113 protein-coding genes, 2 tRNA genes and 2 pseudogenes (2 of these 117 running past the window's edge) are annotated in these 111,933 nt (G+C 54.1%); 54 read left to right on the top strand and 63 right to left on the bottom strand.

All coding sequences use genetic code 11. From position 1 onward, the window contains the following. Together solA and ACESQ2_RS05790 are read left to right on the top strand one after the other, a co-directional pair. Positions 1-920, top strand: partial view of an N-methyl-L-tryptophan oxidase gene (solA, locus tag ACESQ2_RS05795; RefSeq protein ID WP_014228828.1) — the 3' portion only. Its footprint begins 199 nt before the window's first position; 920 of the gene's 1,119 nt are visible here — the last part of the coding sequence; its start codon lies beyond the left edge, outside the window; its stop codon occupies positions 918-920. A 73-nt stretch (positions 921-993) separates the two neighbouring features. Further along, a complete protein-coding gene (locus ACESQ2_RS05790; protein WP_004101037.1) occupies positions 994-1,107 on the top strand; it encodes a YceO family protein in 114 nt (37 codons plus the stop codon). On the opposite strand, the gene ACESQ2_RS05785 is transcribed toward ACESQ2_RS05790, so the two are convergent. Next, positions 1,093-2,157, bottom strand: coding sequence for a rhodanese-related sulfurtransferase (locus ACESQ2_RS05785; protein WP_032692823.1), 1,065 nt, complete (start codon positions 2,155-2,157; stop codon positions 1,093-1,095). The genes ACESQ2_RS05790 and ACESQ2_RS05785 overlap by 15 nt on opposite strands. Positions 2,158-2,366: 209 nt before the next feature. On the opposite strand from ACESQ2_RS05785, the gene ACESQ2_RS05780 reads away from it, so the two are divergent. From ACESQ2_RS05780 to ACESQ2_RS05770, 3 genes are all read left to right on the top strand, one after another. After that, complete coding sequence (locus ACESQ2_RS05780; protein ID WP_373170227.1) at positions 2,367-3,287, top strand: Kdo(2)-lipid IV(A) acyltransferase; 921 nt, start codon at positions 2,367-2,369, stop codon at positions 3,285-3,287. A 186-nt stretch (positions 3,288-3,473) separates the two neighbouring features. After that, the gene (mdtG, locus tag ACESQ2_RS05775) at positions 3,474-4,724 is read left to right on the top strand and encodes a multidrug efflux MFS transporter MdtG (RefSeq protein ID WP_014228827.1); all 1,251 of its coding nucleotides are present in this window, start codon (positions 3,474-3,476) and stop codon (positions 4,722-4,724) included. Between the two features lie 91 nt (positions 4,725-4,815). Next, complete coding sequence (locus ACESQ2_RS05770; RefSeq protein ID WP_004137236.1) at positions 4,816-5,202, top strand: MysB family protein; 387 nt, start codon at positions 4,816-4,818, stop codon at positions 5,200-5,202. Here ACESQ2_RS05770 and ACESQ2_RS05765 read toward each other — a convergent pair whose 3' ends face one another. From ACESQ2_RS05765 to mdoG, 3 genes are all read right to left on the bottom strand, one after another. Further along, entirely contained in the window at positions 5,203-5,430 is a 228-nt protein-coding gene (locus tag ACESQ2_RS05765; protein ID WP_004849859.1) for a YceK/YidQ family lipoprotein, read from the bottom strand. It abuts the gene before it with no gap. A 66-nt stretch (positions 5,431-5,496) separates the two neighbouring features. After that, a complete protein-coding gene (gene mdoH, locus ACESQ2_RS05760) occupies positions 5,497-8,025 on the bottom strand; it encodes a glucans biosynthesis glucosyltransferase MdoH (RefSeq protein WP_004849856.1) in 2,529 nt (842 codons plus the stop codon). Further along, on the bottom strand, positions 8,018-9,571 hold the full coding sequence (gene mdoG / locus ACESQ2_RS05755) for a glucans biosynthesis protein MdoG (RefSeq protein ID WP_004101027.1): 1,554 nt from the start codon (positions 9,569-9,571) through the stop codon (positions 8,018-8,020). The genes mdoH and mdoG overlap by 8 nt, the downstream gene beginning before the upstream one ends. 251 nt (positions 9,572-9,822) lie before the next feature. Here mdoG and mdoC point away from each other — a divergent pair, with 251 nt between their 5' ends. Further along, complete coding sequence (gene mdoC / locus ACESQ2_RS05750) at positions 9,823-10,983, top strand: glucans biosynthesis protein MdoC (protein WP_004849851.1); 1,161 nt, start codon at positions 9,823-9,825, stop codon at positions 10,981-10,983. Between the two features lie 36 nt (positions 10,984-11,019). Here the strand turns inward: mdoC and ACESQ2_RS05745 are convergent, their stop codons facing one another. From ACESQ2_RS05745 to ghrA, 7 genes are all read right to left on the bottom strand, one after another. After that, the gene (locus ACESQ2_RS05745; protein ID WP_224260574.1) at positions 11,020-11,610 is read right to left on the bottom strand and encodes a TetR/AcrR family transcriptional regulator; all 591 of its coding nucleotides are present in this window, start codon (positions 11,608-11,610) and stop codon (positions 11,020-11,022) included. Positions 11,611-11,656: 46 nt separating this feature from the next. Then, positions 11,657-12,211, bottom strand: coding sequence for an O-acetyl-ADP-ribose deacetylase (ymdB, locus tag ACESQ2_RS05740; RefSeq protein WP_224260573.1), 555 nt, complete (start codon positions 12,209-12,211; stop codon positions 11,657-11,659). A gap of 89 nt (positions 12,212-12,300) precedes the next feature. After that, the gene (locus ACESQ2_RS05735; RefSeq protein ID WP_014228821.1) at positions 12,301-12,606 is read right to left on the bottom strand and encodes a type 1 fimbrial protein; all 306 of its coding nucleotides are present in this window, start codon (positions 12,604-12,606) and stop codon (positions 12,301-12,303) included. A gap of 289 nt (positions 12,607-12,895) precedes the next feature. Then, positions 12,896-13,387, bottom strand: a complete 492-nt coding sequence (locus ACESQ2_RS05730) for a DUF1097 domain-containing protein (protein ID WP_224260572.1) — start codon at positions 13,385-13,387, stop codon at positions 12,896-12,898. A gap of 103 nt (positions 13,388-13,490) precedes the next feature. After that, complete coding sequence (locus tag ACESQ2_RS05725; RefSeq protein WP_224260571.1) at positions 13,491-14,045, bottom strand: molecular chaperone; 555 nt, start codon at positions 14,043-14,045, stop codon at positions 13,491-13,493. Between the two features lie 22 nt (positions 14,046-14,067). Continuing rightward, positions 14,068-14,805 carry a phosphatase gene (locus ACESQ2_RS05720; RefSeq protein ID WP_025106900.1) on the bottom strand — a complete coding sequence of 246 codons (738 nt, stop codon included), beginning with the start codon at positions 14,803-14,805 and terminating at the stop codon, positions 14,068-14,070. An 85-nt stretch (positions 14,806-14,890) separates the two neighbouring features. Then, positions 14,891-15,829, bottom strand: coding sequence for a glyoxylate/hydroxypyruvate reductase GhrA (gene ghrA / locus ACESQ2_RS05715; RefSeq protein WP_014838073.1), 939 nt, complete (start codon positions 15,827-15,829; stop codon positions 14,891-14,893). Positions 15,830-16,097: 268 nt separating this feature from the next. Here ghrA and ACESQ2_RS05710 point away from each other — a divergent pair. Then, positions 16,098-16,185 (top strand) — tRNA-Ser (locus ACESQ2_RS05710). Between the two features lie 347 nt (positions 16,186-16,532). On the opposite strand, the gene ACESQ2_RS05705 is transcribed toward ACESQ2_RS05710, so the two are convergent. Further along, positions 16,533-17,438, bottom strand: a complete 906-nt coding sequence (locus ACESQ2_RS05705; protein WP_049069044.1) for a LysR family transcriptional regulator — start codon at positions 17,436-17,438, stop codon at positions 16,533-16,535. A gap of 114 nt (positions 17,439-17,552) precedes the next feature. Between ACESQ2_RS05705 and ACESQ2_RS05700 the strand changes: the two genes are divergently transcribed. The 3 genes from ACESQ2_RS05700 to ACESQ2_RS05690 all read left to right on the top strand — a co-directional run bounded on the left by ACESQ2_RS05700 (position 17,553) and on the right by ACESQ2_RS05690 (position 19,344). Next, positions 17,553-18,413, top strand: coding sequence for a pirin family protein (locus tag ACESQ2_RS05700; protein WP_046876517.1), 861 nt, complete (start codon positions 17,553-17,555; stop codon positions 18,411-18,413). 20 nt (positions 18,414-18,433) lie between these two features. After that, on the top strand, positions 18,434-19,111 hold the full coding sequence (locus tag ACESQ2_RS05695; protein ID WP_046876518.1) for an isochorismatase family protein: 678 nt from the start codon (positions 18,434-18,436) through the stop codon (positions 19,109-19,111). A gap of 145 nt (positions 19,112-19,256) precedes the next feature. Continuing rightward, positions 19,257-19,344 (top strand) — tRNA-Ser (locus ACESQ2_RS05690). Between the two features lie 22 nt (positions 19,345-19,366). Here the strand turns inward: ACESQ2_RS05690 and ACESQ2_RS05685 are convergent. Next, complete coding sequence (locus tag ACESQ2_RS05685) at positions 19,367-19,669, bottom strand: hypothetical protein (RefSeq protein WP_373170226.1); 303 nt, start codon at positions 19,667-19,669, stop codon at positions 19,367-19,369. Between ACESQ2_RS05685 and ACESQ2_RS05680 the strand changes: the two are divergent. Continuing rightward, positions 19,593-19,949 (top strand): annotated as a pseudogene (locus ACESQ2_RS05680) (tyrosine-type recombinase/integrase); the annotation flags it as partial. The gene ACESQ2_RS05685 and the pseudogene ACESQ2_RS05680 sit on opposite strands and share 77 nt — an antisense overlap. 149 nt (positions 19,950-20,098) lie before the next feature. After that, positions 20,099-20,974 carry a toll/interleukin-1 receptor domain-containing protein gene (locus tag ACESQ2_RS05675; RefSeq protein ID WP_373170225.1) on the top strand — a complete coding sequence of 292 codons (876 nt, stop codon included), beginning with the start codon at positions 20,099-20,101 and terminating at the stop codon, positions 20,972-20,974. Positions 20,975-21,069: 95 nt separating this feature from the next. On the opposite strand, the gene ACESQ2_RS05670 is transcribed toward ACESQ2_RS05675, so the two are convergent. The 4 genes from ACESQ2_RS05670 to ACESQ2_RS05655 form a co-directional block, all read right to left on the bottom strand. Further along, the gene (locus ACESQ2_RS05670) at positions 21,070-21,420 is read right to left on the bottom strand and encodes a hypothetical protein (protein ID WP_373170224.1); all 351 of its coding nucleotides are present in this window, start codon (positions 21,418-21,420) and stop codon (positions 21,070-21,072) included. Positions 21,421-21,477: 57 nt separating this feature from the next. Next, entirely contained in the window at positions 21,478-22,035 is a 558-nt protein-coding gene (locus tag ACESQ2_RS05665) for a type 4 pilus major pilin (protein WP_185654351.1), read from the bottom strand. A gap of 392 nt (positions 22,036-22,427) precedes the next feature. Then, a complete protein-coding gene (locus ACESQ2_RS05660) occupies positions 22,428-22,733 on the bottom strand; it encodes a conjugal transfer protein TraD (RefSeq protein WP_196548176.1) in 306 nt (101 codons plus the stop codon). A gap of 16 nt (positions 22,734-22,749) precedes the next feature. Next, complete coding sequence (locus tag ACESQ2_RS05655) at positions 22,750-23,091, bottom strand: hypothetical protein (protein WP_305109694.1); 342 nt, start codon at positions 23,089-23,091, stop codon at positions 22,750-22,752. Between the two features lie 680 nt (positions 23,092-23,771). Here ACESQ2_RS05655 and mobQ point away from each other — a divergent pair. Further along, complete coding sequence (gene mobQ, locus ACESQ2_RS05650) at positions 23,772-25,277, top strand: MobQ family relaxase (protein ID WP_373170223.1); 1,506 nt, start codon at positions 23,772-23,774, stop codon at positions 25,275-25,277. Positions 25,278-25,348: 71 nt separating this feature from the next. Here the strand turns inward: mobQ and ACESQ2_RS05645 are convergent, their stop codons facing one another. The 5 genes from ACESQ2_RS05645 to ACESQ2_RS05625 form a co-directional block, all read right to left on the bottom strand. Beyond that, positions 25,349-26,449, bottom strand: a complete 1,101-nt coding sequence (locus ACESQ2_RS05645; protein WP_373170221.1) for a reverse transcriptase family protein — start codon at positions 26,447-26,449, stop codon at positions 25,349-25,351. Continuing rightward, entirely contained in the window at positions 26,442-26,723 is a 282-nt protein-coding gene (locus tag ACESQ2_RS05640; RefSeq protein WP_021573572.1) for a helix-turn-helix domain-containing protein, read from the bottom strand. The genes ACESQ2_RS05645 and ACESQ2_RS05640 overlap by 8 nt, the downstream gene beginning before the upstream one ends. 90 nt (positions 26,724-26,813) lie before the next feature. After that, a complete protein-coding gene (locus ACESQ2_RS05635) occupies positions 26,814-27,029 on the bottom strand; it encodes a hypothetical protein (protein ID WP_196548167.1) in 216 nt (71 codons plus the stop codon). Between the two features lie 460 nt (positions 27,030-27,489). After that, the gene (locus ACESQ2_RS05630) at positions 27,490-27,765 is read right to left on the bottom strand and encodes a hypothetical protein (RefSeq protein ID WP_047057328.1); all 276 of its coding nucleotides are present in this window, start codon (positions 27,763-27,765) and stop codon (positions 27,490-27,492) included. 10 nt (positions 27,766-27,775) lie between these two features. Beyond that, positions 27,776-28,306, bottom strand: a complete 531-nt coding sequence (locus ACESQ2_RS05625) for a membrane lipoprotein lipid attachment site-containing protein (RefSeq protein ID WP_305109691.1) — start codon at positions 28,304-28,306, stop codon at positions 27,776-27,778. A 221-nt stretch (positions 28,307-28,527) separates the two neighbouring features. Here ACESQ2_RS05625 and ACESQ2_RS05620 point away from each other — a divergent pair, with 221 nt between their 5' ends. Then, positions 28,528-28,851: a helix-turn-helix domain-containing protein gene (locus tag ACESQ2_RS05620; protein WP_001617706.1), complete on the top strand. Its 324-nt coding sequence runs from the start codon at positions 28,528-28,530 to the stop codon at positions 28,849-28,851. Positions 28,852-29,199: 348 nt separating this feature from the next. Here ACESQ2_RS05620 and ACESQ2_RS05615 read toward each other — a convergent pair whose 3' ends face one another. The 3 genes from ACESQ2_RS05615 to ACESQ2_RS05605 all read right to left on the bottom strand — a co-directional run bounded on the left by ACESQ2_RS05615 (position 29,200) and on the right by ACESQ2_RS05605 (position 31,649). Then, positions 29,200-30,165: a restriction endonuclease gene (locus tag ACESQ2_RS05615; RefSeq protein WP_305109690.1), complete on the bottom strand. Its 966-nt coding sequence runs from the start codon at positions 30,163-30,165 to the stop codon at positions 29,200-29,202. A 55-nt stretch (positions 30,166-30,220) separates the two neighbouring features. Beyond that, positions 30,221-31,210 carry a hypothetical protein gene (locus ACESQ2_RS05610; protein ID WP_196548161.1) on the bottom strand — a complete coding sequence of 330 codons (990 nt, stop codon included), beginning with the start codon at positions 31,208-31,210 and terminating at the stop codon, positions 30,221-30,223. A 169-nt stretch (positions 31,211-31,379) separates the two neighbouring features. Next, positions 31,380-31,649 (bottom strand): hypothetical protein, encoded by a 270-nt coding sequence (locus ACESQ2_RS05605; RefSeq protein WP_305109702.1) that lies wholly within the window; start codon positions 31,647-31,649, stop codon positions 31,380-31,382. A 917-nt stretch (positions 31,650-32,566) separates the two neighbouring features. Here ACESQ2_RS05605 and ACESQ2_RS05600 point away from each other — a divergent pair. Next, complete coding sequence (locus tag ACESQ2_RS05600; protein WP_196548159.1) at positions 32,567-33,157, top strand: replication/maintenance protein RepL; 591 nt, start codon at positions 32,567-32,569, stop codon at positions 33,155-33,157. An 87-nt stretch (positions 33,158-33,244) separates the two neighbouring features. Here ACESQ2_RS05600 and ACESQ2_RS05595 read toward each other — a convergent pair whose 3' ends face one another. After that, a complete protein-coding gene (locus tag ACESQ2_RS05595) occupies positions 33,245-33,925 on the bottom strand; it encodes a hypothetical protein (RefSeq protein WP_305109687.1) in 681 nt (226 codons plus the stop codon). Between the two features lie 203 nt (positions 33,926-34,128). On the opposite strand from ACESQ2_RS05595, the gene ACESQ2_RS05590 reads away from it, so the two are divergent. Both ACESQ2_RS05590 and ACESQ2_RS05585 read left to right on the top strand, forming a co-directional pair. Next, entirely contained in the window at positions 34,129-34,644 is a 516-nt protein-coding gene (locus tag ACESQ2_RS05590) for a DUF4756 family protein (RefSeq protein ID WP_373170220.1), read from the top strand. Positions 34,645-34,800: 156 nt separating this feature from the next. Beyond that, the gene (locus tag ACESQ2_RS05585; RefSeq protein WP_196548153.1) at positions 34,801-35,205 is read left to right on the top strand and encodes an H-NS family nucleoid-associated regulatory protein; all 405 of its coding nucleotides are present in this window, start codon (positions 34,801-34,803) and stop codon (positions 35,203-35,205) included. Between the two features lie 176 nt (positions 35,206-35,381). Here the strand turns inward: ACESQ2_RS05585 and ACESQ2_RS05580 are convergent, their stop codons facing one another. The 11 genes from ACESQ2_RS05580 to ACESQ2_RS05530 form a co-directional block, all read right to left on the bottom strand. Continuing rightward, the gene (locus tag ACESQ2_RS05580) at positions 35,382-35,930 is read right to left on the bottom strand and encodes an SLATT domain-containing protein (RefSeq protein WP_049025424.1); all 549 of its coding nucleotides are present in this window, start codon (positions 35,928-35,930) and stop codon (positions 35,382-35,384) included. 64 nt (positions 35,931-35,994) lie between these two features. Next, positions 35,995-37,266: a nucleotidyltransferase gene (locus ACESQ2_RS05575; protein ID WP_196548151.1), complete on the bottom strand. Its 1,272-nt coding sequence runs from the start codon at positions 37,264-37,266 to the stop codon at positions 35,995-35,997. 245 nt (positions 37,267-37,511) lie between these two features. Further along, the gene (locus ACESQ2_RS05570) at positions 37,512-37,808 is read right to left on the bottom strand and encodes a hypothetical protein (protein ID WP_196548149.1); all 297 of its coding nucleotides are present in this window, start codon (positions 37,806-37,808) and stop codon (positions 37,512-37,514) included. Between the two features lie 49 nt (positions 37,809-37,857). Next, positions 37,858-38,148 (bottom strand): hypothetical protein, encoded by a 291-nt coding sequence (locus ACESQ2_RS05565; protein WP_196548147.1) that lies wholly within the window; start codon positions 38,146-38,148, stop codon positions 37,858-37,860. Between the two features lie 80 nt (positions 38,149-38,228). Beyond that, positions 38,229-38,438 (bottom strand): AlpA family transcriptional regulator, encoded by a 210-nt coding sequence (locus tag ACESQ2_RS05560; protein WP_196548145.1) that lies wholly within the window; start codon positions 38,436-38,438, stop codon positions 38,229-38,231. Positions 38,439-38,633: 195 nt separating this feature from the next. Continuing rightward, entirely contained in the window at positions 38,634-39,494 is an 861-nt protein-coding gene (locus ACESQ2_RS05555) for a DUF6387 family protein (protein ID WP_305109684.1), read from the bottom strand. Positions 39,495-39,509: 15 nt separating this feature from the next. Continuing rightward, the gene (locus tag ACESQ2_RS05550; protein ID WP_373170219.1) at positions 39,510-40,751 is read right to left on the bottom strand and encodes a tyrosine-type recombinase/integrase; all 1,242 of its coding nucleotides are present in this window, start codon (positions 40,749-40,751) and stop codon (positions 39,510-39,512) included. Between the two features lie 257 nt (positions 40,752-41,008). Beyond that, positions 41,009-44,083 (bottom strand): efflux RND transporter permease subunit, encoded by a 3,075-nt coding sequence (locus ACESQ2_RS05545; protein WP_373170218.1) that lies wholly within the window; start codon positions 44,081-44,083, stop codon positions 41,009-41,011. Next, positions 44,080-45,228, bottom strand: coding sequence for an efflux RND transporter periplasmic adaptor subunit (locus ACESQ2_RS05540; protein ID WP_224260569.1), 1,149 nt, complete (start codon positions 45,226-45,228; stop codon positions 44,080-44,082). Before ACESQ2_RS05540 ends, ACESQ2_RS05545 begins: the two co-directional genes overlap by 4 nt. 78 nt (positions 45,229-45,306) lie before the next feature. Beyond that, entirely contained in the window at positions 45,307-46,503 is a 1,197-nt protein-coding gene (locus tag ACESQ2_RS05535; protein ID WP_048263721.1) for a cell wall metabolism sensor histidine kinase WalK, read from the bottom strand. After that, positions 46,500-47,195 carry a response regulator gene (locus tag ACESQ2_RS05530; RefSeq protein ID WP_049071411.1) on the bottom strand — a complete coding sequence of 232 codons (696 nt, stop codon included), beginning with the start codon at positions 47,193-47,195 and terminating at the stop codon, positions 46,500-46,502. The genes ACESQ2_RS05535 and ACESQ2_RS05530 overlap by 4 nt, the downstream gene beginning before the upstream one ends. Positions 47,196-47,317: 122 nt before the next feature. On the opposite strand from ACESQ2_RS05530, the gene ACESQ2_RS05525 reads away from it, so the two are divergent. Both ACESQ2_RS05525 and ACESQ2_RS05520 read left to right on the top strand, forming a co-directional pair. Then, the gene (locus ACESQ2_RS05525; protein WP_373170217.1) at positions 47,318-48,106 is read left to right on the top strand and encodes a MipA/OmpV family protein; all 789 of its coding nucleotides are present in this window, start codon (positions 47,318-47,320) and stop codon (positions 48,104-48,106) included. 115 nt (positions 48,107-48,221) lie between these two features. Continuing rightward, complete coding sequence (locus ACESQ2_RS05520; RefSeq protein WP_014838068.1) at positions 48,222-48,515, top strand: YciI family protein; 294 nt, start codon at positions 48,222-48,224, stop codon at positions 48,513-48,515. A 50-nt stretch (positions 48,516-48,565) separates the two neighbouring features. Here ACESQ2_RS05520 and phoH read toward each other — a convergent pair whose 3' ends face one another. From phoH to efeU, 4 genes are all read right to left on the bottom strand, one after another. Next, positions 48,566-49,354, bottom strand: coding sequence for a phosphate starvation-inducible protein PhoH (gene phoH, locus ACESQ2_RS05515; protein ID WP_014228807.1), 789 nt, complete (start codon positions 49,352-49,354; stop codon positions 48,566-48,568). A gap of 509 nt (positions 49,355-49,863) precedes the next feature. Next, on the bottom strand, positions 49,864-51,144 hold the full coding sequence (gene efeB / locus ACESQ2_RS05510; RefSeq protein ID WP_046876524.1) for an iron uptake transporter deferrochelatase/peroxidase subunit: 1,281 nt from the start codon (positions 51,142-51,144) through the stop codon (positions 49,864-49,866). Positions 51,145-51,148: 4 nt separating this feature from the next. Next, positions 51,149-52,276 carry an iron uptake system protein EfeO gene (gene efeO / locus ACESQ2_RS05505; RefSeq protein ID WP_265810339.1) on the bottom strand — a complete coding sequence of 376 codons (1,128 nt, stop codon included), beginning with the start codon at positions 52,274-52,276 and terminating at the stop codon, positions 51,149-51,151. A 52-nt stretch (positions 52,277-52,328) separates the two neighbouring features. Further along, positions 52,329-53,159, bottom strand: a complete 831-nt coding sequence (gene efeU, locus ACESQ2_RS05500; RefSeq protein WP_004849820.1) for an iron uptake transporter permease EfeU — start codon at positions 53,157-53,159, stop codon at positions 52,329-52,331. Positions 53,160-53,432: 273 nt separating this feature from the next. On the opposite strand from efeU, the gene ACESQ2_RS05495 reads away from it, so the two are divergent. Continuing rightward, on the top strand, positions 53,433-54,617 hold the full coding sequence (locus tag ACESQ2_RS05495) for a NupC/NupG family nucleoside CNT transporter (protein WP_064405426.1): 1,185 nt from the start codon (positions 53,433-53,435) through the stop codon (positions 54,615-54,617). Between the two features lie 101 nt (positions 54,618-54,718). Here ACESQ2_RS05495 and ACESQ2_RS05490 read toward each other — a convergent pair whose 3' ends face one another. Together ACESQ2_RS05490 and putP are read right to left on the bottom strand one after the other, a co-directional pair. Continuing rightward, positions 54,719-55,153, bottom strand: a complete 435-nt coding sequence (locus ACESQ2_RS05490; RefSeq protein WP_025106253.1) for a DUF3574 domain-containing protein — start codon at positions 55,151-55,153, stop codon at positions 54,719-54,721. Between the two features lie 112 nt (positions 55,154-55,265). Further along, complete coding sequence (gene putP, locus ACESQ2_RS05485; protein WP_032719707.1) at positions 55,266-56,774, bottom strand: sodium/proline symporter PutP; 1,509 nt, start codon at positions 56,772-56,774, stop codon at positions 55,266-55,268. A gap of 427 nt (positions 56,775-57,201) precedes the next feature. Between putP and putA the strand changes: the two genes are divergently transcribed. Beyond that, entirely contained in the window at positions 57,202-61,164 is a 3,963-nt protein-coding gene (putA, locus tag ACESQ2_RS05480) for a trifunctional transcriptional regulator/proline dehydrogenase/L-glutamate gamma-semialdehyde dehydrogenase (protein WP_345911653.1), read from the top strand. Between the two features lie 192 nt (positions 61,165-61,356). After that, the gene (locus ACESQ2_RS05475) at positions 61,357-61,752 is read left to right on the top strand and encodes a lysozyme inhibitor LprI family protein (protein ID WP_014228800.1); all 396 of its coding nucleotides are present in this window, start codon (positions 61,357-61,359) and stop codon (positions 61,750-61,752) included. On the opposite strand, the gene rutR is transcribed toward ACESQ2_RS05475, so the two are convergent. After that, positions 61,749-62,387, bottom strand: a complete 639-nt coding sequence (gene rutR / locus ACESQ2_RS05470; protein WP_004849813.1) for an HTH-type transcriptional regulator RutR — start codon at positions 62,385-62,387, stop codon at positions 61,749-61,751. The genes ACESQ2_RS05475 and rutR overlap by 4 nt on opposite strands. A gap of 284 nt (positions 62,388-62,671) precedes the next feature. Here rutR and rutA point away from each other — a divergent pair, with 284 nt between their 5' ends. The 7 genes from rutA to rutG are packed head-to-tail and all read left to right on the top strand — an operon-like array spanning position 62,672 to position 68,093. Next, positions 62,672-63,763, top strand: a complete 1,092-nt coding sequence (rutA, locus tag ACESQ2_RS05465) for a pyrimidine utilization protein A (RefSeq protein ID WP_032749627.1) — start codon at positions 62,672-62,674, stop codon at positions 63,761-63,763. Continuing rightward, positions 63,763-64,473: a pyrimidine utilization protein B gene (gene rutB, locus ACESQ2_RS05460; protein ID WP_004849808.1), complete on the top strand. Its 711-nt coding sequence runs from the start codon at positions 63,763-63,765 to the stop codon at positions 64,471-64,473. The genes rutA and rutB overlap by 1 nt, the downstream gene beginning before the upstream one ends. After that, positions 64,466-64,858 (top strand): pyrimidine utilization protein C, encoded by a 393-nt coding sequence (gene rutC / locus ACESQ2_RS05455; protein ID WP_004131297.1) that lies wholly within the window; start codon positions 64,466-64,468, stop codon positions 64,856-64,858. Before rutB ends, rutC begins: the two co-directional genes overlap by 8 nt. Beyond that, complete coding sequence (gene rutD / locus ACESQ2_RS05450) at positions 64,855-65,658, top strand: pyrimidine utilization protein D (RefSeq protein WP_032749628.1); 804 nt, start codon at positions 64,855-64,857, stop codon at positions 65,656-65,658. Before rutC ends, rutD begins: the two co-directional genes overlap by 4 nt. Beyond that, positions 65,655-66,245 (top strand): malonic semialdehyde reductase, encoded by a 591-nt coding sequence (locus ACESQ2_RS05445; protein WP_014228796.1) that lies wholly within the window; start codon positions 65,655-65,657, stop codon positions 66,243-66,245. Before rutD ends, ACESQ2_RS05445 begins: the two co-directional genes overlap by 4 nt. A 9-nt stretch (positions 66,246-66,254) precedes the next feature. Next, on the top strand, positions 66,255-66,749 hold the full coding sequence (rutF, locus tag ACESQ2_RS05440) for an NADH-dependent FMN reductase RutF (protein ID WP_024359582.1): 495 nt from the start codon (positions 66,255-66,257) through the stop codon (positions 66,747-66,749). 21 nt (positions 66,750-66,770) lie between these two features. Next, positions 66,771-68,093, top strand: a complete 1,323-nt coding sequence (gene rutG, locus ACESQ2_RS05435; RefSeq protein WP_046876530.1) for a pyrimidine utilization transport protein G — start codon at positions 66,771-66,773, stop codon at positions 68,091-68,093. A 235-nt stretch (positions 68,094-68,328) separates the two neighbouring features. Here rutG and ACESQ2_RS05430 read toward each other — a convergent pair whose 3' ends face one another. Beyond that, positions 68,329-68,502 (bottom strand): general stress protein, encoded by a 174-nt coding sequence (locus ACESQ2_RS05430; protein ID WP_004131287.1) that lies wholly within the window; start codon positions 68,500-68,502, stop codon positions 68,329-68,331. Positions 68,503-68,876: 374 nt separating this feature from the next. On the opposite strand from ACESQ2_RS05430, the gene wrbA reads away from it, so the two are divergent. Together wrbA and ACESQ2_RS05420 are read left to right on the top strand one after the other, a co-directional pair. Then, positions 68,877-69,473, top strand: coding sequence for an NAD(P)H:quinone oxidoreductase (gene wrbA / locus ACESQ2_RS05425; protein WP_004100968.1), 597 nt, complete (start codon positions 68,877-68,879; stop codon positions 69,471-69,473). A 20-nt stretch (positions 69,474-69,493) separates the two neighbouring features. Then, the gene (locus ACESQ2_RS05420) at positions 69,494-69,721 is read left to right on the top strand and encodes a YccJ family protein (protein ID WP_004849783.1); all 228 of its coding nucleotides are present in this window, start codon (positions 69,494-69,496) and stop codon (positions 69,719-69,721) included. A gap of 129 nt (positions 69,722-69,850) precedes the next feature. On the opposite strand, the gene agp is transcribed toward ACESQ2_RS05420, so the two are convergent. Continuing rightward, positions 69,851-71,098, bottom strand: a complete 1,248-nt coding sequence (gene agp, locus ACESQ2_RS05415) for a bifunctional glucose-1-phosphatase/inositol phosphatase (protein ID WP_373170215.1) — start codon at positions 71,096-71,098, stop codon at positions 69,851-69,853. 139 nt (positions 71,099-71,237) lie between these two features. Beyond that, positions 71,238-71,462, bottom strand: coding sequence for a hypothetical protein (locus tag ACESQ2_RS05410; RefSeq protein ID WP_009653459.1), 225 nt, complete (start codon positions 71,460-71,462; stop codon positions 71,238-71,240). A gap of 271 nt (positions 71,463-71,733) precedes the next feature. Here ACESQ2_RS05410 and ACESQ2_RS05405 point away from each other — a divergent pair, with 271 nt between their 5' ends. Further along, a complete protein-coding gene (locus ACESQ2_RS05405) occupies positions 71,734-71,856 on the top strand; it encodes a small membrane protein (protein WP_004849777.1) in 123 nt (40 codons plus the stop codon). Between the two features lie 122 nt (positions 71,857-71,978). On the opposite strand, the gene ACESQ2_RS05400 is transcribed toward ACESQ2_RS05405, so the two are convergent. Both ACESQ2_RS05400 and puuA read right to left on the bottom strand, forming a co-directional pair. Then, a complete protein-coding gene (locus ACESQ2_RS05400) occupies positions 71,979-73,370 on the bottom strand; it encodes an APC family permease (RefSeq protein WP_014228791.1) in 1,392 nt (463 codons plus the stop codon). Between the two features lie 352 nt (positions 73,371-73,722). Next, positions 73,723-75,141, bottom strand: coding sequence for a glutamate-putrescine ligase (gene puuA, locus ACESQ2_RS05395; protein WP_004849770.1), 1,419 nt, complete (start codon positions 75,139-75,141; stop codon positions 73,723-73,725). Between the two features lie 224 nt (positions 75,142-75,365). On the opposite strand from puuA, the gene puuD reads away from it, so the two are divergent. The 4 genes from puuD (at position 75,366) to ACESQ2_RS05375 (ending at position 79,715) form a co-directional block, all read left to right on the top strand. Then, entirely contained in the window at positions 75,366-76,118 is a 753-nt protein-coding gene (gene puuD, locus ACESQ2_RS05390) for a gamma-glutamyl-gamma-aminobutyrate hydrolase (RefSeq protein WP_014838055.1), read from the top strand. A 25-nt stretch (positions 76,119-76,143) separates the two neighbouring features. Next, the gene (gene puuR, locus ACESQ2_RS05385) at positions 76,144-76,701 is read left to right on the top strand and encodes an HTH-type transcriptional regulator PuuR (protein ID WP_004849766.1); all 558 of its coding nucleotides are present in this window, start codon (positions 76,144-76,146) and stop codon (positions 76,699-76,701) included. Between the two features lie 243 nt (positions 76,702-76,944). Beyond that, positions 76,945-78,432 (top strand): aldehyde dehydrogenase PuuC, encoded by a 1,488-nt coding sequence (gene puuC, locus ACESQ2_RS05380; protein ID WP_014228789.1) that lies wholly within the window; start codon positions 76,945-76,947, stop codon positions 78,430-78,432. A 2-nt stretch (positions 78,433-78,434) separates the two neighbouring features. Then, on the top strand, positions 78,435-79,715 hold the full coding sequence (locus ACESQ2_RS05375) for an FAD-binding oxidoreductase (RefSeq protein WP_049082249.1): 1,281 nt from the start codon (positions 78,435-78,437) through the stop codon (positions 79,713-79,715). Between the two features lie 29 nt (positions 79,716-79,744). Here ACESQ2_RS05375 and ACESQ2_RS05370 read toward each other — a convergent pair whose 3' ends face one another. Then, positions 79,745-80,692 carry a LysR substrate-binding domain-containing protein gene (locus ACESQ2_RS05370; RefSeq protein WP_373170213.1) on the bottom strand — a complete coding sequence of 316 codons (948 nt, stop codon included), beginning with the start codon at positions 80,690-80,692 and terminating at the stop codon, positions 79,745-79,747. Between the two features lie 82 nt (positions 80,693-80,774). On the opposite strand from ACESQ2_RS05370, the gene ACESQ2_RS05365 reads away from it, so the two are divergent. Continuing rightward, positions 80,775-81,866 carry a tartrate dehydrogenase gene (locus tag ACESQ2_RS05365; RefSeq protein WP_014838053.1) on the top strand — a complete coding sequence of 364 codons (1,092 nt, stop codon included), beginning with the start codon at positions 80,775-80,777 and terminating at the stop codon, positions 81,864-81,866. A 544-nt stretch (positions 81,867-82,410) separates the two neighbouring features. Here ACESQ2_RS05365 and ptsP read toward each other — a convergent pair. After that, positions 82,411-84,912 carry a phosphoenolpyruvate--protein phosphotransferase gene (gene ptsP, locus ACESQ2_RS05360; protein WP_373170212.1) on the bottom strand — a complete coding sequence of 834 codons (2,502 nt, stop codon included), beginning with the start codon at positions 84,910-84,912 and terminating at the stop codon, positions 82,411-82,413. 309 nt (positions 84,913-85,221) lie between these two features. On the opposite strand from ptsP, the gene ACESQ2_RS05355 reads away from it, so the two are divergent. Genes ACESQ2_RS05355 through ACESQ2_RS05335 form a run of 5 tightly spaced genes read left to right on the top strand, consistent with a single transcriptional unit; the run spans position 85,222 to position 90,186 of the window. Next, a complete protein-coding gene (locus ACESQ2_RS05355) occupies positions 85,222-86,298 on the top strand; it encodes a PTS fructose transporter subunit EIIC (protein ID WP_004131253.1) in 1,077 nt (358 codons plus the stop codon). A 20-nt stretch (positions 86,299-86,318) separates the two neighbouring features. Then, on the top strand, positions 86,319-86,639 hold the full coding sequence (locus ACESQ2_RS05350; protein WP_032693406.1) for a PTS fructose-like transporter subunit IIB: 321 nt from the start codon (positions 86,319-86,321) through the stop codon (positions 86,637-86,639). Positions 86,640-86,690: 51 nt separating this feature from the next. Beyond that, positions 86,691-88,988: a formate C-acetyltransferase gene (locus ACESQ2_RS05345; protein WP_373170211.1), complete on the top strand. Its 2,298-nt coding sequence runs from the start codon at positions 86,691-86,693 to the stop codon at positions 88,986-88,988. Next, entirely contained in the window at positions 88,954-89,829 is an 876-nt protein-coding gene (locus ACESQ2_RS05340) for a [formate-C-acetyltransferase]-activating enzyme (protein WP_373170210.1), read from the top strand. The genes ACESQ2_RS05345 and ACESQ2_RS05340 overlap by 35 nt, the downstream gene beginning before the upstream one ends. 15 nt (positions 89,830-89,844) lie before the next feature. Continuing rightward, positions 89,845-90,186, top strand: a complete 342-nt coding sequence (locus ACESQ2_RS05335; RefSeq protein ID WP_224254878.1) for a PTS fructose-like transporter subunit IIB — start codon at positions 89,845-89,847, stop codon at positions 90,184-90,186. A 241-nt stretch (positions 90,187-90,427) separates the two neighbouring features. Here the strand turns inward: ACESQ2_RS05335 and ACESQ2_RS05330 are convergent, their stop codons facing one another. After that, positions 90,428-91,195: a phytanoyl-CoA dioxygenase family protein gene (locus ACESQ2_RS05330; RefSeq protein WP_373170209.1), complete on the bottom strand. Its 768-nt coding sequence runs from the start codon at positions 91,193-91,195 to the stop codon at positions 90,428-90,430. 252 nt (positions 91,196-91,447) lie between these two features. Here ACESQ2_RS05330 and ACESQ2_RS05325 point away from each other — a divergent pair, with 252 nt between their 5' ends. Next, the gene (locus ACESQ2_RS05325) at positions 91,448-92,281 is read left to right on the top strand and encodes a helix-turn-helix transcriptional regulator (protein ID WP_014228781.1); all 834 of its coding nucleotides are present in this window, start codon (positions 91,448-91,450) and stop codon (positions 92,279-92,281) included. 1 nt (position 92,282) lies between these two features. Here the strand turns inward: ACESQ2_RS05325 and ACESQ2_RS05320 are convergent, their stop codons facing one another. After that, positions 92,283-93,185 (bottom strand): GGDEF domain-containing protein, encoded by a 903-nt coding sequence (locus ACESQ2_RS05320; protein WP_046877418.1) that lies wholly within the window; start codon positions 93,183-93,185, stop codon positions 92,283-92,285. 1,209 nt (positions 93,186-94,394) lie between these two features. On the opposite strand from ACESQ2_RS05320, the pseudogene ACESQ2_RS05315 reads away from it, so the two are divergent. From ACESQ2_RS05315 to ACESQ2_RS05300, 4 genes and pseudogenes are all read left to right on the top strand, one after another. After that, positions 94,395-94,599: pseudogene (locus ACESQ2_RS05315) on the top strand (hypothetical protein). Beyond that, positions 94,557-94,673, top strand: a complete 117-nt coding sequence (locus ACESQ2_RS05310; protein ID WP_260456420.1) for a hypothetical protein — start codon at positions 94,557-94,559, stop codon at positions 94,671-94,673. Before ACESQ2_RS05315 ends, ACESQ2_RS05310 begins: the two are co-directional and overlap by 43 nt. A 329-nt stretch (positions 94,674-95,002) precedes the next feature. After that, positions 95,003-95,581: a hypothetical protein gene (locus ACESQ2_RS05305; protein ID WP_373170208.1), complete on the top strand. Its 579-nt coding sequence runs from the start codon at positions 95,003-95,005 to the stop codon at positions 95,579-95,581. A 48-nt stretch (positions 95,582-95,629) separates the two neighbouring features. Continuing rightward, complete coding sequence (locus tag ACESQ2_RS05300) at positions 95,630-96,694, top strand: hypothetical protein (protein WP_373170207.1); 1,065 nt, start codon at positions 95,630-95,632, stop codon at positions 96,692-96,694. A 154-nt stretch (positions 96,695-96,848) separates the two neighbouring features. On the opposite strand, the gene ACESQ2_RS05295 is transcribed toward ACESQ2_RS05300, so the two are convergent. After that, the gene (locus ACESQ2_RS05295; RefSeq protein WP_049071303.1) at positions 96,849-97,247 is read right to left on the bottom strand and encodes a MerR family transcriptional regulator; all 399 of its coding nucleotides are present in this window, start codon (positions 97,245-97,247) and stop codon (positions 96,849-96,851) included. A gap of 83 nt (positions 97,248-97,330) precedes the next feature. Between ACESQ2_RS05295 and ACESQ2_RS05290 the strand changes: the two genes are divergently transcribed. Then, positions 97,331-97,810, top strand: a complete 480-nt coding sequence (locus ACESQ2_RS05290; RefSeq protein WP_077259594.1) for a DUF2938 family protein — start codon at positions 97,331-97,333, stop codon at positions 97,808-97,810. Here ACESQ2_RS05290 and ACESQ2_RS05285 read toward each other — a convergent pair. Next, positions 97,807-98,355: a helix-turn-helix transcriptional regulator gene (locus ACESQ2_RS05285; RefSeq protein WP_046877422.1), complete on the bottom strand. Its 549-nt coding sequence runs from the start codon at positions 98,353-98,355 to the stop codon at positions 97,807-97,809. The genes ACESQ2_RS05290 and ACESQ2_RS05285 overlap by 4 nt on opposite strands. Positions 98,356-99,047: 692 nt before the next feature. Here ACESQ2_RS05285 and ACESQ2_RS05280 point away from each other — a divergent pair. Together ACESQ2_RS05280 and ACESQ2_RS05275 are read left to right on the top strand one after the other, a co-directional pair. Then, on the top strand, positions 99,048-99,749 hold the full coding sequence (locus ACESQ2_RS05280) for an oligogalacturonate-specific porin KdgM family protein (protein WP_025106232.1): 702 nt from the start codon (positions 99,048-99,050) through the stop codon (positions 99,747-99,749). A gap of 68 nt (positions 99,750-99,817) precedes the next feature. Continuing rightward, positions 99,818-101,527 (top strand): pectate lyase, encoded by a 1,710-nt coding sequence (locus ACESQ2_RS05275; RefSeq protein WP_373170205.1) that lies wholly within the window; start codon positions 99,818-99,820, stop codon positions 101,525-101,527. Positions 101,528-101,591: 64 nt separating this feature from the next. Here ACESQ2_RS05275 and hpxK read toward each other — a convergent pair whose 3' ends face one another. The 7 genes from hpxK to hpxU all read right to left on the bottom strand — a co-directional run bounded on the left by hpxK (position 101,592) and on the right by hpxU (position 107,994). After that, positions 101,592-102,854 (bottom strand): allantoate amidohydrolase, encoded by a 1,263-nt coding sequence (gene hpxK / locus ACESQ2_RS05270; RefSeq protein WP_373170204.1) that lies wholly within the window; start codon positions 102,852-102,854, stop codon positions 101,592-101,594. After that, entirely contained in the window at positions 102,851-104,092 is a 1,242-nt protein-coding gene (locus ACESQ2_RS05265) for an alanine--glyoxylate aminotransferase family protein (protein WP_014228773.1), read from the bottom strand. The genes hpxK and ACESQ2_RS05265 overlap by 4 nt, the downstream gene beginning before the upstream one ends. Before the next feature lie 10 nt (positions 104,093-104,102). Continuing rightward, the gene (locus ACESQ2_RS05260; RefSeq protein WP_014228772.1) at positions 104,103-104,843 is read right to left on the bottom strand and encodes an amino acid ABC transporter ATP-binding protein; all 741 of its coding nucleotides are present in this window, start codon (positions 104,841-104,843) and stop codon (positions 104,103-104,105) included. Next, the gene (locus ACESQ2_RS05255) at positions 104,824-105,480 is read right to left on the bottom strand and encodes an amino acid ABC transporter permease (RefSeq protein ID WP_014228771.1); all 657 of its coding nucleotides are present in this window, start codon (positions 105,478-105,480) and stop codon (positions 104,824-104,826) included. The genes ACESQ2_RS05260 and ACESQ2_RS05255 overlap by 20 nt, the downstream gene beginning before the upstream one ends. Then, positions 105,480-106,145: an amino acid ABC transporter permease gene (locus tag ACESQ2_RS05250; protein WP_014228770.1), complete on the bottom strand. Its 666-nt coding sequence runs from the start codon at positions 106,143-106,145 to the stop codon at positions 105,480-105,482. Before ACESQ2_RS05250 ends, ACESQ2_RS05255 begins: the two co-directional genes overlap by 1 nt. Before the next feature lie 9 nt (positions 106,146-106,154). Further along, positions 106,155-106,940 (bottom strand): transporter substrate-binding domain-containing protein, encoded by a 786-nt coding sequence (locus ACESQ2_RS05245; RefSeq protein WP_046877427.1) that lies wholly within the window; start codon positions 106,938-106,940, stop codon positions 106,155-106,157. Positions 106,941-107,154: 214 nt separating this feature from the next. Continuing rightward, on the bottom strand, positions 107,155-107,994 hold the full coding sequence (gene hpxU / locus ACESQ2_RS05240) for a MurR/RpiR family transcriptional regulator HpxU (protein WP_049071236.1): 840 nt from the start codon (positions 107,992-107,994) through the stop codon (positions 107,155-107,157). Positions 107,995-108,162: 168 nt separating this feature from the next. Between hpxU and hpxW the strand changes: the two genes are divergently transcribed. From hpxW to hpxZ, 4 genes are read left to right on the top strand one after another with little or no spacing between them, the layout of a single operon-like run. After that, the gene (gene hpxW, locus ACESQ2_RS05235) at positions 108,163-109,746 is read left to right on the top strand and encodes an oxamate amidohydrolase (protein ID WP_373170203.1); all 1,584 of its coding nucleotides are present in this window, start codon (positions 108,163-108,165) and stop codon (positions 109,744-109,746) included. 9 nt (positions 109,747-109,755) lie between these two features. Beyond that, a complete protein-coding gene (gene hpxX, locus ACESQ2_RS05230; protein WP_004131209.1) occupies positions 109,756-109,944 on the top strand; it encodes an oxalurate catabolism protein HpxX in 189 nt (62 codons plus the stop codon). Further along, on the top strand, positions 109,941-111,338 hold the full coding sequence (locus tag ACESQ2_RS05225) for an AtzE family amidohydrolase (protein WP_014228766.1): 1,398 nt from the start codon (positions 109,941-109,943) through the stop codon (positions 111,336-111,338). Before hpxX ends, ACESQ2_RS05225 begins: the two co-directional genes overlap by 4 nt. Beyond that, the gene (hpxZ, locus tag ACESQ2_RS05220; protein WP_009653539.1) at positions 111,335-111,721 is read left to right on the top strand and encodes an oxalurate catabolism protein HpxZ; all 387 of its coding nucleotides are present in this window, start codon (positions 111,335-111,337) and stop codon (positions 111,719-111,721) included. Before ACESQ2_RS05225 ends, hpxZ begins: the two co-directional genes overlap by 4 nt. A gap of 120 nt (positions 111,722-111,841) precedes the next feature. Here the strand turns inward: hpxZ and puuE are convergent, their stop codons facing one another. Continuing rightward, positions 111,842-111,933, bottom strand: partial view of an allantoinase PuuE gene (gene puuE, locus ACESQ2_RS05215; protein ID WP_046877430.1) — the 3' portion only. The gene runs 841 nt beyond the window's last position; the window shows 92 of its 933 coding nt (coding positions 842-933); its start codon lies off the right edge, out of view; it ends in the stop codon at positions 111,842-111,844.

Raw genomic sequence — 111,933 nt, 5'->3', positions numbered from 1 at the left:
CGCAACAGCTATGGGATGAGTTTGCCGCCGCCAGCGGTGAAGCCGTCTTTGAACGTACAGGAGTGATTAACCTCGGGCCTGCCGGTTCCGACTTTCTGCGCAATGTTGCCAGCAGCGCGCGCGAGTTCCAGCTCAATATCGAAGAAATGGATGCGCAGACGGTGATGACTCGCTGGCCGGAAATTCGTATTCCTGATGATTATCGGGCAATATTTGAACCCGCATCCGGCATACTGCGCAGCGAACTGGCCGTTGAAAGCTGGATCCGTCTGGCACGCGAAGCGGGCGCCGCACAGCTCTTCAACTGCCCGGTATCGGCCATTCACCACGCGCCGAACGGCGTAACCGTCGAGACGATTGATGGTGAGTACAGCGGCAAAAAACTGCTGGTTAGCGCCGGTACCTGGGTTACCCGGCTGATGCCAGAACTCCCTGTCCAGCCGGTACGTAAAATTTTCGCCTGGTTTCAGGCGGATGGCCGCTACAGCAGCAAAAATAATTTCCCGGCGTTTACCGGTGAGTTAGCGAATGGCGATCAGTTTTACGGTTTCCCGGCAGAAGATAACGAATTGAAAATCGGCAAGCATAACGGCGGGCAGCCTATTTCCACGCCGGAAGAGCGTAAGCCGTTTGGTGCCGTTGCAACGGACGGCTCTGAAGCTTTTAGCTTCTTGCGTAATGTGTTGCCCGGTATCGGCGGCTGCCTGCATGGCGCATCCTGTACCTATGACAACACCGCCGACGAGGACTTTATCATTGATACGCTGCCCGGCCAGCCGGATACGCTATTGATTACCGGCCTGAGCGGGCACGGCTTTAAGTTCGCGCCGGTACTCGGTGAACTGGCCACACGGTTCGCGCTTGAAGAACCCTTTGGGTTTGATCTATCCCCGTTTTCACTGGCGCGGTTTAAGAAATAAGCGCCCGCCGTACAACCTGACAACCACGCTAAAGAAACGGCCTCGCTTGAGGCCGTGAATGATGAGAGAGATGATGCGTCGCCTGTTCGAATTACTGGTTAACAACGTCCGCGAACATTTTATGATTTATCTGGCGCTGTGGCTTCTGCTGGCGTTTATCGATCTTATCTGGCTATGGTTTTTCTGAAGGCTCAGGATCCGGGATCCCCAGCTTCGTATTCAACCGACCGCGAGATTTATTAAAGATCTTATTGCCATTCTCGCGGCCGGCGCGCAGTTTTCGCTGCTCCTCTTCCGGCAGCTTATGCTCTTCCATGCAGGCTTCGCTACAGCAGCCGGCGAATTTCTCCGCGCAGGCAGGACACTGAATAAACAGCAGGTGGCAACCATCGTTCAGGCAGTTGGTATGGCTGTCGCAGGGAGCGCCGCACTGATGGCAATGGGCGATAACATCATCTGAGATACGCTCTCCCATCCGTTCATCGAAGACAAAGTTCTTACCGATAAAGCGAACCGGCAGCCCCTGTTCGCGCGCGCGCCGCGCGTACTCGATAATCCCGCCCTCAATATGCGAGACTTTAGTGAACCCATTGTGCTTCATCCACGCGCTGGCTTTTTCGCAGCGGATACCGCCGGTGCAGTACATCACGATATTTTTATCTTTATGTTCCTGCATCATCTCAACGGCCTTCGGCAGCTGGTCGCGAAACGTATCCGCCGGGATCTCCAGCGCGTTCTCGAAATGGCCGACCTCATATTCGTAATGGTTACGCATATCAATAAAGACCGCATCCGGGTCGTCCAGCATCGCGTTGACTTCCGCGGCCTTTAAATAATCGCCCACGTCCGATGCATCAAACGTCGGATCGTCAATCCCATCCGCGACGATCCGATCGCGTACCTTGAGACGCAGAACCCAGAAGGATTTACCGTCATCATCGAGGGCGATATTCAGGCGCAGACCATTCAGGGCGGGATCAAAAGCGTATAAGAATTCGCGCAGCGCATCGACCCGGCTTTGCGGAACGCTAATTTGCGCGTTAATACCTTCGTGAGCCAGATAAATTCGGCCAAAGACGTTCAGCTTAGTCAACGCAATCCACAGCGCATCGCGCGTGGCTTTTGGGTCGATAATAGTGAAATATTTATAAAACGAGATCGTCGTGCGCGGCTCGGTCTCAGCCAACATTTGCGCCTTTAACGTCTCATTTGAAATGCGGTTATGTAACACTGGCATGGTGTACCTGCTCGGCATAGTCAATGAGTAAAATAAACGGCGGGCATCATATAGCAAACACGCTTAATTTACATCCCCACATTTTGCGCTACATTTTTCTCACCCATATTTGCTTGCGTTAACATTAAATGCCATCTGCGGCCGGTATTTTGGCTGAGGCATAAAAAAATGCGATAATAGAACACGTTGCTTAATTAAACAGGTATGAGATGACCCATTTACCTAAATTTTCCGCAGCGTTGCTGCACCCGCGTTACTGGTTGCTTTGGCTCGGGATCGGCCTGCTCTGGTTGGTTGTTCAGCTGCCTTATCCGCTGATTTATCGCCTCGGAACCGGTCTTGGCCGCCTCGCCATGCGGCTAATGAGACGCCGGGCCAAAATAGCCAACCGGAATCTGGAGCTCTGTTTTCCCGATAAGAGCGAGCAAGAGCGTCACCGCATGGTCGTGGCAAACTTTGAATCCGTCGGCATGGGGTTAATGGAAACCGGCATGGCCTGGTTCTGGCCGACGAAGCGTATTGCGCGCTGGACTGACTCCATCGGCGTCGAGCATATCCGTGATGTTCAGGCGCAAAAGCGCGGCATTTTGCTGATTGGCATTCATTTCCTCACGCTGGAGATGGGTGCGCGCATGTTCGGTATCAACGAGCCGGGCATTGGCGTTTATCGTCCAAACGATAACCCGGTTATCGACTGGCTGCAGACATGGGGACGCCTGCGCTCCAACAAAGACATGATCGATCGTAAGGATCTGAAAGGCATGATCCGCGCGCTGAAAAAGGGTGAAGTGATCTGGTATGCGCCGGATCACGACTATGGCCCGGCCGCCAGCGTATTTGTGCCGTTTTTCGCCGTTGACCAGGCCGCGACCACCTCGGGCACCTGGATGCTGGCAAAGATGTCTAAAGCCTGCGTTGTGCCGTTCGTGCCGCGCCGTAAACCGGACGGTAAAGGCTATGAGCTGATTATCCTGCCGCCGGAGTGCGATCCGCCGCTGGAAGATGCGGAGACTACCGCCGTCTGGATGAACAAAGTGGTAGAGAAGTGCATATTGATGGCGCCGGAACAGTATATGTGGATGCATCGCCGCTTTAAAACGCGTCCTGAAGGCGTTCCTTCTCGTTACTAGCGCCTCCCGGCGCGCGCTTGCGCAATGACTCCGCATCTGAATCCGGATGCGGAGTAAGCCCCACCGTTCAGCACCCTCCTTTAGCTTTAAAAGCTCTCCTCCATTGCGGCAACCATTTCTCAGGCGCATAATTAGCAGGCTCATATTTTCAATTATTTGACCTGCGCGGCAGGCCAGTGGAATCCTATGCCCTCTGCTGATACCCCCATTAACTGGAAACGTAATCTCACCGTCACCTGGCTCGGCTGCTTTTTAACCGGCGCCGCCTTTAGCCTGGTGATGCCGTTCCTCCCGCTCTACGTCGAACAACTCGGCGTAACCGGCCATAGCGCCCTCAATATGTGGTCAGGGCTGGTTTTCAGCATTACCTTTTTATTTTCCGCCGTGGCCTCCCCCTTCTGGGGCGGTCTCGCGGACCGCAAAGGGCGCAAAATTATGCTGCTGCGCTCGGCCCTCGGTATGGCAATCGTTATGCTGCTGATGGGCCTGGCGCAGAATATCTGGCAGTTTCTGATCCTGCGCGCGCTGTTAGGTCTGCTCGGCGGATTTATTCCTAACGCCAATGCGCTGATAGCGACGCAAATTCCCCGTCATAAGAGCGGCTGGGCGCTGGGGACCCTCTCTACCGGGGCGGTCAGCGGCGCGCTGCTGGGGCCGCTGGCCGGCGGTTTCCTGGCCGATCACTGGGGATTGCGTACCGTCTTCTTTATGACGGCAGGCGTACTGTTTATTTGTTTCTTATTTACCCTTTTTCTCATCCGCGAAAATTTTGTCGCCGTCAGTAAAAAAGAGATGCTCAGCGCGAAAGACGTTTTCACATCGCTTAAAAATCCGAAGCTGGTGCTGAGTCTGTTTGTGACATCGCTGATTATCCAGGTGGCTACCGGTTCCATCGCGCCGATTTTGACGCTTTACGTGCGCGATCTCGCCGGCAACGTCAGTAATATTGCGTTTATCAGCGGCATGATAGCTTCAGTCCCCGGTATTGCCGCCCTGCTTAGCGCCCCTCGCCTCGGTAAACTCGGCGACCGTATCGGTCCGGAAAAGATCCTGATCGTTGCGCTGGTGATTTCTGTCCTGCTCCTGATTCCCATGTCGTTTGTCCAGACGCCGCTGCAGCTGGGTATCCTGCGCTTCCTGTTAGGCGCCGCCGACGGCGCGCTGCTGCCGGCAGTGCAAACGCTGCTGGTGTACAACTCCACCAGCCAAATCTCGGGCAGAATATTCAGCTATAACCAGTCGTTCCGCGATATCGGTAACGTCACGGGCCCGCTCATCGGCGCATCGGTTTCCGCCAACTACGGCTTCCGGGCAGTCTTTTTAGTCACCGCCGGTGTGGTGCTGTTCAATGCGGTCTACTCGACCCTGACCCTCGGTCGCTCCCGCCGCCCCCGGGCAACGGACAATCCGGGTTCCGGCACGCATTCGGTAAATTAATGTCCGTGTGGCGTTCACCTCCTTGACGCATTGCCAACCGCCTTCTATAGATTGAATCGTGTTCATTTCTATTCATCTTAGGAGGTTAGCCATGCCAAAGGATTCGATGTTCTATGCCACGCTTGAAGAAGCAATCGATGCAGCCCGCGAGGAGTTTCTGGCTAATAATCCCGATAGCGACGAAGAGAGCGCCAGCATTGAGCAGCTAAATATCCAGAAGTACGTACTCCAGGACGGTGATATTGCCTGGCAGGCCGAATTTTTCGCCGACGAGGATGAACAGGGCGAATGTCTGCCTGTCCTCAGCGGTCAGGCTGCACAGAGCGTCTTTGACGGCGATTATGATGAGATTGAGCTTCGCCAGGAGTGGCTGGAAGAAAACACGCTGCATGAATGGGATGAAGGCGAGTTTCAGCTTGAACCCTCTCTCGATACCGAGGAGGGCCAGGCTGCCGCCGATGAATGGGATGAACGCTAATTAGTTATAGGGGCCATGGCTGGCGTCAAGCGGCAGCAGTAGCGTATCAAACACCAGCGAAAAGGGCAGATCGAGAATAGTGATATAGCGCCATGCTGAATCACGAACATCCCACTGAACGCCGGGATAGTACTGGTTTCCATGGCCCTGGCCTGGCACTGTGCGGCTGATAATACTCCCGCAGCCGCTGAGAAACAGCGTCATTGCGATAACCAGTAAAACTCTCATCAACAACCTCGATTTTCAGGTAAAAAAATACCGGCACCATTGCCGGTATTTTCCTTAACGTACGGCTTACTTCGTTTTTAACGCCAGCGGATTCAACGTCAGCTGCTGATAGGCGCCGACCCACGAAGAGTATTTCTCCGGCGCGGCCCACACGCGATAGTGCAAGCGTGACATCGTGACCGGGTCGCTCAGCAATACCAGACGACGATCGCGGTTTAGTTTATCCGGCGTCTCATTCAACGCCTGCTCAACGTGACGTTCGCGGGCGATATCCAGAATATGCCCGTGACGGTGGCGCGCGGTGGCCATCGCCGTTGCCAGCGCGTTAAACGACGGGTTAAATACCGCATGCATAAAGCCGTCGTCCAGCGAACGCTGACGGTTGAGCGTCAGATAAGCGTCAGTATCTTTAAGCACCTGCGGCGGGGAGTACTCTTCCGGGATCAGGAACAGCTTCCAGCGTTTAGTGCGCAGGCCGATGGTGGCGCGGCTGGAAATGGCCGACACGAACGGCGACAGAATCAGCGACACCACAATCGGCGCCAGCCAGAACAGGAAGCGCAGATCCAGCCATGCCATGCCCACCGCCCAGACCAGACCCAACAGCATCTGCGAGCCGTGACGCATAAACGCTTCGCCCCACGGGGTAGAGTCGTCATCACGCTGCGGCGAGTTCCACACCACTTCCCAGCCGAGGAACGCGCTGACCACAAATACGGTATGGAACAGCATACGCACCGGCGCCAGCAGCACCGAAAAGAGCACCTCCAGCAGCAGAGAAAGGGTCACGCGGATAAATCCGCCGTACTCTTTTGGCCCTTTACACCACACCAGGATAATACTCAGCAGCTTCGGCAGAAACAGCAGTACCATGGTGGAAGCAAACAGGGCAATGGCCAGCTCCGGACGCCACTGCGGCCAGACCGGGAACAGCTGCCGCGGCTGCAGAAAGTACTGCGGTTCGGTCAACGCATGCACCACCTGCAGGGCAGTTGAGAGCGCAAGGAACATAAACCACAGCGGCGCCGACAAGTATGACATCACGCCGGTCAGGAACACCGCGCGGTGAACCGGGTGCATCCCTTTAACCAGGAACAGGCGGAAGTTCATCAGGTTCCCCTGACACCAGCGGCGATCGCGCTTCAGCTCGTCCAGCAGGTTCGGCGGCAGCTCTTCATAAGATCCGGGGAGATCGTAAGCAATCCAGACCCCCCATCCGGCGCGACGCATCAATGCGGCTTCGACGAAGTCGTGCGACAGAATGGAACCCGCGAAGTTACCCTCACCCGGCAGCGGCGCGAGGGCACAGTGCTCAATAAACGGTTTCACCCGGATAATGGCGTTGTGTCCCCAGTAGTGCGACTCACCCAGCTGCCAGAAGTGCAGCCCTGCGGTAAAAAGCGGGCCGTAGACGCGGGTGGCAAATTGCTGACAGCGAGCATACAGCGTATCCATGCCCGACGCGCGAGGCGATGACTGGATGATACCGGCATTCGGGTTCGCTTCCATCAGGCGCACCAGGCCGCTCAGGCACTCACCGCTCATGACGGAGTCGGCATCCAGCACCACCATGTAGCTATACTGGCTACCCCAACGGCGGCAGAAGTCATCAATGTTACCGCTTTTGCGCTTCACGCGGCGGCGGCGGCGGCGATAGAAGATCTGCCCTTCGCCCTGCACTTCGGCAATGAGCTCCATCCACGCCTTTTGCTCTGCCACGCAGATATCCGGGTTGTAGCTATCGCTCAGAATATAGACATCAAAGTGCTCAGCGTTGCCGCTGGCCTTTACCGACTCCCAGGTCGCACGCAGGCCGGCGAATACGCGGTCAACGTCTTCGTTGCAGATCGGCATGATCAGCGCCGTGCGATGCTCCGGGTTCAACGGCTCATTGCCGACGGTCGAGGCTGAGATACTGTACTTATCACGCCCGATAAGCAGTTGCAGGAAGCCCATCAGCGCGGTCCAGAACCCCGCTGAGACCCAGCAAAAAAGCACGGCGAACAGGATCAGGATCCCCGACTGCAGCACATAGGGCAGCAGCTGCATAAAGGAGATCCACAGGTTCTGCCCCACCATATCCGCCGGGTTAATCAGCGCCCAGCCCTGGTAGGGCAAAATGGTTTTCATGTACCACGTCGCCACCACGGTCTGCGCCAGCGTCAGCAGCAGAAGAATGTAGCGGCGGATAGAGCCGACGGTACGCCATTTCTGCTCGCTCTCCTGCTCTTCCTGGCTCAGGCGAGAAAGATAGCGCGGCGTCACGTCGCGTCCGCGCAGCCGATCCCAGAAGCGCCCGACCGGGTTAGTCCGCCAGGGGTCCGGAAACATGGAGGAGCGTTTTGCTTTCGGCATGGCGTTGAGCTGAGTGCGCCCTTCGTCATCCTTTACCAGCTGGTTACCGGCCAGTGAATCTGGCCAGCTGTGCTCCAGCCGCGATTTTACCGACCCCAGCGGGGAGTCGTCTTCGCGGTGGTAAACGTGATGTTCAGCGTCCAGTGCTTCATGTACGGCCTGCAGACTTGCGTCAGGTAACGCGCGTTTTTCTGCATCCGACAGCGGCAATGCGTCGATGTACTTCGTTATCTTATTCATTGGCAGGCAGCTGATAGCTCCAGGTTTCGCTCAGCGTCTGGTCGGTATTGACCAGGGCTGCTCGCATATCCGTGGTTTTCTTAGGATCTTTCACTTTGACGCGCAGAATCATACGCCAGCCTTTCGTTACTGGGTTGTAGCGCACGGTATTTTCGACGATTTCAGCGTTATCGCCGATGCTGGCCTGGGCAGTTACGGGCGTATCTGCGGGCAGCTTTTTCATCTCGGCGCCGGTGAAATCGACAATAAAGGCAATGGTGCCATCAGGCTGGCGGATCAGGTTCGATTGCTTGACGTCGCCGGTAGAACGGCGGGTCTGCATAACGTAAGCGTTATCCGGCGCATGCAGTTTGTCTTCGTCACGGCTGAAAGTGATGGTGTATTTGAAGTTCATCTCTTTGCCGGGTTCCGGCAGCTGATCCGGCGTCCAGTAGGTGACGATGTTATCGTTGGTTTCATCGTTGGTCGGGATCTCGACCAGTTCGATTTTCCCTTTGCCCCAATCACCTTTCGGCGTAATCCACGCGCTTGGGCGCAGATCGTAGCGGTCGTCGAGGTCTTCAAAACGCGAGAACTGACGGCCGCGCTGCAGCAGGCCAAACCCCTGCGGGTTTTCCATTGCGTAGCTGCTGACGGCCAGGTGTTTCGGGTTATTGAGCGGACGCCAGATCCACTCACCGTTACCGGCAAGAATGGACAGCCCGTTGGAGTCGTGCAGCGCCGGGCGGTAGTTGGTGGTCGGAGACGGCTGATGCGGCCCGAACAGGAACATGCTGGTTAACGGCGCCACGCCCAGTTTACCGACTTTGTCACGCAGATAGACCTTAGACTGCACGTCCACCACGGTATCGCGACCGGGCATGATCACAAAGCGATAGGCGCCGGTTGCGCGCGGGGAATCAAGCAGCGCATAAATCGTCAGGCGTTTATCGGTGGCTTTAGGACGCTCAATCCAGAACTCACGGAAGCGCGGGAACTCTTCTCCGGACGGCAGCGCGGTATCGATAGCCAGTCCGCGGGCAGAAAGCCCATATACCTGGCCCTGACCGAGCACGCGGAAATAGCTGGCTCCGAGCATGCTGACGATCTCATCGTTCTTGTCTTTGCTGTTGATCGGATACAGAACCTTAAAGCCCGCAAAACCTAGGTCTTTAACCGTGTCTTTATCGTGCTGAACGTTGCCAAAATTAAAATAGTCCGGGCTATATTTAATTTTACGTACGCTGGTTGCCGTCACTTCATTAATGGTGACCGGCGTATCGAAATACATTCCCTGGTGATAAAACTCGAGCTTGAACGGGCTTTTCAGATTATTCCAATAGGCTTTGTCGTGATTAAACTGAATTTGCTGATAGTCCGCATACTTCATGTCGCGGAAGGCAGAGGGCAGGTTACTTTTAGGCGCTTCAAAGCCTTTGCCGGCTAACGTTTGTGCCTCTTTTGCGACGTCATCAATGCTGAATGCCCATGCAGATGAAGTACACAGGGACAACATTACGGCTGCGCTTAACCAACGCATTTTCATCATCTGTGGTTTATGTTTCATATAAGTAAGCACTTCCCCCTTTGTGTGCTTAAATCGATCCGATCTATTTTAATGGAAACTCAGGCATTCCGACAACATAATCCCTGCATTGTTCGGCATCGCGGCACAGGGAATACACAGTTACTGCCCCGTTTGCACTTTGCGTGCTTATCCTGGAGACAGTTAACCAGAGTTCATGTAGGGTTGCAGAGAATTTAAACGTTATCACGTTGAGTGATAAGACGAATTGTCTGAGAATGTAGTGATATTGTATGAATAATACTCCGGTACAGCGTGAATATTTTTTCGATAGCATCCGCGCCTGGCTGATGCTATTGGGCATCCCTTTTCACATTTCGCTCATTTACTCCAGCCACAGCTGGCATGTTAACAGCGCCGAGCCCTCGTGGTGGCTGACGTTATTTAACGACTTCATCCATGCCTTTCGCATGCAGGTCTTCTTTGTGATTTCCGGCTATTTTTCCTACATGCTTTTTCTGCGCTATCCGCTGAAAAAATGGTGGAAAGTACGCGTTGAGCGCGTCGGCATTCCCATGTTAACGGCGATCCCGCTCCTGACCCTGCCGCAGTTTATTATGCTGCAGTACGTCAACGGTAAAGCGGATAACTGGCATACGCTGTCAGGCTATGACAAGTTCAACACCCTCGCCTGGGAGCTGATCTCTCATCTGTGGTTTTTGTTGGTGCTGGTGGTCCTGACGTCGCTGGGCGTGGTGATGTTCAAATGGCTGACGCGACCGCGTTCTGCCGCTGCGCCCACCTTTGGTGACACTGTCACATTAGGCCAGCTGTCGATGATTTTTCTCGCTCTGGGCGTGCTGTACGCGGTCATCCGCCGCACTATTTTTATTCTCTATCCGCCCATTCTCAGCAACGGTCTGTTCAACTTTATCGTGATGCAGACGCTGTTCTATCTGCCTTTCTTTATCCTGGGCGCCCAGACGTTTATTAACGCGCGGCTGAAGACGATGTTCACGACTCCCTCGCCGTGGTGCTTTGTGGCGGCTTTACTGGGATTTATCGCCTACCGACTGAATCAGCAGTACGGCTCGGGCGATGGCTGGATGTACGAAACGGAGTACGTGATTACGATGGTGCTGGGGCTATGGATGGTCAACGTGGTCTTTTCGCTTGGCCACCGTTTGTTGAATTTCCAGTCCGCGCGGGTGACCTACTTCGTCAACGCATCGCTATTTATCTACCTGGTGCACCACCCTCTGACCCTGCTCTACGGGGCATGGATAACCCCGGTCATTCAATCAAATACCCTTGGATTTATCACCGGGCTGGTTTTTGTTGTCGGGATTGCGCTGGTGCTGTATGAAATTCATCTGCGGATACCGCTGTTGCGCTTTCTTTTTTCCGGAAAATTCCAGCAAAAGACGGCTAAGCCGCAAATTTCCGCCAGTTAAAACAGGGCGCTGCTGTGTGGAACGCACATAGCAGCGCTATTTTTGCGCAAACAACAGCTGAAAGACATCGCGGTACAGGCTCTCCATCGCCGCTTTATCTACCATCGGAGCCGTCGCCAGGTCGCAACGGTATGCCGCCCCTTCCGTTAATATCGCGATAAATTCGCAGGCGACGCTAATTTGCTCCGCGGTCATCTCAGGATGGTAGTGGCGGGTAAGCCGTCCGCCCTCCTCTTTCAGGCGACGATCGGCCTGGATCATAATTTCACGCAGGCGCGGGTTTCGGGACGCCTCGGCGTTAATTTCCATCAGCAGATAATTATCGTTTTTCGTAGACTCGGTCGCGGGGAGCACGCCGGCTAAAACTGAAGCCATGCGGGCTAAATCATGATTCCCGGCAACCATTTCGCCCACTCTGGCATTCACGATCTCGCTGACGATAACTTCGATGATCTCTTCTTTGCTGGCGAAAACGCGATATAGCTGGCCTACGCTAAGGCCAGCCTGACGCGCAATATCCGCTACGGAGGCGCCATGCAGGCCCTTTTCCGCGAAACATTTTTGTGCCGCGGCAACAATTTCCATCCGGCGAAGCCGTTGTTTTTGTAGAACCTTCCCTTCAGTCACCGATGACTCTCCCGTTATGATAGTTTCCCGCCTTCGCAGGAAACTATCATATCTTATTCTGATGGCCGAGTTGCGCGCGACTCGCCTCGAGTAATTGGCTATAGATGCCGGCGGTTTCGCTATCAAAACAAACGAAATAAACGCGCTCCAGCGGATTGTAGCGAGTGAGAAAGGCAGTTACCGTCCGCACGGCTATCTCCGCGGCGGCCTGTTTAGGGTAACCATATACGCCGGTGCTGATAGCAGGAAATGCGATGGATCGGTAATTATTTGCCGAGGCCAGCAGCAGGCTATTTTTGTAAACGTCAGCCAGTAATTCCGCCTCCTGCCTGTCACCGCCGTGCCAGACCGGCCCTACGGCGTGAATCACCGCGCTGGCGGGCAGATTTCCTGCCGCCGTAATCACCGCATGACCCGGCGGACACTCTCCCTGCTGTTGCCGCACAACTTTACAGGCAGCCAGCAGTTCCGGCCCTGCCGCGCGGTGAATCGCCCCATCCACCCCGCCGCCGCCAAGCAGCGACGGATTAGCCGCGTTGACGATAACATCGACCTCAAGCCTGGTAATATCGCCGAGAACCACTTCAGGTTGAACAGCCATTTCTCCTCCTGTCGGCATACGTCTTGAAAGGAATACAGGAGGATAATATGGCACGATAGCCCCCGGGGCGAAAGCCCGGGGGCAGAGGGTTACCGATAATCAACATCCAGAATGGCGAGGGTCCGTTGCGGATTAATATAGCGTAATTGCGCAGAACGGATATTTTCGTTGCGGATATTCCCTTTCTCAAGCTGCTGAGCGGAAATTTTAATCGTCTCCGCCCGCGGGCAATCCATAATTACCTGATTATTGATTGCATCGAGCTGGCAGGGTGCTTCCACCACCCGTCCGTAAAAATGGACGACGCCAGCCACGGTCTGTTCGGCGATCGCAGGGCTAATAAACGAGGGTAATATAAACAGGGCTGCAAGCGAAGCATATCTAATTGTTTTCATTATAAAACTCCTCTGCATATCGGTATAGCTACTGAAGAGCACCAGCCATCCATGAGTGCGACGAGTTAATTTTTTTTACTTCAATTTAATTATATTAACAATTTAAAAACAAAAAATATCATTTGTTTAAATGTGCTAACAAAATCGATTCACTAACTCCCGGTACAGTTAAAGTTGCGGATATATAAGGAAAAACAAAATGGCGGGAAGATTTATGATGAGGTAATACCTGGCAGCAAAAACAACCAAAGAGCCCGACGGGCTCTTTGGTGATGAAAAGTGGGATAGGTTAAAAAGATTCGCGACTTTGATTAGCCAGAGGTTTATTTTTCTCCGCCCGGGTCGCCAGCCACAGGCCGCTATTTTTCATGGCATAGCCAAATACCAGGCCCAGCGCGAGTGAAGGCACAACTAAACGCCAGTCGCCGCCGGCGGCAAACGTCGCACACGCGCCGATAAAAGTACCCGGCACAAAAGAGAGAATCAGCTGACGCGCCTGGATACACATCAAAAACGCCACGACGCCGGTCATGATATAGCTAACCACTTCCAGCTGCGGCGCCAGCGCGCTACCGTGAATAATCACCAGCGCCCACACCACGCCGCTCATGACCGTACAGGTCGAAATAAGCAGCCCTTTTAACCCACCTTGCGGACAGGCAAAGTAAGCCGTACAGCCGAGGAAACCTGCCCAGCTCAGCAGACCCAATGCGACCGCCACCCATCCCCAGATACCGGAGAGAATGCCCGTCGTTAATGCGATTGCGAAGAGTATGTTCATGGCGCGTATCATAGCAGAAACGCGCCCGTCAAATGCGACACGGAACACACTAAATGAAATTAAGAATGCTTTGTTGCAAATAAATTGCGATCTTAATCACAATTTATTGCTTATTTTCTTCCTGCAGCTCATCCCACATAGCGGAGAGGGCTTCACGAGTCAGCGGGGCCATGGCGCGCCAGAACGGCGTGGTTGCATGGGCTTCAACTTTGCCCAGGAACTCGCCGCACCACGGCAGAATATACTCAGCGAACAGGGTTTCCAGAACGTCGCTTTCATCTTCCGGCGCGTGATCTTCCAGCCACGAAGCGGCCAGCAGCAAGGAGCCTAAATGATCCGCTGCGCCCTCCCCCGTGGGGACACCATGCGCGCTGAGGAAAGCGCGAACGTCAGCTTCCGTAGCGCCTTCTACCCATGCGCTACGGTAAGGCGCCACGCGGCACTCTTCACCGACAAACAGCGCGTTGTATTCGGCGGCCAGAGACGGCATATCGCAGCTTTTTTGCAGACGCTCCAGCAGTTCATCCTGCTCCAGCGGCCAGCTCGCTGCCAGCTTCCCTTCGCGAATAAGGGTAAACAGCGGCACCAGCAGCGGGTCCTGCGGCTGACGATAATAGAGAGAGCCCAGCACGCGGCAGAGGATTGAAAACTCGTTCATTCATTTATTCCAGTTATTCAAATTAAAGTTCAGCAAACTCAGGAATCGCAGGCATCCCACGCGATTCAAGAAAATTAAGCAGACGCCGCGGCGTCACGTTAAGAATTCGCTCTTCCGGAAAATCAACAGCATCGAGGATTTTGCGACATTCGCTAAATTCACCAAGCGTGAATGCCGTATGGGAATCCGAACCCAGCGCAACCCAGCCGCCGGCATCGCGTACGGCCGCGGCAACGGCACGGCAGTTATCTTCGCTGCCAATGCGCGACGAAACAAAGGATGAGTTATTGATTTCCAGCGCCACGTGGTGCTTCGCCGCTGCCGCGGCAATGGCCGGGATATCAACGGGAAACTTAGGATTACCCGGATGGCTAATGATATGCACCGCGCCGCTCGCTATCGTGGCGATCATCGCTTCGGTATGCGTTGCTTTATCCTTTGGAGGGAACACCGGCTCGTGAAAACCGGCAATGATCAGGTCCAGCGAGTTGAGCATCGGGCCGGTACAGTCAATTTCGCCCTGGGTATTTTTGATATTGGCTTCGATACCGCGCAGGATACCAACGCCCTCCACCAGCCGCGGCCAGATACGCATATTAATAAAATGCCAGTAGTGAGGCGCATCGGCCATATCGGGCCCGTGGTCGGTAATGGCAAAAAGTTTGATCCCCTTGCGCTTTGCTTCTGCAATATAATCGTGCAGGGTACTGTAGGCGTGGGTGCTGGCGACGGTATGCATGTGCAGGTCAACAGGATACATCACAATCTCCTTCTCTGTTTGTGGCAAGAATAGCAGGAATCTGCGCCTGTGATCAGCAAAAACCCCGCTCATGCGGGGCTGTCGCTTAGTATCCCAGCTGGCGATCGACCTGCCCGCTGACCGTTTCACCTCGTTCTAACTGACCGATGGTTTTGGCGATATAAGCCATGGCTTCCAGAGGCCGGGTGACGGCGGCAACATGCGGCGTCATCGCCACTCGCGGATGCCGCCAAAGCGGGCTCGCTTCAGGCAGCGGTTCGCGGCTGTACACATCCAGCATCGCGCCTTTCAACTTGCCGCTATTCAGCGCGTCCAGCAGATCGTCTTCCACCACATGAACACCGCGAGCCAGATTCAGCACGTAGCTGTTATCCGGCAGCTGCGCCAGGCGCGCGCTATTAATAATTCCAACGGTTTCCGCCGTGTTGGGCAGCAGGTTTATCAGCACTCGTGTTCCGTTGAGGAACGCATTCAGCTCCTCTTCTCCGGCAAAGCTGGTGACCTGCGGCCAGGATTTGCGGCTGCGGCTCCAGATGCGTAACGGAAAACCCCAGCTTTGCAGGGCTTCGGCCACTTTCGCGCCAAGCACGCCCGCGCCCATAATGCCGATGGTGAAATCTTCACGCTGATACTCCTCCAGCGGCTGCCACCGCGCCTCTTGTTTTAATGCCTGATAGTCATCAAAACGACGGAACCAGTGCAACACCTGGCTCACCGCGTATTCTTGCATCTGCAGCCCCATGCCGGTGTCTTCCAGACGGAACAGCGGAGTTGACAGCGGCAGCATTTCCGGGTGTTCCCGCAGTTTGCTGAGGATTGAATCGACGCCGGCGCCAAGGGCAAAGACGGCTTTAAGCTGGCGGCCCTGGAGCATTTCTACCGGCGGATGCCAGACCAGCGCATAGTCAGCGGGTTGATTATCTCCGGGTTTCCACTCGCGGACGCGCGAGCCGGGCAGCTGTTTTTCCAGTTCCGTAATCCAGAAAGGGGTGTCGAACGTGGGGTGGTAAAAGATGATATCCATAAAGGCTCCTGATAGCCGACGCTGCTGGCAGGTTAGGTTAGCGTCGCGTTTTACTCGTTGTTTTCTATTAGATTGCCAGCATAGCAAATTTCATTCGCCGAGCGTGCGAAAAAGGGAATGGCGATAAAAAAATCGATTTTCGCCCATTTAGGGAGCAAGTTGCTTGAAGTTTGGCTAAACGCGCGATTTTTTAAAAAAGTTGATTGACGGGAGATACGTATTTCCCTAAATTAGCGCCCGTTCCCGCCAACAACGGGAAAGACAATATGGTGAGGTGTCCGAGTGGCTGAAGGAGCACGCCTGGAAAGTGTGTATACGGCAACGTATCGGGGGTTCGAATCCCCCCCTCACCGCCATATTTTAAGAAGAGCTCGTACGCAAGTACGGGCTTTTTTTCGTATATAGCACCCCGTCCGGTAGCCCGGACAGATGCGCAGCATCGCCTCCGGGAAATTCTGCTACTCCATGCTCTTCTCCCGGGGGCTGCGCGATGCGCGTGCCCGGGCTACAGTACCGCAGATTGCCGATAGCCCGTAGCCCGGGTAAGGCGTTTACGCCGCAACCCGGGGAATATGCCGTGACGCGGTATTGCTGTGGCTTCTTCCCGGCTTGCGCTGCGCTTAGCCGGGCTACCGGGCCGCAGATTGCCGGTAATCCGAGCCCGGACAGGCGCATCGCGCCGCCGCCGGGATTATGGCAAATGCTAATCCTCTTCCATCCGCTGATACTCTTCACTGAGGAAATCCACCAGCGCCCTGACCGAGGGGAGTAATCCGCGACGAGAGGCAAACACCGCATGGATCACCTCCCTGCGCGGTTGCCACTCATCGAGGACAACCACCAGCTCTCCGGCGGCCAACTGATCGCGCACCATTAATAAAGGAAGCTGTACCACCCCAACGCCGGCAACGGCCGCTTCACGGAGCGCCAGCATATCCGTGGTGACCAGCCGGGGAGTAAAGTAGATTTCCGCCCTTGCCCCCTCCGGGCCGGTCAACTGCCACTTATGCTGATGTTTGCCCGCCCCCAGACTTAACCCCGGCCAATCGCTTAGCGCTGAAGGAACCTGAGGCTGCCCCTGCCGCTCCACCAACCGTGGGCTGGCGACCAGACGGTGCCCGCGATCGGCCAGAACACGCATCACCAGATCGCTATCTTCTATCGGCCTTGGACGTACGCGAATCGCGACGTCGACGCCCTCTCCAACAACGTCAACGCGCCGGTTAGTCGCTTCCAGCTGCAGATTCACGCCCGGATAGCGCACCATAAACCGTGCCAGCATCGGCCCGATATGCGCATGCAATAGCGTTACCGGGCAGGTCAGCTTTACGCTCCCGCGCGGCTCGGAACGCAGGGTTTCCACCGCCTGTTCTGCCGCTTCCGCCTCAATCAGCATCGCTTTGCAGTGCTGATAAAAGGTCAGGCCAACTTCCGTTACCGCAAACTGCCGGGTTGTACGTTGAATCAAACGGACGCCGAGGCGTTCTTCTAGCTGGGCGATACGACGGCTCAACTTGGATTTAGGTTGATCGAGCGCCCTGCCCGCCGCGGCAAAACCACCGTGATCGATCACCTGTACGAACCAGGCTAAGTCATTGAGATCCTGCATCCTTCCCCCATCGTTCCATTTTTAGAACAGTATAGGTCATTTTTGCTATCTAGCGGACTATTAGTGGCGAATCTATGCTTATCCACATCAGAAACAGCTATTCAGGAGACTGCCATGAAACAAATTACAGGTATCTACACCGCGCCTTCACAGCACTGGGTAGGCGATGGTTTCCCGGTTCGCTCAATGTTCTCTTACCAGACGCATGGCGAACAGCTAAGCCCCTTCCTGCTGCTCGACTACGCAGGCCCCCATCACTTCCCGGCGGGGACAGGCAAACGCGGCGTCGGCGAACATCCGCATCGCGGATTTGAAACCGTCACCGTGGTCTATTCCGGCGAAGTTGAACATCGTGACTCTACCGGCAGAGGCGGCGTCATTGGGCCGGGCGATGTGCAGTGGATGACCGCAGGTGCCGGGATCCTGCATGAAGAGTTCCACTCGGCGGAATTTACCCGTACCGGCGGCGAGCTGAAGATGATTCAGCTCTGGGTCAACCTCCCGGCGAAAGACAAAATGACGCAGCCGGGATACCAGAGCATCACTGCTGATGTGATTCCTGACGTTGAGCTGCCGAATAATGCGGGCCATATGCGGGTTATTGCCGGGCGCTACGGAGATATTGTCGGCCCTGCGCACACGTTTTCTCCGCTTAACGTCTGGGACCTGCAGCTTAACCAGAGCCAGGAAATCACGCTGCATCAGCCTGCCGGCTGGAGTACGGCGCTGGTCGTTCTGGAAGGTGAAGTGGTGGTGAACGGCGAGGGTAGCGCCCGCGAGGGTCAGCTGGTGGTGCTCAGCCAGAAAGGAGAAGCGCTCCACCTCTCGGCCAGTAGCAACGCAAAAGTACTGCTGATGGCCGGTGAACCGCTGCAGGAGCCGATCGTGGGCTACGGCCCCTTTGTGATGAATACCAAAGCACAAATCGCGGAAGCGGTTCGTGATTTTAATAGCGGCCACTTCGGCCAAATCTGATATTGAATGAGGTGAATAATATGTCTACCCCAGCTAACTTTAATGGTTCTCGTCCGGTTATTGATGTCAATGATACCGCCATGCTGCTGATTGACCACCAGAGCGGTCTGTTCCAGACCGTGGGTGATATGCCGATGCCGGAGCTGCGGGCGCGCGCCGCCGCGCTGGCGAAGATGGCTTCATTAGCCGGGATCCCGGTGATCACCACGGCGTCAGTGCCGCAGGGACCAAACGGCCCGCTGATCCCTGAGATTCATGCGAACGCGCCCCATGCGCAATATATTGCGCGTAAAGGAGAGATTAACGCGTGGGATAACCCGGAATTTGTTGCCGCAGTAAAAGCAACCGGGCGTAAAACGCTGATTATCGCCGGTACCATTACCAGCGTCTGCATGGCGTTCCCGTCCATTGCCGCCGTCGCCGATGGCTATAAGGTTTTTGCCGTCATTGATGCTTCCGGTACCTATAGCAAGATGGCGCAGGAAATCACCCTCGCCCGCGTCGTCCAGGCTGGCGTCGTACCGATGGATACCGCAGCGGTTGCTTCTGAACTGCAGCGCACCTGGAATCGCCCGGATGCCGCTGAGTGGGCCGAGGTGTATACCAAGGTCTTCCCGGCATACCAGCTGCTGATTGAGAGCTACTCCAAAGCTCAGGACGTGGTGAAGAATAACGAACAGCTTGATTCACAGCGTTAAAATGACTGCCCCGCCGTGCTACGGCGGGGCAGTGTTCATTGCTTAACCGAACGGTAGCGAAAGCATAAATACTGCTTGACCGTTTTAGCGCAACTCCCTATAGTAGCGCCCCGTTGCCCACCCAAGGTGAGCGACAAAACAATATGGTGAGGTGTCCGAGTGGCTGAAGGAGCACGCCTGGAAAGTGTGTATACGGCAACGTATCGGGGGTTCGAATCCCCCCCTCACCGCCATATTTGATACAAAATCAATTAGTTACGATACATATTTGGTTTTGTCCTGCATAAAATGCTGCATAAAGAAGCTCGTGTAAACGGGCTTTTTTTGTATCTGAACTTCTTGTTTTTGCTGTGATTTTCCTGATGAAAGGTTTGTTTTTGGACCTTCGGTTGCTACACCAAACTTACTATAGATTGTGTAAAAACAGCCCCACTTCCCTACCTGAAACGCTTTAGAAAAGTTTGCATAAGTATCTCTCGGTAGTAAAAAGCACCGAGTTCCTCTGTCTGATGCTGCCGTTGCTTTATTAGAAGGCTTACCGCCTTTGAAAGATAACAATCAAGTATTTCCTGCCCCTCGTGCTGAAACCCTTTCTGATATGTCGTTATTAGCTGTATTGAAACGAATGGGCCATAGTGACTTAACACGGCATGGTTTCCGTTCTACTTTCCGCGAGTGGGTTGGTGAAACAACGGACTATCAACGTGAGGTTATTGGACATGCGTTGGCTCACCAGTTGACAGATAAGGCCGAGGCAGCGTATCAACGTGGGACGCTGTGGCCTAAACAGGTCGCGCTGATGGATGATTGGTCGGGGTATTGTTTTGCCAATACATGATCAACAATGATTGATGTAAACCTCGATGGGATGATCAGGTCGTTTAAGTTTACTCAGAAAAAGATTCACTAATTTAGGACACAAAGAAGTATCTTACTGATATTCTTACAGAGTTGTAATTCACTACATAATTGCTTGTTGAGGGACCTATGAGTATTAGAGTTTTTTTAAGCCATAATCATAATGACAAGCCATTTGTCAGAAAGTTAGCAAGAGACCTTGAAAATCACGGTGTACGTTATTGGCTTGATGAGGCAGAAATGAAAATTGGCGACTCTCTGATTCAAAAAATCAGGGAGGGTATTGATAGTGTTGATTATTTTGCTGTTGTTCTATCGCCTGATTCAATAAATGCGCCTTGGGTAGTCAATGAACTTGATGTGGCAATGAATTATCAAATAAGCGGTAAAAAAATAAAAGTATTACCTATTATGCTGAAAGAATGTGAGCCTCCGGGTTTTCTCATTGGGAAACTGTATGCAGATTTTAGAAATGAAGATAACTATGTTGAAGCCTTTAAAAGATTAATTCAAAGCATAGGGATGGTTTTTAATAAAAACGTCATGAGCGACGAGAAAATATTTGATAATCTTGGCACCGCTTTAGATAAAGCATCTCATGCCAATATCCCTATAATGTGTAAACCATTTCACAGACCGTTTCAATACATGGGAATGCAAGTTCCACAAGCAGAAAAAATCTTTGAGTGTAAAGGCAATGAAGTTGGCAGCATCTTTGTAGAAGATGATGATTGCCGGATGCACCTTTGTTCTGAAGGTAATTATATTAGCTTTGTAGAAGTTGATTTTAAAAAAACAATTCCACATTACAGAAATCAAGAATTCGATTCTGAAATTTTCCTCGGAGCATTAAGTATAGGCTTATCAGAACTTGAGTTAGTTGGTAAAAAAACGCATAGCCACACATATTATGATCATCGACGGAAATTAAAAATAACTGTAAGTTGTTTATACGATGAAGCCCCAATAACCGTATCGTTTAGTTCTAAATATTACGGGATGTAGGTTAGAGAAGGGCTACAAAGCCCTTCTTACCTACACATATGGATAGAATTTCAATGGTATATATGGAATAGCAATACCTTTCGAACTTCTCCACTTTATATTTTCAGCGAATTTTTGCTTACATATACTATTTCGCTCAATAAGTCGATATAATTCATGGCAACATTCTTAGGTCTTGTTTCATTACCTGCTCGAACAACTCTTGAAGCATCAAACGTATATTTCCTCACTTCATTGCTTTTATGACCTTCATCACCATCACCTAACGCACCACTATCCGCGAAAGCACCACCCGCATATTTACCGATGTTTCCACTCTGCGATATATCAGCCGCCATATGGCCTGTAATGTTTTGAATCTGATCATCCTGATAAGAATTAATAGTTCTTCCTGAGTCAAGTCCTCTTCCCGAATCCAGCCCTCGGAATCCTTTTTCCTTTATCATAATTATATCTCCCATCTGAAAACATGATCCAAAAAGGGGCATCAAGTGCCCCTTTAATTAAATAGACGTGAATACTAATGTGTTGCTTGTAGCGTTAGAGCATGCTGAAGCAGTTGCCGCAACATCCAGCGTTCCACCGGCAGCTTTAACCACCTTCGTTCCGACCGTAGCAATATAAAAATTACCTGCTGCTGCGGTTGCAATCTTCACACACTCCGCTGCAGGCACATTGCTGTAGGTAATGGTAAAAGAAGAGCCAGCCGCTGATGATGGTCCTGTAGCCGCAGCCGCGAGCGTGACATTACCCTTGAAGGCATTGATAGGTTTAGCTGTATTACCTGTTCCACTCAACATATTGTCAGGGAATATTTTTGCCTGAACAGCAACGGTGTTCGTTAATCCGGTAAAACTGGATGCTGATGTATAGAGTGCTTTGACACCTGCCTGTATGGTGGCAATGTTATTGGATTCAGCCTGTGCTCTTTGTGAAGCCTGAACTTTGGGATACACAATAAAAGCAGCTACCACTAACGCTGCGATAATCCCCAGAACAAGTAATAATTCGAGTAATGAGAAACCTTTCTTGCTTTTTCTTTTATTATTTAATAAAACCATTATTATCTCCTTTTTTATTTTAATGATACCTCCTGTTATAACGCTTCTCTCATATCTGGCAATAGATAACGCAAGATATATATTATTCCATCTGATAGACGGATGAATTGAAAAAGGCAAAGAGTGTTCTTTGCCTTTTGGAAGATTTAAAAACAACATTTGTTATCACAACTATCTTTATTACTTCCTCATGGGATATTAATCATATCTAATGAAAAAGTAATAATGACGCTTACAACATAAAATTTAATAGATTATTGGTCAAACAGAACGCATGAGTTAAAAGGAAAAAATATGTATTAATAAAAAGATTACTTAGCGCTCTGTTCTTTTATATAGATAACAGATATTAATTAGATATCAACCCCTGTCATAAAATTTTTTAATCTTTTTTATTTCTGCCTTCCATCCATTTGAGCAAGAAACCACCTCCCTGCTTTTATATATTTTATTCTTTCAATATCATTCAACTCAGATACTGAAAGTAAAATCCCCATAACAAGTTCTTTATCCACCTGTTCGATACTACAATTCATAACCTTGGCTACTTCCGCCCCAAGAATAATTTTGAGTCTTGTTTCAACTTTCTTTTGCTCTGATTTTTCCATTGACTTAAGGCGGTTAAGTTCAAGTTGAGCAAATGCTACTTTTTGCTTTAATGTTTTTTCTGTTCTTAATTTATTCTTTTTATCATCCATATAGTCTATCCTTTGTTTAAGAAACATTTATTGTTATATCCACACCACTCATGAAAACATCACTGAACTGCAAAATAGACTCTGCCAGTTTACCAGCATCGTCTGGACGCAATTCACTAAAAAATCTCAATACCTCATCTTCTTCATTGTTGCAGGTGCCCGCATCAACTTCCATTTGCCAAACACCAATCGTATATAGTGCAGGTTCAAAGTAAAACTGAAAAGTTTTCATATCGAAACCGAAGTGTTCTATTATCGCTTCTTTATGTTTAGTCATAAATAGTTCAGTGATCTTTTCATAGCTATTCTGTAAAATGTAGGTATCAATGTTTAAAACATAGGTCATTTGTTCATTCATTTTTATCTCCTTGAGTTGTTTAATATTATATTTAACTATCACCAAAGAGAAATAACGTCAAATTTATACAATTTTGTCAGAGACAATGATTCTGATACGTCTCTTTATAAATATGTGCAACGCATGTGAGAGTATTCACTAACCAAAAACATCTGGCACTCTCCGCGTTACTTATTTTTGTGCATTCGTGTTTTTATTTTCACCAATCAATTTTAAACTCTATTTTTCAATCTCAACCTGTGAATTGTGCAACACATAACACTTTCTGTATTATTGACTTTTCCATCAATTTTAGCTATCCCGCCTTACGGAGGGAATAATTAATACCTCTTTTGCCCTTACGGGCCTTTTCTTTACTCTTTTTTCCCTTTGGACGTGAAACTTACACCCTTAATCCAATTTTCGTCATTTAATTTAACGCATCATTTTACAACCATCAGTATATTTCGTATTAATTAACTAAGGGGAAGTTTTTACATTGGCTTATTTTTTTAAAGACAATGCCCACCTATACACTGCTACGCAGTGTGTGGGGTCTACCGACGGTTGCTGCCGCAGGCTAAAAGCAAGGTCAACGTCAACACCAGAGTTTTTCTTACGAAAAACTAAAACCCGCATGGTTATATTTGCGATTCATTTATTGATTAGATATTTAAATTTATATTGAGGTAATATTTTTAATGGCGATTTTTCATCTGGATTTTAAAATTGTGAAACGAAGCGAAGGCATGACTTCCGTTGCGAAAGCTGCCTACCATGCCCGTACACGTATTACAGATGATCGCATTGGACAGGTTTTCGATTTCAGCCACAGAACAGATCTTCATGGTCATATTATATTGGCACCTGTTTCCGCTCCTGCTCACATTGTTGAAAGCTCCTCAGCGCTCTGGAATGAAGTTGAAAGAGTGGAGCGTCAAAGTAATGGTCAGACAGCCCGTTATTTTGATGTCGCTATTCCTGTTGAACTTAATAACGATGACAAGAAAAAATTAGTTGCCGAATACTGTCAGAAAAACTTTGTCGATAAGGGGATGATTGCTGATATCGCATTCCATGATCTGGACAGTAAGAACCCACATGCACATGTTATGTTGACGCTGAAAACTATCACGGCTGCTGGCTTCGGTAAAAAAGACAGAAGCTGGAATGATAAGAAGATGATGCTCCAATGGCGTGAGTCATGGGCCACGATGTCAAAGAGCTACCTTGAAGCCGCAGGGAGTGAGGCACGTATCGATCACCGTTCTCTCAGAACTCAATGTGCTGATGCCCTTACCCAAGCAGAAGAAGCATTCAGCGCTGAAGAAAAAGCATTCTGGATTGCTAAAGCAACGGAAACCAATCGCCCAGCAATGCAGCGTGTTCATCGTGCCAAGTGGAATGATAAGGAAGCTCAGGAACAACGAGCTGCCGAACAAGCTCAACGCGATCAGCAAATAGAAGAGGCGAAGAAGGTCTACACCACTTTCAGTGAGCTACCACTGGAGATCGTGGTTGATGTCAGAAGCTTTACGATATCTGTTCTTCCTGAACCACAAGAGATTGTTCTTCCAGACTACCCGGCAACAAAAGAACCGCAGCCTGTTATGACGACATCTGGACCATACAGAAAACCAGCCGCAAAATCTTATCGTGATCCCAATAAGGTCAGCAAAGTTAGTGCCGCAGGGAAGAAATCCCCTGTTCTGGTTGCTCCTGAACCGAATAAATCCACTAAACTGAAAACATCTTCTTCTCGAAACACCAGAGCAAAGAACTGTGCTCCCATGAACAATAGAAAGCAAGTTAAACCACGCCAGAATGGTATGTTTAAGCGTTTCACACTACTGGTAGTAGGATATATAAGAGAGAGATTTGTATGGGCCAGAAGGAAACTCGATAACATCGATGCCGATCATGACAAGCGTATTGCTGAAAATTATGTGTTTGATGAAGTGTTGGGGATCCGTGTTCCACGCTCAGAGTTTGAAAAACGCGTTAAATTTAACAATGGTCAAAAATCATCGGAAGCAGAGTTCTGTGGAAACGTATCAGATAATGACAAAACCGCTCGTTTCCCAAGTCGTCAGAAAAACGAAAAGAATAACGTTAATAGTGATATGCCTTTTACTTCCCCCACAAATGGGAACGACAATAATAATTCACCACGACTGAGACCTTCGAGTTATCGCTCTAATAAATAATTTAATTGCTCATTTATACAAACATGTAAAGAATACTGACTATTAAGAATTGCCTTGCATTATTCCTTCAATTATTTATTAAGTTTGCTTTTACAGTTTTCATATTCAACATCTAAAATGGCCGATACACTTTTAGATGAATTACCTAATGGTTTTAACTTTGAATACAAAAACCTTAATTTCTTGATATCTCTAACTTTTCTCATTTTCCTTATTGATTTTATTGCATCCTTTTTATCAACACCAGCTATAATCTGATTAGCTTGCTTTATATACTCTGCATGATTTTTATCACCTTGCTGCTTTAATGTATTTATTAATCCTCTAATTTTAAAATACATCGTAAGAACATCCATAACACTTTCCTTTTCAATCACTTTTTTCTTCAAATTAAAAAGACACATCCTTATATTATCTTTTCTTTTTTGTGTTGGCCTAAGCTCTTTGATTACTTTTACACCATGTACGATTTTGGACTGACCATTTCTCAAAACTTTTGATTTCTTTCTATTTAATCTAATTCCACTTTTGAGCACCATTGACAAAATCATTGTTTTTATTTTTGAAATACTTTCATTATTAACTCCTGATTCGAAACTAATAGTTATGTCATCGACATATCTCGTATATTTTCCACCTATTTTTCTGACTTCCTCACTGATAAGAGCCTCTTCTTCTAAAAATATTAAGTTGGCAGTGTCCGTACTTAATTTAGTTCCTTGAACAAGTGAGCCTTCAAGTGTTGATAGATTGGCTAATAATGAAGAAACTTCAGGAGAGAAGTTCATGTAATATTGAAATGCTTTAGCTATCAACTCTTCTTTTATAGAAGGAAAGAAATCCTTCATATCTTCTTGAATGATAATTGATTTATTACGATGAGATATACAATCATCTATATAGCTGACGCCTTTCCTACCGCCAGTAATATACTCCGGAAGTGATATCTTCGAAAAAACACGCTGTTTAATAAGCTCATGTATTTTTAATAATTCACCAACCACTTTATACGTCGTTCTTTTTTTACCTTTTCTGATTACCGGTACCGTTTTGAAAAAATTTTTTTTGTTTTTTAAAAGATAAGTAAGCCTCTCTTCATTTGTTTCCAGCATTTTGAATAGAGACTCTAAATTAGCAAGTGGTCTATTTGAATAATTCCAATTCTTATACATTAACTAATGAATCCATTATAGTTTTTTTGAGCATGTTATTGATGTCAGAAAACTCATCATTTGTCTCTTCACTTTCAGAAAGAAGGATGATGAGATTTAGAGGGATATGCAGCGCTAATGATATTTTTTCTAGTGCTGAAATAGTAGGATCTCTTTGATTGTTCTCTATACGAGATAGATAAGATTTCGTTAAATCCGTTCTATCTGATAGTTCTTGTAAGGTGAGCTTACGTGCTTCTCGGCATAGTTTAATGGTTGAACCAATATCTAACATAGTGCACCTCAGATAATGGGATTGACATGGCTGGCTGCTCGTTCAGAAAATGAAGATGGATACATAACAAATCTCCTTAGTAGGTAGATATTAATGAAAATCAGAATCACCGCTAAGAAGTTTAATTAAAGCAAAGATCTTAGCGATATAAGAAAGATAATCTAAGGCTTTGTGGCCTTTAGAATTCTCCTCGATTCTCTTTTCAAGGGTCAGAATCGCATCATCCAGTTCTTTCAAAGAGCTATTGTCTACAGTGTGTTTGCTCTTTTCACGCACTTGGCGCAAAGTGTCTAAAACATCTTTCATAAAAACCTCTCATTTTAACAACACGATGCAACTTGCATCCCCGCCAAAATGTCTTGTGGATCGTGTTGCACACCGTAGACAAAGCCAGCCAACACCCATCCAACACAACTGATTGGATACCCCGCCATTTCAGCATTAAACAATGCCGTATCGTAGATATACGATTGCAATATACATTTCGCATTAAGTTACGATCACAATGAAGAGGGACATGGGCCACGTCTCGTATTGGAGAAATGGTTGACTGAAAGTTTCACTCAGTCCTTTACCGATCCTAGAGGTTTTTAAAGAGCAAAGACAAACGAGTTCGTTCGTCCATAATTAAATGATAGTCAGTTGTTGCCTGACAGGCAACACACTTATTTATTCTATTTTGAAATATAAAATATTTTTTTATGCAAAAAAAAACTACATACAGATTCGCAGACATGGTTTCTTTGCATTTACATTAAAAGAGGTTTTACGTCCTTCTTCTGAACACAACATTATCTGAGAAAATGACTTTTCCAGCGACAAATCCAACAACAGCGATTACTGGCAAGCTGATAGTAGCTCCAGCCATACCTGTAGACATGCCAATGAGAAAAGACATGCCAAAAGACAACAGGATGATCACGAAAGCATACCAGCCGGGAAAGGCACCATATAAAACCGTCGCTAAACAGCCTGTACAGACGTGAACCCCACGCTGACTCTCTTTGAAGCAAAATGGGCATTTGATGGTATTATTTTCCATGACGGCTTCCTTAATTAGCTTTCCAGCCGTTGCTGGTTTTAACTAGATTCATGGCACCATCAGCAGGTTCATTCATCCCTTTAACGTTGGCGAACGCTTTTTTGTCAATCCAGCCCGGAACGTCAACCAGCTTCCACGTATACGATACGCGAACAACCTTCTGACCACCGTTACCCGGTTCCCTCCATTCCTTGATCTCGTCAACGGCACGACGACCTACACAAGCACCATCTGTTGTGCTCCAGACTTTGGCTTTTTTGCCTTCCTCTGTTATCCCTAATAAGTTCGAATCATAGCCCTGCTCAAAGACCATCATTCCCTGCTCAATAAATCCATCGAGGATCACTGAATTTGTCCCTGTGCCAGTCTGATCAAATCGTGGTTTGGCAAGACGGATGGGGAAACTGGTGTTGTTATTATCCAGCGAGAAGCAGTATCTGGTCTGCCCGATCTTGGCATTGATCGCTTTCTCGAAATCGCCTTTTTCACCACATCCCGCAAGAACTAACACAGCACCTGCCACAAGAAAGACCTTTTTCATTTTCATATCCCATCAGTGATAACAGACTAAGCACTTGTACTGGTACAGACAGAGACAACCCTTGAACAATTTCAATCACTAATCCGAAATGGCATCTAACACTGTTCAAACTGTAAGCATCAACAGACCAATACATCATTCTTGGTCAATACTACGTTAAACGTAGTATCGAAAACAAGGGAAAACTACGATTCTCGTAGCTCTTGATGATGAGAGTGCTTATGACCCAGCGAGAATCCCATAGAGATATTTTCTGTAAGCGTCTGAAAGAAGCGCGGTTGGCTGCTGGTTTTTCTCAAAAGAAGTTAGGTATCGCTGCTGGAATTGATGAATTTGTAGCAAGTACCCGCATTAATCGATATGAGAAAGGTGTCCATGAAGCCGATATACAAACAGCACAAAAATTAGCCAAAACGCTAAATGTGCCGTTAGCATATTTCTATGTTGAAAATGATCAACTTGCCACTATCGTGATGAATTTTGATAAGTTATCAACAGAAGAAGTAGAGAATATAATTGTAAGAATTACAAACCATAGCAAGTAGAGATAAAATATATTAGCTTAGTTTTAAACTTGCAACTATTTTTATTCACACGGGTTACTATCAGATAACATCTGGCTTAAATGTCCTCGGGGCACATGAACTTTCCGTCAACTAATGACTGTATTGGCATCCTCTCACAGCACATTTTTCCGGGTCCCAACTATTTATCAAAAATAGATTGTAATGAATCCAGACTTCCATATTGCTCTACGATACATTACCCGATAAAAATCGTTCAATACCATTGAATAGAACGGGTCGCAGATACCGCTAGTCTGTAGTGCTATCACTTCGGTTTCCATATAGTTGATATCATTTATCACCAGATAGAGCTTAGTAGTATAAATTTCAACTTTCCCTGTCAATTAGTTCTTTCCTTATCGCAGACACATACTCTTGTATTTTCCCTATCCAATGAACATCCACATATTTCCTCATATCTTTATCAAATTCATCTATGTTAATTAGTTCTAACCGGTTAGATTTCTGGGCTTCATTTCTGGCGCTTTTAGTAAAATATGAAGTTGCTACTACAACACCTTTTGTTGCATTTTCAATACTTAATAATCCAAGAACATTGCGCGTAATTCTAACTCCTACGTTTTCAGTATATCGTTTACATTCAATATATAATTTTTCATATTGGCGTTCGTTTTTTTGCTCAGCAAGGACATCATAACCACCATCTCTGCTTCGTGATGTTATTTTTACAGTGTATCCTTTCTTTTTATAAAGATATGCTGTTAACAACTCGAAATCACGTGAAGTGATATCCAATAAAACCTGCTTAACGGGCAATTGATGTTGGATATATTTTGCTTCAATAAGTCTTATAGCATCACTGCAACCATCAAATCGTTGATCCGTCATGAATTGACAATGAGCCTGAAAATAAGACCGGATTGCATTTAGCGCTTCATAAGGGAAATGGGGTAATAAATCTAACACCCAAGTAATTGAGGGCCATACATTGTGCCAATCCTTAATCGATGTTAATCGCTGATAAAATGTAAAGCGACTTAGAAGCTCTTGCTTTCTTTCCTGAGAAAATGTATTGAAAAACTGTAAAATAGAATCATCTGAATAATATCTCCCCCCGGATATCAGAAACTTTGAGATCAAATATCTAACCTCATCATCATTCCTTTCATTAATATTATTAATATACTCACCTAGCATTTTATCCGTTGGAAAACAACAGTCATTAATTAAATAACACTGTTTTTTGTCGTTTTCTTTAATTAATTGTAGCCATTCATCAAGTAATAACTCAGTTGCATCAACCACCATCTTATTTTTTGTTCTATTTTTCATATTTTACATCCATTAAAAGCACCAAATATAACCATAAGATTAAGCATATTAATAATCATGATGATACATCTAAACGTTTCCCACACAAATACAACTCTGGAGCCTCAGCCACTTTGATGTTGCCAATACGTATGGGTAGCTCACCTTCTCGCTGGCACAGCTTCTTAATGGATTGCCACTCCTCAGCTTCTGTTTCCATGTGAGCTGTGACCGAATCAAAAGCACCTTCGGCTACGACTATAGAAGGTTCTTTATCTGTTTCATTGCCAGTCGAATCCACTTTTGGTACTTCGGCCAGTTCTTTTTCCAGCCCAGCCAAACTCGCTTTCAGTTCATCAAGACTACTGGCTGCGTCTCTTGGCGCATAGAAGAACAGCCCACTAATGAAGATGGCTTCCATTACCTCACTGAAAGAAAACGAGGTATCGCCATAAACGAAGCAGCTATGCTTGGAACTCTGCACCCCTGATACGCTTTTCTCCAGTAAGCCGTCTTTCGGTGAAGTCATCAGCGTCTGTTTGCTATAGAGGATCACCGGCAGGTTTTTTATTTCGTGAACATCACCGCTGATACTCCAGCGTTCTTTATCTCCTTTGATAAAGCCGGAAGCATCACAGCTACTTTCTATGTCAAACTCATCAGTCGGGAATCGCTCGCGATTAAAATAGGTCGAAAAATCCTCCCCTTCTTCCATATCCTGACGCTTGTAAGCGCGATAAACAGAGCTTCGACGGTCAATTCCGATCCATTCAATATCCCATGTCGTTGGCCCGGACGGTTTTCTTACCTCATCTATATAAGCACCAACATCTCTGTCCAGATAAGCTGCTAACAACGCCTTCCATGGCTCTATAGCCAAGAAGATACTTGCCAGCGTTGTTCCTTCTTCAATCAGAACGGTATGGTGGAAGAAACGGAGAAGAAAGAAGGGATCTGTATTGGCGATCACGTTCTGGATGGATAGCAATGGAACAGCAGCGGTTTCATCGTAATCGGACTGAAACCGTAGTATTGCATCAGAACAAAAAATTAACTTACCTTCCATCGCTCATCACCTCCTGACACTATCAGATAAAGCATTTTACCAGAACACTGCCCCTTACCGCATTCGACTTTAACCTGACTTATGTTCGTTGATAGCTCTGGATAAAGAATCAGCCCAAAACCATTGACCTTATGGATTACATCACAATATCTGAAACTGATAACTCAGTTTATAACATCTGTGATTTTATAGTTTCTTCACTCATATGTGTGAGTTCTGAAACCAAGCGAATATAAATATTTTTCAACGTATCTTTAACGCAACGACTTACAGACTCCGATAACAGATAATGGCTATAATTATTGACATATATATCATTGCCATTTTCAAGAGTGAGTTTTATTCCATATTCAGTATCTTTTACTTTGTTTACAATACAGATCATAAATGGTGTTTTTTCATGGGGATGAAAGAGCGTTATCATTTTAATATTTTTAATTTGTTTTTCCCTTTTTTATTTATTACTATTTAATACTACATCGCGCTCGTGAAAATCAAATTTATCTATGTTTTAACCATGATTTTTCCTCTTATTTTTAAACTACTTTTTGAAAAAATCTTTATCTCTGTGCTGACGCACAGCTACGCCCTGACGCTGGCATTTTTATTTTATTCATCACCTGCCTATTAAATAAAAACAAAAGTACTCGATCATTTTTTGATCTCTTTTCCTCATGATGATGAGTTTAGATCCTATGTTTAAACATAGTTTTTCCCTTTAGACATATAGCATTTGCTCTTAAACGTATAGGAAAACTATATCCTTGGTAGCAGCACTTCGTGATTGTTGCGAACAATCACTCTGCTGAACAGGGCTTGCCCCTGTTAATATTGGATTTATCCAAAAAATATCGCGTCGTAGACGCATATAAAGTTAAAGTAAAATTAATCAAGCAGTCCCGATAATAGCAGCGGTTCGTGATTGTAGAAAACAATCACTTCGCTGTAATAACATAGTAGGAAAAATAACACAGATAACACCACTGGTGCTATTTTGATAAGGCACCAATCAACTAAAAAGAAGAACTATTTTCAATATTACATCCTTTAAAATGTCATCCAAAGCTTCGCTATTTGAATAATGAAGAAGAAAAATGCTCTCAAGCCAGCTATAGCTTAAAACAAAGTACCGACATCCGGGAGTTAAAGTCCCGAATCCCGGTACTTAAGTTGATAACTATTCTAAAATAAAAATGATAAAGTATTATTTATATATATGCTGTCGCACTACAAGTTTCATAAGTAAAAACATTAAGTTTTAGTTATTTTAAAAAATATAAACTTTAAGTATTGACTTGCACACAGAATATAGTATTTACTTAAATGTATAACTAAAAAAATAAAGGAGTAAATACCATGATAGAAAATAAGATACAAACTGAAGTAAAGAAATCAAGAAGAGGTCTCCCGCGTCATACTAAAAACCCATTTCTTAATGATACAAATCTACATACAAAAACAGGCGTCAGACGTATTTCTACAGGTAAAGATCGCTTAGCCGTAGTAAATGAAAATACAGGAGAACAGGTTGGACATGGTGGTTTCTTTCAATCAATGGAAGTAGACAAGACACAGTTTGTGAAACTTTATGTGGATGGCGTATCAGCTATTGAGGGTTTATCCTCATCCGGTAAGAAAGTATTCAAGATACTGTATCTTGCTATCAGAGATAATAAAGATACAGACACGATATTAATGTCATTCGATATTATTGATCAAGAGATCGTAAAAATATCAAGAACGACATATTTCAAAGGGATGAAAGAACTTGCTGACAAGAAATTTATTGCTGAGACCATGATACAGAACTATTATTTTATTAATCCAGACTATATGTTTAATGGTGATCGCTTAACCTTCATGAAAACTTATTACTTGAAGGACAAAAAAACAAATACCAAAAAGAACGCAGAAGATAATAAAATTAATTGCCAAGGCAAAACATAGTAGTTTTAAGAAAGAGATTTTCTCAAGCAACTCCTATCTGAATGACAGCTCCATAAAGCCAATGCATTTTAACAAACTCCCACCCTACTATAAAAATTGTATGGGGTGATTAAAAAATGAAGCGAAATCGAATGAGAAAACATTTTTTATATACCAACTTACAAACTCATATCTTGAAGATCTGCTTTTTATCATTGCTGACATATCAATCATATTATGTGTTGTTCTACGTAGTTCTGATATATAGAGAACAAAGTCAACATGTTCATAATGAGGATTTTCAACAAGAAAATTAAGTTCTGTCATTACATTCTCTGATTCATAGGGCATTATTTTTTCATTAAGAATAACAAGTCCACCGACTGCATTAGGGATATTTAAAGATTGTTTTGTTGATCTAATCTGCCTATTGGCTGTTGCTACAAGATCCTTAATATTTCTATAAGCATAATCCATTATATTTTTTCTGAAATCATCTGAATCAGGGTGCTGTTGAATCAACTCCTCAATATGAACACTGCCAAACCAACGTTTTTTGAGCCATTCATCTGTCTTGGCTAATTCATTAAGTTTTTCATTAATCAAATCAGTTCTGTCATTTGTGAGTAATTTTTGTTCTAAAATAATCTCTCGATCAAATAACAAGTAGTCTGCCATTTTAGAGTTAGTACCATCATTTTTCTTGAAATCATTCTTTATATCGTCCAATACTATATTGTTTTTCTTAGTTCTAATAAAATCAAGAAATCTTTCATCTATAGACGCCATTTTTCATCCTTAAGTTTGACTCAATCGCTAAACGTCAAATAATACATCACTCAATCACTGCTTGGCAATATAATTAACGTCATAATGAATAGGAATGAACATAAAAAGATGCGTTATTTAAAATCAATAATCCACGCTAATTTAACACTTCCCCCTCACTTCATAATATATAATATACCAATCATTTTATAACGAGGTTTTATATGAGAAAAGTAAAGACAGACAACAGTGATTTAATCGAATACATAAATACAGTCAAAGAACTAAAAAATCATATTTCGATAGAGGTATACAGGAATGAATATCGTAGGCTACGTTCTGATGATGTTCCATTGGTTAAGGCTCAAAAATTTAAGTCTGCACATACTGAACTTCGCAGGCTGGAAAAAAAGAGAGAATCTCTTATTGAATACTTTATTGAATACTTTATTGAATACTTTATTGAATACTTTATTAACGAGTTAAATCCTATCAGCAGTTCAAAAGCTAATACATCAGCAAAATCATCAGGTAATCTTGATCTGTTTAACGAACGTGTATTATACCGCAAGGCCATTTCAGAAAAAAGTGATGAAGAAATTGTTGCCTTGGTCATAAAACAGCGTACAGAAGCCGCTGTTGAGTTCCAGCGTTCAATTGAACATAGCCTTGATCAACTCTCTCACATCTCGTCAGAGTTCGAACCATCAAGCCAGAAGCGCAGGAAAATGTCTCTTTAAAGAACTGCTTTATGTTATCCGTATCAAATGGGATTTTTTAAGATTGCTTAACCGACAATATTTACTATATTATTTACGGGTTGTTTTTTGACTATACAAGAACACAGCATACATTATTTCTATTAATCGCCTTTTTAAAACACCTGATGACATACTATGAGTGAAGCTCTCAAGGCACTGAACAATATTCGTACACTTCGTGCACATGCTCGTGAAACAGATCTGGCAACTCTGGAAGAGATGCTGGAAAAACTCTCTGCTGTCGTTGAAGATCGTCGTGAGGAAGAAAACATAGCCCGTAAAGAACAAGAAGAACGTCAGGCTAAGCTGCAAGCCTTCCGTCAGAAACTGTTAGAAGATGGTATTGACCCGGCTGAACTCCTTGCTGCTGTTGGCTCATCTCAGCCTAAAGCAAAATCAACTCGTGCTCCTCGTCCTGCTAAATACAAATATACAGATGAAAACGGTAATGAGCAGACTTGGACGGGTCAGGGCCGCACTCCTAAAGCAATCGCTGCTGCAATTGAAGCTGGTAAAACGCTGGATGACTTCGCGCTCTGATCACAAATAAAGCCGTCAATATAATTTGGCGGTTTTAAAAATATTACTTGATGGAAAAGCGTCTGGACTGAAAAGAGCTTAAACTAAATGTAATCTGACAGATATATATAAATAACCGATAACTGTCAGATCTGGTTTGAGCTAATACAAATTAGTTCATCTATGGATTCATAAATTCATTTACGTTTCAATTCAGTGGGAAGGAATTTATCGATTTCCTCATCAGAAAAAGTCATATCCTCAAGTTCCTTCAGCGCCTTTTGAGCCATTGAATATGCCTTGTAATTCGTGGATGGTGCTCCCATATAAATTGCAGAAAGTTCATTCATCAGAGCATCTCTTTCGTGGAGAATTTCCTCTATACTTTTAGTTTGCATTTTCAAGTCAGTAAGCAGAGATAAATATCTCTCCCTAATTAACCACATATCTCCAGCAGCTTGTCTGTGCTTTTGAGCTATAGTTCCTAAATCATAATCCTTTAAATATGAATTTAGAAAGAGAAGTATAGCGGAAAGTATTGACCCAATGATAGCACCTATTTTAGCATCACCCACTACAGTGGTTATAAAACTACCGGTAGTTATTGCTAAAAGAACTAGCTGTAAATTTTTCATGCAGCTTAGTTTGTTTTGAAGAATATCTGCACATTTCTCATGAGTTTTATGTGTATAAACGACCCTTCCATAGCACTCTCTTAATTGCCCTTCTAATATATTTTTGTCCATCTGACTCACCATTATGATATGTTAGGTTAATGTTAGTTTAACACTAACCTAACATAAAGTGGGACTAATTATGTATAGGTACGTCGATTCTATCTCTTGCTACAACTTGGTTGCCATAAATAACATAACATTCAACAAAATGAGGTCCTGAGAAATCTGCGGTCTCGAAACGCTCAGAACCTCCTTCATCGTCTAAAATTTCACCTCTAAAATTTCCTCGGCGCTCAGCTTCATCACCTACATTTTTTATTTTCCATTTAATCTTATATGGGTGAGATATATTATTTATCTCATCAACATAGAATCTTAACTTGCGATTTGTGCTAATATCATGCCCTTCGCCAAGAATATTTGAAAGAAGAGCTTCCAATAAATTATTCTTTCTAATCTCACACTCTATCGAAACATGACCATATAAATTCATCTCATATTGATCTTCAATAAACTGTTCAGATACATTGACATTACTGAGTGATTTTGTCGTATAATTTGGAAAAGGCCTGCCAAAAACTTTCTTCCAAGCTAAGTTTCTTGAGTTTTCACTTGTAGCAGATAAAGCTTCTTCACAATATTCTTTTGTTAATTTTGCTACTTTATTAAATGATTTTTTTACGCTCACTTTTGAGCGACTACCGGGAGCATAATAAAATACTCGATCACCTTCATTCTCTAAGAAAGTGAAAAAATCAAGCGAAAGTTGATCATAACTTTTGAAACTCTTATCATCATATTCAGTTAGATTAGAGAAAAAATTATAACACAGTGTATCAATTAAGAATCCACTTATCTCAACTTCATGACGAGCTTTCCACGCTCGAATCATTTTAGATAGACGTCTCAGATGTCCCTTCCTATCATCATTCAGTGCCCTAAAAGACGACATTTCGGCCCTAGGGTTACATACCTTCCACGATCCACCATCATGTGTATCCGGGTATGTAAAAGTTCCATCTTCATTACTGAATACAGGAACTACTTCAACCTCTTGATTCTTAAATTTAACAACAACAACTTGCCCATCACCGCGAATATCCGTATTTTTGAAAATTTTCTTGATTTCTGTTTTCACAACCTGTAATAAATACGATTGTCGATCTCGGAATCTTGGCCATGAAGTTGCAGGTAGAAAGTAAAGCATATCAAGATCAGAGATCCCCCGAATTCCTGTGAAGCGCCCATAGGAACCAACCTGTAGTGAATTGGCTGTCTTAGAATCTAAGTTATAAAAGTATTGGTTCAAAACCTTAGTTATACGACCATACCTTTTACTAATCTGGCCTGCATTATCTATTTTTATATTGTCGAGGAGTGTCTTAAAGTCAGTTGCAGTGCTCATGTAATATCCTTGTTAAGGTCATCAATTACATATGCTTCCATAAAAGAGATTATCAATGTGTCATACGCTAATTTTCCATTAAAAAATGATCTCAATCAAATTTATAGTTACAAATAGAGTGCCCTGACCAGTTTTCAGGCATTGGTTCAACCTTCGAACAGCAGCAAAACAAGTCTCTCCACAGAACAGCACCTTAATCGTCCGATTATCAGCCCCATGAAGGGGCCGATACAAATAAGTACCTGTCAGCATAGGGATTCCGCCAGAACAGTGTAATGCATCTTGGCTAATGCCTGCTTAACCTCTTTAAAATCCACCTCAGCCAGTTTTCCAACAGCGTTCTTTTTCCATGCTTTTTTCAGAAGATGCTTCTCTGCATTTCTCATCGCCAGATCGATTAGTTTACAGACAAAATCATGATCCATTACATGCGTTATAATCATATTACTGGTCGTTTTATCCTTTGAGTTAAAAAGCTCCGCATAGATATGCAAAGACACAACATAAAAGATTTCAGTAGATTTATTTTTAAATGTATTCATTTTTATTTCCTCTTTAGTTTAATATTTAAGTAGATATTTTATGGCTGAATCAGCGATATACACTCTTATAGACAATCCAAAGCTCACGAAGATATTGCTTTACTTTCGCATAGTTAACACTCCCGAAGATCCGTTCCTTTTTTTGCTCGCCTTCAGTCCCATAAAAACTTTTCTTTGTTTTCTCGATAATATTTTCAATCACTTCATTCATATCCTCCTTATTCTTCAGCAAGTGGTAGAAATGCACGGGCTGGTTTCGCAGTCGCTTATTCATATAACGGTTATACGAATCCGTTGCTTCACTGATAAACTGCTCTATCGTATTAAGTTCTATTTTCATATGTTGCCCTTTTATTGTTTAAGATAATAAGAGTCCCTGAGCGTAAAAATATCTATTCACCCGGAAACAGTATTTATGTTTTATGCTGCGTTCTGGCGTGAGTTCCGAATAGTGGCTTCAATCCATTCATCGATTTCACTTTCAACAAAAGCGACCGTCCTCGGCCCTATCTTCACCTGCTCAGGAAAGCGGCCCTGCCGGATAAGTTCATACAGCTTGGTTCGACCAAAGCCCACTCGTCTTAATACTTCCGGGACGCGGATAAATCTATTCGTTATGTCGTTTTTCATCTTTATCTCCTGTTTTGTTTCAACAGGAGCTATGGTAGCCAGAACTGACATCGCCGGATGCAGACATCAGATAACTCTTTTCTTCGGGAAAATAGCGGGGTGCGGTTTTCGGGGAAAAATAAATTTTGTGGATTTCGCTGGTTTTGAAAAACGGGGCCAGCCTTCGTTACTGCCCCGTCGTGGAGTGGGACAAGCTCAGACTGTCTCCTCCTCGTCCATCTTCATCACATCAGCGATTTTTGTGTCCATAAGGTAGTCATTTTTGCTCAGCCAGAGGTTAAACAGACGGTCAAATTCACGCGCCAGTGCCCTTTCAGCAAGCGGCCTGTCGGTATCCTTAATCTGAGCGCCTCCTCTGATCACGTTCGAGTCATCGGGATAGAGCAGTCTCGACATCTGTTCATACGAGATCCGGGCACCATTGCGTTTTTCCCACAGCATCAGATCCAGCATCGGGATAATCCTGTAGTGGATCAGCTTTTTCACCGTACTGAGGCCAAACCGGGACGTGTTAATCGCCGGTTCGCCAGTGCCATACTCCTTTCGCCACCGGGGAAGCATTCTTTTCACATGCTCCACCACTTCCTCATCAGTCAGCAAGGCGATATTCAGCCACAGATACAGCGGGTGATCGGCGTTCAGCTCATCAATATCTGTCAGCCTGCGTCTGCCATCCTCTTTCGATACGAGTCCTGACGAGCCATCACCGCGCCGGAGTAAATCCAGTTCACGCAGCCGGGCTTCATAACGACCAATATCCGCGACCGTGATATGCCGGACATGAAGGCTGGCGTCAGTGAGAGGATTGATTTTCCGGGCCGTTGGTGCTTTTGTCGTGGAACTGACCAGAAGGGGATTGCCCGCCAGTATCCGGGCTTCATACTCCAGACATCGCAGGCGACGGGTATCATTCCCGTAATCGAAATCATACCGTAGCAGTGAAGCTCGCCGGTTGATTTCATCGCTCAGGTCGCCAGCCGTGATCTCCTGTAAAACATCATAATTGCTCAGGCTGAACCATCGTTTTACCGACACCATCACTTCACTTGCTTTCATTCGCATCCCTTCTGTTTATGCTGCCTTATCGACAGGCTCATATCCGCAATAATCGGTCCAGTCATCCATCAGCGCAACGCGTTTGGGCCACAGGGTGCCGCGCTGGTAGGCTGCTTCTGCTTTATCCGCTAACTGTTGGGCCAGCGCATGTTCAATCACTTCCCGCTGATAGGATGTGGTCTCCCCGGCCCATTCCCTGAACGTGGAGCGAAAACCATGCTGGGTTAAATCGCTGCGGCCCATGCGTTTTAATACCGCTGTTAATGACATATCCGACAGTTGCCCGCCGCGCGGAGCAGGGAAAACAAGGTTATTGTCCTTAAACCGGGGCAGCATTCTGAGCAATGCCACCGCCGCATCAGACAACGGAACACGATGTTCTTTACTGGCCTTCATCCTTTCTGCCGGAATAGTCCATGTTTTTGCCGCCAGATCGATTTCATCCCACACAGCACCACGAATTTCACCGGAACGGGCCACGGTCAGAACAGAAAATTCCAGTGCTCTGGCAGATATACCTGTCCGGGTGCGAAGTTCAGTCATAAACGTACCAAGTTCACCATACGGCAACGCAGCATGATGTTTTTTGTTCTGCACCTTACTTGGCATTGGCAGCAGCGGCTTCAGCATCCCCTTCCACGCCGCGGGGTTATCCCCTTCAAGGTATTCTTTCGCTTTAGCGTAATCCAGCACAGTTTCAATACGACCACGCACGCGGCTGGCGGTTTCGTTTTTGGTTAACCAGATGGGTTCCAGTATCGCCAGCAGATCGGTCTTGGTAATCTCACCCACTCTTTTCTGACCAATAACCGGATAAGCATATGTCTCCAGTGAAGAACGCCACTGTGCGACATGCTTTTTGCTCTTCAGTTCGCGCCCCTTAATTTCCAGTACGGCTTCCGCACATTCGTGGAACGTCTTCTGTTTACGGGCTGTTTTTTCCTGATGTGCTTTTTGGGCATGTTTTTCTTTGAGCGGATCAATGCCATTACGGATCTGCCTGCGCAGTTCACGCGCCTTATCACGCGCTTCTGCCAGTGAAACTTCCTGATAAGGGCCAAGACCCATATTCAGTCGCCGGGGAACGGCCTTACCTGCCCTGTTGATTCGGGTTCCCATCGCAACGCAAAGGACCCATGCGCGTGAGCGTCCGGCGATCCGCAGATACAATCCGTCAACACCACCCACAGCATAGCGACCTTCCGCTTTAAGTCTGGAAACAGCTAAGGCGGACAGTTCTCTGGCTTTCTTTGGCATAATCCCCACTCTTCTGTAATGCATCCTGTACTTCATAAAATGACGGATTTACGAAAAGATAGCAATACGCCAGCGAACAAAGAATAATGACAACACGTTGTATATAAAGAAATAATTATGATTAACGCGAATGATAATGAACATAAATATGGCAGACCCCCTCACCGCCATATTTTAAGAAGAGCTCGTACGCAAGTACGGGCTTTTTTTTCGCATATAGCACCCCGACCGGGGTCGCCCCCGGCCATCCTGTGTTATTAAGCGGCGGGACGTTTTTCCCGGTATCCTCCCCTCTCCAGCAGCAGGCTAAAGGACGCCGGCAGCACGGTTAACGTGACGAGCGTCGCGACAATCAGCCCGCCAATGATGGCATACGCCATCGGTCCCCAGAATACCTGGTGAGAGATGGGGACCATACCCAGTATCGCGGCGCAGGCGGTCAGAAATATCGGCCTGGCCCGGTGCTCTGCGGCGGCAATAATAGCGGCATCGCTTTCCATGCCCTGAGCCAGATTGCCGTCGACTTCAGTGATAAGTATCACGGCATTGCGGATAATCATCCCCGCCAGCGCGATGACGCCGAGCAGAGCCACAAATCCCATTGGCGTGTCGCCCGGCAGCATGGCCATAACAATCCCCGGCAAGCCGAACGGGGCCATGAACAGAGCCAGCAGCATACGAGAATAGCGCCGCAGCTGAAGCATCAGCAATAACAGCATAATGCCGAGGGTGACGGGTAAAATATTCAATACCGAGCTGTTGCCTTTTTCGGACTCCGCAACCACTCCGCCTTCGACAATGCTGTAACCGGTGGGTAACCCAGCTCGCAGTTGATCCACCGTCGGGCGCAGACCGTTCGATACGCCTTCTGCCCGCATCCCCGGCGCGAGGTCGGTTTGTACGGTGATAAACGGCAATCTTTGCCGACGCCAGAGCACCGGATCGTCCACTCCCCAGGTCGGGGTGGCCACCGCGCTGAGGGGAACTTTTTCTCCACCGCGCCCCTCAACCGTCAGCGATGACAGGGTGGCAAGATTCAATCGCTCGCTGTCGTTCGCCCGCAGCACCACATCAACCAGCCGGTCATTGTCTCTCAGCGATGTGACCGTCGTGCCTGACCAGACGGTATTAAGCGTCTGCGCCAGGCTCTGCGATGACACTCCCGCCGCCCGCGCGGCAGTCTGGTTCACCTGCAGGACGATGGTTCTCTCCGGCTCGCCGGCGGTCTGGTTTACCTCCCGGGTTAACGGCGAGCGCCCTATCGCCTCGGCCAGACGCCCGGCATACTCTCTGACCTTGAGATAATCCGGCCCGCTGACCCGGTATTTGATCGGCCAGCCCACCGGAGGCCCTAGCTCCAGAGGCGAAACGCGCGAGGTCAGATCGCTGAATTGCGTGGTCAGCAGCGCGTTTAACTGTTCCCGCAGGCGGTCGCGGGCGGCCAGGTCTTTCGCCACCACCACCAGCTGCGCCGTATTTTCATTATCCAGCAGAACATCCATCGGCAGATAAAAGCGGATGGCGCCCGCCCCAATATAGGTCGAATAATGGTCAATGTTGCGATTCCCGGCGAGCGCCCTTTCCAGCCTCTCCGTTTGTTTCTCCGTTTCCGTCTGCGAAGCATTGGCCGGAAGCGTCAGGCTGACCAGCAGCTCCGGGCGATCCGATGAAGGGAAAAACTCCCCCTGCATAAACGTGGTCCCGTACACCGACAGCCCCAGCGCGGCCAGCGCTATTCCCAGGGTGGCAAGCCGGTGGCGCAGCACCGTGCGCAGAAGTCGTCCATATCCCCGCGCCATGCGGCCCGGGCCCGCGGCACGATGTTTCAGCTTTTCCGGCAGCAGCCACGTTCCGGTCATAGGGGAGAACAGAATCGCCACGACCCATGAATTCAGAAGCGCCATCAGCACCACGGCAAACAGCGAAAAGCAGTATTCGCCCGCGCTGGATGAGGCAAAACCGACGGGAATAAACCCGGCAATCATGACCAGCGTACCGGTCAACATCGGAAATGCCGTGGTTTTGAAAGCGTACGTCGCCGCCTGCCGTCGCGTATCGCCGGCCTCAAGCCGGGATACCATGGTTTCCACGGCGATCATGGCATCATCCACCAGCAGCCCTAGCGCAACGATCAGGGCCCCGAGAGAGATGCGCTGTAGACCAATGCCTGCCAGCAGCATCCCGGCAAAGGTCATCGCCAGCACCAGCGGGATCGCCGCGGCCACCACCAGCCCGGCCCTTAATCCCAGCGAGACAAAAGAAACCGCCAGCACAATCAGCACGGCTTCCACCAGTACCCGGACAAATCCGCTTACGGCGCCGCTGACCACCGCCGACTGGTCAGCCACTTTAACTATTTCGATGCCGTGCGGCAGCCCGGCGCCGATGGCGCGCATTCTGTTATTCAGCGTCTCGCCAAAGCGCAGCATGTTGCCCGTCGGCGCCATGGAAATCGCCAGCCCGACGGCAGGACGTCCGTTGACGCGAAACGCCGCTGAAGGCGGTTCGGCCGCACTTCTTTCAATCGTGGCAATATCGGTCAGGGGAAGATAGCGATCGTTGATGTGCAGGATGACGGCGCGCAGGCTCGCTTCGCTCCTGAGGGCCCCGCTGACGTTTAGGGTGATATTCTCCTGCCCGGTGCGCAGGGTTCCTGCCGGCACCACCGCATTCTGGGCCTTCAGAGCGTCCGCAACCTGCTGAATGGTAAGCCCCATACCGGCCAGCCGGGCGGGCGAAAAAGCGATGACTATCTGCTCCTGCGGCTCGCCAAGGAGGACCGTTTTGCCGATATCCGGCACGGACATCAGTTCACGGCGGATCGTCTCCACCCGCTGTCGCACCTCCTCAAGGCTATATCCGTCAGGGATAAATCCGTAAATGGTGCCGTACGTGTCGTCAAACTCATCGTTCACGCTCGGTCCCTGCGCGCCTTCCGGCAGCGATGGCGCAATATCCTGCATTTTTTTGCGGATCTGGTACCAGATCGCCGGGACGTTGTGCGCCGGGGTGTCATCGCGGAGATTAATATAGATAACCGTTTGCCCGGCTCGGGTTTCACTTTCGATATAATCGAGCCAGGGCGTTTCCTGTAATTTTTTCTCCAGGACATCCGTCACCAGATGCGTGGTATCCGTTACCGACGCGCCCGGCCACTGCGCAGAGACTACCGCCGTTTTGATAGTGAAAGCCGGATCTTCATTTCGCGGCAGCAGCGTATAGCTGAGCGAACCGATAACCATAATCAGCAGCATAAAGAAACTGACCATTTGCGGGTTTTCCAGCGCCCATGCAGAAAGGTTAAAGCGATTTTTTGACGGCGCTATTTTCACGGCAGCCTCTCTCCGGCGACGACTTTTTCGCCCGGGCGCAGTTTGCTAACGCCGGCGGTAATAACCCGGTCGCCGGGCACAAGGCCGGAGGCGATGATCGCGGAAGAAGCCGTGTAGCTGGCGGGAACGACAACGCGCAGCTGTGCCTCCATCTGCGGGGTGATGACAAAGACGGCCGGTTTATCTCCGCAGCGGCTCAGCGCAGAAGCCGGTATGGCGTACCCCGTCGAGCCTGATGACGGCAGCCTTACCGTGACGCTGGCGCCCAGCGCCATCGCGGCGGGCGGTTTCTTTAGCGTTGCCCTGACGCGCCATGTCCGGGTCTGGGGATCGGCCTGTGGGCTAATATCACGCAAAACAGCATAGGCCTTCACCCCGGCATCGCTTAGCAAAGCAACCTGAAATTCTTCCGCCCTTTGCGCCTCAACCTTAGCGGGATCCGGGATATCAAACACCACATCGCGCGCCTGACCCGCCGCCAGCGTCACCACCGTCTCTCCGGCGCTGACCACCTGACCGGGAGAGGCGCTGACCGCCGTGATAACCCCCTCACCCGGCGAAGTAAGACGCGTCCAGCCCAGGCTTTCCCTGGCGTTGCGCAAAGCGGCCTCGCTGCTCTTCACCCGGGCGCTGGCGACCAGCCAGTCCGCCTGCGCGCTGTCCAGCTGAGAGCGGGCGATTGCGCCCGTGGCGATGAGCTTCTGCATCCGGTTAACGTTCAGCGCGGCGACCCGGGCGGTCGCTCGGGCGCTCTCATCATCAGCCGTCGCGCTGTCCAGCTGATTTCGCGCGCTGGTCTCTTCAAGCGTCGCCAGCAGCTGCCCGTAGTTGACCCGCTCGCCGACATCCACCGCGCGCGTCAGCATCCTGCCCGCCGTACGAAAGCTCAGGGCCGTCTCATCATGCGCGTGGATTTCGCCCGTTCTTTCCAGAGCGGGAAGCGTCGCCGGGGAACCCACCACCACGTAGCGCACCGGGCGGGCCGGCGCGGGCTTTTCGGCGCTTTTATCGCCGCAGCCCACAAGCGGTACGATCATCAGGATCAGTACGATCGGCGGCAACAGCGCAAACCAGGATAGCGTCCGTTCTGCGCCGAGCAAAGCGTACACGCACTGACGAAGGGAAAGAACTAACTCATATAACATAACGCCACTCCGTTCGGGAAATGGCGCCATTACATGACACATTCATCGAGAATGGCTCGACGTTGTGTCAAGGGATTATCAAGGCAGGCTGTTTTCTTCTGCGGCGGGAGCGTACGGCAGAACAACGCGAATCTGCAGGCCGCCGCTCGCCGGTAGCGACGCGCTGATGCGCCCCCCGTGCGCCACGCAGATAGCGCGCGCAATGGATAATCCGAGGCCGCTGCCGCCGGAGTGTCTGGCGCGGGACGCCTCCTCGCGGGTAAAACGTTCAAACATATCCGGTAAAAAATGCCTCGCCACGCCGGGCCCGTCATCGACAAAATCAATGGCGTAAGCGCCCTCGCCGCGGCGCAACGTAATTGCCAGATGTCCCCCCCTGCGCCCGTAGCGTACGGCATTTTCCATCAGTACGCTAAATACCTGGCCCATGCGAAAAGCATCGCCGCGGAAGGGACAGGACGGCGATGGCTGAATGGCGATCGTCACGCTCTGCGCGTCCGCCTGCGGCGTTAACCATGCGGCTCGCTCCTGAAGGAGCTCATCCAGACAAAATGGCCGCTCATCGAGCACCAGATTGCCGGCATCCGCCAGGGAAAGCAGATGCAGCTCATCGGTCAATCGATTCAAATGCTGGAGTTGTTTCATCACCATCTCCAGCTGCTGCGGCTGGGTATCAAAAACGCCATCCAGCATGCCCTGCAGACGGCCAATCGCCGCCGTCAGCGGGGAGCGAAGCTCATGCGCCATCGCAACATGCGAGGCGCGGAGTTCTTTATCATAGCGGGCCAGCTGGCCGGTCATTTTGTTAAAGTCGGCAGCAAAGCGGATCATTTCCGCTGGCGCGTCCTCAATCAGCTCCGCCTGGCGGCCAAATTGCCCCCCGGTGACGTCCTTCGCCGCATCACGAAGACGGCTGAACTGCAGCGAGAGTGGACGGGCGTAGCGGAGCCCCATAACGACAATGAAGGGGATCATGACCAGCACCAGCACCGCCACGGTCACCCAGTCCGCCGAGGCGATAGAGGGCGTGGAATAGCTCAATCCCCACCAGGTATCGACAATCTGATGAAAACGCGCCGGGTTGGCCTCCGGATTGCGGCTGAGCGCAATGAATTCCTCCCGCAAAGCGGGCGGCATTTTGTGCATGATCCAATAGTTTTGCACGGCGAAACGCAGCCACATACAGGTGGCGATAACCATCACGCTGCCGATGGCCAGTGCCAGAATGCGCCCGCAAATCCAACGCCAGAGAGAGGAGTGACGGGTTTTCATCATGGCTGTCTGAACCTGTAGCCCACGCCGCGAACGTTGACTAACACCCCGGATACCCCCGCCCCCTCCAGTTTTTTACGCAGGTTATAAATATGCGTATCCACCACGCGCTCAAGCGCTTCGCTCTCAGGAAGGCAGCGCTCCAGCAGATACTGTCGCGAAAAGGGACGGACGGGGGCGCGCATCAGCGTAGCCAGAAGCGAAAACTCGGTCGGGGTAAGATCGAGAACGTGGACAGGTTCCCCCGGATTGCTGACGGTCGCGACGATGGCAGCGACGTCCACCTCCAGCCCCTGCCAGCGCAGAATGTCTTCCTGCGTCTCCGCTTTGCGGCTCCGCCGGAGCACGGCCTGAACTCGCGCCACCACTTCGCCGGGATGATAAGGTTTCACCACATAATCGTCGGCGCCATAGCGCAGCGCGCCAATACGATCGGGCATATCCCCCATCGCGGTAACCATAATCACCGGCACATCGCTTTTCCGCCGCAGGCTGGCCAGCACCTCGGTGCCGTTCAGCCCGGGCAGCATCACGTCCAGCAGAATCAGATCGGGTTTCCAGCGCTGCGCCATATCCAGCCCAGCGAGGCCATCCACGGTGACCGCCACATCATAGTTTTCCCGGCGTAAATAGGCCTCAAGCACCCCGGCCGCGTCGGCGTCATCTTCAATTATCAACACTCTTCTGGACAACATCTGTTCACCTTGACCGTTTCTTAACACTATCCCGACCGTTCATTGATTCAGCAAAACCATACTGCACCGGCATTCTGCGGCGCGTCCTTATCGGCGGCGCCCGCGTCCACGTGGAGAACAGTATGATAGCCAGAAAAATTTCGCCGTATATGGTCGTGCCGTTTTTAATGGCGATAACACCCGGCGCGCGTGCCAATGAAGCCGCCGCGCCTTCCGATGGGCTGACTATCGGGGTGGGCGGAAAATACGCGCCTCGTTACAGCGGCTCTGACAAGCAGAGTTGGCAGGTGGTTCCCGTACTACAGGGGCGGAAAGGCGCTTTCTTTATTGATAGCCAAAAAGGCATAGGCTATGACCTGGCTGACGACAGCGGTCTCTACTTCGAGCACACGCTCGGTTATGACCTCGGGCGAGCGGAAAAAAACTCAGGCTGGCGCGATGGGGCGAATACGCTGAAGGGGATGGGTAATATTAAAGCCACCATGAATACCGCCTTCGCCGTCGGCTGGTCGGTCACGCCGTGGCTCACCGTTGAAGGTAAGGCTACGCTTCCGCTCACCGACGCCCAGGGCGTGCATTATCAGACCTCCGCAACCCTGCTGCTGCTCCAGAATTCGCAGGATATCGTTGCCTTACAGTCCGCCGCGCTGTTTGGCGACAGCCGGTACGCCAATACCTTTTACGGGGTCGATCAACGACAGAGCGCCCGTTCCGGCTATCGCCGCTATCGCGCCCCCGGCGGATTTTACGGCATCGACAACGCGCTGACCTGGAGCCATCAATATGACGAGCATTGGGGTTCCACGCTCAGCGCCGGCTATACCTGGCTCGGAGAACACGCCGCTGACAGCCCGATAGTCTCACGGCGCAATGAAGGTTCCGTGACCGCGGCAATCACCTGGACATTTTAATCGATCCCGCGCTCGTCCAGACACCCACCGCGCCGGTTGATTAAAAAAACCTGAAGCGCTGTTCACGTGAATGATAAGCTTCTGCAGCGTTACATTTAAATGTTAAGGAAGGAAAATGAGCACCATTGCCGTTGTTGTTCTGACTTACGTTAAACCGCTTGATCAGGTAGACGCCCAGCTTGCTGCGCACGTGGAATGGCTAAAGCAAGGCTATGCTGACGGAATATTTCTCGCTTCGGGGCGTAAAATCCCCAGGTCCGGCGGCGTGATTCTGGCTAAAGGCGATGATATGGATGGGCTGCAAAACTGGCTGAGCCAGGATCCATTTCAGCAATCGGGCGTAGCGAAAGTCGAGATCGTTCCTTTTGAAGCCACGATGGCCGCTCCTTCACTGCAGGCTCTTCTGTAGTGCGGCAAAAACAAAGCCCGGTCACCCGGGCTTTGCAGACGCAGAAGTACTCAGTAGTAGGCTTTCAGCGCGCGCTGGCAAAGCGTTGAGCGCACGCAATCATCGGTTGTAAAGCGCACAATACCCACCATCTCATCCTCTTCAAAACGCGCCAGCGCATCGGTCAGACCCGACCGTACGCCTGAAGGTAAATCGCACTGGGTAATGTCGCCGTTGACGATAACCGTCACGTTCTCCCCGAGGCGGGTCAAAAACATCTTCATTTGCGCAGCGGTCACGTTCTGGGCCTCGTCCAGAATCACCACCGCATTTTCAAATGTACGTCCGCGCATATAGGCGAACGGCGCGATTTCCACCTTGCCGATTTCCGGACGCAGGCAGTACTGCATAAAGGAAGCCCCTAGCCTTCTCACCAGCACGTCATAGACCGGTCGGAAATAGGGAGCAAACTTCTCGGCGATATCTCCCGGTAAGAAGCCGAGATCTTCGTCGGCCTGCAGAACGGGACGGGTAACAATAATTCTGTCCACATCCTTATGGATCAGGGCTTCAGCTGCTTTTGCCGCGCTAATCCAGGTCTTACCGCACCCGGCCTCGCCCGTGGCGAAGATCAGCTGTTTATTGTCGATGGCATTCAAATAATGCGCCTGAGCGTCATTGCGCGCTTCGATTGGCGATGCGTCGCGGCTATCCCGCGCCATGCCAATGGCTTCTACGCCACTCATTTGCACAAGCGATGTGACCGATTCTTCTTCGCGCTGCTTATGGCTTCGCGAATCCTGTCTCAGCACACGTTTGGCCTCACGACGAGCTCTGGTCACTGCTTTTTGTCTTCCCATGGATAGCACCTTGCGTTGTTGGTTTACATCACACGCGCCACGATCGACGCGATTATGCGCACTAACGATTGAGGTTTGGCTTCCTTGTAAGCCATTGCTTGCCTGACGAATTGGCAGAGGGTCACGGCTACGCGCACCGGTAACCTTGCCTGGGTTCTGGTTTTCTTTGATAGAGGAGGAGGATTTTGCGGTGTGAAAATCGCGGCCGGAAGTTGGGCTCCCGTGCTGATAAGTACGGTCTGGGGTTTGACGTTTTCCGTTACAGCAATCGGGCATTCGCGATCTCCATAATGAAACGAGACTACTGCCGAGAACTACCGCGCCTGTAATAAGTACATCAGAAATAATTCTAAGCGCAACTTATTTTTCACACACAGACAACAAATAATTCTCATCGCAGCTGAGGAGAGTTTCCGACTATAAGATTACAGAAAAATGAAACAAGGCAGGAAATACAAAAAATGAATGGAAAAACAGCAGAAAACGCCCTGCCCTTGCGGGCAGGTACGTCAGGCTTCGAGCAGCGATTGCCCGAGATAATGCCGATCGTCGATAACCCCCGGCAGAACAAAGAAATAGCCGCCGCCAATGGGCTTCACGTACTCCTCCAGCGCTTCTCCATTCAGGCGCTTTTGCACCGTCAGGAAGCCTTTTTGCAGATCGTGCTGGTAGCAAACAAACAGCAGCCCCATGTCCAGCTGACCGGAATTGGTCACCCCCAGCGAATAGCTATAGCCCCGGCGCATCATCAGGCTGGATTCGGTTTCCGGGGTACGCGGGTTCGCCAGACGAATATGGCTATCAAGCGCAATGGTATCGCCGTCAGGGTCTTTGCTGTAATCCGGGACATCGTGCTCGTGCTGCATCCCAAGCGGCGCGCCGCTCAGTTTATCGCGGCCAAAAATAGTCTGCTGCTCTTTCAGCGGCGTGCGATCCCAGAACTCAACGTGGAACTGAATAATCCTCGCCGCCTGATAGCTGCCGCCCGTCGCCCACGCAGGCTCTCCCTGGTCGGCGGTGACCCACACCACTTTATCCATTAGCGCCTTATCGGTGCTCACCGGATTCGCGGTGCCGTCTTTGAAGCCCAGCAGATTCACCGGCGTCTCTTTACCCTTGCTGCGCGCGGCGCTGTCGGAGATAAACCCTTCCCGCTTCCAGCGCACGCTGAGCAAATCCGGGGTGTGCTTAATCACATCCCGCAGGGCGTGAATCACCGTATCCTGGGTGTTGGCGCAAATTTGCAGCAGCAGATCGCCGTGGCACAGCGCCGCATCCAGCGAATCGTTCGGAAAACGCGTCATCTTTTGCAGCCTCTTCGGCGCCTGATGAGCCAGGCCGAAACGCTCGTCAAACAGCGAATGCCCCACCGAGACGGTGATCGTCAGATTATCCGGGGCGATCCACGGCCCGAGAATGCCTGAGTCCATCGGCGGCAGCCGCGGGTTCGGCGTCTCCGGCGCGGGACCGCCTTTGGTCAGAAAGGCAATACGCCGGGTCAGCAGGCGAAACAGCCGCTCAAGGTCCGCTTTATCGCTGGCCAGCACATCAAAGGCGACAATCATCATCGACGCCTGCTGCGGGGTCAGCACCCCTGCCTGATGTGGACCATAAAACGGCTGCGCTTCCTGACGCGCATCCGGCGACACCGTACCCGGAGAGCTATTGTCTTTTGCCGCGTGCGCCACCGGGCAGCCGCCGGATATCGCCAGCGCGCCGCCAAGCGCGCCAATCCCTTTTAACAACCGCCGCCGGGACGGTTGATTAACATCATATTTTTGCTCAGCCATCGCCTTAGTCCAGACCCAGGATCCCGCGCAGCTGGGCCAAATCTTCCGCCAGCGTGGTGATCGGGCCTTTCAGCGCGTTACGATCGGCATTCGTCAGCTTGTCATAGGTCTCAAAGCCATCTTTGGTGCGGTATTTGCTGAGAATGGCGTCCACCTTTTTGAAGTTGGCATCCACCTTCGCCAGCAGCGCGCTGTTCTCTTTTTGCAGCTGCGGACGCAGCAGGTCGACGATTTTCTGCGCGCCGTCAATGTTGGCCTGGAAATCCCACAGGTCGGTATGGCTGTAGCGATCTTCTTCTCCGCTGATTTTGCTGGCGGCCACTTCTTCAATCAGACCGGCCGCGCCGCCGACCACTTTTGACGGCGGGAACGCCAGTTCGCTAATGCGTTTTTGCAGCTCGAGAACGTCAGCGTTCAATTGATCGGCATACTTATCCATTCCCTTGACGCTGTTATCGCCAAACAGCGCTTTTTCCAGCCGGTGGAAGCCGGTGAATTTCGGATCTTCGGCTTTTTTCTCGTAGTCATCCTCGCGGGCGTCAATGCTGCCATCAAGATCGGAGAACAGTTCGGCGATCGGTTCAATACGTTCATAGTGCTGGCGCGTCGGCGCGTACAGCGCTTTCGCCTTCTCGATATCGCCCGCTTTCACCGCATCGGTAAAGGCTTTCGTGCCGCTAACCAGCTCCGCGGTCTCGGCGGTGACCCAGGCTTTATAGGCGGTAATAGCTTCACCCAGGCTGAGCAGCGCATCGGCTTTGGCGGCATCTTTGGTCGCCTCGCCGGTCACCGTCAGTTTGCCTTTCGGGTTAGTCAGCAGGCCGCAGGTCATATCATATTCGCCCGGCTGCAAATTGGCCGTCAGCTTTTGCGTAAAGCCGGGGGCGATATTCTCCCGCTCTTCCACCACCATCACCCCTTTCAGAATCTCCCACTCCAGCGCTTTCTGGCTGTGGTTCTGAATGATGAACTGGGTTTTACCCGCCTTCACGGTGACGTTCATCGGCTCGCACTGTTTGTCGGTGACGGTCACTTTGACCTGCGGAATATCGGCCGCCTGGGCGTAAAAAGCCGAGCTGAACAGCGCAGCAAGCGTGAGCTGCAGCGCATTACGACGAAAATGATTCATCATGACCATCCCTTTCGATAAGTATGTTGTCACTATTGCAATCCGCGATGCCCGACTACGCTGCCCGGGATGCGGTGGTTTTTTTACCCGGCGGCGAGACGTACAGCGCCAGCGCCGGGATCAAATAGATAAAGTAGACCGCCACTTCGCTGACGGTCGGCGTTTCCTGATAGCCGAAGATCCCTTCCAGCAGCGTGCCGAATAGGGTGTGCGTCGAAATGACGTTGCTCAGGTCGAAGGCGACCGCCTGGAAATGGTTCCACAGTCCGGCCTCATGGAAGGCGCGGATAGCCCCCGCGGCGAGGCCTGCGGCCACCAGTAAAATAAACAGGCTGGTCCATTTGAAAAAGACGGCGAGATTCATGCGGATGCCGCCCCAGTAGATCAGGAACCCTAAAACGATGGCCGTCGCCAGGCCGAGCATCGCGCCGATGGGCGGCCAGATTCCGACATCCTGCTGGAAGGCGGCGAGCAGGAAGAAGACCGATTCCAGGCCTTCACGCGCGACGGCGAAAAAGACCATCATCACCAGCGCCCAGCCGTGGTTATTTCCGCGCTGGAGGGCATTATCGACCGCCTGCTCAAGCTGCTGTTTAACGTTGCGCGACACCTTACGCATCCAGAACACCATCCAGGTCAGAATGCACACCGCCACCACCGCCACGATGCCTTCGAACAGCTCCTGCTCGCGCTGCGGAAACTCGCCGGTGGTTTCGTTGATAAAAATTCCGAGGCCCAGGCACAGCGCCGCCGCAAGCAGCACCCCAATCCACATGACGCCAATCCAGCTACCGCGCTGGGTGCGTTTCAGATAGCTGGCAATCAGGCTGACAATCAGCGCAGCTTCCAGGCCTTCACGTAACATGATGAGAAATGGGACAAACATGCCAACACCCTTAAATGTGAACCGCAGTCAACTGATGCAAAGATAGGTAAATATTTATGATAGTGATTATCATTACAATAATCAGAAACACAAGTGAAATGTGGAGTGAATGATGACGATTTGTAAATCAGTCGCGAACAAATAATGACTTGCGCGATTATCTCGCAGCCCAGGCCCCTCGGGGCAGGAGGACGTGATTTTTTGCGCCAGATATTTACCCGGCTGCCCAGCTGTGGCTAAATGGCGGCCTTATTGACCTGCGAAATAAACGACATGACTCAATTCTTGCACTTCCTGCTGGCGCTGGTGGTTATCCTCGCCCTTGCCTGGCTTGCCAGCTACGACCGTAAAAAAATCCGCATTCGCTATATTATCCAGTTAATTATTATTGAAGTTGCCCTGGCTTTCTTTTTTCTCCACGCCGAAAGCGGCCTGTGGCTAGTGAAAAATATCGCATCCTTCTTTGAATCACTGCTCGGCTTTGCCGCCGAAGGCACCAACTTTGTATTTGGCGGCATGAGTGAAAAAGGGCTGGCGTTTATTTTCCTTGGCGTGCTGTGCCCCATTGTCTTTATCTCCGCGCTCATCGGTATTCTTCAGCACTGGCGTATTCTGCCAATTTTTATTCGCCTGATTGGCACCCTGCTGTCAAAGGTTAACGGTATGGGTAAGCTGGAGTCCTTCAACGCGGTCAGTTCGCTGATTCTCGGTCAATCAGAGAACTTTATTGCCTATAAAGGCGTGCTCGGCGATCTCTCTTCCCGCCGCCTGTTCACCATGTCGGCCACCGCGATGTCGACGGTTTCGCTGTCCATCGTCGGCGCTTATATGAGTATGCTCGACGCGAAATACGTCGTTGCCGCGCTGATCCTGAATATGTTCAGCACCTTTATTGTGCTGTCGATCATTAACCCGACGCGTCCGGGCAGCGAGGAGGAGATCAAGCTTGAAAAACTGCATGAATCCCAGAGCTTCTTTGAAATGCTCGGTGAATATATTCTGGCCGGTTTTAAAGTCGCGATGATTATTCTGGCGATGCTGATTGGTTTTATCGCCTTAATTAGCGCCATAAATGCCCTGTTCGCCACGATATTTGGCCTGAGCTTCCAGCAGATCCTCGGCTACGTCTTTTATCCCCTGGCGTGGCTGATTGGCATTCCGCTTAGCGATGCGCTGAACGCCGGGAGTATTATGGCGACGAAACTGGTGGCCAATGAATTTGTCGCCATGATTGAGCTGCAAAAAATAGCCGCCAGCATGACGTCGCGCGGGCTGGGAATTTTATCCGTGTTCCTGGTTTCCTTCGCCAACTTTGCCTCTATCGGCATTATCGCCGGGGCGATTAAAGGCCTGAACGAGCAGCAGGGGAATATCGTTTCCCGCTTTGGCCTGCGCCTGGTGTATGGCGCAACGCTGGTCAGCCTGCTCTCCGCCAGCTTTGCGGGGCTGGTACTGTAACCGAAGCGCGTTTGGCCTGTTACCCCGGGGTAACAGGCCCGCGTAGCTATGTAGCCCGGGTAAGGCGTTAGCCGCAACCCGGGAATATCACCTGATTCAAATTAAAAATGTACGCAGACCGGCTGGTCAACGCGCATCACCGACTCCTGAGCAAAGCGTGATTTATAGGTCGTGCGCAGCGCCTCAATCCCCTCTTCGCTCTTCTCATCTTTGCCGTGAATCAGCATCAGCGCTTTGCTCTGCTCGCGCGCCACGGTACCGTCATTGCCCAGCCACTGCCCGCGCGCGTCAAAGACCGTCAGGCCATCGCGAAAGCGCGGCGTCACGTCGCGGTCAACGAACTGCTGCCACTCCTGCGCGGTAATATCCTTCCCGGCCGGACGGCTTAAGCCGAAATAAAGCGTGGTTTGCACCATGGCGTTATCCGCCGGGCAGGCGTTAGCGTCCGCCGCCGGAGCCCTCTTCGCGGCGGGCGCTACGCAGCCGCTTAATATCCCTGCCAGTACCAGCGCCACTGCACCCTGTTTGAAACTCATTTTGCTACCCTCATTGTTATTTGTGCTGAGATATCAGCGTATTTTCAAGCCATTAGCAAGAGACATAAATAACAAAGCCCGCATTACGCGGGCTTGATGGGGTTGCGGAGGCTTACTCGGCGGTCGCGCGCACCGGCGGTGCGGAGTGATAATGGGCGTCCGCTTCGGCGAAGCGTCGCTGCATCTCGGCGGAAGGCGCTTTACCCAGCAGGCTGAAGACCACAATCCCCAGGCTACCAAAGATAAAGCCTGGGATGATTTCATACAGGCCCAGCCAGCCGAACTGCTTCCAGATAATGACCGTTAAGGCGCCGATGATCATCCCGGCCAGCGCACCGTTACGGGTCATTCGTGACCACATCACCGAGAACAGCACCACCGGGCCAAACGCTGCGCCAAAGCCAGCCCATGCGTAGCTCACCAGACCCAGCACGCGGTTTTCCGGGTTGGCCGCCAGGGCGATCGCAATTAACGCGACGAGCAGCACCATAAAGCGTCCTATCCATACCAGCTCTTTCTGTCCGGCATTTTTACGCAAAAACGCTTTATAAAGATCTTCAGTAATGGCGCTTGAACACACCAGCAGCTGGCAGCTCAGGGTGGACATCACCGCCGCCAGAATCGCCGACAGCAGGATCCCGGCAATCCACGGGTTGAACAGAATCTGCGCCAGTTCGATAAAGACGCGTTCAGCGTTCTGATTAACCGCACCGGCAACGGCCGGGTTGTTATTGAAGTAGGCAATTCCGAAGAAACCGACGGCCACGGCGCCCGCCAGGCAGAGGATCATCCAGGTCATGCTGATGCGACGGGCGTGAACGATGCTGTGATGCGAATCCGCCGCCATAAAGCGCGCCAGAATATGCGGCTGACCAAAATAGCCCAGGCCCCAGCCCATCAACGAAATAATCGCCACGAAGTTCAGGCCCTTGAGCATATCAACGTTCTCAATGCTCTTTTGCTTAATCACTTCCAGGGAATCGCCAAACCCGCCGACGGAAATCACCACCATCACCGGCGTCAGGATCAGGGCGAATATCATCAGGCTGGCCTGAACGGTATCGGTCCAGCTTACCGCGAGGAAGCCGCCGACAAAGGTATAAATAATGGTTGCCGCCGCCCCGGCCCACAGCGCGGTTTCGTAGCTCATGCCAAAGGTGCTTTCAAACAGACGCGCGCCGGCCACAATACCGGAAGCGCAATAGATGGTGAAAAATAACAAAATGACCAGCGCCGAGATAATGCGCAGCACGCGGCTTTTATCTTCAAAACGGCCGGTGAAATAATCCGGCAGCGTCAGGGCGTTATTATTCGCCTCGGTATGCACCCGCAAACGCCCCGCCACCAGCTTCCAGTTAATCCATGCGCCTAACGTCAGGCCAATGGCAATCCAGCTTTCGGAAATACCGGAAATAAATATCGCCCCCGGTAGCCCCATCAGCAGCCAGCCGCTCATATCGGAGGCTCCGGCGGAGAGCGCGGTGACGAATGGACCAAGGCTGCGGCCGCCGAGAATATAATCATCAAAGTTCTTTGTCGAGCGCCAGGCAATAAAGCCGATGAGTACCATGCCAAAAATATAAACAATAAAAGTCACCAACATGGGTGTGCTAATAGCCATGTAAAAATCTCCAGAATTTTTGTCGACAGCGTCCAAATTTGTCGTTTTATCCACTACCGGAACGGGGCAATGGCCTATTGGTTGTATTGGGCGACCGTATCCTGACGGAAGCTTTGTTTTTTCACAAACGATTTAACACAGCATTTACACGAAATGCTTCCGGGACCAAACTTCATTTTGTTATAGGTTGCACTCTCTCACGTTTTTAGCGGTTGCACCACGCAAAAGTGTTAAGTGACGCATAGAAATACCTTATTAGACAGGGGATAAATACCTGCTATTTTCATCATCATTTTTAACATTCCCGGCGTTTTTCTACCTGCCACACAATTCTCAATTAACAAGGTTGCACAAAGTTGCAACATGGTAGATATTTCTACGCAACCTCATCTTGGCACGAAGACGTTCTATTACAGGAGTTCCTGACATGGGCACCACCACCATGGGTGTAAAACTTGACGACGCGACGCGTGAACGCATTAAATCCGCGGCGAGCCGTATTGACCGCACGCCGCACTGGCTGATTAAACAGGCCATTTTCAACTATCTGGAAAAGCTGGAAAACGACGAGACGCTGCCGGAGCTGCCGGCGCTGCTGTCCGGCGCGGCGAACGAAAGCGATGAGGCCGGTCATCCGGCTGACGAACCTTATCAGCCCTTCCTCGATTTCGCCGAGCAGATCCTGCCGCAGTCCGTTTCCCGCGCGTCGATCACCGCCGCCTGGCGCTGGGCCGAAACCGACGCCGTGCCGATGCTGCTGGAGCAGGCTCGCCTGCCGCAGACTCTCGGCGAACAGGCGCACAAGCTCGCCTATCAGCTGGCGGAGAAGCTGCGCAATCAGAAAACCGCCAGCGGCCGCGCCGGAATGGTGCAGAGCCTGCTGCAGGAGTTCTCGCTCTCCTCGCAGGAAGGTGTGGCCCTGATGTGTCTGGCGGAAGCGCTGCTGCGCATTCCCGACAAAGCCACCCGCGATGCCCTGATCCGCGACAAAATCAGCAACGGCAACTGGCAGTCGCATATCGGCCGCAGCCCGTCGCTGTTCGTCAACGCCGCCACCTGGGGGCTGCTGTTTACCGGCAAGCTGGTCTCCACCCACAACGAAACCAGCCTGTCGCGCTCGCTGAACCGTATTATCGGCAAAAGCGGCGAACCGCTGATTCGTAAAGGCGTCGATATGGCGATGCGCCTGATGGGCGAGCAGTTCGTCACCGGCGAAACCATCGCCGAAGCGCTGGCCAACGCCCGCAAGCTGGAAGACAAAGGCTTCCGCTACTCCTACGATATGCTTGGCGAAGCGGCGCTGACCGCCGACGATGCCCAGGCCTATATGGTCTCCTACCAGCAGGCGATCCACGCCATCGGCAAAGCCTCCAACGGACGGGGCATTTATGAAGGACCGGGCATTTCGATTAAGCTCTCCGCGCTGCACCCGCGCTACAGCCGCGCCCAGTACGACCGCGCGATGGAAGAGCTTTACCCGCGCCTGAAATCGCTGACCCTGCTGGCGCGCCAGTACGATATCGGTATCAACATTGACGCCGAAGAGGCCGATCGCCTGGAGATCTCTCTCGATCTGCTGGAAAAACTCTGCTTTGAACCGGAGCTGGCGGGCTGGAACGGGATTGGCTTTGTGATCCAGGCCTATCAGAAACGCTGCCCGTTCGTGATTGACTACCTGATCGACCTCGCGACCCGCAGCCGTCGCCGCCTGATGATTCGTCTGGTCAAAGGCGCCTACTGGGACAGCGAAATCAAACGCGCGCAGATGGACGGTCTCGAAGGCTATCCGGTCTATACCCGCAAGGTCTACACCGACGTCTCCTATCTGGCCTGTGCGAAAAAGCTGCTGGCGGTGCCGAGCCTGATCTATCCGCAGTTCGCGACCCATAACGCCCACACCCTGGCGGCAATTTATCAGCTGGCCGGGCAGAACTACTACCCGGGACAGTACGAATTCCAGTGCCTGCACGGCATGGGCGAGCCGCTGTACGAGCAGGTGACCGGTAAAGTCGCCGATGGCAAACTCAACCGCCCGTGCCGTATCTACGCGCCGGTCGGCACCCACGAAACGCTGCTGGCCTACCTTGTGCGTCGTCTGCTGGAAAACGGCGCCAACACCTCGTTCGTGAACCGGATCGCCGACAGCACCCTGCCGCTGGATGAGCTGGTTGCCGACCCGGTCGCCGCGGTGGAAAAACTGGCCCAGCAGGAGGGCCAGGTGGGTCTTCCGCACCCGAAAATCCCGCTGCCGCGCGACCTTTACGGCAAAGACCGCAGCAATTCAGCCGGTCTGGATCTCGCCAACGAGCATCGTCTGGCCTCCCTCTCCTCCTCGTTATTAAACAGCGCGCTGCATAAATGGCAGGCGCTGCCGATGCTGGAGCACCCGGTGGCCGAAGGCGAAATGCAGCCGGTCGTGAACCCGGCAGAGCCAAAAGATATCGTCGGCTACGTGCGCGAAGCCAGCGAGGACGAAGTTCAGCAGGCGCTGACCAGCGCGGTTAACAACGCGCCAATCTGGTTCGCCACCCCGCCGCAGGAGCGCGCGGCGATCCTCGAACGCGCCGCGGTGCTGATGGAAGGCCAGATGCCGACCCTGATGGGCATCCTGGTGCGCGAAGCGGGGAAAACCTTCAGTAACGCCATTGCCGAAGTGCGCGAAGCGGTGGACTTCCTCCACTACTACGCCGGTCAGGTGCGCAACGATTTTGACAACGAAACCCATCGCCCGCTGGGCCCGGTCGTCTGTATCAGCCCGTGGAACTTCCCGCTTGCGATCTTTAGCGGACAAATTGCCGCCGCGCTGGCGGCAGGCAATACCGTGCTGGCAAAACCGGCCGAGCAGACGCCGCTCATCGCCGCTCAGGGCGTGGCGATCCTGCTGGAAGCGGGCGTACCGCCGGGGGTTATTCAGCTGCTGCCGGGCCGCGGGGAAACCGTCGGCGCCGCGCTGACTTCCGACGAACGCGTACGCGGCGTGATGTTTACCGGCTCAACCGAAGTCGCCACCCTGCTGCAGCGCAATATCGCCAGCCGGCTGGATGCTCAGGGTCGTCCGACGCCGCTGATCGCCGAAACCGGCGGCATGAACGCGATGATCGTCGACTCTTCAGCATTAACCGAGCAGGTGGTTGTCGACGTGCTCGCCTCGGCGTTCGACAGCGCGGGGCAGCGCTGCTCCGCCCTGCGCGTACTCTGCCTGCAGGATGATATCGCCGATCATACGCTGACCATGCTGCGCGGCGCGATGGCCGAGTGCCGGATGGGCAATCCGGGCCGTCTGACCACCGATATCGGGCCGGTGATTGACGCCGAAGCCAAAGAGAATATTGAGCGCCACATCCAGACGCTGCGCGCCAAAGGGCGCAAAGTCTTCCAGGCGGTGCGCGAAAACGGCGAAGATTCCCGCGAGTGGACCAGCGGTACTTTCGTTCCGCCGACGCTCATTGAGCTCGACAGCTTCGATGAGCTGAAAAAAGAGGTCTTCGGCCCGGTGCTGCACGTAGTGCGCTATAACCGCAACGAGCTGGACGGGCTGGTCAAACAGATCAACGCCTCCGGCTACGGTCTGACCCTCGGCGTGCATACCCGTATTGACGAAACCATCGCTCAGGTCACCGGCAGCGCCAACGTCGGCAACCTGTACGTCAACCGTAATATGGTCGGCGCCGTGGTCGGCGTGCAGCCGTTCGGCGGCGAGGGCCTGTCGGGTACGGGTCCAAAAGCCGGCGGCCCGCTGTATCTGTATCGACTGCTCTCCAGCCGCCCGCAGAACGCCGTCGGGATTACCCTCGCCCGCCAGGACGCGGAGTATCCGCTGGACGCGCAGCTGAAGACGCTGCTGGAAAAACCGCTGGTCGCTTTACAGCAGTGGGCGGCGGATCGCCCGGAGCTGCAGGCTTTGTGCCAGCAGTTCAGCGAGCAGGCGCAGGCCGGAACCCAGCGTCTGCTGCCGGGGCCAACCGGCGAGCGCAACACCCTGACCTTTATGCCGCGCGACCGCGTGCTGTGCGTGGCCGATAATGAGCAGGACGCGCTCACCCAGCTGGCGGGCGTGACCGCCGTGGGCTGCGAAGTGCTGTGGCCGGACGCCCCTCTGCAGCGCGAGCTGGCGAAAAAGCTGCCGCGTGAGGTCAGCGCGCGGATCCACTTCGCCAAAGCGGAAACCCTGACGACCGAGCCTTTCGATGCGGTTATCTACCACGGCGATTCCGATCAGCTGCGGGAGCTGTGCGAACAGGTGGCGGCGCGCGATGGCGCGATCGTGTCGGTGCAGGGCTTCGCCCGCGGCGAGAGCAATCTGCTGCTGGAGCGCCTCTATATTGAACGTTCGCTCAGCGTCAATACCGCCGCGGCCGGCGGCAACGCCAGCCTGATGACGATTGGCTAAGCCTGCTTCCCGGGTTGCGGCTGATGCCTTACCCGGGCTACCCAACCCCAGCCCGCACTATCAGTAGCCCGGGCAAGGCGCTTTGCGCCGCCCCCGGGAAAGCAGACGGCACAACGTCAGCTAATGACACCAGACGCAGGCTGTGGTTAATTAAGGCTCCCGGACGGGAGCTTTTTTTATGGGAGTTGACCAATGAAACGCACTTTACTCGCTTTTGCCGCGCTGCTGGCAAGCACCCATGCGCTGGCGGACGAATGCAGCAACGCCAGCAATCAAACGGAAATGAACCAGTGCACCGCCGAGCGGTACCAGGCTGACGACAAAAAACTAAATGAAACGTATCAGGAAGCGCTGAAGCGCGCCTCCGGCAAGCAGCAGGAGTTGCTGAAAAAAGCGCAGCTGTCGTGGATTGCCCTGCGCGACGCCGACTGTCAATTCCTCGCCTCCGGCGCTGAAGGCGGCAGCGTACAGCCGATGCTGATCAACCAGTGCATGTCCGATAAAACCGTCGAGCGCGAATCGTTCCTCGCCTCGCTGCTGCAGTGCGAGGATGGCGATCAGAGCTGCCCGCTGCCGCCCGCCAATTAACGTACGCGAATCCCTTCGATAATCATCCGCTGGACGTTATCGACGGTTTGCTGAAAAAACGCCTCATCGCGCAGCGTCGCGCCGGTTACCGCCTCAACCTGAGTGGCGAAATCGGCGTAATGCTGTGTGGTCGCCCAGATCATAAAGATCAGATGCTGCGGGTCAACCGGCGCCAGCCTGCCGCTCTCGACCCAGCCGGAAATAATCGCCGACTTTTCATCCACCAGCGCTTTCAGATCGCCGGTCAGCTCGCCCATCAGCAGCGGCGCGCCCTGCAGCATCTCCAGGCAGAACAGCCTTGACGCCTGCGGGTGATCGCGGGAAACCTCCAGCTTAAGGCGGATATATTCGCCGATGGCCACCAGCGGGCTGATATCTTCGCGGAAGGCCTTTAGCGGCGCCAGCCAGATAGCCAGAATCTGCTGCAGCACGGCAATATACAGCGCCTCTTTCGACGGGTAGTAGTAAAGCAGGTTCGTTTTCGATACCCCGGCCAGTTCGGCGACCTGCTCAAGCCGCGTACCGTGGATACCAAACTGCGAGAACGCGTCCAGCGCGGCGGCCAGGATAGCCTCTTTTTTCGCGCTCACCGCCTGTGAGCGTTTGCCGATCTTTTTCACGCCGCCCTGTGCCATTCGTTATCTCCTTCTTTTTACGCCATCAGCATAGCAAAAGCCCAGCGCCGACACGACTCTCTGCACCCTGATTGCGCACGACTGCGGTTTTTTCGTGCACCGATTTTGACCATTCAGTCCACTTTTATTGCTGCTATTTTCAGCAACCATCCAGCAACACCTTAATAACATTAGCCTTTGCAAAACTGGCATCGCCTTTGCTTTATCTTTCAGGCGAGGTGATTGAGGGAGATGCAGGATGCAGCGCCGCGCCTTCTTGTTCAACGACATGCAGAGAGGTAGCTATGAAAATTGGTGTCTTCGTTCCGATTGGTAATAACGGCTGGCTGATTTCCACCCATGCTCCCCAGTACATGCCGACGTTTGAGCTCAATAAGGCCATCGTGCAAAAAGCCGAACACTACGGCTTCGATTTCGCGCTGTCGATGATTAAACTGCGCGGCTTCGGCGGCAAGACCGAATTCTGGGATCATAATCTGGAGTCCTTCACCCTGATGGCCGGACTGGCGGCCGTCACTTCGCGCATTCAGATCTACGCCACCGCCGCCACGCTGACGCTGCCCCCGGCGATCGTCGCGCGCATGGCCTCGACTATCGACTCTATCTCCGGCGGCCGCTTTGGCGTCAATCTGGTCACCGGCTGGCAAAAGCCGGAATACGAGCAGATGGGCATCTGGCCTGGCGACGACTACTTCGCCAGCCGCTACGACTATCTCACCGAATATGTCCAGGTCCTGCGCGACCTGTGGGGAACCGGACGCAGCGACTTTAAAGGCGACTACTTCACGATGAACGACTGCCGCGTCAGCCCGCAGCCGTCGCAGCCGATGAAAGTGATCTGCGCCGGGCAAAGCGACGCCGGTATGGCGTTCTCCGCCCAACACGCTGACTACAACTTCTGCTTCGGTAAAGGCGTGAACACCCCTGCCGCCTTTGCCCCCACCGCCGCGCGCATGATGCAGGCGGCGGAAAAAACCGGCCGCGACGTCGGCTCCTACGTCCTGTTTATGGTGATCGCCGACGAGACCGACGAGGCGGCCCGCGCCAAATGGGAACATTACAAAGCCGGCGCCGATGACGAGGCGCTGGCGTGGCTTACCGAACAGAGCCAGAAAGACACCCGTTCCGGCAGCGACACCAACGTGCGCCAGATGGCCGATCCCACCTCGGCGGTCAACATCAATATGGGCACCCTCGTCGGCTCTTACGCCAGCGTCGCCCGCATGCTCGACGAAGTGGCGGCGGTCCCCGGTACCGACGGCGTGCTGCTGACGTTTGATGATTTCCTTATCGGTATCGAAGCCTTTGGTCAGCGCATTCAGCCGCTGATGCGCTGCCGCGACCATATCGCCACCATGACTCAAGAGGTTGCCTGATGATTACCCTGCCCGCTCGCCCGGAATCCCTGACCTTTGCGCCGCAGCAGAGCGCGCTGATCGTTGTCGATATGCAGAACGCCTACGCCAGCCAGGGCGGCTATCTCGACCTCGCCGGATTTGACGTTTCCGCCACCCGCCCGGTTATCGACAATATCAACGTCGCCGTGGCCGCCGCGCGCGCCGCCGGGATGCTGATTATCTGGTTCCAGAACGGCTGGGACGACCAGTACGTGGAGGCCGGCGGCCCCGGTTCGCCGAATTTTCATAAATCCAACGCGCTAAAAACCATGCGAAAGAACCCGGAGCTGCAGGGCAAGCTGCTGGCGAAAGGCGGCTGGGACTATCAGCTGGTCGATCAGCTTAAGCCACAGCCCGGCGATATCGTGCTGCCGAAACCGCGCTACAGCGGCTTCTTTAACACCGCGCTCGACAGCATTCTGCGCAGCCGCGGCATCCGCCATCTGATCTTTACCGGTATTGCCACCAACGTCTGCGTGGAATCGACCCTGCGCGACGGCTTCTTCCTCGAGTATTTCGGTATCGTGCTGGAAGACGCCACCCATCAGGCCGGTCCGGCGTTCGCCCAGCAGGCGGCGCTGTTCAATATCGAAACCTTCTTTGGCTGGGTCAGCGATGTCGCCAGCTTCTGTACCGCCCTTGAGCCCGCCGCGCCGCGCGCCTTTTCCGAGGAGAAACGTTATGCCTAAACAGGTGATTATTCCGCCAGGCACCACCACGCCTATCGCCCCGTTTGTCCCGGGCACGCTGGCCGACGGCGTGGTTTACGTCTCCGGCACCCTGCCGTTCGATAAGCAAAACAACGTGGTTTATATCGGCGACCCAAAGGCGCAAACCCGCCACGTGCTGGAAACCATCAAGAGCGTTATCGAGACGGCGGGGGGCAGTATGGCGGATGTGACTTTCAACAGCATCTTTATCACCGACTGGAAAAACTACGCCGCGATTAATGAGGTCTACGCGGAGTTCTTCCCCGGCGACAAACCGGCGCGTTTCTGTATTCAGTGCGGGCTGGTGAAGCCCGATGCGCTGGTGGAAATAGCCACCGTCGCGCATATCGGGAAGCCGGCATGATGAAGCTAAATGTCTCCCCGGCGCCTTATCCGGGCGCACCGGTGGTGGTTCTGAGCGCCGGGCTCGGCGGCGCGGGCGGCTACTGGCTACCGCAGCGGGCGGCGCTCGAACCGCACTATCAACTGGTGAGCTATGACCATAACGGCACCGGTGAAAACGGCGGCCCGCTGCCCGTCGGCTACAGCATGGCGGCCATGGCGCAGGAGCTTAACGCGGCGCTGCAGGAGGCGGGGATTGTGCGTTTTGCGCTGGTCGGTCACGCCCTGGGCGCGCTGATCGGTCTGCAGCTGGCGCTGGACCATCCCGAAGCGATAAGCGCCCTGGTGCTGGTGAACGGCTGGCTGACGCTCTCCCCGCATACCCGCCGCTGCTTTCTGGTGCGCGAACGCCTGCTGCACGCGGGCGGCGCGCAGGCGTGGGTAGAAGCGCAGCCGCTGTTCCTCTATCCGGCGGAGTGGATGGCTTCTCGCCTGCCGCGGCTGGAGGCCGAAGACGCGCTCGCCATCAGCCATTTCCAGGGCAAAGAGAATTTACTGAAAAGGCTGAACGCCCTCAAGCAGGCCGACTTTTCGCGGCGGGCGGCAGCGATAACCTGCCCGACGCTGATTATCAGCGCCGCTGACGATTTGCTGGTCCCGGCCTCCTGCTCCCGCGTGCTGCAGGCGGCAATCCCCGGCAGCCAGCTGGCGGAAATGGCCTGGGGCGGCCACGCCTGCAACGTCACCGATACCGCCACCTTTAACCCTATTTTATGCGATGGGCTGGCCGCAATGCTGCCCGTCCCCCAGGAGAATCTATGAGCGAAGCCATTAGCCCGGCCGCCTGCGCCGCGCTGTTTACCGAGGCCCGAACCCACAACGGCTGGCTGGACAGGCCGGTCAGCGACGAGCAGCTGCGTGAAATCTACGCCTTGCTGAAAATGGGACCGACCTCCGCTAACTGCTCCCCGGCGCGCTTCGTTTTCATCCGCACACCGGAAGGCAAAGAGAAGCTGCGCCCGGCTCTGTCGAGCGGCAACGTCGCGAAGACCCTGCAGGCGCCGGTCACCGCTATCGTCGCCTGGGACAGCGCGTTCTATGACCGGCTACCGGAGCTGTTCCCTCACGGCGACGCCCGCAGCTGGTTTACCTCCAGCCCGCAGATGGTGGAAGAGACCGCCTTTCGCAACGGTTCATTGCAGGCGGCGTACCTGATTTTCGCCTGCCGCGCGCTGGGCCTGGACACCGGCCCCATGTCGGGCTTTGACCGCGAAAAAGTCGATGCGGCGTTTTTTGCCGACGGCGCCTGGAAAAGCAACCTGCTGATTAATATCGGCTACGGCGATCCCGGCAAGCTGTACGCTCGCCTGCCGCGTCTGCCTTTTGATGATGCCTGCCAGCTGGCATAAGGAGCCCGTATGTCTATTGCCGATAAACAAAGCTTTCGCGACGCCATGGCCCACGTCGGGGCGGCGGTCAACATCATCACCACCGATGGTCCCGCAGGCCGCGCCGGCTTTACCGCCAGCGCCGTCTGCAGCGTTACCGACGCGCCGCCCACGCTGCTGGTGTGCCTGAATCGCTCCGCCTCGGTGTGGCCGATCTTCAGCCAGCACCAGGCGCTGTGCGTCAACACCCTGGCGGCCGGCCAGGAAGAGCTCTCGAACGTTTTCGGCGGTAAAACGCCGATGGCGGAGCGCTTCGCCGCCGCCGACTGGCAAACCGGCGCGACCGGCTGTCCGCGTCTGGAAGCGGCGCTGGTCAGCTTCGACTGCCGTATCAGCCAGATCGTCAGCGTCGGAACTCACGACATCCTGTTTTGCGAAGTGGCGGCGATTGTACGCCATCCGGAACCGCGCGGACTGATGTGGTTCGACCGCGGCTACCACACGCTGATGCGTCCAGCCTGTTAACCCTAAACCCAGGATCTCATCATGGCTCTCTTCGATTTTCCTCGCTGGCAGTTAACCTCCCCCTCCGCCGCGTCCGGCGTCGTGGCCCCCGATGAACGTCTGTCGGTCGGGCAAACCGTGGTGATGGGCGTTCAGCACGCGGTGGCGATGTTTGGCGCGACCGTCCTGATGCCAATCCTGATGGGGCTGGATCCCAATCTGTCGATCCTGATGTCCGGCATCGGCACCCTGCTGTTCTTTTTGGTTACCGGCGGGCGCGTGCCGAGCTACCTTGGCTCCAGCGCCGCCTTTGTCGGCGTGGTCATCGCCGTTACCGGCTTCAACGGCCAGGGGCTTAACCCGCACCTTAGCGTCGCGCTGGGCGGCATTATCCTCTGCGGGCTGGTTTATACCCTGATTGGCCTGGTGGTGATGAAAATCGGCACCCGCTGGATTGAGCGGCTGATGCCGCCGGTAGTCACCGGCGCGGTGGTCATGGCGATAGGCCTTAACCTCGCGCCAATCGCGGTACGCAGCGTATCAGCAACGCCGTTCGACGGCTGGATGGCGGTGCTGACGGTGCTGTGCATCGGCCTGGTCGCGGTGTTTACCCGCGGGATGCTGCAGCGGCTGCTGATCCTCGTCGGGCTGATTATCGCCTGCGCGCTGTACGCGCTGTTGGCCAACGGCCTCGGGCTGGGCAAGCCGCTGGATTTTAGCCTGCTTGAGCAGGCGGCGTGGTTCGGTTTGCCGCAGGTGACCGCCCCGACCTTTAACGGCCAGGCAATGATGCTGATCGCTCCCGTGGCGGTGATTCTGGTGGCGGAAAACCTCGGCCACCTGAAGGCGGTTGCCGGGATGACCGGGCGCAATATGGACCCGTATATGGGCCGCGCGTTCGTCGGCGACGGACTGGCAACGATGCTCTCCGGTTCGGTTGGCGGCAGCGGAGTGACCACCTACGCGGAGAATATCGGCGTGATGGCGGTCACCAAAGTGTACTCGACGCTGGTGTTCGTCGCGGCGGCGCTAATTGCGATGCTGCTTGGGTTTTCACCGAAATTCGGCGCGCTGATCCATACCATTCCGGGACCGGTGATCGGCGGCGCATCGATTGTGGTGTTTGGCCTGATTGCCGTCGCGGGCGCGCGAATTTGGGTGCAGAACCGCGTGGATTTGAGCCAGAACGCAAATCTGATTATGGTGGCGGTGACGCTGGTGCTGGGGGCGGGCGACTTCGCGCTTTCGCTCGGCGGCTTTACCCTCGGCGGCATCGGGACGGCCACCTTCGGCGCGATCCTGCTCCACGCTCTGCTTAACCGCCGTCCGCGTGAGGCCGGGCAAACCAACGTCACCCCGGTATGAAAGCGTGCGACGCCAGCAGACCCGTACCGGGAAATCCCCGGTCGCGCTGCGCTTACCGGGGCTACAAAACAGCGTCAACCCGTAGCCCGGTTAAGGCGTTTACGCCGCGAGCCGGGCGTTCCTCCCGCTCAGCGGAACCTGCAAAGTGGAAAAAAAACCGCCGACGTGACGTCGGCGGCGAGGGTGATGGGGTCGGGCCCGGGAGATTAACCCCCATCAGCAACAATCCGGCGCGCTAGCTTTCGCGGCTACCATGACTGTTTTTGCCCCCTTTCTTGCCCGCTTCGGAAGCGCGTTGAGGATCGTTTTTAAAGTTCCCCCCGCTATGCTGGCCACCTTTACGACCTGCTTCTGATGCTCTTTCACGGTCTTCGGCAAAGTTGCCGGCACCGCCACGATGGTTTGCCATTACTGACCTCCATTTAGGTTAGACATCATGCTGCATTAGGTGAAACACGAGGCTCTGGCCTCCGCGATACGGGTTGCGTATCACGTGCTTTTAAGGTTAGCGAAGGAAAGCCGTGCCGGGTGGATATCGTCACATTCTGAAATAGATTTTGTATAAGAACTGCCGCTATTGCGCCGGACGCGCGCTAAGCGACTCTTATGACAGCCTAAAATGGCGCCGCTGAAGATGTATCTTTTTGCAACAGCCCTGAATGTTAGCAATGTTGTTATAAATCAAATAAATGATTGTTGCATTTGCACTCTTCGCCAGAGGTCTTATCTTTAAAGGTAGCCAGTCGACTGGCTGGCGCATAACGCAACCGAGGAGTGATGCAAATGGCTAAGATTCTGGTGCTTTATTATTCCATGTACGGACACATTGAGACCATGGCGCATGCCGTCGCCGAAGGAGCAAATAAGGTAGATGGCGTTGAAGTGGTCGTGAAGCGCGTGCCGGAAACCATGCAGGCAGAGGTTTTTGCCAAAGCAGGCGGGAAAACGCAAAACGCGCCCGTCGCCACGCCGCAGGAGCTGGCTGAGTACGACGCCATCATCTTTGGTACCCCAACCCGTTTCGGCAATATGTCCGGACAGATGCGCACCTTTCTCGATCAGACCGGCGGCCTGTGGGCGTCCGGAGCGCTGTACGGCAAACTGGCCAGCGTATTCAGCTCAACCGGTACCGGCGGCGGTCAGGAGCAAACCATCACCTCAACCTGGACCACGCTTGCCCACCACGGGATGATTATTGTACCGATTGGCTACGGCGCCCAGGAGCTGTTTGATGTTTCGCAGGTTCGCGGCGGCACGCCTTACGGCGCCACCACCATTGCCGGCGGCGACGGCTCACGCCAGCCAAGTGAAGAAGAATTAGCCATTGCCCGCTATCAGGGGCAACACGTTGCGGGTCTGGCAGTGAAATTACACGGTTAATCTTCAGCAGGAGGACAAGCATGCCGAATCAAGAAGCAAAGGCCCACCGCGTGGGTGAATGGGCCAGTCTGCGCAATACGTCTCCCGAAATTGCCGAGGCGATTTTTGAATTAGCCAATTACGATGAAAAGCTGGCGGAGAAAATCTGGGAAGAAGGCAGCGATGAAGTCCTGCCCCTCGCCTTCGCCAAAACCGACAAAGACTCCCTGTTCTGGGGCGAACAAACTATCGAACGCAAGAACGTGTAGCCAGAACAGGTACGCAGTACCGCCTCCGGGAGTTCTTACATGAGCTTCCCGGAGGCGCCTGTTCGGGCTACAAGACCAGGCTAAACATCGGCAGCAAGACCCGGATTGCTCCGGGTTTTTTATACTCTGCTACTTCGTGGCCTCGGCCATCGCCTTTTTAAAGGTGTCCATCGGGCAGAAGCCGTTGTCATCGACCGGACAACCGTTCAGCGCCAGCGTCACCCGCTGCGGCGGCGATTGCAGGGTCAGCGCGTCGGCATTGCGCAGCTGTTCGGTACTTTGATACACGTACTCAATCTTCATCAAATCGCGATTGCCGCTCTTATCATGCCAGCGCTGGAACACCAGCTTGCCGCCGATGGGCGTACGTTCGTACTGGTTGTGCAGCTGATAAGGTTTAAAATCCAGCGCCGTCAGCAGCGAGGCGATATTGGAATCGTGCCCCACCAGCAGCGTGACTTTCGCCGCTTTCGCCGCGTCGCCCACCAGCGCGTTATCGATATATTTCACCAGCGGTTTAGCCACGTTGCGCGCCACTTCCGGCGAGGTGAACAGACTGTCCTGATAGCCGTTTTTCAGCTTCGACAGCACCTGCCACTGCTTATCGCTGGCGATTTCGCCCCACGCCACCTGGTCTTTCGGGAAACCTTCGTAATATTGCAGCGTAAAGGCGTCAACCAGCGAGTTGCCGACTTTAAGCGGCCCGGAAACGCCCGGCTCCTGCTGATATTTGGCGCTAAAGGTATCTTTCGCATCGCTCAGCGAGCACTGCTGCTTCTCTTTGCAGGACGGGGAGTTACGGTAGTCGGTCATCTCCTCCAGCAGCTTATAGCTTTCGCTCAGCTGCATCCCCTGCCGCTCTTTCTCCATTGCCTGCACCGCCTTTTCGCTAAACGCGGCGGAATCGTCAGTGATCACCGGATTAAACGTCGGGTCCATGGTGCCCATTTTTTCCTGATGGTGCACGGTCACGCCGCAGCCGGGAAACGCGCCGGTGATAAAGAACTGCGCGGTGGCGACGGTGCGCTGCAGGCTATTGGCATAGGCGTAGACCGCGTTCTCCGGCGGGCATTCGCCGCTGGTCACCAGCCCCTGCTGCGCCAGCCATTCGCGCATATAGTGCCCCATATACACTTCCAGCACCCCGCCCTTGGTGGTCAGCTGGCCGCCGGGGACATCCCACTCAGGCCAGGACTTCGGCGTTGATTGCTCCAGCACGCTGCCGTTGTTCGCCAGCGGCGCGCGCAGGTTATGGCGGCTCATGATCAGCACCTGCTGAAGCTGGTGCCCTTCCGGTGCCGCCTGTTCCTGCGCCTGGACGCCGGCGGAGAGTAAAATAACGCCGGTCACGGCGGCAGCGAGTAGACTTTTTCTCATCCCTTAATCCTCAGTCAGTGATTATCATCGCCTTAATTGTGACAAATTTATGACATTTTTCCGGGCAATGGCTCGCAAAGTGCGGAAAGAAATACGCTTTCCGCCAGAACGAAGGGAGGCTGAAATGAGAGGGAGGGCGTTACTCCGGTAGCGGTACCGCCGCCAGCGTGCAGATAGCCGCATGCTTGCCGCCGCGATGGTCGACGATCAGCACTTTATCGCCGGCTTTTTTTCCTTCGCAGGGTTTTAACACCTGCTCGACAATACGTTCACGAATTGACGGGTGCCCGGCGTCAGCCAGGCTATGGAATGAAGTCAGAATCAACAACGGCCCAATAAGACCGATGATATGCTTGTTAAACATTTATTACTCTCAACCCTATTTAAGCGGGCCAAGGGTAGCAGCCTGTGGGACTCTCGTCTGTAAATTCGCTTAAACGAGTGTAACCCGTTCATTTTTTCACCACACCTTTGCTTTACTCTTCACATTTATTCATGTAAATAATAATTTCAGTGTATTGCTGGCAGTCTATTCTCGTCTGATTCATCGGGTCATCTTTAAGAAATATCCCGATGCTATTATCTCGATATCACGGTATTTTTTCTTCATGTTAAACATAACATTAGGTTAATCTATGTCAGGTATCCTGCTCTTTATCGTCGCGGTGGTTTTGCTGGGAGTAGCCATCTTCAGCCTGGTCTCCTATGTGAAGGATCGGCGCTCTGCACAGCTGCCAACTCATAAGAAAAAGAAATAATACGTCCTCACTATTCTTACCTTCTGCCCCTGCTATCTCCTCCCGAGCGCCTGATTTCAAACGAGAATGACAAAAAAGAAGGCAGGCTCAATCGCCTGCCTTTGTGTCTGCGTAAAAAATCGTTACGATTCCCAGGCCTGTTCCGCTTTGGCGCCGTCAAACTGCGGCGGCGGCTTGCGGAAGCGGCGGGTCAGATACGTCAGATACAGCAGCCCGAGGCCCGCCCATATCAGACCCAGCGTCAGCGAGGTCGCCTCCAGGTTAATCCACAGTACGCCCACCGTTAGCGCGCCGACCATCGGCAAAAGCAGATAGTGAAAGCGATCTTTCCAGGTTTTGTTAAAACCTTTACGCCGCCAGAAGTGGTTAAATACCGACAGGTTAACGAAGGTAAACGCCACCAGCGCGCCAAAGTTAATCAGCGCCGTGGCGGTGACCAGGTCAAAGAACAGCGCCGACAGCGCGACAATCCCCACCATGATCACGTTCAGCGCCGGGGTACGCCATTTCGGATGGACGTAGCCGAAAATGCGCTCCGGGAAAACGTTATCGCGGCCCATAACGTACAGCAGTCGTGACACGCTGGCGTGCGAAGCCAGGCCTGAGGCCAGGGTATTCACAAACGTCGTGCACAGGAAAATCGACTGGAACAGCTTGCCGCCAACGTAGAGGGCGATCTCCGGCAGCGCCGCGTCCGGGTCTTTAAAACGGCTAATATCGGGGAAAAAGAGCTGCATAAAGAACGAGGCGGCGATAAAAATCACCCCACCGTAGACCGCAGTAAGGAAAATGGCCTTCGGGATCACCCGCGCGGCGTCCGGCGTCTCTTCGGAAAGCGTGGTCACCGCATCGAAACCGAGGAACGAAAAGCAGACTATCGTCGCCCCGGTAATGATCGGAATCAGGTGCGCATTCTGGCTAATAAACGGCTGGAGCGACCAGACGGTGCCCACCCCTTCCCCTTTATGCAACCCCTGCACCACCAGCACGATAAAGACCACCATGATCGAGATCTGCACCAGCACAAACAGGGTGTTGAAGTTCGCCACCAGGTTGACGCTTTTCAGGTTCGCCGCGGTGAGAATAGCCACAAACGTCACCACCCACACCCAGGGCGGCACGTCCGGAAACAGCGCAGAAAGATAAATCTTCGCCAGCAGCACGTTGATCATCGGGAGAAATAGATAATCCAGAAGCGATGACCAGCCCACCATAAAACCGACGTGCGGGCTGATCGACTTCTGCGCATAGGTATAGGCCGAGCCCGCCTGCGGAAACTGGCGCACCAGCTTGCCGTAGCTGATGGCGGTAAACAGCACCCCGGCCAGCGCCAGCAGATAGGACGCCGGGACGTGGCCGTTGCTGATGCCGGAGACGATGCCGAAAGTATCGAAAACCGTCATCGGCGTCAGATAGGCGAGGCCCATCATCACCACCTGCCACAGCTTGAGAGACTTGCGCAGGCGCGGTTTTTCCGCCCCGGAGGCGTTATCGAGAGAGGGATTAATAGACATAGCCATTTCCCCCGCTGCACACCTGGGTTTGCGGTCGTAGAGACCGGGAAACCAACCTGCTTCGCAACGGGGTTAATGGCAAATCAAAAGGTAAAAAGAACCGACGAGCGGCGGTGGCGACACATTCCATGCGGCCATGACGGCCCCCTTCTCCCTGCGGATATTTAAACATCTGCATCATTTCCTACCTCGTTACACACTGTGTCGTTAACTGAAGCCCCGTTGCCGCCTGCGCTCCTTAACGCGACATCCGGGAATGGCTGGGCTCCCAGCAAAAACGTCCGACCAGGCTCCGCTCAGGCCGCATGATGCTACTCGTGATAATGCTAAAGCGCCCCTCGCGGGGCGAAAATCAGGCGTTTTTCAACATCCACTCGATTTCAGTTTCTGTGATCAGACGCTCAAACTGCAGTAATTCGTCATTTTTACAGGCGTGATAAACGTGGCAGAAGCGTTCGCCAAGCCGCTCGCGCAGATGATCGTTTTGCATAAACTCCCACAGCGCATCGCTCTGGCGAATCGGGAACGGCAGCCCCTCCTGCTCGAGGCCGTTGCCCTCCACCTCTTCCTGTAACGGCAGCGGATTATCCAGACCGTGGAGGATGCCGGCAAAAATCGCCGCCATCACCAGATACGGGTTGGCGTCCGCCCCGGCCACGCGATACTCGACGCGGTGATTGTGCCGATCGCCGCACGGAATGCGCAGCGCCACCGTCCGGTTGTTGTGCCCCCACGACGCCTGGGTCGGCACGTACATTCCCGGCTGGAAACGACGATACGAGTTCACGTTTGGCGCCAGCAGCGCCATCGACGCCGGCATCAGGTCAATCATCCCGGCGAGCGCGCGTTTTAACATCGCGGAATCTTCGCCGTCCGCGTCCGCCAGCACGTTCTCGCCTTTGTTGTTCTGCATACTGATATGGATATGCATCCCGCTACCGGCGTGCTCTTCATAGGGTTTCGCCATAAAAGTGGCGTGCATCTTATGCTTCTCCGCCATCAAACGCACGAGACGTTTTAACGCCAGCGCATCATCGCAGGCGTCGAGCACGTTATCGGTATGGTGGAGGTTGATTTCAAACTGGCCGGGAGAGGCTTCCGCCACCGCGCCGTCGGCGGGGATCAGCTGGAGCTGGGCGATCTCGTCGATTTCGTTAAGCACGTCGGCAAAGTGGTTGAGGTTGTCGACGGAGTAAACCTGGCTTTGGGTATTGCGATCGCCGGTTCCCGGCGCGCACGGCGGCTGCAGGTAACCTTCCGCGTCGCGCTTGCGGTCAAGTAAATAGAACTCCAGCTCTACCGCTACCACGGGGAACAGCCCGCGCTGGCGCAGCTGCTGCCAGAGCCGGTTCAGCACGTTCCGCGGCTCAACGTCAAAGGGAGCGCCATCTTCATCAACCATGGTCAGCAGAACCTGACCAATGTATTCCGGGTCCGCCGCCGACGGGGTTAAGGTTCCCAGCACCGGCACGCAGGTGCGGTCTGGTTCGCCCATCTCCTGGCCGAGCCCCGCCTCTTCCACCACGTTGCCGAGAATATCCATCGCAAACACCGAAGCCGGGAAATAGCACCCCTTCTCCAGCTTGCTCAGGCTGGACACCGGGATCCGCTTACCGCGGAAGCAGCCGTTCAGGTCGGTTAGCAGCACATCAACGTATTGCGTATTGGGGTAACGCTCGAGGTAGCGCTTCACTTCCCAGGTGAATGCGCTGACCCGTCTCTCTTCCGACTGCTGAACAAAATTCTCAACTTCTACGATATTGGTTTCCATGATTCACCGCCGTTGTTTTAGTTTCGGACCCTGAATGGCACTGTTAAATATAATGTCCACCATTCGAATGTGTATGCAAACAAATTGTTTGTCAAATGTTAAATTAAGTTTGCAAAGGGCTATATCCACTGCTAAATTGAGAAAATATTGAACGAAATGGCCGTTTTACCCGCTAATCCGGTCATAATTTAGTCCACTTTGTGAGGGCGATCATGGAAAATATAATGTACAAGCCAGTTATTGGCGTAGTGATGTGTCGAAACAGGCTTAAGGGTCACCAGACCCAGACTCTGCAAGAGAAGTACCTGAACGCGATTGTGAACGCCGGCGGCGTGCCGATTGCCCTGCCGCACGCGCTGGCCGAGCCGGAACTGCTTTCTGCGCTACTGCCGAAACTGGACGGCATTTATCTGCCCGGCAGCCCGAGCAACGTACAGCCGCACCTCTATGGTGAAAACGGCGATGAGCCTGACGCCGATCCCGGGCGTGATCTTCTGAGCATGGCGCTGATCGACGCCGCGCTCGAAAGGCGCATCCCCATTTTCGCCATCTGCCGTGGACTACAGGAACTGGTTGTCGCCACCGGCGGGACTCTGTATCGTCGTCTGTTCGAGCAGCCTGAGCTTCTTGAACACCGCGAAGACCCCGAACTTCCCGTCGAGCAGCAATATGCGCCCTCGCATGAAGTTCAGGTTCAGCAAGGAGGATTACTTTCTCAGTTAATACCGGGCTGCAACACGTTTTGGGTAAACTCGTTACACGGGCAGGGAGCAAAAACGACGGGTCCACGGCTGCGCGTGGAGGCGCGTTCTCCGGACGGGCTGGTGGAAGCGGTCAGCGTTAACGACCACCCTTTCGCCCTCGGCGTGCAGTGGCATCCTGAATGGAACAGTAGCGAATACGCCCTGTCGCGAATGTTGTTTGAAGGTTTTATCACCGCCTGTCAGAGCTATATTGCTGAAAAACAGCGACTCTGACCACTACCGTTAAGGAAATGCAAATATGAGCGATGACGGACTGGCGCCAGGGAAACGTCTGTCAGAGATCCGCCAACAGCTGGGTCTCTCACAGCGTCGTGCCGCCGAACTGTCTGGGTTAACACATAGTGCCATCAGCACCATAGAGCAGGACAAAGTCAGTCCTGCGATCAGTACGCTGCAAAAGCTGCTGAAAGTCTACGGGCTGTCGCTCTCGGAATTCTTTTCTGAACCAGAAAAACCGGCTGAACCGCAGGTGGTTATCAATCAGGACGATCTGATTGAAATCGGCAGTCAGGGGGTGTCGATGAAGCTGGTTCATAATGGCAATCCGAACCGCACGCTGGCGATGATTTTTGAAACGTACCAGCCTGGAACCACAACCGGGGAGAGGATCAAGCATCAGGGTGAGGAGATAGGCACCATACTGGAAGGTGAAGTCGTGCTGACCATCAACGGTCAGGCGTATCATCTGGTGGCTGGGCAAAGCTATGCCATTAACACCGGCATACCGCATAGCTTCAGCAACACCTCGGCGGGTATCTGCCGAATTATCAGCGCCCATACCCCCACCACATTCTGATTTTTTAGCCTGAGGTTTTCTCAGGCTTTCTTCAGGCCTGCGCCGCCGGAGGCGAACTCCGGCGGCGCGAAGATAACGCAGTTCACCTTGCGCAATGCGGAAAGACTTATTCCGCTGGCCCCGGATAATTCACGCCTGTTGATGGGCAATTTAAACGGTACTCAACCCCGGGGACGCCCTGCGCCCTGAGGGTCGGAAATCACCACTTTTTTATTTTTCCGATTATGTCATTAAGGAGTCATGATGGATTTTCACAACCTGGCTTACTGGCAAGAAAAAGCAAACAATATCGCGATTGAAACGCGGCTATTTATTAACGGCGAATACAGCGCCGCTGCCGATAATAGCGTGTTCGCCACCGTCGACCCTACCGCCCAGCAGACGCTCGCCGAGGTCGCGCGCGGCAAAAAGGCCGACGTCGATCGCGCGGTCCAGGCCGCCCGCGGCGTCTTCGATCGCGGCGACTGGTCGCAGGCCTCCCCTGCCCAGCGCAAAGCGGTGCTGCATAAATTCGCCGACCTGATGGAAGCCCATCGCGAAGAGCTGGCGCTGCTGGAAACCCTCGACACCGGTAAACCGATTCGCCACAGCCTGCGCGACGATGTCCCCGGCGCCGCCCGCGCGATCCGCTGGTACGCCGAAGCCATCGATAAAGTGTACGGCGAAGTCGCCCCCACCGGCGGCAACGAACTGGCCATGATCGTCCGCGAACCGATTGGCGTGATTGCGGCGGTGGTGCCGTGGAATTTTCCGCTGCTGCTGGCCTGCTGGAAGCTTGGCCCGGCGCTGGCGTCCGGCAACAGCGTGGTGCTTAAGCCGTCGGAAAAATCCCCGCTTACCGCTCTGCGCCTGGCGGGCCTGGCGAAACAGGCCGGGCTGCCGGACGGCGTATTCAACGTGGTGAGCGGTTTCGGCCATGAGGCCGGTCAGGCGCTGGCGCAACATCATGACGTTGAAGTCATCACCTTTACCGGCTCCACCCGCACCGGTAAACAGCTGCTGAAAGACGCGGGCGACAGCAATATGAAGCGCGTCTGGCTGGAGGCGGGCGGTAAAAGCGCCAATATCGTCTTTGCCGACTGTCCGGACCTGCAAAAAGCGGTTAACGCCACCGCCGGCGGTATTTTCTACAATCAGGGCCAGGTCTGTATCGCCGGTACCCGTCTGCTGCTTGAGGAGAGCATCGCCGACCGCTTTCTCGACCTGCTAAAAGAGCAGGCAAAGGGCTGGCAGCCTGGCAATCCGCTCGACCCGAATACCACCATGGGCATGCTGATCGACAACAGCCACGCCGATAGCGTCCACAGCTTTATTCGCGCCGGCGAAGCGCACAGCACGCTGCTGCTGGATGGACGTAAAAATCCGTGGCCCGCGGCGGTCGGCCCGACCATCTTCGTCGACGTCGACCCCGCCTCCGCCCTCAGCCAGGAGGAGATCTTCGGCCCGGTGCTGGTGGTGACCCGCTTTAAAACCGAAGAGCAGGCGCTGGCGCTGGCCAACGACAGCCGCTACGGCCTCGGCGCGGCGGTCTGGACCCGCGATCTCTCCCGCGCTCACCGCGTCAGCCGCCGTCTGAAAGCCGGCTCCGTCTTTGTGAACAACTACAACGATGGCGATATGACCGTGCCCTTCGGCGGCTATAAGCAGAGCGGCAACGGACGCGATAAGTCCCTGCACGCGCTGGAAAAATTCACTGAACTGAAAACTATCTGGATTGCCCTGGAGTCTTAATCATGAGCGAACATACCACCAGCTATTACGCCGCCAGCGCCAACCGCTATGAGCCGTTCCCGACGCTGGACGAATCGATCAGCTGCGACGTCTGCGTCGTCGGCGGCGGCTATACCGGCCTCTCTTCGGCGCTGCATCTGGCCGAAATGGGCTACGATGTGGTGCTGCTGGAAGGCGCGCGCATCGGCTTCGGCGCCAGCGGACGCAACGGCGGCCAGCTAGTCAACTCCTATAGCCGCGATATCGACGTTATCGAAAAAACCTACGGCCCGGATGCCGCGAAAATGCTCGGCAGCATGATGTTTGAAGGCGGCGACATTATTCGCGAACGTATCCAGCGCTATCAGATTGCCTGCGACTATCGCCCCGGCGGGCTGTTTGTCGCGCTGAATCATAAACAGCTGGAGACCCTGGAAGAGCAGAAAGCGAACTGGGAGCGCTACGGCAATACCCAGCTGGAGCTGCTGGATGCCAGCGCCATACGTCGCGAAGTGGACAGCGACCGCTACGCCGGCGCGCTGCTGGACCACAGCGGCGGTCATATCCATCCGCTCAATCTGGCGATTGGCGAAGCGGACGCCATTCGGCTCAACGGCGGCCGGGTTTACGAACAATCACCGGTCACCGGCATTCAGCACAGCAGCCCGGCGGTGGTGACCACCGCGCGCGGACAGGTCACCGCCCGCTACGTGATCGTCGCCGGTAACGCCTATCTCGGCGATAAGCTCGAGCCGGAGCTGGCGAAACGCAGCATGCCGTGCGGCACCCAGGTGGTCACCACCGCGCCGCTGTCTGAGGATCTGGCGCGCTCGCTGATCCCGAAAAACTACTGCGTAGAAGATTGTAACTATCTGCTGGATTACTACCGCCTGACCGCCGACAACCGTCTGCTGTACGGCGGCGGCGTGGTGTACGGCGCGCGGGATCCGGACGACGTTGAGCGGCTGATTATGCCGAAGCTGCTGAAAACCTTCCCGCAGCTGCAGGGGGTGAAAATCGACTACCGCTGGACCGGCAACTTCCTGCTGACCCTCTCGCGAATGCCGCAGTTTGGCCGCCTCGATAACAATATCTATTATATGCAGGGCTACAGCGGCCACGGGGTCACCTGTACCCACCTCGCCGGACGGCTGATTTCGGAGCTGCTGCGCGGGGACGCCGAACGTTTCGACGCCTTCGCCAGGCTGCCGCACTATCCGTTCCCCGGCGGGCGCAGCCTGCGTATTCCGTTTACCGCCATGGGCGCGGCGTACTACAGCCTGCGCGATCGGCTCGGCGTATAATCCCCTCGGCCGACGGCGCCGGCCGTCGGCTATTTTTTCTCGCCGTTGTGCGGCGGAAATCGCTGCTGGAAGTAGTGGCGCAAAAACTCCACGGTGGTACGAATTTTGGCCGAGGTCGCCAGCCGCGACACGTATACCGCCCAGATATTGGCGGGCTGATAGTACTCCGGCAGCAGCTGCACCAGATTGCCGCTGGCGATATTTTCCCTGACGTCCCACCACGAGCGCAGCGCAATCCCCTGTCCCTCCAGGCACCACTGATGGACGATTTCACCGTGGTTAGACGACAGCGGTCCGGTCACCTTGATGGCGTGCTCCCCCTCTTTATCATCGCGCAGCTGCCAGACGCCAAAGGGCCGGTCGCGCTCTTTGATCACCAGACAGGGCAGCACGGCGAGATCGCTGAGCTGTTTCGGCCGGGGATAGCGGGCGACAAACGCCGGCGAGGCGCAGAGGATGCGGTGATTGCTGGCAAGCTGGCGGGCTATCAGATTGGGCGCGATATCGTCGCCGACGCGAATATCCAGATCGACCCCTTCATTGGCCAAATCCACCAGCCGGTCGGCGACGTCAAAACGGATCTCCAGCTGCGGGTAACGACGGGCCAGCTCGGAGAGCGCCGGCGCGACTACCCGCCGACCAAAGCCAAAGCTGCTGATAATCCGCAGCGTCCCCTGCGGCACCTGCCGCACATCGGAGAGCTCATCCATCATCTGGTCGACATCCTGCAAAATGCGCAGTCCCCATTCGTAGATGCGCTCGCCCTCTTCGGTGATAGCCACGCGCCGGGTGGTACGGTGCAGCAGCTGGACGTTGAGCGTTTGCTCCAGCAGCGACACGCGCTTGCTGACGAAAGCCGGCGAGACGCCGAGCTCTTCCGCGGCGGCGGCAAAACCGGCGCGGCGGGCAACCAGCATAAAGACGCGTAAATCGTTCAGCAGCGGCAGATTATTCATAATTCGTGTTTTATGTTTCACCAGTTAACGGGATTAATTATGAATCAGTCAATTATAGGATAGCGGTGAAGTCAATTTCCCTTACCTCAAACTGAGAATAACGATGAATAAAACCTTACGTATTGCCGCCATCCCCGGCGATGGCATCGGTAAAGAAGTGCTGCCGGAAGGCGTCCGCGTACTGCAGGCCGCCGCCGAACGCTGGGGGCTGGCGTTAAGCTTCGAGCACTTTGAGTGGGCCAGCTGCGACTATTACGCGCAGCACGGCGCCATGATGCCCGACGACTGGCGCGCGCAGCTGCAAACGTTTGATGCGATCTACTTCGGCGCGGTCGGCTGGCCGGATATCGTGCCGGACCACATTTCCCTGTGGGGCTCGCTGCTGAAGTTCCGCCGCGAGTTCGACCAGTACGTCAACCTGCGTCCGGTGCGTCTGTTCCCCGGCGTCCCCTGCCCGCTGGCGGGTAAACAGCCCGGCGATATCGATTTCTACGTGGTGCGTGAAAACACCGAAGGGGAATATTCCGCACTCGGCGGCCATGTGAATCCGGGGACCGAGCATGAAGTGGTGATTCAGGAGTCGGTATTTACCCGGCGCGGCGTTGACCGGATCCTGCGCTACGCCTTCGAGCTGGCGCAGAGCCGCCCGCGCAAAACCCTGACCTCGGCGACCAAATCCAACGGTCTGGCCATCAGCATGCCCTTCTGGGACCAGCGCGTCGAAGCGATGGCGCAGCACTACCCGGAGGTGAAATGGGATAAGCAGCACATTGATATTCTGTGCGCCCGCTTCGTGCTGCAGCCGGAGCGTTTTGACGTGGTGGTCGGCTCCAATCTGTTCGGCGATATCCTCTCCGATCTCGGCCCGGCCTGTACCGGCACCATCGGCATTGCCCCGTCGGCAAACCTCAATCCGGATCGCACCTTTCCGTCGCTGTTTGAAGCGGTGCACGGTTCGGCGCCGGATATCTACGGCAAAAATATCGCCAACCCGATTGCCACCATCTGGGCTGGCGCGATGATGCTCGACTTCCTCGGCAACGGGGACGCACGTTACCAGGCCGCCCACGACGGCATTCTGGCAGCGATTGAGCAGACCATTGCCAGCGGGCCGAAGACGCCGGATATGCAAGGCAGCGCCTCCACCCAGCAGGTGGGCGAGGCGATTTGTCGGGCGATTGTTGAACAAAAGTAGCCCGGACAGGCGCGTCAAGCGCCGCCTCCGGGAAAGTGTGCAAGGGTTCCGTTCACTATTATCCCGCAGAAAATGTCTCACCGTGGTAGGTGAACGGGTAAAGGGGGAGAAAACCGTCTCCCCCTTTACAATCCCCGCGGTCCCGCAAAGAAATCGGTGCTGCGCACTGCGCTCACCTCCCGGACCTCAGCCTGCGGTCGGCTCAACTCGACATCGCTGTCTCGATTCGCCTCTGTCCGCCATCCCTGGCGGCCAGCCCTTGTCTTCGGACCTCCGGTTCGCCGATTTCAGCGGGCACCAGGGCATCGCTGCATAACACGTTGTTTCAGAAGCATATCGTAGCTGCAAGAACATCGTCCCGGAGGCGGCGCTTACGCGCCTGTCCGGGCTACCCAATCTGCCTCCCTCAGGCAACGGGCCCGGAAATCCCGGGTCGCGGCGTAAACGCCTTACCCGGGCTACTCCCCACTACCGTTTCGCAAACGGCTGGAAACCCGTAGCCCCGGTAAGCGCAAGCGCCACCGGGGAGATTCTCCGGACCGAATTACAGCTCCAGCTCGCGCTGCAGCAGCGCCGCAATCGCCTCGCTGCTCTGCGCCGTCACCAGCGATTGCCGGAACTCCGCATGCATAATGCGCCGCGCCAGCCGCGAGAAAATACGCATATGCTGATCCCCCGCCGAATGCTTATTGAGCGTCAGCATAATCACAAACTGCGCCTCATCGTCGCCCCACGCCACCGGCTGCGCCAGACGGGCGACGCTGATGGTCGACTGCTCAATATGCTCCGATTTACTGTGCGGAATGGCGAAACTAAACCCTAACCCGGTGGAGAACACTGCTTCACGGGCCCACAGATCCGCTTCCAGCTTACGCGGATAGCGGCAGCGCCCGGCCAGCAGCAGATTGTCGGTCATGCCCTTAATCACCTCCTCTTTACTGCGCCAGTCGCTGTTCAGCGTAATGCACTGAGGGGTAATCAGCGGCGCATCCTGCTGGGTCATACGGAACTGGGCCAGCAGGTGCTCGACCTCCAGCGAAGTACGGCACTGCATCGCCTGATTCAGCAGCTGACGGCAGGCGCGGCTGTCAAGCTGCGCCAGACGCGCCTTGGTCGCCGGGATCGACGGCGCGCTCATGCTCAGCTCATCCAGCCCCAGCCCCACCAGCAGCGGCAGCACGGAACCTTTGGCCCCCAGCTCGCCGCACAGGCCGATCCATTTACCCTGGCGATGTACCGCCTGAACCGCGTAATCCAGCGCGCGCAAAAAGGCCGGATTGAGGCTGTTGTAGTGGCGCGTCACCCTGGCGTTATCGCGATCCACCGCCAGCAGATACTGGGTCAGGTCGTTGCTGCCGATACTAAAGAAATCAATCTCTTCGCAGCACTGGTCGATGATAAACATCACCGACGGCACCTCGAGCATAATGCCCAGCGGGATCTTTTCATCAAACGGAATCTGTTCGCTGCGCAGCGATTGTTTAGCATCCGCCAGCTGCTCTTTCACCCACAGGATCTCCTCCATCGAGGAGATCATCGGGATCATGATTTTCAGCGCGCCGTGCGCGGAAGCGCGCAGAATCGCCCGCAGCTGAGTGCGGAACAGCGCCTGATACTCCTCATAAATACGCACCGCCCGGTAGCCGAGGAACGGGTTGTTCTCCGCCGGAATGTTGAGGTAGGCCACCGGCTTGTCGCCGCCGATATCCATGGTGCGGATGATAATGCTGCGCCCGTTGGCCGGCTCCAGCGCCTGGCAAAATAGGTTATACAGCTCGTTTTCCGACGGCGCGCTGGGCCTGTCCATATAGAGCATTTCGGTGCGGAACAAGCCTACCGACTGCGCGCCGTTGTTGAAGGCCGCCGTCGCCTCTACCGAATGGGCGATGTTGGCCGCCACCTCCAGGCGAATACCGTCTTCCGTACGCCCCGCTTTATCCAGCCAGGCCTGCTGCTGGCGGCGGATCTGCGCCTGCACCCAGGCCTCCTGCTGATAGTAGCGCGCCACCGCTTCATCGGGATTCACCACCACCAGCCCGGCGTTACCGTCAATCTGCACTCGCCGATCGACCCACGGCAGCAGCGCCTCCATATCGACGCCCACCAGAGTGGGAATATTGAACGAACGCGCGAGGATCACCGTATGTGAAGTGGTGCCGCCGCTGCGCAGCAGCAGACCTTTAAGCAGGGTTTTATCCAGTTCAAGAAACTGACTGGGGGTGAGTTCATCGGCGAGGCAGATAGCCTCTTCCGTCAGCTTACCCGGTGCCGGAAAACGATCCTCACCGTAGATATGCTGCAGAAGCTGGAAGCAAACATCGCGCACGTCCAGCACCCGCTCCTGCAAATAACTATTGCCGGAAGCGCTGAACTGGGCGCAAAAATGTTCGCCGGTCGCGACCACCGCCTCAGCGCAGCTCAGGCCGCTCAGCAGCCCGCCCAGCAGATGCTGGCGCAGCGAGGCGTCGGTGGCCAGAGAGCGATGCGCCTCAAGGATCGCGCTGGCGGTCCCGTCGTTATCCAGCAGGCGGAACTCAATATTTTTCACCAGCAGGGTCAGGCCCCTGTCCAGCGCCGCCTGTTCCTGTTCAATTGCGCCCGCTGCGGGCAGCGCGCCTGAATCGCGCAGGTCGAGGGATTTAAGATGGGTGAGCCTGCCGCCCGCGCTGCCGGCGCAGACCGGCTGGGCGTGAAACAGCGTGGGATTGAGGCGCGAGAGGGATTCAGGAACCGGCTGAACGTCCATGGATTCCGCCGTCGGCAGCGGCGCATCGCAGTGCGGGAACTCCTCGCTGATGAATGCCGACAGCGCGTCAAACGCCTGCTGTTCATCTTCGCCGCTAACAACCAGCTGGCAGCGGTCCCACTTCAAGGTATTGGTGCCGATAATCGCCAGCGCGCTTTTTGCGTTTCCGCGTCCTTCCGTGCGGGTATTTAACCATTCGACCGAAGACGAAAAAGTATTGCACAGGGTTTCTACCAGGCTTGCCGGACGCGCATGCACGCCGTTGGGCAAATCACATATGAATTCAATTACCAGAGCCATCGCCTTCCTCCTGAATAATGCGTATTTAGCCAAAAGGTAAAGAAAGAACCGGCCCGCCACTACGCGATAAAAGTGGCAATTACTGGATAATTGTATGCCCGACTCTTTTTTATGCTCGCGGTCACAAATCGCCTGACTAACGGCGCCAAAAACCCACCAGCGCTAAGATTTGAGGTGGATCGCAATTTTCCTCTGGCCTTACAAATATCCAGTAAATGCACTTTTTCTCTACTATTTTATGCGCCGCCCTTTTTCTAAGGTTGAAGCATCAACTCAGTCACGGGCCACGCAGCGCTCAGGAGAATAACAATGAATGAACTGGTGCAAATATTAAAAAATACCCGCCAGCACCTCATGACCGGGGTTTCACATATGATCCCGTTTGTCGTGTCCGGTGGGATCTTGCTGGCAGTCTCCGTCATGTTGTACGGCAAGGGCGCTGTGCCCGATGCCGCCACCGACCCTAACCTGAAAAAACTGTTTGATATCGGCGTGGCCGGCCTGACGCTAATGGTGCCGTTTCTGGCGGCCTATATCGGCTACTCCATCTCCGACCGCGCGGCGCTGGCTCCCTGCGCCATCGGCGCCTGGGTCGGCAACAGCTTCGGCGCCGGTTTCTTCGGCGCGCTGATTGCCGGGATCATTGGCGGGCTGGTGGTCTACTACCTGAAGAAAATCCCGGTGCATAAGGTGCTGCGCTCGGTGATGCCCATCTTCGTTATCCCGATTATCGGCACCTTTATTACCGCCGGGATCATGATGTGGGGCCTCGGCGAGCCGATTGGCGCGCTCACCGCCAGCCTGACCGGATGGCTGCAGGGCATGCGCGAAGGCAGCATCGTGATTCTCGCCATCATCATGGGCCTGATGCTGGCCTTCGACATGGGCGGTCCGGTGAATAAGGTCGCCTACGCCTTCATGCTGATTTGCGTTTCCCAGGGCGTTTACAGCGTGGTGGCCATCGCCGCCGTCGGCATCGCCGTGCCGCCGCTGGGCATGGGCCTGGCAACGCTGATTGGACGTAAATACTTCTCTGCGGAAGAGCGCGAAACCGGTAAGGCCGCGCTGGTGATGGGCTGCGTTGGCGTGACCGAAGGCGCGATCCCCTTCGCCGCCGCCGACCCGCTGCGCGTTATCCCGGCCAATATGATCGGCGCCGCCGCCGGCTGCGTTACCGCCGCGCTGCTCGGCGCCCAGTGCTATGCCGGCTGGGGCGGGCTTATCGTTCTGCCGGTCGTTGAGGGTAAAGGCGGATTTATTGCCGGCCTCGCGGTTGGCGCCATCGTCAGCGCCGCCTGCGTCATCCTGCTTAAGGCCCTGGCGAAAAAGAAAACGTCTGACGCCAAAGCCGATGACGAGATGGATCTTGATTTCGAAATTAACTGAGACACGGGAAGGAATATTATATGACCAAAATTATCGCCGTTACCGCTTGCCCGTCTGGCGTCGCCCACACCTATATGGCCGCCGAATCACTGGAGAGCGCCGCTAAGGCCAAAGGCTGGCAGGTCAAAGTCGAGACCCAGGGCTCCATCGGCATTGAGAACGAGCTGACCGCAGAAGACGTCGCCAGCGCCGATATGGTGATTCTGACCAAAGATATCGGCATCAAGTTTGAAGAGCGTTTTGCCGGTAAAACCATCGTGCGCGTCAACATCAGCGACGCCGTGAAGCGCGCCGAAGCCATTATGAACAAAATCGACGGCCACCTTTCGCAGAATGCCTGACTGAATGCACGGGGCGCGGCCTGCGCCCCGCAAAATAACATGGAGTTTGTCATGACCAATCGCACTCAACGCTTAAAAGATCGTCTGTTCGCCAACCCGCGCGAAATCTCCCTCGAGCGAGCGCTGCTCTACACCGCCAGCCATAAACAGACCGAGGGGGAGCCGGTAATGATCCGCCGGGCGAAAGCGACCGCATGGGTCCTCGATCATGTGCAGATTTCGATTCGTGATGATGAACTGATTGCCGGCAACCGTACGATCAAGCCGCGCGCCGGGATCATGTCGCCGGAAATGGATCCCTACTGGCTGCTCAAGGAGCTGGACCAGTTCCCGACCCGCCCGCAGGACCGCTTCAACATCAGCGAAGAAGATAAGCGCATCTACCGCGAAGTGCTGTTCCCCTACTGGGAAAATCGTTCGATGAAGGATTTCATTAACGCCCAGATGACCGATGAAGTGAAGGCCGCCGTCAGCACGCAGATTTTTAGCGTCAACCAGACCGATAAAGGCCAGGGACATATCATCATCGACTACCCTCGCCTGCTGGAAAACGGCCTCGCCGCGCTGGTGGCGGAGATGAAAGCGGTGAGTCAGCGGCACCCGCAGAACAATTTTTATCAGGCGGTGCTGATCCTGCTGGAAGCCTCCCAGCGCCATATTCTGCGCTATGCGGCGCTTGCCGATGACATGGCCGCCGTCTGCGGCGACGGGCAGCGGCGCAAAGAGCTGGAGACCATCGCGGACATCTCCCGCCATAACGCGGTGCACCGCCCGGAAGATTTCTGGCAGGCCTGCCAGCTCTTCTGGTATATGAACATCATTTTGCAGTATGAATCCAACGCCAGCTCCATCTCGCTGGGCCGCTTTGACCAGTACATGCTGCCGTACTATCAGGCTTCGCTGAATCGCGGCCAGGATCCGCAGTTTCTTCAGGAGCTGCTGGAGTCGCTGTGGGTGAAGTGCAACGATATTGTCCTGCTGCGCTCCACCAGCAGCGCGCGCTACTTCGCGGGCTTCCCGACCGGCTATACCGCCCTGCTCGGCGGCCTGACCGAGACTGGCCGCAGCGCGGTCAATATCCTGTCGTTTTTATCCCTCGACGCCTACCAGAACGTTCGCCTGCCGCAGCCGAACCTCGGCGTGCGGGTCAACGAACTGGTCGATCGCCCTTTCCTGCGCAAAACCGCCGAGACCATTCGCCTCGGCACCGGCATTCCGCAAATCTTCAATGATGAAGTGGTGATCCCGGCGTTTCTCAACCGCGGCGTCTCGCTGGATGACGCGCGGGATTACTCGGTGGTTGGCTGCGTTGAGCTGTCGATCCCGGGGCGCACCTACGGCCTGCACGATATCGCCATGTTCAACCTGCTGAAGGTGATGGAAATCGTGATGCTGGAAAACGAAAGCAACCCTGACATCACCTGGGACGGGCTGATCGGCCAGATCCGCGACAAGATTCGCTATTACATTAGGCTGATGGTCGAAGGCAGCAATATTTGCGATATCGGCCACCGCGACTGGGCGCCGGTTCCCCTGCTCTCTTCCTTTATTGAGGATTGCGTGCAGCACGGCCAGGATATCACCGAAGGCGGCGCGCGCTATAACTTCTCCGGGGTCCAGGGCATCGGCATCGCTAACCTCAGCGACTCGCTGCACGCGCTTAAAGGGATGGTGTTTGAGCAAAAAAGGCTCAGCTTCGCTGAACTGATCGCGGTGCTGAAAGCCAACTTCCAGACGCCGGAAGGGGAAAAAATCCGCGCGCGCCTGATCAACCGCTTCGAGAAATACGGCAACGATATTGACGAAGTGGACAACATCAGCGCCGATCTGCTGCGCTTCTACTGCAAAGAGGTAGAGCAGTACCGCAACCCGCGCGGCGGTCGCTTTACGCCGGGCTCCTATACCGTCTCTGCCCACGTGCCGCTCGGCTCGGTCGTCGGCGCCACTCCGGACGGACGCCTGGCCGGAGAGCAGCTGGCGGACGGCGGGCTCTCGCCGATGCTCGGCCAGGACGTGCAGGGGCCGACCGCGGTGCTTAAGTCGGTCAGCAAGCTGGATAACTTTCTGCTCTCCAACGGTACGCTGCTGAACGTCAAATTCACCCCGGCGACCCTTGCCGGCGACGGCGGCCTCAATAAGCTGGCCGACTTCCTGCAGGCATTCACCAGGCTGAAGCTGCAGCATATTCAGTTCAACGTGGTTAACGCCGATACGCTGCGCGAAGCCCAGCAGCGGCCGCAGGATTTTGCCGGCCTGGTGGTGCGCGTTGCGGGCTACAGCGCCTTTTTCGTCGAGCTGTCGCAGGAGATTCAGGATGACATTATCCGCCGCACCGCGCATCAGCTGTGAGGTCCTGGAAACGCGCGCCGATAAGGCGCGCATTTTTAATATCCAGCGCTACTCTTTGAATGATGGTCAGGGGATCCGCACCGTCGTGTTTTTTAAAGGCTGCCCGCATACCTGTCCCTGGTGCGCCAATCCGGAGTCGATCTCGCCGCAAATTCAGACCGTACGCCGGGAGAGCAAGTGCCTGCGCTGCTCCCGCTGCCAGCAGGACGTGGTCGAGTGCCCTTCCGGCGCGTGGCAGCAGATTGGCCGCGACGTCACCCTCGATAATCTGCTTAAAGAGGTGCTGAAGGATGAGGTCTTCTTCCGCGCCTCCGGCGGCGGCGTGACCCTGTCGGGCGGCGAAGTCCTGATGCAGGCCGAATTCGCCGCGCGCCTGCTGCGCCGCCTGCGCGAATGGGGGATCAGAACGGCGATTGAAACGGCGGGCGATACCGCCTACCGCCGCTTTTTTCCGCTGGCGCAGGCCTGCGATGAAGTGCTGTTCGATCTAAAAATCATGGATGAAACGCTGGCCCGCGAGCAGCTGCGGATGAATATGCCGCGGGTGCTGGATAACTTTACCCGTCTGGTGGAAGCGCATATTCACGTGATCCCCCGGGTGCCGCTGATTCCGCGATTCACGCTTGATGAAGCGAATTTCCGCCGGATTCTGGCGTTTTTGGCCCCCTTTAAGCTGCCGGAAATTCATCTTCTGCCGTTCCATCAGTACGGCGAACCCAAATATCACTTACTGGGAAAAAAATGGTCGATGTCGATGATTAAAGCCCCTGCAGAATCTGAGATTCAACCATTCAGGACGCTGGCCGAACGGGCCGGTTTTAGCGTGACCGTCGGCGGATAACGCCAGGAGGATGCTATGGATTTCAATATCGTTGCCGTCACGGCCTGCGTCAGCGGCGTCGCTCACACCTATATGGCTGCCGAGCGGCTGGAAAAAGTCGGCCACCAGGAGAAATGGAATATCAAAATTGAAACCCAGGGCGCGCTGGGGGTTGAGAACAAAATAATGGCCGACGATATCGCCCATGCCGATGTCGTTCTGCTGGTGACGGATATTGAAATTGACGATGCCGGACGCTTTAGCGGCATCCGCACCATTAAGACCAGCATCAAAACCTTTCTGCTGCAGCCGCAGCAGATTGTCGACGCGGTGAAATGCATTATGAAAAAGCCGGTGGTTTATCTTGAGATCCCGTGAGTACACCGGTGATTTTGTCGCCCGGGCAAGGCGCTTGCGCCGCGGCCCGGGGAAATAGCACCGCGCCCGCTCAGACTTCCCCCGGTCGCGCTGCGCTTACCGGGGCTACAGGTTCACCGCCGTTTGCCGTTTTGTAGCCCGGGCAAGGCGCTTGCGCCGCGGCCCGGGGAAATAGCACTTCGCCCGCTCAGACTTCCCCCGGTCGCGCTGCGCTTACCGGGGCTACAATTCCATGCGATTTTTACGCCACGCCCAGCAGCCATTTCTGCGCGGGCGTCAGGCGGCTGGCGGTTTCCGGCGTCAGCCAGCGCTGCTGATCCTGCTGCGCGGTATCCGCCCTGTCGATATATAAACCGTGCAGCACGCGCCTTCTGCTGCCGACGCGGTTGCGCGTCCCGCCGTGCCAGGCGTGGGCGTTATAAATCATCACGCTGCCCGCCGGCGCGGCGAACACCACCTCATCAGGATGCGCCAGCTCCGGGTCATCCAGCACCTCTTCCGGCAGCTCCGGACGCAAATGGGTGCCGGGAATAATGCGCGGCGCGCCGTTTTCAGCGCTCAGATCATCGATAGCCCAGATGGTATTCACCAGATGCACTTTCGGAAAATCGTGACGCGGCTTTTTCCAGTCCGCATGCAGCGGCTGATGGCCGCCGTTGAACAACGCTTCCCGCGCGTTCAGGCTGGAGACTTTAAAATCCCCCTGAAAAACATGCCGACAGGCGGAGAGAATCAGCGGATGGGACCAGACCTTTTCCCAAATCGCGCCTTTGTTAATCAGGTTGGCGATGCGGGTTGCCGTCGCTTCCTGGTGGTGCTCGATCGCCAGATTATCGCCCTCTCTCTCGACGATGGCGTCGATAAGCGCGCGCATCGCCGCCAGCCACTCCGCGTCCACCACGTTATGCACGACGGTGTAGCCCAGGGTATCCAGCTCCTGTTTCATTGCCGGGCTCAGCGCAACGTTCGCCCCCAGCGCATCCAGATAAACCGCAGATTGTTGTTCCATATTTATATTCCTTAACTTATCGATAACACAAAACAAACTCTAATCGGCGGCGGGCGGGAATACATGAGGGCAAAACTACGAAAAACTGGACGAGCGTACGCGGCAGGGAAAAGTGTGATGGCCATCAAAATCCAGCTTTTTCCCCCTTCCTGCAGGGCAATCATTAGCCAAGCCGCCTGACACAGAACAAGCCTGCGCAGATAAAATAGATTATAATCAACAGGATAATTGCTCTCTTCTAAGGCATACGGAATGATTGACGATCTGGCGGATATTTTAAATCGTTTAGTAAATCAGAAAGATAATCTGCACGTCAGGTTCCCCGACCCGGATATCTCCGAGCCCGCGCTGGCGTTTAAGGTGCCCTTTCCACGGCTGGAAATTGTGCTTGAGGGTGAGCTTAAGGAGAGCGGGCTGCCGCTGTCGGAGACAATGCTCTCCGCCTCGCAGGTGCTCTACGTTCAGGCGGGTAAATGGACGCTGCCGGAATGGACCGCGCCGGCGTCGACGTTAAGCATTCTGTTTGGTCGCCAGAAGCTCGGGTTTTGCGTTCAGCACTGGGACGGCAAGCAGCTGCGCACGGAAAAGCAGAACGTCGCCCGCCTCGGACCGCGCGTGGGCTCCTACCTGCTGCTGTCGCTCAATGAAATCTGCCTGCAGCCGGACCCGGTTACCGCCAGGCTGGTGGTCGCGGCCCTGTTGAGCCACTGCCTTGAGCAGCTGGTCGGGCTGGAGATGCGCGTCAGCCGCAGCCGCGATCTGTTTCTGGCGGTACAGGATTATCTCGAAGAGCATCTCACCCAGCCGCTGACCCGCGAGTCGGTAGCGAAGCGCTTTCATATTACGCCCAACTACCTGTCGCATATATTCCAGAAATCCGGCTCCGTCGGTTTTAATGAGTTTCTCACCAGCGTCCGCCTGGAAAAGGCGAAAAAGCTGCTGCGCGGCTACGACCTCAAGGTCAAAGAGATCGCCCACAACTGCGGTTTTGTCGACAGCAACTATTTCTGCCGGGTGTTTAAACGCTACACCGAGCGCTCGCCTTCCGAATATCGTCGCCACTGCCGCAGCGCGCAGCAGGGCTGACTCAGACGGCCCACTCGACCCGCCCGCGACCGTTATTTTTCGCCTTATAGAGCGCGTCATCGACCTTTTTAATAAACAGGTTCTGCGGCTCGTCTTTATGGCGCAGACCGACGCCAATGCTGATCGACAGCGGGTTATCGTGGTTGATCAGGATCGCGCGGGCGTTTTGCAAAATCGACTGCGCCAGTTCATCCACTTCCTGCGCCGACAGGCCATCGACAATAATGGCAAACTCTTCTCCGCCAATCCTCGAAGGCAACACCTTATCGCTGGTAAGCTTCGCCAGCTGTTTGCCAAGGGCAAACAGCACTTCGTCCCCCACCAGATGACCCCAGGTGTCATTAATTTTCTTGAAGTAGTCGATATCCACAATCATCAGCGCCAGCCTGCGCCCCTCCTTCTCGCGAATGGTGTCGATAAAAAAACGACGGTTGGGCAGCTGGGTCAGCTCATCCTTGAGCGATTGCGAACGCGCGTCGACGTACAGGAGATTGATGCGCTCAATAATTTTGTAGACCCCGACCGCGCTCAGCAGCATGCCGGACAGGCGCAGCAGATCTTCGCAGTAGTACCCCATCCAGCGCGGCTGGTGGAATATTTCGTCCATCAGATCGAACGTACCGCCGGCAATCCACAGCAGCAGGCCGTAGCGTACCCAGTTAACCGCCACGTGGTTCATCCGCACCTTGGTCGAACTCCAGAGCATAAACAGCAGAAATAGCAGCGCCAGCAGATCGATATACATCCCTGGATTGGTCAAAATTTCGCGCCACGGCCCCAGCGGCGGCGAGACGAACGCGCACAGGCTCGATACGGCGACGATCGCCAACATTGCCGGAAGAATATGCGTTCGAGAGATAGAGGAAGAGGGTTGAATATGGATGTTTTTTTCGCGTTCGGGCATGGTCAGGTCTCATTACAGCGCGGCTTGCCGGGTTTTTAGCATAGCAGCGCAGAGCGTTTGCGCGAACTGTAAAGGTGCGATACCGGGCGACGGGCGCGGACTTCCACCTATCCCATGCTCCGTATGAGATGAAATTGTTATCGAAGCGGGTTCGCGCAAGCGCGAGAGTCTGGGAGCAGAGGATTGCATCAGCAGGCGATGGGAGAATATTCATCAAAGCCACGCCGGGGTCAGGGATAAACTTCATAAACCGCAGGAAGCCCATCGTAAAATAAGGGTTTCCGCGCCGTTTTTGCATTTCCATACCAACTGGCTGAATCGGGATTGCCATTATTTATCTGCCACAACTATGCTGATAGTACCCGCCTCATCAGCCGTGTCCTGCCGGTTAAGCGCTAAATATAAGGTGTCGTTATGGCCATTGATCCGGAGCTCTTATATATAGAAATCCTGGAGACTATTCTGATGGCGGCGCTGGATCCCCAGTTCTGGAAACCCGCGCTGCAGAAACTATCGTTACTGACAGGACATCAGTACGCGGCATTGCTTTATTATGATAAAGGTAATGCGCATCTCATGACGGATTCATTACTCTTTGATGAAAAAGTCTTTACGGCCTATCGGGATGTCTTTCTGGCAATAGATCCTGCCGAAAAAATATTGACGGGGTTACCTGTAGGACAGATGTACAGAGACAGGGAGTTTTTAGGGGATAAATTTATTGCTAACAGCGTTTATTATAATGAATTTCATCATCCTAATGATTTGAATTATCTGACCAGCGTCAAATTGTGTACCGTCAACGGTTATTCCACGTATTTATCGCTGATGACGGCTAATGAAGCCAGCTATCCGCAGATGGTACAATTTGACCGGTTCCGGCGTCTCATCCCGGCGTTAATTTCCGCCAGCCAGCTTCATGCCAGATTTGAACAACTTCGTGACACGATTAAATATCAGAGTGCCGTTATGGATAACGGTATCTACCCGGTCTGGCTGGTGGATCGCGCGGGGAAAATGCTTTACGCCAGCACCCAGGCCGAACATTACCAGCGCGCGAACCACAAAGCGATCTGGTCTGTCGGCGCTGACACCCTAAGCCTGAATACGGACAGCAAAAAACTGCGGCATGCCATTGAACAGGCCACCCGGACGGAGGCGCGTCCGCGGGCAGGATTATGCTACACCGCCGGACGGCAGCCAAAACCGATTCTGGTCATCCCGTCCCCCAGCATTCCCGGTACGACTTGCATTATCATCCCTGAACCCTTCCTCAGCGGCAGCGCGCTCATGGAGCTGTTTAATGTCAAACCCGCCGAAAATGCGGTGGCAGAGCTGCTGCTCAGAGGGATGACTGCGGATGAATGCGCCATGCATCTGGGCGTCGCCATCACCACCGTCAGAACCCATCTGAGCGCGCTTTACCGAAAAACGCATACCCGCAATCAGTCCGAGCTCCTGCTCATTCTCAGGGCTATTTATCGCTGATTTATTTTGCTCGCTCATTCATTTGAATGAATGTGGATGCCATGACCACCATTATACTGAACCTTATACGCGGGGCCGCGTATCATTAAACCACGTGGTTTTTGCTTGCTGCCAGCCGGTCCGGAGAGCACGTCAGCAACCGGCTTGCCTGTGGCTTTTCATAAAACCCGCTAAAGAGAGGCGGTGGAGGTCAGAAAAAAGAAATCATCTTATCGGCATAGCAAACGGGAATAAGCGAGTATCCTGTAGTCAGTAGAAATATCCGCGTATATGACTTTATCTTCGCATGCCACATATAAATAAACTTTATATTGGTGAGGAATATACTTATGTTTTTGCTAAAAAGACGCACATCAGCATCGGCAATCGTTTTGTTTTTTCTCTCTGCCGCAGTTCACGCTAATGATGTATCCTGTCAGGCTCAGCAGCCCTGCGGTGATAGCATCGACAACTATTTAATTTACCTTGTATTTTTCATCGTTATTTTTGGTACCTTGCTTTCTATTTTAGTCATCCGCAAGTCGCTTCCTGAAGCGTGGTCTTTAGCCGATGCGCTTTCGGAAGACGTTGAATTATCCGCTACCGAAGAGGTTAAAACCACCACGGACGGCACTGATACCGTGACAAAGAAACCGCTTTATGACGTTGCGGGCAAACCGCTTCTGGTCAAAGAGATGAAAGCCAGTTCGAGCCGGCTCATTGCACTAATCGGCATGCTGGTTATTTTGTTTATGTATATTGGCTTCGGCTCGTTATTGCTACTTGATTTTGGCCACAATAGAAAAATATCCAACCCTGATGCTCTGGGTGAAATCATTAAATTCCTGATAGCCGGGATGACATTATTTGCGCCTTACCTGGTAAATAAAGCTTCTTCTCTCTTTCAGGGCTTAACCTCGAGTAAATAGACCTAAGACACTATCTCAATATTCGTCACCGTCATGAAGGAGAGTTTTATGGATACTATCAACAAGCGTATATTCATCGCGACTCGCTATCCCGTCAGCACGCAGCATGGTCGTCCACCGATAGCGTTTTTAGAACAGTTAGTCGATACTTTAAATGCTTTACCTGATGAGGTTTTTGCTGAAAATAAGCTTCATGATATCTATGCCGTAATGAAAGGGGCTTTAGGGCCTTACACCAGCCTTTTACACCGTAAAGCCGTCATGTGTGAAGTGCTTCGCGTTCAGGCGGGGTTTGAATCAGACTGGCGCTGGGATGCCGGCGTTGATTCCAACAACGCTCGTTCACAGGCTCATATCGAAAGCGAAGAAACCGGGGCGTTTCAGGTGTCATTTGACAGTATCGGCAATGGAAAGGCGGAACTCCGGAATTTTGCCAAACAGCATGACATTGATACCGCTGAAAATTTCATTACAAAAATGAAAACAGACCACCCGCTGGCGATAGAGTATTGTGCCCGATTGTTGCGTTTCAGCACCAGCTGGTGCGGTACCATCGTAAACCCCGCGATGGTTATTTCTCACGTGCGACGTGATGCCGTGGAGGAATTCCAGACATTTGTTACGCTACATACGCCTCAAGTGATGTTTGCCGATAGCATCGCGCCGCTGAGCGACAAAGAAAAAATGCTCGACGTAGTCAATATTGCCAAAACGCCGCTTCGTTATGAAAACGTTCAGGCCGTCGCTGCGATTGAGCTTTTCAAATTAGCCCATGAGCAGTGGCCGCATGATGGTTGCGCCCTGAACCTGGCTAACCTGTTACAGGCCGGAGGGATTGCCGTTCCCGATATTACGCAGGCATTAGCGTTGGGCAACTATCTTCGTGATAAACGACAATGGGAAGTCATTTCTGTGGGTGAACAACGGCCCGGCGATGTCGGCTCCACCTGCGGTCCCGCGGCGCGCCACGGTTACGATCATATTTATCTGGTTCTGGAATGCGAAGGTAACGACATAATGCTCATTGCCGATAATCAAAAACCAGTCCCTCATCAACGACTAGCCAGTGGAAATGGCAAAACACCCACAACATTCTTTTTGCGGCCAGTCTGATTCAACACGGAAAAACTTACCGCGCTTTGAATCCCACCGCGGCATCGCTTTCGGGATTACGCGGGCCGGGAAGCCCGGACCGGGATGTGCCGCCTCCGGGCCTCCCGGCGTTTCCGGCCTGCGTCGCGAAAAACCGTAGGCCCGCTCATTCTCGTTAGCTGACCAGCCTCAGCCCTCTCGCGACAATCCTTTTAAACTCTTCACAATGCCTATGCTCCGGCTGCGTGCAGCGCGCAGCGTGCTTCAGCCCGCGGCTTAACAGCCGCAGCCTGCGAATGGTGGCGTCAATCTCTTTTGCGCGCTGGTGTAGCTGCGCCCGGTCTATCGCTAACGCTGATGCGGTACCAAACATCGCAGCAAGTTCATCCAGAGTGAACCCTGCCGCCTGCCCCAGCGCAATGAGCTGCAGCTTATTGAGCACATTTTCATGATACTGCCTTCGCAAACCATTACGGCCAACAGGCTGAATTAACCCCTTTTTTTCGTAATACCGCAAGGCTGAGGGGGTAACGCCTGAGAGGTCGGCAATTTGTCGGATATCCAGCGCTTTCATCGTTGACTTAAACCTCGCTTTAAGTTGCACACTGGCTACCAGCCTGTCATTGATTGGAAAAGGAGTACACCCTGGATACGATTATTGTTGTTAAAACTGTCATAACGGGTATGGGCGCGACGCTGATTATGGATTTGTGGTCATGGTGTCAAAAAGACCTCCTCAAGATACCGCCGCTGAACTATGCCCTGGTCGGTCGCTGGATATTATGGCTATCCAGAGGAAAGCTTCGCCATCGCACCATCGTCTCAACGCCGGAAATCGCTGGGGAGAGGCTTACCGGCTGGGTATTTCACTACCTGACCGGGATCGTTTTTGCTTTTGTCCCTCTGGTACTGTACGGCGCCGTCTGGCTGGATGTCCCCTCGCTTACGGGAGGCCTGCTGGCAGGCGGGTTAACGTTATTTGCGCCGTTCATCATTCTTCAGCCCGCATTGGGCTTCGGCATTGCGGCGTCGCAAACACCTCGCCCGTGGCTGGCTCGCTTGCTAAGCGTGCTCACACATCTGGCCTGGGGATTCGGGCTCTATATCGCGGCACTGGCTATCAGAGCGTGGGCTTAGCCGGACAACGGTGGTCGCTGGGTACGCATAGCCGCATAGAGGGAGCAGAGTTCTTGCAGGCTGTTGGTCCCCATACGCTTCATCAGCCGGGTACGCTGGACGCTGACCGTGGACGGGCTGACCCCGCGAATACGGGCAATATCATCCAGAGAATGGCCGCGTAAGCTGAGCCTCATGATCTGTTGCTCGGCATGGGTAAAATTAAACGTATCGGGCAGATAAGCAACGCTCTGGTTCTGGGCCGATAACAGGCCCATCACTTTTAACGCCTGACGCAGCTCTTCGACCGTCAACCTCTCTGACAAACAGAGCTTTAACAGGCCCGGAAACAGCCGGTTGATGGCCTCAAAATGGCGCTCAGAGGTGATGAAGATGGCGTAGTGCTCCGGCGGATGGCGAAAGAACAAAGTATATATCTCCTGGATATCCATCCCGCAGGTGACATACACGCAGTTGCTTAATCCCGCATCCGCGCCATCGCTCAGCTCCTGCACTATATTCTCAACGCCAGAAATAAATACACGATCCTTTCCATGAATAGTCATCTTGAAGTCCCGAGGTTACCGTCTTTTATTATCCTTCCATATGGACGCTTTTCTGAGAGTGTTATGTCGTCAGTCTGGCAGATCAATACCGCCCTCTTTTCCGTTTAGCTTTCGTTTAGCTAAAAGGGATTGGCAGTACTGGCTTCGGTTTAACCATTGAAACCATCGAAGTATTTTTAATTCTTAACAAATTGAGCGCTTAAAAATATAGGAATAAGATTACCGTCAATTCACAAAAAATCCTTATATTCGCAAATAAAAACGCAAAATAAACCCAAGAAAACCACCCAACACGCTGATTTAAAAGAATAATTAATTATTAGGATTATCTTTATAAATGACATAAAAAATATTTACCCTCTATTTTTAATATTCAGATCTCGATCTCAAAACATCATTTCATTTTGTGTAAAAGTAATTTTCAATAAAATTACAGGTGGTACTAATTAGTCATCGCCAGGGAATAAAGAATAATGTGTGGTGAATCCCCCTAAGCGGCGGGGTCATGCTGAATTGAGGAATACCCTCATCGACGTTTCGTTTTTATAGACGAATCAGGAAGTCAGCGCCTGATTCACCGGGAGGCACCCGGCACCACACTACCATCTAATAATTTCATTTGTATCGTTCTGCCTGCTTTACGGCAGGTAATTTCTTGTACCTTTGGAAAATAAAAAAAGTAGAGGCACCCTATGTTTCGTTCCTTATTATTAGTCACGATCCCTTTTATCAGTATTGCTGCCCACGCGGTGACATTTGATTATCGTCATGAAACCAATGACAAAGCCGGCAATAATCATAAAGACAGACTGCTGATGTCTCACCGTTTTGCCAATGGCTTTGGCTTGTCGCTGGAAGGGAAATGGAAAGGTTCACAGGATAAAAATAAAGCCTATGATGAAACCGTCAGTAACGGCACCGAAGTGGTGGCGAGCTATGTGCATAAAATAAATAAAACCTTCCAGATTGAGCCCGGCTTCTCTCTGGATACCAGTTCGTCCTCAAACAACTATCGTCCCTACCTGCGCGGTAAAGCGAATCTGACCGACGATGTCAGTGCCTCATTGCGCTACCGACCTTACTACAAGCGCAATTCAGGCAATATCGGCACGTCTAAAGACACCTCGGAGAACGGATATAATCTGACCAGCGTTCTTTCCTGGAAATTCCTCAAAGATTATCAGCTCGATTATGAACTGGACTATAAAAAAGCCAACTCCGCGGGGGTTATTTTAGCGGATAACGAAAGCTATGACTGGACCCATGATTTTAAGTTGACCTATAAATTTGATAAAAACTGGTCTCCTTATATGGCCATCGGCAACGTTTCCGGCAGTAAAGCCACCGATGAACGCCAAACGCGTTATCGCGTTGGTGTGAAATACTCCTTCTGATAACTTCCTGTCAGCCAGATAATAAATAAGGGTTTTATTAAACCCTTATTTTCATTAAGAGGATAATAATGAAAATTGCAAAAATCACCCTGGCATTGGGCGCTCTGAGTCTCTTCTCACTGAGTGCTGGCGCCCAGGAGAACGCGCGCCTGAGCAGCGTAAAGCAGTTCGCTGACGTCGTGCTGGATAAAGCGGGAGATCGGTACGGCCATCACTCTCCTCTGCTGGCCAATGGCGTGGATCCTCGCACCGGCAAGCAAATGGAATGGGTCTTTCCGGACGGTAAAGTGACCGTGCTGTCGAACTTCTCGGCCCAGCAAAACTTGATGCGGGTGCTGGTAGGGTTAAGCAACCTGACCGGCGAAGCAAAATATAAGCAGCGGGTCGCGAAGAATATTCGCTACTACTTTGACCACTATCAGGACGCCAGCGGGCTACTGCTGTGGGGAGGCCATCGCTTTGTTGATTTGAAAACGCTGCAGCCTCAAGGCCCGAGCGAAAAGGAGATGGTCCATGAACTTAAGAACGCGTATCCCTATTACGACATGATGTTTGCCGTCGATGACAAGGCCACCGCGCGCTTTATCAAGGCTTTCTGGAACGCTCATGTTTACGACTGGAAAACGCTGGAAACCAGCCGTCACGGGGAGTACGGCAAAGCGATGGGCGCGCTCTGGCAAAGTGATTTTGTCCAACAGCCGCCCTTTTTCGCCACCAAGGGCCTGAGCTTTCTCAATGCCGGCAATGACCTTATCTACTCCGCATCGCTGCTCTATCAATACGATGGTGACGCTGGCGCGCTGAGGTGGGCGAAGCGTCTGGCCGAACAGTACGTTCTGCCGCGAGATAAGAAGACCGGGCTGGGCGTCTACCAGTTTACCCAACCGCTAAAACGCGGCGACACCACCGATGACAGCGACACGCATTCGAAATACGGCGACCGCGCGCAGCGGCAGTTTGGCCCCGAACTGGGCCCGGACGCGCTGGAGGGCAATATGCTGCTGAAGGGCCGGACCAGCACGCTCTACTCAGAAAATGCGCTGATGCAGCTTGCCCTGGCAAAATCGCTCGGCAAAGACGGTGACGATCTCAAAAAATGGACCCTTGATGGCCTCAAGGCCTTCGCGACCTACGCTTACGATGAGCAGAACAATACCTTCCGCCCGATGCTGGCCAACGGTACGGATCTCTCCGGCTACGTGTTAAAACGCGATGGCTATTATGGGAAAAAAGGCACGGTGCTCAAAGCCTATCCGGCGGGAAATGAATTTCTTCTCTCCTACGCCCGCGCCTGGACGCTTGAACCGGATCGTGCCATCTGGAAAGTCGCCCGCGGCATCGCGAAAGGCCAGGGTTTAGGCGATATCGGTGAACCCGGCGGCGCGAACCGCAGGCTGAATAGCCAAACGGAGAACCATCAGCCGTATGCGATTTTCGCGCTTATCGACCTGTGGCAGGCCACCGGGCAGCAGGACTATTTGACGCTGGCGGATCGCATCGGCGCGAACATCATCAACAAGCAGCGCCTCAACGGCTTTTTTGTCGATGACCCTGAGGCCGAATATGCCAGTATCGATAGTATTGCCCCCTATGCGCTTCTCGCCCTGGAAGCCGCCTTCCGCAACACGCCGGACGCGGTGGCGCCGTTCCTGAACGGCGCGGGATTCACCGAGGGTGCTTATCGGCTGGCTGACGGGACGGTTCGCTACTCCACCCGAGATGACGAGCTGTTCAGGCTCAGACCCGGCGAACAGCTTAAACCGAACGGCAAAAGATAAAACAGGCCCCCACCGTGGTGGGGGTTGCGCTATGCCCGGTTTACCAGAAGCGAAACGATAGCCGCTACTTCCCGGCATCCAGCGCCGACACCGCGCGCGAATAGGCCGCTATCGCCAGCGCCACATCGTCGGCGGTGACCGACTCGGCGGGATGATGGCTGATGCCGCCTTTGCAGCGCACAAATAGCATCGCTGACGGCCAGCGTTCGGCAATGGCGATGGCATCATGCCCGGCGCCGCTCGGCAGCGTCAACGAACGCCCCTGCACCGCCTGCACCGCCTCGCTCAATACCTGCTGCAATCCGCTATCGCAGGAGGTGGCGGCAATACGGTAAAACTCTTCGGCACTGAACCGCAGCTGGCGACGAGAAGCAATGGCCTGCGCCTCCTTCAGCAGCGTATCCAGCAGCGCATCCAGCGGCTGGTCGTGCGGCCCGCGAATATCCAGGGTCAGCGTAACGTCGCCGGGTATCACGTTAACCGCGCCGGGCGCGCAGCGCAGCGTACCCACCGTGGCGACCCGGTTTCCGCCCTGCTCGCGGGTCAGGGTCTCTACCCGCACCATCCACTCGGCGGCGGCGGCCAGCGCATCTTTCCGATGACTCATCGGCACGGTCCCGGCGTGTCCCGCCTCGCCGGTAAAGCGGCAGTTCAGGCGACGCGCGCCGTTGATCGCCTCGACCACCCCCAGCGCCAGCCCTTCCTGCTCGAGGCACGGCCCCTGCTCGATATGCAGTTCCAGGTAGGCGGCAATCTCCTCCGGGCGGCGGGCGGCAAGATGAATGCGCGCCGGATCCAGCCCCGCCAGCACCATCGCCTGCGCCACGCTGACGCCGTCGGCATCGGTCTGCGCCAGCCAGCTCTCGGGCCAGGTACCGGTTATCCCGCGGCTGCCGAGCAGCGTAATACCGAAGCGCGTCCCCTCTTCATCGCAAAAGCCGACAATCTCGATGGCCTGTTTCAGCCGCCGCCCCTGTTGATGCAGACCGTGCACCACTTCGATCGCCGCCAGGACGCCAAGCATCCCGTCGTAGCGCCCGGCGTTGCGCACCGTATCAAGGTGCGACCCGAGCAGGATGGCGGGCGCCCCCTCCTGCTCTCCCTCGTAGCGGCCGCAAATATTGCCGACGCTGTCCTGCCAGACGGTCATTCCGGCCTGGGTCATCCACCGCGCCGCCCGCTGGTTGGCCTCGAGATGCTGTGGGGAGAGATAAACCCGGGTCAGGGCATCCGGCGTTTCGCTGATCGCGGCCAGCTCATCGGCGCGGGCCATCACCCGCGCCGCGGCCTGCTGCATTTCCGCCTGCTGGCGTTGTGCTGGACTCATTGGGCGCTCTCGCTGCGATAGTGATCCCACGCGGCCTGCATCGCCGCGCCCTGAGTGGTGGGGAATTTGAGATAGTTCAGCACCGACTCCAGCGCGCTGAGCGTGGTCATCACGCAGTCTTTACGCGCGTTGTACCCCATGGTGCCGATCCGCCACACTTTGCCGTGCAGCGGGCCGAACGAGGTACCGATTTCAATACCGAAATCTTCCAGCATCAGCTTGCGCGCCTGGTCGCCGTTGATACCCTGCGGGATAACGACGCCAAGCACGTTGTTCATCTTATGTTTCAGGTCGCCGAAGGTCTCCAGCCCCATCGCCTGAATGCCTTTGACCAGCGCGTCGCCGTGCAGCTTATGGCGGGCAATGCCGTTATCCAGCCCCTCCTGGAGGATCAGCCGCGCGCATTCGCGGGCGCCGAACAGCGCGGTGGTGGCCTCGGTATGATGGTTAAGGCGCTCCGGCCCCCAGTAGTCCATCACCATGCCGAGATCGAAATAGTTGGAGTAGATCATCTCCTCGTCGCCGTCGCGGTGGGCATCGGTGCGAATCCCCTCTTCCACGCATTTGCGGCGGCGAATCGCCTCTTCCATGCGCGCGCTGAGGGTAATCGGCGAGGTGCCGGACGGGCCGCCGAGACACTTCTGCATCCCGGCCGAGACCGCATCCAGCCCCCAGGCGTCGGTTTCCAGCGGGTTGCCGCCCAGCGAAGCGGTGGCGTCGGTGTAAAACAGTACGTCATAGCGGCGGCAGATATCCCCCAGCTCCGCCAGCGGCTGCAGCATCGTGGTGGAGGTGTCGCCCTGCACCGTCAGCAGCAGACGCGGACGAATACGTTTGATGGCATCCTCCACCTGGTCCGGGGTAAATACCTCACCCCAGGGTACTTCAATGGTGTGCACTTCCGCCCGGCAGCGGCGGGCGATTTCGCACAGCAGATGGCCGAAGCGGCCAAACACCGGCACCAGCACCTTGTCCCCCGGCCGAATAGCCGAAACGAGGATCGCCTCAATCCCGGCCCTTGAGGTTCCATCCACCAGCATCGTCCAGCGGTTTTCGGTACGAAATACGCCGCGGTACAGCGCCATCACTTCGTTCATATAGTGGGTCATCGCCGGGTCGTACTGGCCGATCAGCTGGCTCGACATGGCGCGCAGCACGCGCGGGTCGGCGTTAATCGGGCCGGGCCCCATCAGCAGGCGCGACGGCGGATTGAGTTGCGGAAACTGAGTGATATCCATCTTTAAGTCCTTATTGATTGAGGCCGCGCACGGAGGAAATAAACTGCTTCAGTTCGCTGGTCTGCGGGTTGGCGAACAGCGTTTTGCTGTCGCCCTGCTCCCAGACGCGTCCCTGATGCATAAACACCACGCGGTCGCCCACTTCGCGGGCAAAATTCATTTCATGGGTCACGAGAATCAGCGTCATGCCCTCCGCCGCCAGCTGCTCCAGCACCTTAAGCACTTCACCAACCAGCTCCGGATCCAGCGCCGAGGTGATCTCGTCACAGAGTAAAACTTTTGGCGACATCGCCAGCGCGCGGGCAATCGCCACGCGCTGCTGCTGGCCGCCGGAGAGACTCGACGGGTAGTAATCGAGCCGGTCGCCCAATCCGACCTTTTCCAGCATCCGCTGGGCCAGTTCACGGCACTCGGCGGCGCTCTTCTTCAGCACCCGACGCGGCGCCAGCATCACGTTTTCCAGCGCCGTCATATGCGGAAACAGGTTAAAGCTCTGGAACACCATGCCGATAGAGCGGCTGATCTCCCGCGCCTGCGAGTCGCGGTCGGTAATGGTCATCCCGCCGAGCTTAATGCTGCCTTCCTGATAGCCTTCCAGGCCGTTGATGCAGCGCAGCAGCGTGCTTTTGCCCGACCCGCTGCGGCCGATAATCGAGATCACTTCGCCCATATCGATATCCAGATCGACGCCCTTGAGCACGTGGTTATCGCCGTAGTACTTCTGCATCTGATTAATGGTGATGAGAGGCATTGAATTTGTTCTCCAGATGACGGCTGTAGCGGGACAGCGGGTAACACAGAATGAAATAGCCCAGCGCCACCAGCGCAAAGACTTTAAACGGCTGATACGTCACGTTGGTCAGCATCGTTCCCGCTTTGGTCAGCTCGACGAAGCCGATAATCGACGCCAGCGCGGTACCCTTGATCACCTGCACGGCAAACCCCACCGTCGGGGCGATGGCGATCCGCAGCGCCTGCGGGGCGACGACCCGATACAGCGTCTGGCCAAAGCTCAGCCCCAGACAGCGCGAGGCTTCCCACTGCCCTTTTGGCAGGGCGCGGATGCTGCCAAACCAGATATCGAGCAAAAAGGCGCTGGTATACAGCGTCAGCGCCAGCGACGCCGCGGTCCACGCCGAAACGTCGATGCCGAACAGCGCCACGCCGAAAAAGGCGAGAAACAGCTGCATCAGCAGCGGCGTCCCCTGAAACAGTTCGACATAGCCGCGGATCAGGCGTTTTACCTGACGCCCGCCGGTCATGCGCAGCAGCAGGAGCGGCAGCGTGACCAGCGCGCCGCCGAGGAACGCCACCAGCGACAGCAGCACCGTCCAGCGCCCGGCCAGCAGCAGATTGCGGACAATGTCCCAATCGGTAAAGGTGGTCATCATGCCTGCACCCCCAGCCATTTACGTCCCGCCGCCATCAGCAGCTGACGCATCGTTATCGACAGCGCTAAATAAATCCCCGTCGTCACCAGATAGACCTCAAAACTGAGGAAGGTGCGCGACTGAATCAGGTTAGCGGCAAAGGTCAGCTCTTCATAAGAGACCTGCGACACCACCGACGAACCGAGCATGACGATGATGCACTGGCTCACCAGCGCCGGATAAATGCGCTGCAGCGCGGGCGGCAGAATGACCTGAATAAAGGTCTGCGTCCGGGTCAGCCCCAGTACGCGCCCCGCTTCCCACTGACCTTTCGGCGTCACCTGAATCCCGGCGCGTACGATCTCGGTACTGTAGGCCCCAAGATTGACCACCATCGCCAGCAGCGCGGCCTCGCCCGCCGTCATCTTCAGCCCCAGATTCGGTAAGCCGAAGACGATAAAAAACAGCTGTACCACAAACGGCGTGTTGCGAATCAGTTCGACATACCCGCCCCAAATCCGGCTGAACCACGTGGGACGCCCGCTGCGGATGGCGGCGCCGAAGATGCCAATCGTCAGGCCACCTATCGTCGCCAGCACCGTCAGCTGAATGGTCACCCACAGCCCCGCCAGCAGCTCCGGCCAGTGCGGCCAGAGCGCAGAAAAATGAAGTTGCTCCGTCATGCCCGGACCTTACGAGCCGAGGCTGGCAGGCAGCGGCGCTTTCAGCCACTTCTCAGACAAACCGTTCAGGGTGCCGTCTTTTACGCCCTGCTCAATCAGCGCATCCACTTTCGCCTTCAGGGCCGGTTGATTCTTTTTCAGGCCGATAAAGCACGGCGAATCCTTCAGCATAAAGCTCGGCACCGGGGCCTTGTCAGCGTTCTGCCGGGAGATGGCCGCCACCACCAGGTTGCCGGTGGCCACATACTGCACCTGGCCAGATAAATAGGCCGACAGCGTGGTATTGTTATCTTCGTAGCGCTTAATCTGCGCCTCTTTCGGCGCCACGCTGGTCAGCACCATATCTTCCACCGCGCCGCGGGTCACGCCCACGCTTTTACCGCTCAGCGCCGCCGGGTCTTTCAGCTCCGCGCCTTTCGGGCCAAATACGCCGAGGAAGAACGGCGCATAGGCGCGGCTAAAGTCGATCACCTTCTCGCGCTCGGCGTTTTTACCGAGGCTGGAAATCACCAGGTCCACCTTATCGGTTTGCAGATAAGGCACGCGGTTGGCGCTGGTCACCGGCACCAGCTGCAGCTTGAGCTTCATCTCTTTGGCGAGATAGCGCGCCATATCGATGTCGTAGCCCTGCGGCTGAAGATCGGTACCCACCGAGCCAAACGGCGGGAAATCCTGCGGCACCGCAATGCGGATCGTGCCGCGCTTTTCAATATCCTGGAGCTGGTCAGCTTTCGCCGCCGGGAGGTTGGTTAACAGACAAGCGGCCCCGGCCAGTGCGATCAACAGTTTCTTCATGATGTTTACCCGTTACGTTAGCATGAAACAAAAGATTCTTTAAGGTCACTTTTGCAACTAATGTGCCAGATAGAGCGCCGCGTATCGGGTTAGCCCGCCGTTTGGCTAAGCGAACGTAAAACAAGGGAAATTGAGGAATTAAGAGGGAACGACCGCGCGTTCCCCCATTATTTTATCGCACCAAAACCATGCAAAGCACCACGCTGGCGCCCCATTAGCGTTGTTCCAGCTCGTCCAGCTGCTGATAAAGGGTGGCGATGTCGTGAATGCGCGGGCGGCCTTTATCGAGAATTTCGTGCAGCAAGGCGTTCGACAGCAGATTGATCAGGCTATTGACCGAGGCGTAGCTGTCGTAGGCCGATACGCTATCCAGCGGCGCGCAGAGCCGCCAGCGCGCCAGCGGAAACAGACCGTGGGCCTGCGGTTCGCACATCAGCAGCGCCGGAATGCCGCTGCTCTGCAGCTGCTGCAGCAGCGGGCGAATAATTCGCGGGCGGCGGCGGAACGCCATCACCACCACCAGATCGTCGGCGGTTAAATCCACCAGCTCTTCGCTTAAGCTTTGTCCCGGCTGCGGCAGCACCAGCACCTGCCCGCGCGCCTGCAGGAGCTGCTGGCGCAGATGCAGCGCCGCCGGATAAGCATTGCGCATGCCGATAATCACGATACGCCGGGCGCTCACCAGCGCCTGAATCGCCTCGGCGAACTGCTGGACATCAAGGGCGTTAACCCACTGGGTCAGGTTGGCCATCTCCTGTTTATAGTGGCGCGCCAGCAGCGTGTTGCCCTGCACCGCATCGCGATTATCGGTCAGCGGCATTCCGCTCTGGCGCAGGGTGCGCAGCTCATCGCGCATATCTTTATATTTTTCATAGCCCAGGCGCTTGAACAGACGGCTGACCGTGGCTTTCGATACGCCGCTCAGCTGCGCCAGCTCGGCGCTGTTGTAGCTAATCAGGTCATCAAAATGATCGAAAATAAAATCCGCCACCCGCTGCTCCTGGGGCGATAATGACGGGTACTGCGCTTTCAGTCGTTCATCAAGCTGTTGCATAAGACCTCTGTAACTTTCGTTTCACCGCACTATACCGTTAACGTCTTTCATAATGCATGCCAGTTCGACAAAAAGCGCCCATCGCCAGCAGCAATTGAAACTTTACGTTCAGACATGGAACAGCTTTTGCAACCCTCTGCGGACATTTCGCTTAATTGAGGACACCCCATGCAAAGTCATGTTGCCGCCCGCGGGATGGCGGTTGCGCCCCATCATCTGGCCAGCCAGAGCGCGCTGGCGGTTCTGCGCGAAGGCGGAAGCGCCATAGAAGCGATGGTCGCCGCCGCTGCGACCATCGCCGTGGTTTACCCGCATATGAACGGCCTCGGCGGCGATGGCTTCTGGCTTATCGTGCCCCCCGAGGGCGATCCCATTGCCATTGACGCCAGCGGCGCGGCGGGGTCGCTGGCGACGCCGCAGGCCTATGCCGGCCTCGCGCAGATCCCCCACCGCGGACCGCAGGCGGCCCTGACCGTGGCGGGCACCGTCAGCGGCTGGGACGAAGCGCTTAAGGTTTCGCGGGAGTTAACCGGGAAATCGCTGCCGCTGACGCGTCTGCTGGAGGATGCCATCGGCTACGCCGCCGGCGGTATCCCGGTGACCGCCTCGCAGGCCAGCGCGACCGCCGATAAACTCAGCGAACTGCGCGGCCAGCCCGGCTTCGCCGAAACCTTTCTGGTGGACGGCCAGCCGCCAAAGGCCGGGAGCCGCTTTTTGCAGCCGGCGCTGGCGAACACCCTGCGCCGATTAACCGAAGACGGTTTAGACAGCTTCTATCGCGGGCCGCTAGCGGAGCAACTGGCCCGCGGTATGGAAAAGTACGGGCTGCCCGTCACCCTGAGCGACCTGCAGCAGCATCGCGCTCGCCGCCCCCAGCCGCTCAGGCTGGCGCACCGGCACGGCGAACTGTGGAACCTCGCGCCGCCGACCCAGGGGCTGGTTTCGCTGGCGATCCTCGGCATCACCGACAGGCTGGCGATGGCCGATGCCGACGATGCGATGACCGTCCACCGAATTGTGGAGGCGACCAAGCTGGCCTTCGGCCTGCGCGACGCGCATATCACCGATCCCCGCCACCTTGATGTCGATATCCAGAGCCTGCTGACGCCGGCGGCGCTGCAGCCGCTGGCCGATAATATCGACGACCAGCGGGCGGCCCCGTGGGGCGCGGGCAAAGGCCCGGGCGACACCGTGTGGATGGGGGTTATCGATCAAAGCGGGCTGGCGGTTTCCTTTATCCAAAGCCTGTACCACGAGTTCGGCAGCGGCGTGGTGCTGCCGGAAAGCGGCATTGTCTGGCAGAACCGCGGGGCATCGTTCAGCCTCGACCCGCGCCACCTGCTGGCGCTGGCGCCCGGCAAGCAGCCGTTTCACACCCTCAACCCCGCCGCCGCAAGGCTGAACGATGGCCGGGTGATGGTGTACGGCTCCATGGGCGGCGACGGCCAGCCGCAAACTCAGGCCGCTATTTTCACCCGCTACGTCATGCAAAACGTGCCGCTACAGGAGAGCATCACCCGGCCGCGCTGGCTGCTGGGACGCACCTGGGGGCAGACTTCCGACTCGCTCAAGCTGGAGGGCCGCTTCAGCGCCGAAAGCGTTGCCCGCCTGCGTCAGCTGGGGCACGACGTTGACGTGCTGGCCGATTTTAGCGAAGCCATGGGCCACGCCGGGGCGATTGTTCGCCATCCCAACGGCCTGTTTGAGGGGGCCAGCGATCCGCGCAGCAACGGCTCCGCCGCCGGCTATTAGGAGCTGATGATGAACACACCGCACAACGAATGGGACGCTTACCTCACACAAATGGAACAGCTGCTGGCGCTGGAGCTGGACGATGCGCGGCGCGCAGAGCTCAGGGTGCAGTTTAGCCGCATCGCCGCCATGGCCGGGCCGCTGCTGGCCTTTCCCCTCGACGATCGCGTCGAAATCGCCGGAGTCTATAAAGCATGAAGCTACCTGAAATGACGATTCACGAAATCCAGCGCGCGCTGGCCGCCGGCGAGCTCAGCGCCAAAGAGATCGCCCGCCACACCCTGGAGAACATCGCCCGCGTTAACCCGCAGATCAACGCCTGGACCCACGTCAGCGAAAAGCGCATGCTCGCTGAGGCGGAGAATATCGATACCCTGCGGCGGGAAAAAAAGCCCCTGCCCGCGCTGGCAGGCGTTCCCTACGCGGTGAAAAATCTGTTCGATGTCGCCGGCCATACCACCCTTGCCGGGGCACAGCTGCTGAGCGATCGCCCCGCCGCCGCCGCCGACAGCTGGGCGGTGCGCCAGCTGCATAGCGCGGGCGCGCTGCTCTCCGGGATGCTGAATATGGATGCCTACGCCTACGGTTTTACCACCGAGAACAGCCACTACGGGGCGACGCGTAACCCGCACGATCTTTCGCGGATCGCAGGCGGCTCCTCGGGCGGGTCGGCGGCGGCGGTGGCCGCCGGGCTGGTGAATTTCTCGCTGGGCAGCGATACCAACGGCTCCATTCGCGTCCCGGCCTCACTGTGCGGGATCTTCGGCCTCAAGCCGACCTTTGGCCGTTTATCGCGCTCCGGCAGCCATCCTTTCGTCGCCAGCCTCGACCATATCGGTCCGTTTGCCCGCTGCGTCAGCGACCTTTCGGCGGTCTACGATGCGCTGCAGGGTCGCGATCCGGGCGATGGTTTTCAGGCCGACAAGGCCAGCGAGCGCACGGCGAATCTGCTGTCGCGCGGTCTCGAAGGCCTGCGCTGCGCCACCCTCGGCGGTTATTTTACGACATGGTGCGATAACGACGCCCGTGCGGCCGTCGCTCGCGTCGCCGGGGCGCTGGCGGCGCATGAGGCTGTGATTTTCCCGGAGGCGGAGCTGGCCCGCTCGGCGGCGTTTATTATCAGCGCCGCCGAGGGCGGAAATCAGTACCTGCCCGCGCTGCGTAGCCAGCCCGAACGTTTTGAGCCGAACTCCCGCGAGCGCCTGCTGGCGGGCGCGATGATCCCGTCGGCATGGTATCTTCAGGCCCAGCGCTTCCGCCGCCACGCGCAGCAGGCGTTTAAAGCCCTGTTCGCCCATGCGGATGTGCTGATCGCCCCGGCCACGCCGTGCAGCGCGACGCTCATCGGCGCGCAGACCATGGAGATTAACGGCCAGCCGCTGCCGATTCGCGCCAGCATGGGGATGCTGACCCAGCCCATCTCCTTCCTTGGCCTGCCGGTGGTCACCGTGCCGCTGCGTACGGCGAACGGTCAGCCGATTGGCCTGCAGCTGATTGCCGCGCCTTTTAATGAACAAGCCTGTCTGCGCGCGGCGCGGGCGCTGGAAGAGATGGGCATTACCGACGCCCGCCCGGTGGAGATAGCAGCATGATGACGCAAGAGCAGATTAATCGCCCGTTGGTTCTCGCCGAGGTGACGGCGGCGTTTTACCGCTATGAGGAAGCGCTGGTGAGCAACGATATCGCGGTGCTGGATGAGCTGTTCTGGCACGATAAGCGCACGGTGCGGCTGGGGGCCGGGGAAAATCTCTACGGTATCGACGAAATTCGCGCCTTTCGCGCCGCCCGCCCGGCCGCCGGCCTGCAGCGCGCGCTGCGGCACACCACCATCACCACCTTCGGCGAGGATTACGCGGTGTGCAGCACCGAATTCACCCGCGAAGGCAGCGAACGCATTGGCCGACAGCAGCAAACCTGGGTGCGCTTCCCCTGCGGCTGGCGCATCGTCGCCGCCCAGGTGAGTTTGATGAGTTAAGCCCCGCGCCTTTCCCGGTATTCCCCGGGTTGCGCTGCGCTTACCCGGGCTACGGGTCCGCAAACGTCTGCGATCCGGTAGCCCGGGTAAGCCGCTTGCGGCGCGACCCGGGGAACGCCTTTACCCCCGGAACGGATGAACGTCGCGCCAGTGGTCGGCAATCTGCTGACGAGTGCAGACCCAAACCTGGTCGTGCTGCTGCACATAATCAA

The sequence above is a fragment of the Klebsiella sp. Q11 genome, assembly GCF_964241505.1.
GTDB lineage: Bacteria > Pseudomonadota > Gammaproteobacteria > Enterobacterales > Enterobacteriaceae > Klebsiella > Klebsiella michiganensis.
Note: the sequence above shows the minus strand (reverse complement) of the source record. Positions and strands in the feature narration are given on the sequence as shown.

What these genes read in the sequence shown, in the direction of transcription:
- ACESQ2_RS05790 (WP_004101037.1), top strand. Translation starts at nt 994, where the DNA reads ATGCGTCGCCTGTTCGAATTACTGGTTAACAACGTCCGCGAACATTTT.
- ACESQ2_RS05785 (WP_032692823.1), bottom strand. Translation starts at nt 2,157, where the DNA reads ATGCCAGTGTTACATAACCGCATTTCAAATGAGACGTTAAAGGCGCAA.
- ACESQ2_RS05780 (WP_373170227.1), top strand. Translation starts at nt 2,367, where the DNA reads ATGACCCATTTACCTAAATTTTCCGCAGCGTTGCTGCACCCGCGTTAC.
- mdtG (WP_014228827.1), top strand. Translation starts at nt 3,474, where the DNA reads ATGCCCTCTGCTGATACCCCCATTAACTGGAAACGTAATCTCACCGTC.
- ACESQ2_RS05770 (WP_004137236.1), top strand. Translation starts at nt 4,816, where the DNA reads ATGCCAAAGGATTCGATGTTCTATGCCACGCTTGAAGAAGCAATCGAT.
- ACESQ2_RS05765 (WP_004849859.1), bottom strand. Translation starts at nt 5,430, where the DNA reads ATGAGAGTTTTACTGGTTATCGCAATGACGCTGTTTCTCAGCGGCTGC.
- mdoH (WP_004849856.1), bottom strand. Translation starts at nt 8,025, where the DNA reads ATGAATAAGATAACGAAGTACATCGACGCATTGCCGCTGTCGGATGCA.
- mdoG (WP_004101027.1), bottom strand. Translation starts at nt 9,571, where the DNA reads ATGAAACATAAACCACAGATGATGAAAATGCGTTGGTTAAGCGCAGCC.
- mdoC (WP_004849851.1), top strand. Translation starts at nt 9,823, where the DNA reads ATGAATAATACTCCGGTACAGCGTGAATATTTTTTCGATAGCATCCGC.
- ymdB (WP_224260573.1), bottom strand. Translation starts at nt 12,211, where the DNA reads ATGGCTGTTCAACCTGAAGTGGTTCTCGGCGATATTACCAGGCTTGAG.
- ACESQ2_RS05735 (WP_014228821.1), bottom strand. Translation starts at nt 12,606, where the DNA reads ATGAAAACAATTAGATATGCTTCGCTTGCAGCCCTGTTTATATTACCC.
- ACESQ2_RS05730 (WP_224260572.1), bottom strand. Translation starts at nt 13,387, where the DNA reads ATGAACATACTCTTCGCAATCGCATTAACGACGGGCATTCTCTCCGGT.
- ACESQ2_RS05725 (WP_224260571.1), bottom strand. Translation starts at nt 14,045, where the DNA reads ATGAACGAGTTTTCAATCCTCTGCCGCGTGCTGGGCTCTCTCTATTAT.
- ACESQ2_RS05720 (WP_025106900.1), bottom strand. Translation starts at nt 14,805, where the DNA reads ATGTATCCTGTTGACCTGCACATGCATACCGTCGCCAGCACCCACGCC.
- ghrA (WP_014838073.1), bottom strand. Translation starts at nt 15,829, where the DNA reads ATGGATATCATCTTTTACCACCCCACGTTCGACACCCCTTTCTGGATT.
- ACESQ2_RS05705 (WP_049069044.1), bottom strand. Translation starts at nt 17,438, where the DNA reads ATGCAGGATCTCAATGACTTAGCCTGGTTCGTACAGGTGATCGATCAC.
- ACESQ2_RS05700 (WP_046876517.1), top strand. Translation starts at nt 17,553, where the DNA reads ATGAAACAAATTACAGGTATCTACACCGCGCCTTCACAGCACTGGGTA.
- ACESQ2_RS05695 (WP_046876518.1), top strand. Translation starts at nt 18,434, where the DNA reads ATGTCTACCCCAGCTAACTTTAATGGTTCTCGTCCGGTTATTGATGTC.
- ACESQ2_RS05675 (WP_373170225.1), top strand. Translation starts at nt 20,099, where the DNA reads ATGAGTATTAGAGTTTTTTTAAGCCATAATCATAATGACAAGCCATTT.
- ACESQ2_RS05670 (WP_373170224.1), bottom strand. Translation starts at nt 21,420, where the DNA reads ATGATAAAGGAAAAAGGATTCCGAGGGCTGGATTCGGGAAGAGGACTT.
- ACESQ2_RS05665 (WP_185654351.1), bottom strand. Translation starts at nt 22,035, where the DNA reads ATGGTTTTATTAAATAATAAAAGAAAAAGCAAGAAAGGTTTCTCATTA.
- ACESQ2_RS05660 (WP_196548176.1), bottom strand. Translation starts at nt 22,733, where the DNA reads ATGGATGATAAAAAGAATAAATTAAGAACAGAAAAAACATTAAAGCAA.
- ACESQ2_RS05655 (WP_305109694.1), bottom strand. Translation starts at nt 23,091, where the DNA reads ATGAATGAACAAATGACCTATGTTTTAAACATTGATACCTACATTTTA.
- mobQ (WP_373170223.1), top strand. Translation starts at nt 23,772, where the DNA reads ATGGCGATTTTTCATCTGGATTTTAAAATTGTGAAACGAAGCGAAGGC.
- ACESQ2_RS05645 (WP_373170221.1), bottom strand. Translation starts at nt 26,449, where the DNA reads ATGTATAAGAATTGGAATTATTCAAATAGACCACTTGCTAATTTAGAG.
- ACESQ2_RS05640 (WP_021573572.1), bottom strand. Translation starts at nt 26,723, where the DNA reads ATGTTAGATATTGGTTCAACCATTAAACTATGCCGAGAAGCACGTAAG.
- ACESQ2_RS05635 (WP_196548167.1), bottom strand. Translation starts at nt 27,029, where the DNA reads ATGAAAGATGTTTTAGACACTTTGCGCCAAGTGCGTGAAAAGAGCAAA.
- ACESQ2_RS05630 (WP_047057328.1), bottom strand. Translation starts at nt 27,765, where the DNA reads ATGGAAAATAATACCATCAAATGCCCATTTTGCTTCAAAGAGAGTCAG.
- ACESQ2_RS05625 (WP_305109691.1), bottom strand. Translation starts at nt 28,306, where the DNA reads ATGAAAAAGGTCTTTCTTGTGGCAGGTGCTGTGTTAGTTCTTGCGGGA.
- ACESQ2_RS05620 (WP_001617706.1), top strand. Translation starts at nt 28,528, where the DNA reads ATGACCCAGCGAGAATCCCATAGAGATATTTTCTGTAAGCGTCTGAAA.
- ACESQ2_RS05615 (WP_305109690.1), bottom strand. Translation starts at nt 30,165, where the DNA reads ATGAAAAATAGAACAAAAAATAAGATGGTGGTTGATGCAACTGAGTTA.
- ACESQ2_RS05610 (WP_196548161.1), bottom strand. Translation starts at nt 31,210, where the DNA reads ATGGAAGGTAAGTTAATTTTTTGTTCTGATGCAATACTACGGTTTCAG.
- ACESQ2_RS05600 (WP_196548159.1), top strand. Translation starts at nt 32,567, where the DNA reads ATGATAGAAAATAAGATACAAACTGAAGTAAAGAAATCAAGAAGAGGT.
- ACESQ2_RS05595 (WP_305109687.1), bottom strand. Translation starts at nt 33,925, where the DNA reads ATGGCGTCTATAGATGAAAGATTTCTTGATTTTATTAGAACTAAGAAA.
- ACESQ2_RS05590 (WP_373170220.1), top strand. Translation starts at nt 34,129, where the DNA reads ATGAGAAAAGTAAAGACAGACAACAGTGATTTAATCGAATACATAAAT.
- ACESQ2_RS05585 (WP_196548153.1), top strand. Translation starts at nt 34,801, where the DNA reads ATGAGTGAAGCTCTCAAGGCACTGAACAATATTCGTACACTTCGTGCA.
- ACESQ2_RS05580 (WP_049025424.1), bottom strand. Translation starts at nt 35,930, where the DNA reads ATGGACAAAAATATATTAGAAGGGCAATTAAGAGAGTGCTATGGAAGG.
- ACESQ2_RS05575 (WP_196548151.1), bottom strand. Translation starts at nt 37,266, where the DNA reads ATGAGCACTGCAACTGACTTTAAGACACTCCTCGACAATATAAAAATA.
- ACESQ2_RS05570 (WP_196548149.1), bottom strand. Translation starts at nt 37,808, where the DNA reads ATGAATACATTTAAAAATAAATCTACTGAAATCTTTTATGTTGTGTCT.
- ACESQ2_RS05565 (WP_196548147.1), bottom strand. Translation starts at nt 38,148, where the DNA reads ATGAAAATAGAACTTAATACGATAGAGCAGTTTATCAGTGAAGCAACG.
- ACESQ2_RS05560 (WP_196548145.1), bottom strand. Translation starts at nt 38,438, where the DNA reads ATGAAAAACGACATAACGAATAGATTTATCCGCGTCCCGGAAGTATTA.
- ACESQ2_RS05555 (WP_305109684.1), bottom strand. Translation starts at nt 39,494, where the DNA reads ATGAAAGCAAGTGAAGTGATGGTGTCGGTAAAACGATGGTTCAGCCTG.
- ACESQ2_RS05550 (WP_373170219.1), bottom strand. Translation starts at nt 40,751, where the DNA reads ATGCCAAAGAAAGCCAGAGAACTGTCCGCCTTAGCTGTTTCCAGACTT.
- ACESQ2_RS05540 (WP_224260569.1), bottom strand. Translation starts at nt 45,228, where the DNA reads ATGTTATATGAGTTAGTTCTTTCCCTTCGTCAGTGCGTGTACGCTTTG.
- ACESQ2_RS05535 (WP_048263721.1), bottom strand. Translation starts at nt 46,503, where the DNA reads ATGATGAAAACCCGTCACTCCTCTCTCTGGCGTTGGATTTGCGGGCGC.
- ACESQ2_RS05530 (WP_049071411.1), bottom strand. Translation starts at nt 47,195, where the DNA reads ATGTTGTCCAGAAGAGTGTTGATAATTGAAGATGACGCCGACGCGGCC.
- ACESQ2_RS05525 (WP_373170217.1), top strand. Translation starts at nt 47,318, where the DNA reads ATGATAGCCAGAAAAATTTCGCCGTATATGGTCGTGCCGTTTTTAATG.
- ACESQ2_RS05520 (WP_014838068.1), top strand. Translation starts at nt 48,222, where the DNA reads ATGAGCACCATTGCCGTTGTTGTTCTGACTTACGTTAAACCGCTTGAT.
- phoH (WP_014228807.1), bottom strand. Translation starts at nt 49,354, where the DNA reads ATGGGAAGACAAAAAGCAGTGACCAGAGCTCGTCGTGAGGCCAAACGT.
- efeB (WP_046876524.1), bottom strand. Translation starts at nt 51,144, where the DNA reads ATGGCTGAGCAAAAATATGATGTTAATCAACCGTCCCGGCGGCGGTTG.
- efeO (WP_265810339.1), bottom strand. Translation starts at nt 52,276, where the DNA reads ATGATGAATCATTTTCGTCGTAATGCGCTGCAGCTCACGCTTGCTGCG.
- efeU (WP_004849820.1), bottom strand. Translation starts at nt 53,159, where the DNA reads ATGTTTGTCCCATTTCTCATCATGTTACGTGAAGGCCTGGAAGCTGCG.
- ACESQ2_RS05495 (WP_064405426.1), top strand. Translation starts at nt 53,433, where the DNA reads ATGACTCAATTCTTGCACTTCCTGCTGGCGCTGGTGGTTATCCTCGCC.
- ACESQ2_RS05490 (WP_025106253.1), bottom strand. Translation starts at nt 55,153, where the DNA reads ATGAGTTTCAAACAGGGTGCAGTGGCGCTGGTACTGGCAGGGATATTA.
- putP (WP_032719707.1), bottom strand. Translation starts at nt 56,774, where the DNA reads ATGGCTATTAGCACACCCATGTTGGTGACTTTTATTGTTTATATTTTT.
- putA (WP_345911653.1), top strand. Translation starts at nt 57,202, where the DNA reads ATGGGCACCACCACCATGGGTGTAAAACTTGACGACGCGACGCGTGAA.
- ACESQ2_RS05475 (WP_014228800.1), top strand. Translation starts at nt 61,357, where the DNA reads ATGAAACGCACTTTACTCGCTTTTGCCGCGCTGCTGGCAAGCACCCAT.
- rutR (WP_004849813.1), bottom strand. Translation starts at nt 62,387, where the DNA reads ATGGCACAGGGCGGCGTGAAAAAGATCGGCAAACGCTCACAGGCGGTG.
- rutA (WP_032749627.1), top strand. Translation starts at nt 62,672, where the DNA reads ATGAAAATTGGTGTCTTCGTTCCGATTGGTAATAACGGCTGGCTGATT.
- rutB (WP_004849808.1), top strand. Translation starts at nt 63,763, where the DNA reads ATGATTACCCTGCCCGCTCGCCCGGAATCCCTGACCTTTGCGCCGCAG.
- rutC (WP_004131297.1), top strand. Translation starts at nt 64,466, where the DNA reads ATGCCTAAACAGGTGATTATTCCGCCAGGCACCACCACGCCTATCGCC.
- rutD (WP_032749628.1), top strand. Translation starts at nt 64,855, where the DNA reads ATGATGAAGCTAAATGTCTCCCCGGCGCCTTATCCGGGCGCACCGGTG.
- ACESQ2_RS05445 (WP_014228796.1), top strand. Translation starts at nt 65,655, where the DNA reads ATGAGCGAAGCCATTAGCCCGGCCGCCTGCGCCGCGCTGTTTACCGAG.
- rutF (WP_024359582.1), top strand. Translation starts at nt 66,255, where the DNA reads ATGTCTATTGCCGATAAACAAAGCTTTCGCGACGCCATGGCCCACGTC.
- rutG (WP_046876530.1), top strand. Translation starts at nt 66,771, where the DNA reads ATGGCTCTCTTCGATTTTCCTCGCTGGCAGTTAACCTCCCCCTCCGCC.
- ACESQ2_RS05430 (WP_004131287.1), bottom strand. Translation starts at nt 68,502, where the DNA reads ATGGCAAACCATCGTGGCGGTGCCGGCAACTTTGCCGAAGACCGTGAA.
- wrbA (WP_004100968.1), top strand. Translation starts at nt 68,877, where the DNA reads ATGGCTAAGATTCTGGTGCTTTATTATTCCATGTACGGACACATTGAG.
- ACESQ2_RS05420 (WP_004849783.1), top strand. Translation starts at nt 69,494, where the DNA reads ATGCCGAATCAAGAAGCAAAGGCCCACCGCGTGGGTGAATGGGCCAGT.
- agp (WP_373170215.1), bottom strand. Translation starts at nt 71,098, where the DNA reads ATGAGAAAAAGTCTACTCGCTGCCGCCGTGACCGGCGTTATTTTACTC.
- ACESQ2_RS05410 (WP_009653459.1), bottom strand. Translation starts at nt 71,462, where the DNA reads ATGTTTAACAAGCATATCATCGGTCTTATTGGGCCGTTGTTGATTCTG.
- ACESQ2_RS05405 (WP_004849777.1), top strand. Translation starts at nt 71,734, where the DNA reads ATGTCAGGTATCCTGCTCTTTATCGTCGCGGTGGTTTTGCTGGGAGTA.
- ACESQ2_RS05400 (WP_014228791.1), bottom strand. Translation starts at nt 73,370, where the DNA reads ATGTCTATTAATCCCTCTCTCGATAACGCCTCCGGGGCGGAAAAACCG.
- puuA (WP_004849770.1), bottom strand. Translation starts at nt 75,141, where the DNA reads ATGGAAACCAATATCGTAGAAGTTGAGAATTTTGTTCAGCAGTCGGAA.
- puuD (WP_014838055.1), top strand. Translation starts at nt 75,366, where the DNA reads ATGTACAAGCCAGTTATTGGCGTAGTGATGTGTCGAAACAGGCTTAAG.
- puuR (WP_004849766.1), top strand. Translation starts at nt 76,144, where the DNA reads ATGAGCGATGACGGACTGGCGCCAGGGAAACGTCTGTCAGAGATCCGC.
- puuC (WP_014228789.1), top strand. Translation starts at nt 76,945, where the DNA reads ATGGATTTTCACAACCTGGCTTACTGGCAAGAAAAAGCAAACAATATC.
- ACESQ2_RS05375 (WP_049082249.1), top strand. Translation starts at nt 78,435, where the DNA reads ATGAGCGAACATACCACCAGCTATTACGCCGCCAGCGCCAACCGCTAT.
- ACESQ2_RS05365 (WP_014838053.1), top strand. Translation starts at nt 80,775, where the DNA reads ATGAATAAAACCTTACGTATTGCCGCCATCCCCGGCGATGGCATCGGT.
- ptsP (WP_373170212.1), bottom strand. Translation starts at nt 84,912, where the DNA reads ATGGCTCTGGTAATTGAATTCATATGTGATTTGCCCAACGGCGTGCAT.
- ACESQ2_RS05355 (WP_004131253.1), top strand. Translation starts at nt 85,222, where the DNA reads ATGAATGAACTGGTGCAAATATTAAAAAATACCCGCCAGCACCTCATG.
- ACESQ2_RS05350 (WP_032693406.1), top strand. Translation starts at nt 86,319, where the DNA reads ATGACCAAAATTATCGCCGTTACCGCTTGCCCGTCTGGCGTCGCCCAC.
- ACESQ2_RS05345 (WP_373170211.1), top strand. Translation starts at nt 86,691, where the DNA reads ATGACCAATCGCACTCAACGCTTAAAAGATCGTCTGTTCGCCAACCCG.
- ACESQ2_RS05340 (WP_373170210.1), top strand. Translation starts at nt 88,954, where the DNA reads ATGACATTATCCGCCGCACCGCGCATCAGCTGTGAGGTCCTGGAAACG.
- ACESQ2_RS05335 (WP_224254878.1), top strand. Translation starts at nt 89,845, where the DNA reads ATGGATTTCAATATCGTTGCCGTCACGGCCTGCGTCAGCGGCGTCGCT.
- ACESQ2_RS05330 (WP_373170209.1), bottom strand. Translation starts at nt 91,195, where the DNA reads ATGGAACAACAATCTGCGGTTTATCTGGATGCGCTGGGGGCGAACGTT.
- ACESQ2_RS05325 (WP_014228781.1), top strand. Translation starts at nt 91,448, where the DNA reads ATGATTGACGATCTGGCGGATATTTTAAATCGTTTAGTAAATCAGAAA.
- ACESQ2_RS05320 (WP_046877418.1), bottom strand. Translation starts at nt 93,185, where the DNA reads ATGCCCGAACGCGAAAAAAACATCCATATTCAACCCTCTTCCTCTATC.
- ACESQ2_RS05310 (WP_260456420.1), top strand. Translation starts at nt 94,557, where the DNA reads ATGCATCTGGGCGTCGCCATCACCACCGTCAGAACCCATCTGAGCGCG.
- ACESQ2_RS05305 (WP_373170208.1), top strand. Translation starts at nt 95,003, where the DNA reads ATGTTTTTGCTAAAAAGACGCACATCAGCATCGGCAATCGTTTTGTTT.
- ACESQ2_RS05300 (WP_373170207.1), top strand. Translation starts at nt 95,630, where the DNA reads ATGGATACTATCAACAAGCGTATATTCATCGCGACTCGCTATCCCGTC.
- ACESQ2_RS05295 (WP_049071303.1), bottom strand. Translation starts at nt 97,247, where the DNA reads ATGAAAGCGCTGGATATCCGACAAATTGCCGACCTCTCAGGCGTTACC.
- ACESQ2_RS05285 (WP_046877422.1), bottom strand. Translation starts at nt 98,355, where the DNA reads ATGACTATTCATGGAAAGGATCGTGTATTTATTTCTGGCGTTGAGAAT.
- ACESQ2_RS05280 (WP_025106232.1), top strand. Translation starts at nt 99,048, where the DNA reads ATGTTTCGTTCCTTATTATTAGTCACGATCCCTTTTATCAGTATTGCT.
- ACESQ2_RS05275 (WP_373170205.1), top strand. Translation starts at nt 99,818, where the DNA reads ATGAAAATTGCAAAAATCACCCTGGCATTGGGCGCTCTGAGTCTCTTC.
- hpxK (WP_373170204.1), bottom strand. Translation starts at nt 102,854, where the DNA reads ATGAGTCCAGCACAACGCCAGCAGGCGGAAATGCAGCAGGCCGCGGCG.
- ACESQ2_RS05265 (WP_014228773.1), bottom strand. Translation starts at nt 104,092, where the DNA reads ATGGATATCACTCAGTTTCCGCAACTCAATCCGCCGTCGCGCCTGCTG.
- ACESQ2_RS05260 (WP_014228772.1), bottom strand. Translation starts at nt 104,843, where the DNA reads ATGCCTCTCATCACCATTAATCAGATGCAGAAGTACTACGGCGATAAC.
- ACESQ2_RS05255 (WP_014228771.1), bottom strand. Translation starts at nt 105,480, where the DNA reads ATGACCACCTTTACCGATTGGGACATTGTCCGCAATCTGCTGCTGGCC.
- ACESQ2_RS05250 (WP_014228770.1), bottom strand. Translation starts at nt 106,145, where the DNA reads ATGACGGAGCAACTTCATTTTTCTGCGCTCTGGCCGCACTGGCCGGAG.
- ACESQ2_RS05245 (WP_046877427.1), bottom strand. Translation starts at nt 106,940, where the DNA reads ATGAAGAAACTGTTGATCGCACTGGCCGGGGCCGCTTGTCTGTTAACC.
- hpxU (WP_049071236.1), bottom strand. Translation starts at nt 107,994, where the DNA reads ATGCAACAGCTTGATGAACGACTGAAAGCGCAGTACCCGTCATTATCG.
- hpxW (WP_373170203.1), top strand. Translation starts at nt 108,163, where the DNA reads ATGCAAAGTCATGTTGCCGCCCGCGGGATGGCGGTTGCGCCCCATCAT.
- hpxX (WP_004131209.1), top strand. Translation starts at nt 109,756, where the DNA reads ATGAACACACCGCACAACGAATGGGACGCTTACCTCACACAAATGGAA.
- ACESQ2_RS05225 (WP_014228766.1), top strand. Translation starts at nt 109,941, where the DNA reads ATGAAGCTACCTGAAATGACGATTCACGAAATCCAGCGCGCGCTGGCC.
- hpxZ (WP_009653539.1), top strand. Translation starts at nt 111,335, where the DNA reads ATGATGACGCAAGAGCAGATTAATCGCCCGTTGGTTCTCGCCGAGGTG.